Genomic DNA, 115,343 nt, shown 5'->3' on the forward strand with positions numbered 1-115,343 from the left:
CCCTACAAATTTATGTTTTTAAAATCCAGAACAGGAGAATCCAATATTTGCTCACGCTTTGCAACTCAGAAACAAATACAGCAAGGAAACCATGTTACTTATATTTCGTTTTTGCTTGCTGAGTAGTAACCTAATTTTAATATTTAAATAGTATAACATGCGTTTCTTACATAGGGTATCGCTATTTCTATTATTATTTGTGGCTTTGGGATGCACTAATTTATTGTCTCAAAACGGGCTTCTTTTGGGCGGCGGAATATCAGCTTTGGTACCTAGCAATGGTTTTGAAAATGATAATTTTGGTTTTAACGATGTGGCTAACATAGGCGGCGGGATAAACTTCAGCTCTCTCTGGTTTTTTAACCCTCGGCTGTCCCTGGGCTCCGGGTTAGGATATGCTTATTTTCCAAAAGATGAAGATACCTGGAACCAAAGCAGGAGAGGAGATATTAAAGTGAATTATCAGATGATGAACCTCACGGCCCAAGGCAACTTTTATTTTAACGAAGAAAAGATAAGACCTTATCTGGGCGTAGCTTTCGGTCTCTATTATCTGCGTAATATGGTCGATTTCGATTCCAACTATACAGGTACAAACAACGATGCATCCGTAAGCTATGTAAGCAATACATTTCAGGCAGGTTTTGGACCCGAGGTGGGCTTACTGATAAAAATAATTGGAGAACAGTTTGCCACATTAAGTGTGCGATACACTGTTATCCCCAATATCGAAGCCGAATATTTTCCCGAAGATGATGTAACCATAAACCCCCACGGCAAACAAAACCATTGGGGGTTACAAGCAAAATTATATTTCGGGAAAAAATGATCTTTTAAAACAGTCCATTTACATGAGTGTCCACCTTATCGATGATTGAACTTAAATCCGTTTTGTTTTTGATGAAGTTGTATTCATCCACATTAACTATCAGCAGTTTGCCTTGCGTATATTGTTCAACCCAAGCCTCATAGCGCTCATTCAGCCGCTTTAAATAGTCAAGACGGATACCACTCTCATAATCGCGGCCACGACTTTGGATTTGTTCAACCAGTTTAGGAACCGAAGCCCTAAGGTAAATCAATAAATCGGGTGCCTGAACCAGACTGCTCATTAATTCAAATAAGGAAGCATAGTTGTCAAAATCGCGCTTGCTCATCAAACCCATGTCATACAGGTTGGGTGCAAAAATATAGGCATCTTCGTAGATCGTTCGGTCTTGAATCACGGTCTTGCCCTTTTTTCGAATATCGTTCACCTGCGAGAAACGACTGTTCAAAAAATAAACCTGAAGATTGAACGACCACCGTTGCATATCCTCATAAAAATCGGCCAGGTAGGGGTTGTCATCTACTTCCTCATAATGAGCCTCCCATCCATAATGTTTTGAAAGCAAAGTGGTAAGCGTTGTTTTTCCTGATCCTATATTTCCTGCTATCGCAATGTGCATTTACTATCGATTTTTAGTTAAATTGGGTTCAAAAGTATAAAAATAGGCGCAAAAAAACGTTAATTTCTATCTATGATTCACCTTTCTTGATTGATGGCAATAAGTTCTTCAATTAAATCCCTGTTATTGGTAAGGCGTGGCACTTTGTTTTGACCGCCAAGCTTGTTGTGTTTTTTCAGCCAATCGAAAAAAAGATTTTTTCTGGCGACTTCTATTTTAGGAAACTCCAGCGTAATGTCCCTGTATCTTTTGGCTTCGTAATCAGAATTAATAGCCTGAAGTTCTCGATCTAATTCCTGTGAGAACAATTTAATATCGTTAGGTTCTTTTTCAAACTCTATGATCCACTGATGCTTGCCTTTCTCATCGGTGCTCATATACATTGGCGCGGCGGTATATTCTTTAATGATGGCACCGGTTTTTTTGCAAGCATGGTCAATGGCTTTGTCGGAATTGTCAACAATAATTTCCTCACCAAAAGCATTGATAAAATGTTTGGTTCTGCCAGTGATCACTAATTTGTGCGGATATTTCGAAGTAAACTGCACCGTGTCGCCAACCGCATAGCGCCACAACCCACTATTAGTAGAAATAACAATGGCATAATTGGTATTCAGTTCAACATCCTCAATGGTTAATGCTTGTGGGTAGTCTTTCCCCCATTCTTCCATAGGTATAAATTCGTAAAAAATACCGTAATCCAACATTAACAGCATAGAACTGGAAGCAGGGTCGTCTTGTATAGCAAAAAAGCCTTCAGAGGCATTATAGGTTTCCATATAATGCATATTATCCGAAGGAATTATTTTTTTGTATTGTTCGCGGTAAGGCCCAAAGTTTATGCCACCATGAATAAAAAGTTCGAGGTTTGGCCATATTTCCAGCAGGTTATCTTTTCCCGAAAACTGCAATAAATGTTTTATCAGGACCAGAAACCAAGAGGGCACACCGGTCAATGAGGTAACATTTTCGTTGATGGTGGCTTCGGTCATCTTAACAAGTTTCTCTTCCCACTTATCCATTAGTGCGATGGACTGGTCCGGGGTTCGGATAAAATTTACCCAAAACGGCAGGTTACCAATCAAAATAGCAGACAGATCGCCATAGAAAGAATCCCGGTTGTACTGATTCAGTTGCTGACTGCCACCGAGCGTTAAGCCTTTTCCCGAGAACATTTCCGTTTCAGGATACAACTTATTGTAAATGGCCAAAACATCTTTTCCGCCCCTAAAGTGGCAATCTTCCAAGGCTTCTTTTGAAACGGGAATAAATTTACTTTTTGATGAAGTTGTCCCCGAAGATTTGGCAAACCATTTAATCTCACCCGGCCAAAGCACGTTTTTTCCTCCATGGCGGATTTTATCAATTGATGATTCTATCTGCTCATACTTTTGAACCGGGACACGATTTTGAAAGTCTATGACGGATTTTATGGAGGCAAAATCATAGTATCTACCCAACTCCGTGGCACTCGCCTTTCGTATTAGTTCCATCAGTTGATCTTTTTGAACCTCTTCAGGATTTGATTTAAAATGATCTATTTGTGAAAGCCTGCGAATATTTACTAATGATATGATGGAATTCAGAATTGGCATACGGTTATATTTTAATGGATAAATATAAATATTTTCCCGAAGAAATAAGATGGGCATTTAGGTAATATTAAACGACTCTTTTGTTATTTTAGCAAATGAAAATTATAAACGCATGAATTATTTTGATATTGTTATCGGCATCATATTGGTAATAGCTATTATTAAAGGCTTTAGGAACGGTTTAATAATAGAGTTTGCGTCGTTGGCAGCTTTAGTCCTTGGCGTGTTGGGGGCTATTAAATTCTCAAGTATTACCGAAGATTGGCTGGTGCAACATTTTTCAAGTAATTATATCGGTATCATTTCCTTTTTGGTGACTTTTGTGGTTATTGTGGTCGGCGTTCATCTGGTGGCTAAGCTGGTAGACAGGTTAGTTAATGCCATTGCACTTGGTTTGGTTAACAGGATATTTGGTTCTGCCTTCGCTTTTGTTAAATATGCGTTCATATTGAGCATCCTGCTCGCTATCTTCTCTTCATTTGACAGAACCTTTAACCTTATTCCGGAAGAAACCAGGGAAAGTTCCATTATTTATCAACCTCTTTCCGAGTTTGCTCCAAGAGTTTTTCCTTACCTAAATTTCGACCAGGAGAAAATAAAAGAAAAAGTAGAGGATGCAACGCATGCTACCACGTAGTTATTTAATCAATCCAACATTAAATCGTTTGCCATAATACACACTATAACGCACATATACCATTGTCGGTTACACCGTAAGTTAAAGTGATACCCAATCCATACGTGCCGGCCGATGAAATTCATGATGGCTTTAACCCGCAATATGCATTAGAAATTCTATTACACATTGAAATTACTTTAAAACAAGCCCTTCGTTGCATCACTTCAACTCACCAGAACGATGCTCCCGAAAGTAATCGGGACAAGTGATGCCTCGTTTCAGTGATGCCTTGTTTTATTGTACCTGCCATGTTCATGACGAGCCTATAATACATAATCCGGGTTTAATAATAAAATACTGCTTTGGTTGTTTGGTTTCTGATATTAATATCCAATCTCTACAAAGTTTATTATCTTTGGCGTTTCATAAAAATCAGATATTAAAACATTCAATTATAGAACCATGAACTTTGTTGAAGAACTGAAATGGCGCGGCATGATTCACGATATGATGCCCGGAACCGAAGAGCAACTGCAAAAAGAAATGACCACGGGTTATGTTGGCATCGACCCAACTGCCGATTCTCTTCATATCGGTCACCTCGTTACCGTGATGATGCTTAAACATATGCAGGTGGCCGGTCACAGGCCTATAGTTTTGGTTGGCGGTGCAACGGGGATGATTGGGGATCCTTCGGGAAAATCGGACGAACGTAATCTTTTGGACGAAACCACGCTTCGGCATAACCAAAATTGTATAAAAGAACAGTTAAGCCATTTTTTGGACTTTGACAGTGGCAAAAAAAACCAGGCCATCATGGTAAACAACTATGACTGGATGAAGGAATTCTCTTTCCTGGGTTTTATTCGTGACATTGGCAAACATATTACCGTTAATTATATGATGGCCAAGGATTCGGTTAAAAAACGAATCAGCGGAGAAGGAAACGCAGGACTTTCATTTACCGAGTTTACCTACCAGTTGGTTCAGGGCACCGACTTTTACCATTTGTATAACGAGTACGGATGCAAACTTCAGATGGGTGGTTCCGACCAATGGGGAAATATTACGACCGGAACCGAGCTTATAAGAAGGCTGAGTAAGGATGGTGAGGAAGGCAAAGCTTTTGCCATGACTTGTCCTTTAATTACAAAGGCCGATGGCGGCAAGTTCGGAAAAACCGAATCGGGGAATATCTGGCTCGACCCCAAGCGTACGAGCCCATACAAGTTTTATCAATTTTGGTTAAATGCCTCCGATGAAGATGCAGAGAAGTATATTAAAATTTTCACCCTGCTTTCGCAAGAGAAGGTGGAAAAACTGGTAAAGGAACATGCTGAAGCGCCACATGCACGTGCTCTTCAAAAAAGACTGGCCGAAGAAATTACTGTGATGATACATGGCCGGGAAGCGTATGAGGCATCGGTTGAGGCCAGCCAGATACTTTTCGGGAAATCGACCATGGACGCACTTAAAAAAATTGATGAGGATACTTTCCTTGCCGTTTTTGAAGGCGTTCCTATGTTTAATGTTTCAAAAGACGAATTGGAATCGGGAATTGATATCTTGGAACTTCTTGCTGTACAAACAGAAATTTTCCCTTCAAAAGGTGAGGCACGCAAAACCATTAAAGGCGGAGGTGTCAGCTTAAACAAAGAAAAAATTACAGTCGGTGATATGTCAGTAAATACCGATTATCTTTTAAACGACAAATATCTTTTGGTTCAAAAAGGTAAAAAGAACTTCTTTGTGGTTATTGTGGAGTAACACAACATCCACCTACAATATGCAAACCTTCATCAATAAATTTGGTGGAGGTTTTTTATGACCAATAATTAAAATTACTTTAGGGTTACAGATAATTTATACATTAACCTTAAACGTAAAAAAATGAAAAAGCTATTTCTTTTCGTGGCGATTTCTGCTCTTTTCTCAACCCTTTCAACTGCTCAGTTAAACAGTGGGAAATTACATATATCAGGAGCTTCTGATTTAACATTTACTTCTACTAAAATGAGATTCCAATATGATGGGGAAAAGATGGGCGATGAAGTCTCAAACAAAAATTTCAACCTCAGTCCAACAGTAGGGTACTTTGCTGTGGATAATTTTGCCATAGGATTGTCTTTAACGTATGAATACGATGAGGTAGAGGATTATAAAACAACCACTTCCATTGTAGGACCATATGCCATCTATTACATTGGTTCTTCCAATGTTCGTCCCTATCTAAGAGCTGATTTCGGTATTGGTACTCAAACCGAAAAAGAAGAAGGTTCGGATGAATTTAACATGGATGTTTTTGCTTATGATTTTGGCGGTGGAGTAGCCGTATTTCTGAATGATTTTGTTTCGCTCGACTTTGGATTAGTTTACGCTCATGTAGCTGTATCAGATTCTGACGACTCTAAAGCCAAGTTAATCACCGATGGTATTGGAGTACTTGCAGGCTTATCCGTGTATTTTTAATTCGAGATTAACATAATGACACGTAGATGCCATTAGTGTAGAACTCTACTCTATTTAAATTGACCTCAGTCCTGGCTTTTCTCATTTTTTTGATTCCATGAAGGTACCATAAAATTCCACTAACATATTTAATCTGTAGGTCAGTAACCAATTTTCGAAGGAATGCCTTTGTTCGGCAAGTTGACAAACAAACAATATTTACATACTTTTGGATCTGTATTTCTTTATTATGTGCAACCTAAAAAAATTGGATATGAAAAAATTACTATTAGCAGTGGTTATGATGACAATGGTTTCCTCATTGTCTTTTGCTCAAAACGAAAACATAAAATACGGCGGCGGACTTTCCTTGGGTACCGATTGGGCCGTTGATGGGGGAATGGGTATTGGGATTAACATTAGAGGCGAATATGAGTTTAACGAAGATTGGTCAGTATCTCCCGGTTTCACTTTTGTTTTTCCAAGTTCTGAGGGTGATTTTAAGTTAACGGCCTGGCAATTAAATGCAGATGCACATTACAATTTCTATGAAGAAGGTGATTTTGAATTTTATGGCCTGGCAGGATTGAACTATTCACACGTTAAAGTTAAATATGATGGACCTACTGGCGGATTTGGATTCTCCGCAGAAGCTTCGGATGGCGAAATTGGGATTGATTTAGGTGCCGGAACCAACTACGATATGTTTTTTGGTGAAATAAAATATGATACAGCGTTTGAGCACCTGGCCATAACGGTTGGGGTTCGTTTTTAACCATATTCCCAAAAATTATTAAACCGGCCATGCGCCGGTTTTTTTATGCCTTTTTTTTATCTGGTAATATATGCTTCGTTTTCAAGGTGGTGCCCAATGCATGCATGAATGAAATATTGCACGTTTGGGGTTGGAGACCGAGTACACAGAACATTTTGGAGTTTTCAAGAAACAAGAGGAGCCAATTGTTATTTACGACCGGGTGCCAGACAGCCCCAACATGAACAAAATGCTACTTGAAGATTACAAAGCTACCTTTCAAGTCATAGAACATCTCGTTTCTATTGGGTTGCAAAAATATTGCAACATTGAAAGAAATCAGTCCATGGACATATTAAATATAGATTGGAGGTTAGAGATGAGTTTATCGCTCAACAACAAACTCTAATCTGAACCAGGTATGCAAGGCGATTCGGTTTCTTAGACAAAAAACAATACCCGATCGTGTTTTCTGTGCCGGTGACCACTGGGCTATTGCGCCATTCAATGCTTTATAAAAAAAGCACAGTGTACCGGAAAACCTAACCATTGTGGGGGTTCAGCAATTATTCGATCTCGGAAATTATAGAACCCACTTTAACAACCATTATTATGCGTACACGGCATATCAAAAGACATTCTACCTAAGATAGAGCGACAAAGCATAAAACCCGCTCCTATAATCAGCACACAAAAATTAAAGACAATCGGGGTATTTAAAGAACATTGAATCCTAACGTGGACAAAATATTTAAATTATACGGGTTAATACCCGCTAACATCGCCACCGCCCGACTCGCTAATATTTTTCTTTTTTGGGGAACCCATATAATTTACATCTCCGCCGCCACTTGCCTTAGCCGTTATAGATTCTGATGCAAAAACGTCGATATCGCCACCGCCACTTGCCGAAGCAGTTACATACTTGGCCTTCAATTTTTTGGCATTAATATCCGCCCCACCCGAAGCGGAAGCTGTAAGCTGTTCGGTCGTTCCTTCTACCATAATGTCAGCCCCTCCGCTACAGTTTAGTATTAAACTTTTAGTATCTACCGATAAATAGATATCGGCTCCCCCGTTTGACTTCACATTAAGATGCCCTGATTTTATAACAGAATTTCCTCGTATATCCGCACCCCCATTGGCTGTAATATTTGTAAACTCCGGGGCTGAGACATATACTTTTCTTACATCTTTTAAATTCCATCGGAAATTTCCTTTGACATAAACATGTAAAGTTCCACCTTTTACTTCGGTAACTATTCTGTGAATCTGACTTTTTGAAGCCTCCACCTCCACGCTGCACTCACTTCCTTGTACGATGTATACGTCTAAACCGGAGTTTGCCGTAATTGAATTAAATTTCGCCACTCCCCGCACTTCCCTTTCGTTGGTTCCGCTTTTTGCCAATAAGCTTACTCCGACAAGCAATGTGAATACAGATAATATTACTTTTTTACGTGCCATATGTGTTGTTTTTTATGTTTTGGGTACCTGTGCATTCTGACGTCTAATGTGCCACATAAGTTACAACATTTCAATATTTTTTTTCAAAAATAAACTACTTATAATTTTTACAGAGGCTATTTATTGCTTTACTAAATTCCATTCCTAAGAATTCACCTATTGACATTATAGAGAAAGCTTATTAAATTGAATAGATATTTAAAATAATGGATACCAGATACCATTAAAAAAAACGGGGCGGAACCGAAAAGCCATACGAGTAGGGTTTTTATACTCAGATTATGAAAAAGAATTTAGTTGTTTTATTTGTTGCCATGTTTGCACTTACATCATGTACGCAACGTTTGGTTGATTTCACCATTATTTCAACAAAAAATGTGGACCTAAGCAAAGGGGCCTCCTTTGAAAGAGGTAAAGCAAGGGTCGAAGGTTCTGATAAAGCTTATATTATTATTTTCATTCCCACAGGTATTCCAAATATGAAAGAAGCTATCGACAGAGCTATTGAGAGCGTACCTGGTTGTGTTGCTTTATTGGATGGTGTACTTTATAGTAAATTCTTTTATTTTATTGTTGGCGAAACAAAATATGTTGTTGAGGGAACACCTCTTATTGATCCGTCACTAACTTCTAATTATGAAGACGGCCCCATTTATCGAGTTGTAAAGCTTGACAAAAATGGTGGAGTCTCCCATATCGAAGATATTTCTGCCGACGAGTATTTAGCGTTAAAAAACAAAACCATCAAAGGCAATAACAAGGTTAAATTTGAAAACTCAACTACCCTAAGGTAAAATATATAAAAAGGATTGCTTTTTTGAGCAATCCTTTTTCATAGAATATAAGATTTGTATTTATTCTACCTCCCAAACTTCTCCCGAATTAACCAATTCTTCGAATGTATGTACCCTGGTATTTTTCTGAACCTCATCTAATTGCTTTTCAACACATTCATCGTAACTAAGTCCGTCCGCCGAACGGATAACCCCTAAGGCAACCGGTAGTTCCGGATAATCCATATTGGCTAACTTACGATGCATCGAAACATGATGGGTTTCGGCATCATGTACCAAAATATCATCCATGGTATACCCATCTTCACCAAGGGTAACCGCTTTAATGTTCATACCGTCCATCACCAAACCTTTGTCCCTGTTGGTGCCGAAAATCATTTTTTCGCCATGTTTTAAAACAATGGTCCTGTCCAATTTATGTTCTTTGTCTGTGATGGCCTCATGTGTTTTATCGTTGTAGATCACACAATTTTGCAGCACTTCCACTATGGATGTTCCTTTGTGTTTTGCAGCCTCCTCCAATACTTCCACGGAAAGTTTCAATTCTTTATCCACTGTTCTGGCAAAAAACTGGCTTCGTGCACCTAACGCCAATTCCCCGGGTCGAAAAGGATCTTCCACCGTACCAAATGGTGAAGTTTTAGAAATAAACCCTCGCTTTGAAGTCGGCGAATATTGTCCTTTCGTCAATCCGTAAATTTGGTTATTAAAAAGAATCACGTTGATATCAATATTCCTTCGGATAAGATGAATAAAGTGGTTTCCTCCAATCGCCAAGGCATCTCCATCGCCTGTAATCTCCCATACATGCAAATGGGGATTGGCCACCTTAACACCCGAAGCAACCGCTGCGGCCCTTCCATGAATAGTATGAAAACCATAGGTATTCATATAATATGGGAATCGCGAAGAACAACCGATTCCGGAAATGACGGCCACATTGTGCTGTTCCACGTTTAAGTTGGCCATGGCCTTTTGTACCGAATTAAGAATCGCATGGTCACCACATCCCGGACACCATCTTACACTTAAATCACTTTTAAAGTCGGTATATTTTAATTCACATTGTTCACTCATGACATTACTCCTCCAGTAATTTTTTAAACTGCTCCTTTAATTCCAAAACCGTAAATGGTAAGCCCTGCACTTTGTTGTACTGACGATACTGAATATCAGGAAAATTCATACGCAGGCAATTGGCAAACTGACCTAAATTTAATTCACAAACCAATATTTTTTTGTATTGCTTTAACACGTCATGTGCATTTTTGGGCAACGGATTTATATAGTTAAAATGTGCCAAAGCAATTCCTACACCCTCATCCTGAAGTTCCTCCACTGCGGTATACAAGTGCCCAAAGGTACCGCCCCAGCCAACCACAAGTACTTCACTATCCGGATCTCCTAAAATGTCTTGTTCCGGAATATAGTTTTCTATTTTTTTCACTTTGGCCTCCCGATAGTACACCATCTTCTCGTGACTTTCGGCATCATATGAAACACCGCCTGTATTTTCATCTTTTTCCAAACCGCCAATACGATGCATTAGACCAGGTGTACCAACGGGTGCCCAACAACGAACCAATGATTCGGGATCCCGTTTGTATGGCATCCAACCCTCTTTTTCTTCATCGGGAACACGCTTGGCAACAATCTCGGGATAGTCTGCCAAATCAGGAATCCTCCATGGCTGCGTACCATTGGCCAAAAAACCATCCGTTAACAAAATTACGGGTGTCATGTGTTCAATGGCAATTTTAGCCGCATAAAAAGCATATTCGAAACAGTTGATAGGCGAAGAAGCTGCCATCACCACACACGGGCTTTCTCCGTTTCTGCCATATAAGGCCTGCATCAAGTCGCTCTGTTCTGTTTTGGTCGGCAGTCCTGTTGACGGGCCTCCGCGCTGTACATTTACAATCACCAGTGGCAATTCCGAAATAACCGCCAAACCAATGGCTTCGCCTTTTAAGGCCAATCCGGGACCGGAGGTGGATGTTACAGCCAAATCACCTGCAAAACTGGCTCCAATAGCGGTACATATCCCTGCAATCTCATCCTCGGCCTGAAATACTTTTACACCTAAATCTTTACGGGCAGAGAGTTCTTGAAGAATCTCTGTTGCCGGGGTAATAGGATACGATCCTAAAAACAATTCAAGGTTTGCTTTCTGGGCAGCTGCAATCAAGCCCCATGCAACAGCAGTATTACCATTTAAGTTACGGTACTTCCCCTTTTTAATGGATGCCGGGTTAATATGGTACGAAGGCGTTACCGCTTGGATAATCACACCGTAATCATAACCTTCCTTCAGCACTTTTAAGTTGGCCTCCACAACCAATGGGTTTTTGGCAAACTTTTTCTTAATAAACTCACGTGTATGCTCAAGCGATCGGTCAAACAACCAATACACCAGACCAAGCGCATACATGTTTTTACTTCGCAAAATACTTTTATTATCCAATCCCATATCCTTCAGACTCTCTTTGGTAAGGGTTGTGATAGGGGCTTTAATAATATTATAATCGCCAAGTTTATCCTCGGTAATTGGATCATTTGTGGTGTAACCCGCCTTCTCCAAATGTTTGTCATCAAAACTGTCCACATCCATAACGATGGTCCCGCCCGGTTTTACCCATTTAGAATTAGCCTTTAGTGCCGCCGGATTCATGGCCACCAGCACATCGGCATAATCGCCCGGTGTGTATACCTCCGTGTGGCCAAAATGAACTTGAAAACCGGAAACCCCACCAATGGTTCCTTGTGGGGCCCTGATCTCAGCCGGATAATCTGGAAATGTAGAAATATCGTTTCCAAAAACCGCCGAAGTATTTGAAAACAAGGTTCCGGTCAATTGCATTCCGTCACCCGAGTCGCCCGAAAACCTCACAACGACCTCGTCCCGCTCGATTACTTTTGAACTTCTGCCCATAATTATTTTAAAACTTTATATCAGGATTCTTTATAGATTCTTTCATCATAATTACATAAAATAAAATCCTGCAATAAGGGTCATTGAGGATTCATGTTCTAGTAATTTCCTTAAAAGAATCTGTTAGCGTTAATTGAACAGTAAAGGTAATCGGTATGGAATAACAAAAGCTTGACAGACGTCAGTATTTAAGCGCGAAAACCAATATTTTATGTTCTTTTTCTCCACAACAAATACCAATCCAAAACTGTTTGTTTAAAGATAACTAAACTGATAAGACAATACAACGGATTTTCGAATAAATCAAAGTCATGCTCACGAACATATTATTTGCTAGTAAAAAGCGTAAATTTGCACGAAATGTTGGTTTAAGAATCAATAATAAATTTAAACAAATACTACTAAATTAATGGCACTAATAAAAGAAGTAAGGGGATTTACTCCCAAAATTGGAGAAAATGTATATTTAGCCGAAAATGCCACCATTGTTGGCGATGTTGAAATGGGAAACGATTGCAGCGTTTGGTTTAATGCAGTGCTCAGGGGGGATGTAAACTCAATTCGTATCGGCAATAAAGTTAATATTCAGGATGGATCTGTTTTGCACACGCTTTATGAGAAATCGACCATCGAAATTGGCGATAACGTTTCTATTGGACACAATGTTACCATTCATGGCGCAAAAATAGAGAACAATGTTTTGGTAGGTATAGGAGCTACTGTTCTGGACCATGCCGTTATAGGAGAAAACTCTATCATAGCAGCTAATTCATTAGTCTTAACCGGGACTAAAGTTGAGCCGAACAGTGTATATGCCGGAGTTCCCGCTAAAAAGGTAAAAGATATTGAACCGCAGCAAACCAAGGAAATGATTAATAAAATTGCGAATAACTATCTGATGTACTCTAGTTGGTACAAGGAGGAGTAATTAGGCATTGCTTAGTGAAGCAATGGTCTGTGCTGGTCCGGTTAACTTTTCCAAAGTTAAAAACTTTGGAAAAGTTTGTTTCTTCATATGCTGATTATGAACATTTTCTGAAATCAAACCCATGATTTACAAGATTTACCAATGACATTTACAGATGAATATGTTTTACCTCGATGTCCTCTTTAAAAAAATAACCTGCTGTCTGCTTGAATTTATCGGCGTTTTCGGTAGTATAAAATGACACCTGACCATTTTTAGAGCACTTAGCCTCCATTTCGGGGTGACGTTTAAGGTAATCGGCCAAACTATCGGCAACAATATCACCTTGCGCCAAAATGGTACATGAACCTGGTAAAAACTGTTTTATTTTATCCAGAAGCAACGGATAATGGGTACAGCCCAAAATCACCGTATCAATATCCGCATCCTGTTTTAACAGGTTATTCACGTTTTTCCGGATAAAGTAATCTGCCCCGGCCGATTCTGCCTCACCGTTCTCCACCAATGGCACCCACATGGGACATGCCTCTTGAAAGACCTCCAGTTTTTTCGATTGTTTTTTTAATTCTATTGAATACGAATCCGATTGGACCGTTCCAACCGTTCCTAATACACCAATTTTATGGGTCAAGGTATATTGGGATACCACTTCAACACTGGGGCGAATAACGCCTAATACACGCCTGGTTGGGTCTATTTTGGGCAAGTCGTTTTGCTGGATAGTCCTAAGCGCTTTGGCCGACGCAGTATTACATGCCAAAATAATGAGGTGCACGCCCATTGAGAACAGTTTTTTGACCGCTTCCAGGGTATATTCATACACCACATCAAACGATCGGGTGCCGTATGGTGTTCGGGCATTGTCGCCCAAATACAGAAAGTCGTATTGCGGCAAACGTTTCCGTAGCTTATCTAATACGGTAAGCCCCCCGTACCCCGAATCAAAAACCGCTATGGGCCCTAACTTATTTTCCATTTATTACTTTCCATTTACTTAATAAAAGATAAGCCACAAATAATCTTGCCTCTTTACTAAAGTTGAAAACTTCGGAAAAGATTAAACCAAAAAAGGATGGCTATTTACATAACCATCCTTCAAATATATATTTTTTATATAGTTTCTAGTTAACCGAAGCCGTTAATTTAGCTTTCACCAACTCTTCCACATCCGTACTTTTTTCTGAATGATAGATAACAACCCTGGAACTAACATCAAAAATGTATATAAAACCATTTTCGGCACCTACTTCGTCAATTGCTTTCTGAATTTTTTGGATGATAGGTTGAAGCATTTGTTGCTCCTGGGTTTGTATGTTCTGTTGCGCCAACATCTTAAAGTTTTGCAATCGTTGTTGCAGTTCCTGGATTTCTTTTTCTTTAGTGGCCACAATTAACTCAGGTAAAGAATCCCTTTTATCCATATAATCGGTATACTTGGATTCCAACTCTTCATTCATCACCTTTAGGTTTTCCTCCAATTTTTGAGCTTCTTCTTGTAATTTTTTATCGGCGGCCAGCTTTTCAGGTAGTTCAGATACCAGCTTTTGAATATTAACGTGTCCGAATTTTAACTCTTGAGCAAATGTGCTTGAGCTAAACACAATCACCCCAACAACTAGTAGTAATTTAATCGATTTCATATGTTTATTTTTTTTATTCTTAGATTATTATTTTAATGGTAATTGATATTATTGAATTCCGAGTTTTGCTTTTACCAAGTTGGATACATCAATGCTTTTTTCCGACTTATATACCGCCAGGCCTCCTACTTCTTCAAAAATATATAGGAAACCATTTTCGGCACCTACTTCTTGAATGGCGTTACTCACTTTGTCGAAAATTGGCTTTTTAAGCTCCTGTTCTTTCTGTTGCAAGGTTTGCTGAGAAGTTTGAAAAAAGTTTTGAACCTTGAGATTGCTTTCCTGCAACTCGGTTTCGATGATATTTCTTTCATCGGGCGACATGTTACCTGCCTGCATTTTAGTGAGGTAATCTGTCTGAAGCTTTTTTAAATCTTCCTGCATGGTTGTTAGCTGTGCCTCCAGAGTTTCGTATTGCCCCTTCAGTTGCTCGTCAATTGTTTTCAATTCGGGCATTGCGGATAATATCGCCTGCGTATTAACATGACCGAATTTAAGATTGGATTGTGCCGACACCATCGTAGAACCTATCAAGGCCAATCCAACAAAAAGTTGTTTAATTAGTTTCATAAATCAAGTATTAACATTACACATACCCTCTAGGTATATGCGACTATCTATTTTTTATATCCCAGTTTTTCTAAAACATCGTCGCTAATATCGTATTTTGCGTCGGAAAATAAAACTACACCGCCCGATGCTTTATCAAATATGGCCGCATATCCTTCGTCCTCCACCATTTCGCGTATGGCGTTGTATATGTCGTCCTGAATAGGCTTAATCAGCGCCTCCCTTTTTTTGCCTAATTCACCTTGCGGCCCAAAATATTTTGCTTGTAACTGTCGCGCTTCTTTTTCTTTGGCCACAATCTCCTCTTCTTTCTTTATTTTCATCTCGTTAGATAAAAACACGCTCTCGGTCTGGTAATTCTGATACATGGTTTCCACCTCGGCATATACGGCTTCAATTTCTTTTTGCCAACCTTGTGAGGTTTGATTCAATTGGTCGTTTGCTGCCTCAAACGCAGGTATATTCTTTAAGATATACTCCGTATCGACAAAAGCATACTTTTGAGCTTGTATAGTTAAGCCAAACGCCATTATCATCGCAATAAAAACTATTTTTTTCATGTCTTTAATTTTGGTTAAACACTACACTTGGTTTCATGTATCTCAAAAATCAAACCACAATTAAAATTGTTGCCCAATCACAAAGTGGAACTGGCTTCCATTGGCACCTTCAACCTGAGCTTCATCAAATCCATATCCCCAATCAATTCCCATCAATCCAAAAATTGGCAGGTAGATACGGACACCGATTCCGGCAGAACGTTTTAAATCGAATGGGCTATAATCCTGAAAATCGCTCCATGCATTACCTGCTTCTAAAAATGCCAACGCATAAACCTGGGCCGATGGCTGCAATGTTAACGGATATCGCATTTCAAAGGTGAGCTTATTATAGATGTTACCATCGTAACTCCCATATCTGTTTCTTGGCGTTAACGATGAGTTTTCATATCCTCTAAGTCCAACCGTTTGACTACCATACATACTATAACCTGACATTCCGTCTCCTCCCAGCATAAATTTCTCGTACGGGGAACGAACGTTTTCGTTATAATATCCCAGGAATCCCATCTCATATTTACCCATGAGTACGAGTTTCTCGGCTTTATCAAGCGGCGTAAATATCGATCCTTGTGTGGTCCATTTATGGTATTCGATATAATCGTATAATTGTTCCTGTGCTTCTGCTCTTTCGTCGGTATCTCCGTTAATCGTTAGGTCATAAAGGTTCGCATAGTTTTTGTCCATCCAGGCTGAATAAGGTGGTGTAAATTCCACCCCGAAAGAAAAGTTAGAGCCCCTACGTGTATACAACGGGTTATCGATGGAGTTGCGCGACAACATAAACTTGAAGTGTAAGTTCTGCGACACCCCGTTTTGCATAATAAAATATTGCCAATCCATGAGGTCGTAGTGTTGGTAGCTCACTTCGGCATATAACGAGAACCAGTCATCCGGCCATGTTAAACGCTTTCCGAAACCAACGGACACACCGAAAATTTTCATATGCTGATCGATCTCCGAAGCATCGTATTGGGAATAGCCGTAATTACTTCCATAACCTCCATAATAGCTACTGTTAAAATAGCTGTTATAATTATTGTAATAACTATCGGAAACACTTGATTGAATAGAACGGTATGCCGATACGGTTAACGAATTCGGCCTTTTGCCACCCAGCCACGGCTCGGTAAACGAGAAGCTGTACGACTGATAATACTTACCGTTGGTTTGTGCTCTCAACGACAACGTTTGTCCGTCACCCGTAGGCAACGGCCGCCATGCCTCTTTATTAAATATATTACGTACCGAGAAGTTTGAGAATTTAAGCCCCAATGAACCCACAAACATGCCGGCACCCCAACCGCCGGAGAGCTCAATCTGGTCATTGGCTTTTTCTTCCAGGTTATATACCAGGTCAACGGTCCCGTCCTCGGGGTTTGGCTGCACATCGGGTTGAATATTTTCGGGGTTAAAGTGCCCCAGCTGGGACAGCTCTCGTACCGTACGAATCAATTCCGATTTGCTAAACAGCTGTCCCGGTTTAGTACGAACTTCACGGCGAACCACATGTTCGTGCGTTTTAGTGTTTCCATTGATGACAATATTATTAATAGAAGCTTGCTTACCCTCGTACACACGCATCTCCAAGTCAATGGTATCTCCATAAACATTTACTTCTACCGGCTGGATATTAGAGAACAAGTAACCGTTGTTCATATAAAGGTTATGCACCGCGTCATCATCCTGAAACAAACGCTCGTCCAATAGCTTTTGGTTAAAAACATCCCCTTTCTCCAGTCGCAACATGGCACTCAGATACTCACCGGGGTATATGCTATTCCCAATCCAGGAGATATCACCCAAGAAATATTTAGACCCTTCTTCAATATTTATCTTAATATCTACGGTATTGTCGTCGTTCCTGGATATGGAGTCGTAATCGATGATCATATCCCGGTATCCAAACTCATTATATTTATCAATTACGGCGACAAGATCCTCCTGATAGGTTTCGTCGATAAATTTTTTGGTACGGAAGAAATTTTTGATTTTACCTTTGGCATTGGTCTTCTTCATGGTACGGTTTAACTTACTGTCGCTAAACACTGTATTACCTGTAAAATCCAGTGCCCTAACTTTTACTTTCTCCTTTTTATCAACGGTAATGTCCAGGTAAACATGGTTCATTTTGGTAGTATCGTCCTTTTGCACTACACGAACCTCTGTATTATAGAATCCCTTGCCCACAAAATAATCCGTTATATATTTCTCGGAACGTGTAATCAGATAAGGCGTAACCTGACTTCCTTTCATCATGGCCACTTTTTCAGCTACGGTCTCTATCTCCGATTTCTTCAACCCATAGTAGTTGATATCCGACAAGCGAGGACGTTCCTGCAGTTGAATTTCGAGCCATATTTTCCCGGATTCAATTTTAGATGCCTTTATCTTCACATCGGAAAATAGTCCGTGCTCCCAATATTTCTTGATGGCCTCCGAAATTTTCTCGCCGGGAACATTGAGTTTTTGACCGACTTTTAGTCCGGAAAGGTTTACCAGGATCTTAGGATCGTAGTTTTGGATACCTGTTACAGTAATTTCAGCTATTTCGTATTTACGGGGAGAACCGGAATAGCTAATGAGAGGTACACTCTCTTGATTCTGAGCAAACGATAATGTGGGGAGTATGGTGAGAATGATAAAGAAAAGTGTAAAATGTTTCAGCATTATATATTGAATCTAAATTTTTCTATTTTGTTAATTGTTCGCTTGTTTTACCGAACCTTCTTTCCCTGCCTTGGTAATCGTTCAAAGCTTCGTAAAAATCTTCCTTTTGGAAGTCGGGCCAGAGCGTGTCGCAAAAATAAAGTTCGGCATAAGCCAATTGCCAGAGCAAAAAGTTACTTATGCGTAATTCACCGCTCGTCCTAATCATCAACTCGGGATCGGGTATATTCGCTGTGGTTAAATTATTTGAGATTATTTCGGCATTAATGTCATCAGGTTCTAATTCATTATCTTTTACTTTACGGGCTATCTTGCGGATTGCATCCGTGATTTCCCATCTTGAACTATAGCTTAACGCCAAATTTAAGGTAAGACCAGTATTTTGTGAGGTTTTTTCCATGCACTCCATCAACTTGCGGTGCACGTCTTTTGGCAGGGTATCAACACTACCAATAACTCCCAATCTAACATTGTTTTCCATCAAGGTTTTCGTTTCGGAGCTAATTGTCGAAACCAATAACGACATCAAAGCATCGACTTCCAGCTTGGGACGGTTCCAGTTTTCGGTAGAGAAGGCATATAATGTAACATACCCTATTCCCAACTCCGCTGCCGCTTCCGTTACAGCACGAACAGCTTTAACTCCATTCTTATGCCCAAAAACTCTCGAATTCCCGCGCTTTTTTGCCCATCGCCCGTTTCCATCCATGATGATGGCCACATGTTTGGGCAATAATTCTTTTATCAGTTTATCCTTTACTGACATATTTTATCTGTCTTTGCCTTTTTTTAATAACCACTATTACATTGTGCCTTTCTTGTAAATAAACTAAACGTCATATGCACACTGGCCACAGAGTACATATCTGTATTATGGATTTTACTTTCGCTGTTAAACCCGTATGCATCCTCTGCATTTACAGGAAGGTTTGAACCTACCACATCCAAATCGTCAACAAAAGTCTTCCTGAAACTCCACTCCGCTCCCACCCTTATCCACTTGTTTATTTTATACTTGGCTCCAATACCGAATGGCAAAGATAATATAAAAACCGTTTGTTGAGAATTATTTCCAATTTCTGTCGAAAATCTTTTATAAACACTTGTGCCCAAGCCCAATGAAATATATGGCGTAAAATTCGTCGTGCTTACGAAAGGATGATCGTACGATTTAAAATTAAACTCCATTTGTAGCGTTCCATCCGCTACTTTCCTACTAAACGAATAGGGCACATCACCTTCCGGGAACAACACGTTGTTGTCCGGGTAACTTCCTTTTAAACTTGCCACTCCAAGGGTTCCTTTCAAGGCGTACCTGTCGTCAAGCACATATCGTGCCACACCTCCAAATGATAAACCCGGCTGATAAAATTGGTTTTGAGGATTAAGGTCGCCCAAATAATAAGATGTTCCTACATAGCCTCCAAGCTCAACTTTGTCCTGAGCAGCACCAAAACTAATGGTAACAAACAGTCCTACAAAAACATAAATGGCCTTTAACCTAAGTTTAACTTTATATCTAGTTCTTGAATACATGCTAACAACACGCTTTTTTGTTTTTCTATAATCCCCAGAATCGCAAATGTAATATATAAATACTAAAAACTCCGCAGTAAAATAAATTCAATCCAGACATTTGCAACCTATTATTATAACCTCTAATTTTCTTTTTTATTGTAGCGAGAAGATCGGTTAAACCGACAAGTACTTGAAACCATCATTAATTCATTTTTTCAATAATCGTCTGAAAGTGCCTAACACAAAGACAAATCAGAAACAAAGAGCTAAATATACACAAGAATCGTAACCCTGCACAGGCTGGCATACCTCTCTTAAAACTACCAAAAGATCACAACATTACACCCTTTATTCTTCATACCAACCAGTTTAGTCCTCTCAGAATATCCGATTAAAAATAGGCCGTTTATGTATTGTGCCCGAGGGCTTTATTTCGTAACTTGTATATTCTTGTAAACTCCAGATATTAATTAATTAAAAATCTTTAATTATGAAAGCTAAAATTTTAGTAGTTGGACTATTGATTTCCTTTTTTGCAATTACTTCAACACAGGCGCAATCTGTTAGGGAAAGTGATAGGAGGATTCTGGGAAAGAGTAATGTATGAGTGTGACGGAGATAATCTTTATGGTACGTTTACAGGTAGTCAGGTGACACATTTCAACAAGGATGGACATGTAGATTGGGTTAAGGCGTCCGTAAAAGCTGTGGTTGTTTCTGCCTCGACCGGTGAGATATTTAAAGTATCTCAATATAGCCGACATGTAATAAACGAACCAGGCGAAACTAGTTATTTTACATTCCATCAGAACTTTGTAGGAAACATGGGTACACATTATCAAATTGCCGTAACCTTTGAGATTGATCCGGCAGGAACCTGGAAACCCATTAGAGAAAAAGCTCATTGCTTCTAATAAAGGATAAAATTTTAAACACGCTCTGAGGTGAGCAATACAATAAGCATATCTCCTCATTCATCTTCAGTTGGACTTTACTGAATTTGCAGGAGGAGATTTTTTATGCCAATTTTCCTTGCATTATAATTTACATTTAACCAAAATGTAAAACAATACATTGCGTATGTCATTTTTTTAGTTGGTTTAGCTTTATAATTTTGGATAAAATTTAATTGTAAAAATATGTACGGAGACTTCAAAAACCACTTGATTACCGAGCTTGAACAGATAAAAGAGTCGGGATTATATAAAAACGAGAGGATTATAACCACGGCACAAGGGGCTGACATTAAGGTTAGCACCGGCAAAAACGTATTGAATTTTTGTGCCAACAATTACCTGGGCCTTTCTTCGCATCCGCGGGTGGTTAAAGCTGCTCAGGAAATTATGGATACCCACGGTTACGGCATGTCTTCGGTTCGTTTTATTTGCGGAACCCAAGATATCCATAAAACACTGGAGCAAAAAATCGCCAGTTTTCTTGGGACCGAGGACACTATATTATATGCCGCATGTTTCGATGCCAACGGCGGCGTTTTTGAACCTCTGCTGAACGCGGAAGATGCTATTATCTCAGACGAATTAAACCATGCTTCCATCATTGATGGTGTTCGTTTATGCAAGGCTGCACGATACCGTTACAAGCATGCCGACATGTCCGACTTAGAAGAACAATTGAAGAAAGCACAAGCACAGCGCTATAGAATAATTGTTACCGATGGGGTTTTTTCTATGGACGGTGACATTGCCAAATTAAATGAAATTTGCGACCTAGCGGAAAAATACAATAGTATGGTAATGGTGGACGATAGCCATGCCTCCGGATTTATCGGAAAAACCGGTCGTGGAACGCACGAATACCATCACGTAATGGAAAGGGTGGATATTATTACCAGCACACTCGGCAAAGCGTTAGGTGGCGCACTGGGCGGGTTTACCTCCGGCAAAAAAGAAATTATCGACATGCTTCGTCAGCGCTCCCGTCCTTATTTATTCTCCAACTCTTTGGCTCCAGCCATCGTTGGTGCAGCAAGCGAGGTGTTTGATATGTTGACGGAATCGACAGTGTACAGGGATAAGGTTGTTGAGAACGCCGCATATTTCAAGGAGAAAATTCAAGCCGCAGGATTCGATATCAAACCAACCGATTCTGCCATAATTGCCCTAATGCTTTATGACGCCAAACTTTCGCAGGAGTTTGCCAACAAGTTACTGGATGAAGGTATTTATGTGATTGGATTCTATTACCCGGTTGTGCCAAAAGGGCAAGCCCGAATCAGAATTCAGATTTCAGCAGCTCACGAAAAAGAGCATCTCGACCGGGCTATTAATGCTTTTGTGAAAATAGGAAAAGAGCTAAAGGTGATTTAGCAAGTGGCGACTTACTTGTGGTTATTCTGATAATTGATCATTTACCCCTGTACCCACATCTTCCCGAAGGAATTAAACTTCTGGTATCATGATGTCTCTTTGCTCCATCGATGTGGGACATAACAATATCGGATCTTTAAACCGGATATGTATTTGAGATACGTAATGCGCATTTAAAACACCATAAAACAAGTAATTGCTGAAAAGATGCATAGCAACGCTCTGTTGTGTTGAAGCAACTCAGTGAAACGCCATGTTTTGAAGCAGTTTAACCCGGATTATGCATTAGCACTTCGTCGTGAACATTGAAAGTGCAATAAAACAAGGCTTTACTGAAACGAGGCATCACTTGTCCCGATTACTTTCGGGAGCATCGTTATGGTGAGTTGAAGTGAAGCAGCAGAGTGTCTTGTTTTGAAACAATTTCAATGTGCAATAGGATTTCCAATGCAGATTGCGGGTTTAACTTCACAGAAAGATATAGCTTAGCTTGTTTTTAGGTGGGATCTAAAAAGTTTAGAAAAAAAGCCCCGATTTTTGCAAAAATCGGGGCTTTTTTTTTAGAACATATCCTTCATTCTACTGAAAAAACTCTTTTCATGGGAAGATGGTTTTGGGGTAAAACTCTCTGATTCTGCCATTTTCTCCATTGCTTTTTTCTCTTCGCGAGAAATATCCTTGGGTATCCATACATTGATCTTCACCAACAAGTCACCTCTTCCGTAGGCGTTTACTTCCGGCAGTCCCTTACCTCTCAAACGTAATACTTTTCCTGGTTGGGTTCCCGCTTCGATTTTCACTTTTACACGACCTTCCAAAGTTGGGATTTCAACCGGAGCACCTAACGTAGCTTCAGGAATACTCACAAATAAATTATACAACAAGTCTCTTCCGTCACGAACCAGCTCGCTATGCTCTTCTTCGTGAATAAGGACCAACAAGTCACCGTTAATACCTCCACGGCGGGCGGCATTGCCTTTTCCAGAAACGGACAACTGCATGCCTTCTTCAACACCGGCAGGAATATTGATAGAGATTACTTCCTCATCCTTTTCAATTCCCTCGCCTGCACAATACTTACATTTGTTGGTAATTATTTTTCCTTCCCCACCACAGGTAGGACAAGTAGATGCGGTCTGCATCTGACCTAATATGGTATTGGAAATCCGGGTAACCTGACCTGAACCGTTACATGTTGAACAAGTGCTGTGAGAAGCTCCTCCATCTGCTCCCGAACCTTTACAGTGACTACATGGAACGTATTTTTTTACTTTAATTTTCTTTTCAACACCATTGAGAATCTCATCCAGAGTAAGGGTAACTTTTACGCGAAGGTTTGAGCCTTTATTTACGCGCTGACGGCCACCGCCGCCAAACCCGCCAAATCCGCTGAAACCACCGAATCCGCCACCTCCGAATATATCTCCGAAGTGTGAGAAGATATCGTCCATGGACATACCTCCGCCACCAAAACCTCCGCCGGCCGCTCCGCCAACGCCTGCATGGCCAAACTGGTCGTAGCGCGATTTCTTTTGGGCGTCGCTCAGCACCTCATAAGCCTCGGCAGCTTCTTTAAATTTTTCTTCAGCCGCCTTATCACCGGGGTTTTTATCGGGGTGAAATTGAATCGCCTTTTTTCGGTAGGCTTTTTTAATTTCCTCCGGCGAGGCATTTTTCGATACCTCCAGTATTTCGTAATAATCTCTTTTCGACATAACTTATATATCAGGTGCTATTTATTCTCCGACAACAACTTTTGAAAAACGCATTACTTTATCATTCAGCATATACCCTTTTTCAACACAATCAATCACTTTTCCCTTCATTTCATCAGTTGGGGCCTGTATTTTTGTAATAGCCTCATGCAAATCCGTGTCAAAATCTTTTTCCTTTGCTTCAATTTCAACCACTCCATTCTGCTTCAGAAACTCTTGAAACTTGTTATAAATCAAATCAATCCCTTCCTTCACGGCCTTCAGGTCCTTCGCCTCGTCGATATGTGAAATTGCCCTGTCAAAATCGTCAACCACCGGCAAAATACCATTCAACACAGATTCCCCGGCACTTTTCATTAATTCCATCCGCTCTTTCAAAGTACGTTTCCTGTAATTATCATACTCTGCTGTCAAACGCAAATACCTATCGTTTAATTCAGAAACCTTCAATGATAGCTCTTCGATTTTTGCTTCTTCTTCACTTTGAGACGGAACATCTTCAGTGCTTTCCTCCTTCACTTCATCCCCAACAGTCTCCCCTGCTTTATCCTTCTTATTTTCGGTAGCATTAACGGTTACCTGTTCTTCAACCACTTCCTCCTTTTTTTGTTTTTTTGATTCTTTACTTGCCATTATATTATTTTATTTTTATTTCATTACGTACGCTTTGCCTTCACAATTATTTTGCCATCGGCATGGTTTTGGACAAATTGACAGCGTTTTTGAGGATTATCCCCAAAATGTCATATTGCAAAACTAACAATGGCAGTACATACACTCGATGCACTGCCATATATTTGTTGAAATTCCGTTTATTGTTCTGCCGATTATTATTTATACTGAGCCATGATTTTCACTTCAATTTTTTAGGCTGCTGAATATACTCCAATATCCAATAATAATCTACAATAGTTTCACTTGACATACTTTTTAAGAGCTGCCTCTAAATAAGGCCCCCTCAATCTTTTGGCAACGATTATGCCATCACCATCAATTAAAAAGTTGTCGGGGATGCCCCTAACACCATAAATCTGGGCTGCTTTAGAACTCCACCCCAATAGGTCACTCACATGGCTCGACCAGGTCAGCTTATCATCCTCTATCGCTTTAATCCACCTCTGTTTCGACTTATCAAGCGAAACACTATAAATTGTAAATCCTTTCCCATTGTCAAACCTCTTGTCTTTAAACTCGTTATAAGCTTCTACCACATGAGGGTTTTCCCTACGGCATGGCCCACACCACGAAGCCCAGAAATCAATTAACACCATCTTGCCTTTTAAAGAAGATAAAGCTATCACTTCCCCATTGGGGGACAAGAGCTTAATCTCAGGTGCCTTATTGCCGATTTCCAGACCTGTTTTAACATTATCACTGGCACTTAAATTAAGCGTCAACAAAAACAATATCCCCAGTACGATACCAAACTTTCCTAAATTTATTTTCTCCATATCTCACCTTAATTAATCCTAAATAAAAATATACATCAAACAACGGTTTGTCTCAAATGTTTAATTCATTGGTCCTAAACCCCGCCAAATCCTAACAAGAATCCTGCCTAAATTTTTTAAAGGAAATGAATTAGGACACAAAAATATCCTAATCCAAATCCAATAACAAACTTAGTTATTTGTAGATATTTTTAATCGAAAAATGTAAAAAGAAGAAAATTAATTTCTGTGAAGGTACTCCAGTGACGCTGCCACTTTGTTAATACTTGAGCCACGTGCCACCAAACGACCGTCTCCATCAATAAGATAATTGACTGGCTCCTTTGCCTGAAAGCTTTTTGCGATGGACGATTCTGCTCCTTGATAGTCGCAGATGTGCAGGGCATTGACAAGTCCATCCTCTTTAATAGCTTTTGCTAAAGGCGATTTAAATCTGTCAAGAGAGATTGATACAACAACAAAACCCTCTCCATTGTGAAATTTGCTGTTCGCAAACTTCTTTTGAAGCATCATCTTTTGATGATTCTCTACGCGAGATTCTCCATCGAACGAGGCCCAGAAATCAATTAAAACCATTTTTCCTTGCAATGATTCTAAATCAAAATCGGATCCGTTCAGTAAAGTAGTTCTTAACTCAGGTACTCTATCTCCTATCCCCATACCGACCGAAGGTTCCGGTATTCCATTGATAAACGATAAGAATCCTGGCCCTGCTAAAACAACCAATAGTAATAGTTTTAGCTTTCTCATACATACATATTTTGGTTTATACTCACGCTGCAAAGTTTAAAAAAATTGCAGTGCAGTTAATCTTAAATTAGATTAACGTACCCGTTTTCATGACAAATGTTAGTAAAACGATCGTCAAAAGTATATTCAAAAACATTAAAAACCAAAACAATTTATTTGCAATTAATATTTTATTCATTATCTTTATGGGTTTACCCTACAAAAGTTAATGCAATACCACAAAATCATATTTATATACTGCACTGTATATCATTCACTTACATATATAAGTCTGGGCTAATAGCATCCCTGAAATCACATCGTGTTAAACATTGTTAAGGTATGTAACCTTTTCAACACTCCCCTTTTAAAAGATTTTAATCACTCAATTTTGTAACCAAATGTCTTGAAAAATTTTCATGATAAAAAGAACCCTATCCACCTTACATCATCCTTTTTAAGGCTTAAATATTTTGGGAAAGTTTGAGAAGCACAAAAAAAGGGTTTCACACAACGATGAAACCCTTGAATACCATGTATAAATATTGCTCTTAAATTCTTTTAATCTTAGCGCCTAACTTTTGAAGCCTTTCATCAATATTCTGATATCCCCTGTCTATTTGATTGATATTTTGGATAACACTCTTACCCTTAGCCGATAAAGCAGCTATTAACAATGCCACTCCTGCCCTGATATCAGGTGAAGTTAAAGTGGTACCCCTCAACGATGTTTCTTTGTTTAGTCCGATGACTGTGGCTCTGTGTGGATCGCATAAAATAATACGTGCGCCCATATCAATCAGTTTGTCCACAAAAAACAATCGACTCTCAAACATTTTTTGGTGTATCAGTACGCTTCCTTTGGCTTGGGTAGCTATTACCAGAAAAACGCTCAGCAAATCAGGTGTCAGTCCCGGCCAAGGAGCATCGGCAATAGTCATAATGGAGCCATCGATAAAAGTTTCTATTTCATACTCCTTTTGTTCTGGAATATAAATATCATCTCCTCTGCGCTCCAACTTAATTCCCATTCTCCGGAACGCATCCGGAATAATTCCTAATTCGTCGTATGCCGTATCTTTGATCGTGATCTCAGAACCAGTCATGGCGGCCATTCCAATGAAACTACCGATTTCAATCATATCAGGTAAAATGCGGTGTTTACATCCGCCCAGGCTTTCTACTCCCTCAATATATAAAAGGTTAGACCCTATCCCTGTTATTTGGGCGCCCATGCTCACCAACATCTTACATAACTGCTGTAAATAAGGTTCACATGCGGCATTATATATGGTTGTTTTACCTTGGGCAAGCACAGCGGCCAAAACAATATTGGCAGTACCCGTTACTGATGCTTCATCCAACAACATATACGCACCTTTTAATGCATCGGCCTCAACACTATAAAATATTTCGTTGGGGTTATAATGAAAACTGGCACCTAACTTTTCAAATCCAATAAAGTGGGTATCCAATCTGCGACGCCCAATCTTATCGCCTCCGGGCTTTGGGAAATAAGCTTTTCCGTAACGTGCCAAAAGTGGCCCCATAATCATAATGGATCCACGCAAGGATGACGCTTTTTTTCTGAATTCCCGGCTTTGAAGATAATCCAGATCAATATTTTCAGCCTTAAAGGAACAGGTATGCCTACTTACCCGATTGATTATTACACCTATATCGCCCAGTAAGTTGATCAGATTATTTACGTCAACAATATCGGGGATATTGCTGATAACAATTTCTTCTCTTGACAGTAAGGTCGCACATATAACCTGTAGTGCTTCATTCTTAGCCCCTTGTGGGGTAATTTCGCCGGAAAGCTTGTGCCCTCCTTCAATTTCGAAACAGTGCATTAATTTAGGATTATAAAATTAGCCTTTAGAATCGACTTCATACTTTAAATACGTCAAGTCCTGCATGTAACTCAACTAAGATTTGCTTCTGCGGTCGTCGTGACGCTTAAAAGTACGCTTCTTCTTGTTGCGGTTTGGACTCACTTGATTATCCCTTTGTTCCGGAATTTTAATGTCGTCACCAATGTCAAGTTTTCCTCCCGACATCTTTCTCATATCATTAAATATACGCTCATCACCGGGGAAATCTTTGTTCCACGTAATCAGCGATTTCTTCATGTTATTGGCGATCAGCATAATCAAATGCTTTTTATGCTCGCCATCTTCCATCTCGGCAGCTTTATCAATCATATGTTCAATGGTACGTCCATAGTGACGGTATTTGATACGCTGATTGTTGTAAGCTAGTTTTTTGGGTCTCTCATTTAATGTTTCCCTTTCAGGAAGTTCAAATGGCGTTTCGATTTCCAATTTAAAATCGGACATAATGGCCAAATGATCCCACAGCTTATGTTTGAAATCGTTTACATCGCGTAAATGCGGAAACATATTTCCCATATTTCCAATAATGGAATGTGCGCACTTGGTTCTTTCTTCTATGTCCTGGATGGAAACACAATGGTCCACCATTTTTTGAATATGACGCCCATACTCAGGCAAAAGCAACTTTTTCCTATTCGAATTATAATCCATAATCAATAAAAATCTCTTCTCTAAAATGAATCTTTTGAGATATTATTAAAACCCTTGCTATTTAAAAAGCTAACTTTTTGATTAAAACAGTTCGGATTTTGGGGGCTTTAATTGTAAATTGTGCAGTAAACATGTATATATCATGCAGTACTATGGCCACAAATCTAACCCAAAATTTTTAGTTTGGCAAATTTTAAAAGTAATTGTTTAACGCCCGCATTTTCAAAGTCTACGGTAGCTTTTGCATTTGGCATCTGCCCATCAACACTAACAATCTTACCTTTACCAAAACGAATATGTTCTACGGCTACCCCAGGCTTAAGGTTACCCGAGCTTGATCCTTTAAACGCAACAGACTTTGTGGAAGACTGTTGATTGCCCACTTTTTTAAAATTATAACCCGGATTCCTAACTTGTTGGGAACCTCCCAGCGAAGGCCGTTCAGTCTGTTTGGGCGCAAACCTTCCAGGTCGCCCGGGAATTTTTGCCTGTCCACCGGAGAACTCGACAAACTCTTCATTTATTTCTGCGATAAAACGGCTGGGCCTGCAAAATGCCGACTCACCGTACTTATAACGTGTACGTGCAAAAGAAATTGTGGCGCTATCTTTGGCCCGGGTTACAGCCACATAAAACAACCTGCGTTCCTCTTCCACTCCTTGTTCACTATCCAGCGTCATAGTGGATGGGAAAAGCCCTTCTTCAACGCCAACCACATATACATTTTTAAATTCCAACCCTTTACTGGAGTGAATAGTCATCAAGGTAACTTTATTTATATCGTCATCCGATTCATTGTCCTGATCCGTCAACAAGGAAACCTCTTCCAGAAAATTGACAAGCCCTGTTTCTCCGCCCTCTTCCAGACGGTTGTTTGTAAATTCCTGGATACCATTTAAGAGTTCCTGGATATTTTCCTGACGTGCAACAGCTTCCGGAGTCCGGTCGTGGTACAAGTCCTTCATCATACCACTCTGTGTGGCGATCTCCATTACCAGCTCGTATGCGGATTGTTGGTTGATACCGGCCGAGAAACCGCTGATCAACCCAACAAACGAGTTCAGTTTGCGTTGGGTGCCGGCATTAAACAATTTTGCCGTATTCTCCAAAGACACCAAAACCTCCCACATACTCTTACCGCTTGCAGAAGCTGCTGTTTCTATTTTATCAAGTGTAGTTTTACCTATTCCCCGGGCAGGGTAATTAATTATACGCTTTAAAGCTTCCTGATCGGCAGGGTTTACCGTTACACGACAGTAAGCCAATAAATCTTTGATCTCCTTTCGCTGATAAAAACTTAGTCCGCCATATATTTTATAGGGCATATTTCCTTTTCGCAAGGCCTCTTCAAAGATACGGGATTGCGCATTGGTACGATACAGGATCGCAAAATCGCGATATTCACAATTTTGCTTAAGCTTTTTATCCTTGATGTCGTTGATTACAATATATCCTTCTTCAATATCGGAATAGGCGTTATGAATCTTTATCTTACTTCCGTGGTCTTTCTCGGAGAAAACATCTTTTTTTATCTGCCTTGTATTTTTCTCTATGATGCTATTTGCAGCGTTTACTATATTTTGTGTCGAGCGATAATTTTGTTCTAGTTTAAAAAGCTTATAATCGGGATAATCATTCCTAAAATTTAGAATGTTCTCGATTTTAGCACCCCTAAAACTATAAATGCTCTGAGCATCATCGCCAACTACACATATATTGCCATGCTTTTCGGCCAATTTTTTAATGATAATATACTGCGAGTAATTCGTATCCTGATACTCATCTACCATTATATATTGAAACCTATCTTGGTATTTTTGCAACGTTTCGGGGTAATCACGAAATAAAATATTGGTATTCAGCAACAAATCATCGAAGTCCATCACCCCAGATTTGTAACATTGGCGCATGTACCTGGCATAAATTTCGTATATCATACTTTTTCGGGATGCCTGGTCTTCCATCATACGATGCTGGTCGCGGGCATAGGCAGCAGGTGTTACCAAATCATTTTTAGCTGCCGATATTCTCCCGAGTACCGAACCCACCTTATACTCTTTATCGTTCAGTTTCATCTCTTTGATGATAGACTTGAGCAAACTCTTGGAATCGGCGGTGTCATAAATGGTAAATGATGAAGGATAGCCCAATTTATTGGCCTCACTTCGAAGTATCCGTGCAAAAACAGAATGAAATGTACCCATCCATAAATTCCTTGCAATATCTCCGCCCACAATGGTAGCAATACGTTCCTTCATCTCCTTTGCTGCCTTGTTGGTAAAGGTCAACGCCAAAATTCGGTACGGGGGTACCCCTTGCGTAAGCAAGTGAGCAATCCTGAATGTCAACACTCGGGTTTTGCCGGAACCGGCTCCTGCGATCACCAATGACTGTCCCTGAGTTGTAACTACCGCTTCCTGCTGCGCCGGATTTAATTGTTCAAGATATTTTTGCACTAATATTTCGTTTTTTAAAATATATGCAAAGATATAGAAAATGGCATGTGAAATAGATACGATTAAAACAAATATTCATCAACGCACGAGTATGTTGGTAAATTTTACTGGCCTCCAATACTTTGCTGGTTTAGCATCATCATTAATTCACTTTTTTTAAATCCGCAATTATTTATTATTGGTCATTTCACCTTATACAATGTTAATTTATATTAATTTTATTATTTTTTTTCAATACCATCCGTTTGATATACTGCACTTTAATAGAACCATACTCAACATTGAGTATGGACAAACCATAAAGTTTAAAGTAATTTTGTATTGTCTTTAATTTAAATCCTCAGTAATACATCCTCCAGGATAGCTAAACGAAGCAAACTGGATTTTAAAAATTGAATTATAAACTTTTAAAATTAGATGTTATGAAAAGGATTATATTAGCAACTTGCGCGATGCTTATTGCATGTTTGTCATTTGCCCAAATGACGCGACTTTCGGAAAATATAGTAGAATCACCAAAATTCAACGGTACTTCCAGTTGGTATTACGACGATGAATCAGACTGTTCGGCCATATGTCAATATTTGAAGTATGACCTGGAAGGAAACGCAAATTACAGTGAAGGTGTTGTAAACGTTTTATTTACCATCAACGCGGATGGCACTTTAAGTAACTTCACCATTAAAAACTCGGTTTCAAGTGCTACGGACAATGCCGTGCTTAAAAGCATCGAATCAACTTCGGGCATGTGGAGGCCCGGAATGGTTAACGGAACTCCCGCACAAATGCAGAGAGAAATTTTTATTAGCTTTTACGACCCTGCCCATGGCACATTAAAAGAACAGGGAAACGCTAATCTTCAAATCGCCGTAAAAAAATACCATGCGGCTGTTAATCTAAAGAATAGCCTGACTTTATCTGAGGCAAGAGCCTTAAAAAAAGCCAACAACAAATTAAAGTCGGCCATAAAACTATTAGAGACTGCTGAACGATTCTTACCATCAGAACCTTCTGTAGTATTCTGGCAAGCCGCAACCTACGAACAGGTTGGAAATGAAATGCTGAAGACCGAAAAGCTAAATGAGTTTGAAAGTTTGCTTGACCCGGCTTATCAGGCACAAATAGAATTGGTTGACATTTCGCTGTGATCTTATTATCTTTATGGTAAGTCAAGTAAGATCTCATTGTCTTGTCAGTTCCGGATTTGTCTGTCTTTAATCCACAAAATCTTTTAATAACATATTTAGGGTTAGTCCTGCTTAATTCATCGGCTTTTTTAAAGTTTATGTTTTAAGCAGGCTTATACTTTAATTGTCTTCATTAAATAGGAAAAAGTTGTTTTTGCGAAAGCATAAAGCAAATAATTAAGATTCTAAATTATGAAAGTATTTACAGACAAACCTTATCAGGAAATTATTAGTGAAATTGACCAGCTCTTTGTTGAGAACATACTAAATTCGGCTCCTCCATTAAACCGAAACGATATTCTTAACAAAGATTTTAACTGTGCCGACAATCAATTCTGTTATATATCTCAATTTCCGGGTTTTAAGCTCACTTTTATTTCAAATAATTTCCAACGTATATTAGAATTTGACCCAGTGGACATCTCATTAAAGTCCTTGTTTAAATTGATTCACCCAAATGATCTTTCTAACGTATCATCTTCCTACAGAAATGCCTGTGAGTTTATAATTAATAATTATGCTGCCCTGGATACCGGAGCTAATATATTATCCCTTAAGTTCGGACTAAAACATCGAAACAACGAATATCTGGAAGTATTAAACACGAATTACCTGTACGAAAAAAGAGATTGGAACAAAAGCTTTAAACTACTAAGCTACTGCACACTACTTCCTAACCGGCAAAAATGGACTTCTAACACAGATGCTTCAGCAATAAACCTTGAAACTGTTAAAAACAGAAGGCAAACCCCATTCACACTCCGTGAATTGGAGGTTTTAAACTTATTAACCATAGGAAAAAGCAGTCACGAAATTGGTACAATACTTCATATCAGCAAACACACCGTAGATACACACCGCCGGAAAATGCTATCGAAAACAAAGCTGTGCAATACTCCCGAACTTGTGGCGTATGGCTTAACCCACGGACTAATTACAAGTTAGGAACATGACGAAGTGAAATCGAAAAATTCATTTGCGAGCGAACTTATTCCCCTTGGCAATTTATTTTCTTGAAAACCGTTTAATTAAATATCTTTGAAATCTTATAGCCATAAGCTTCTAAAGTGTTGTGCATATTCATTTCGATTGTAACTACGCTTTAGAGATTTATAAGCCATACATACGGTATTATCTATTTGATACAATATTAATTAAACTAACAGGGTTAAATTCCGATGAACAAGTTTTATAAATATGCAATTCTTCTGTTGTTTGCCACAACTACACATATCTCCGCTCAAATTATTTCTACAGGTCACAGTTCCAGTCTGGAAGCCGAATATTCAGTAAGTGACAGTTTGTTTTTTTATACTGATATTTCATCTGCAGCCTTAAGTGCTACACCACCTGTTGGAGGTACCAATATTACTTATACCTGGGAAAAATACGAAAATGGAAGCTGGAACAGTGCAGTCACCGGAAACGATCCCACATTTATCGATATTGCGGACGGTGGAGCATACCGGGTTACTGTCAACGACAATGGCACTCCGGTAGGACAATATGTATGCTGGACTTTTCAGCCCGAAATTATGGAAATAACAGTAGATACTATCTATAGCAATTGTAACAACATTCAATTAAATGCAGAAACCGCTACGAAAACTCTCAATTATATGAATCCTTCAACAGGAGATGCCTATTCTGTAAACTATCAATTGGACTATACCTGGACATCAGATCCTGCGAGTGATCCACAGGAAACATCAGGAGCACAACCGGTTCTGGATGCTCCCGCAGAGCTTATTACTTATACAGTATCCGCTTCAGCTTTTAACGGTGCACATACTTTAGAGGCAGCTTATGACTTTACCGATCCCATAGCGGTCGTGGCCGATTTTAGCTATAATGTATTGGATCGTGAAAACGAAAACGAATTACCCGGTGACAACGAGTTTACAAATTTAACGGATGACTTTACAGGCTCAGCTGAAATTATCGTTTTGATCAATGATTCTTCGAAAGGCTTTAATAAAAGCTATTCCGTTGATTTCGAACTTCAAACATCAGAAGGTGAAGAAAAACCTAGCGAAGATGGCTTAATAGAAATAGTATTCGATAAGTTAGGTGAATATTCTATGATCGTAACAGTTAAAAACGACATAAGCGGCTGTACCGACTTTACAACACTGGGAAACATTAAAATAGAAGAAATCGAGTTACAAGCACCTAACGTATTTACTCCTGATGGCGATGGAATCAACGATGAGTTTAGGGTCGTTTACAGGTCGGTAAAACAATTTAAAATGGTCATTTTCAATCGTTGGGGCCGAAAGGTATTTCATACGACAAACCCCGGGAAAGGATGGGATGGAAAAATTGCAGGTAAAGATGCAGCCGAGGGGGTTTACTTTTATGTGATTACTGCTACGGGGTATAACGAAGGGGAATCCAGAAAATTGGAAGATGCCTTGCATTTGTTCCGGGGGAATTAAGTTCCGTCAGCAGTCGGAAGTAGTTTGTCAGCCAGCTTTCAACAGCCCGCATTCACTAGTTACAGTGAAGACCTCAGTTTTTCGCATAATAAAACATCCGATGCCAAACCACACCGGATGTTCATTCTCAACAATTAAATTAAACCAAACCTATTCAGTGTCCGCTCTTCAGAGCAACCACAAGAATATCATTATGCTTCTGCAAGTTCTTTTTCGTAGTCAGCCAACAGCTGGGCCTGTACATCATGCGGAACAATGTCGTACTTGGCAAATTTCAGCGTAAACATAGCTCTTCCACCGGTAATTGAACTCAGTGAAGTGGAATATTTATCCATTTCTTTCAAAGGTACTTTGGCTTTGATCACCTCAAAACCTTTTTCGCTGCTCATACCTTCAATAAGTGCGCGGCGCCCCTGCAGGTCACTCATCACGTCACCCATTCTGTCCGATGGCACTTTTACCTCAACATCGTAAATCGGTTCCAGTATTTTTGGCCCTGCATTTTTAAATGCCTCACTAAAGGCATTTCGTCCGGCCAACTTAAACGATATTTCATTTGAATCCACGGCATGCATCTTGCCATCGTACACACAAACCCTGATATCGCGGGCATAAGAACCTGTCAATGGGCCTTCCTCCATTTTTTCCATGATCCCCTTAAGGATTGCGGGCAAGAAACGGGCATCAATGGCACCACCAACAATACAGTTATAAAACATCAGTTTACCACCCCACGGCAATTTAACTTCTTCAGTTCCCCTCACATTCATTTTAAACTCCTGACCGTTGAATTTATAGCTTGTAGGCACCGGCATCCCTTCTTCGTACGGCTCAATCACCATATGCACCTCACCAAACTGTCCCGAACCACCGGACTGTTTTTTATGTCGGTAATCGGCGCGGGCTGCTTTAGTAATAGTTTCGCGGTACGGGATTTTGGGACGAATGAATTCGATCGCAATCTTATCATTGTTTTCGATTCGCCATTTCATCGTATTCAAATGGAATTCGCCCTGACCATTAACTATAATTTGCTTCAATTCTTTAGAGTATTCCACCACCAGTGTTGGATCTTCTTCGTGCATACGCAGCAAAGCCTCACCTAACTTTTCGTCATCATGCTCATTAACAGGCGCCAATGCAGTTCTGAATTTATGATCGGGATAATGAATAGGTTCAAAAACATAATCACATCCCTTAACATTTAAGGTATCGTTGGTTTTGGTCTCTTTTAATTTCACGGTAGCGCCAATATCCCCGGCCACCAATTCAGCAATTTTGGTTCGTGTATTTCCCGCCACACAATAAAGCTGGGAAATGCGTTCTTTGGAACCCTTTGTCATATTAATCAGGTCTATCCCCTCGCTGATCTTACCCGACATTACTTTAAAAAACAACACTTCTCCCAAGTGAGGTTCAATACTCGTTTTAAAAACAAAAATAGAAGCCGGTCCATCAGATGTACAGGTAACTTCCCGGCCATCTTTTGTTACCGGTTTTGGCATCTCCGAAACAAAAGGAACAATATTTCCGAGGAATTCCATTAAACGCCGAACGCCCATATCCTTACGGGCTGCCACACAAAACACCGGATACAAATCCCGGGCAATTAAACCCTTGTGCATACCTGCCCTCATTTGATCTTCATCTAAACTACCCTTGTCGAAGAATAATTCCATTAAATCCTCATCATTCTCGGCAGCAGCCTCCACAAGCGTGTTATGAAGCTCATCAGCTTTTTCTTTTTCTTCCGCAGGAATTTCCAGCACTTCCGGTTTACCACCGTCCGGGCCCCACTTATACATTTTCATTTTAAGCACGTCGACAAGGGCATTAAACCCATCACCCGCGTTAACAGGGTATTGAACGACAACCACTTTGTTTCCAAAACTATCTTTTGCTTGTTCTATGGTTTGTTCAAAGTTCGCCTTTTCGTGATCGAGCTGGTTGGCTATAAAAATAACCGGCTTATTATATTGTTCGGTATATCTAAAAAGGTTTTGTGTTCCTACCTCAACGCCTTGCGTAGTATTTAACAGCATTAAAGCAGTATCTGTAACATTAAGGGAAGTGATCGCTCCGGTGATAAAATCATCTGACCCCGGGGTATCGATAAAGTTTATCTTTTTCTCGAGCCATTCGGTATACATCACCGAGGAAAACACGGAGTATCCGTATTCATGTTCTACTTTGTGATAATCTGATACCGTGCTCCGGTTTTCAATATCGCCTCTGCGGCTGATAACACCACCCTCAAATAACATAGCCTCGGCGAGGGTGGTTTTACCCGAGCCTGAACTTCCAAGGAGCGCGATGTTCTTAATTTGATTTGCTTGATATACCTTCATAAAACATTAGAATTGCGGTCAAATCAAAAAATCAAATTTTATAGAAGGAATTTAAATCACAGCCCCCAAATTGAGCTGTTTAAATCACCGTAACTGCATAAATATTTGAAGTTGAGTTCTGACCATGTTAATAAATAAGGGATTGTAGAATGCGCTTATCCTCTTTTTAATCGTACAGAGTAACAAAAGCTAAACGCCTTCAAAGGATATAATCTCAAAATTAATAATATTTAAATAACAATCAAGTAATCCACAATTAAAGTTAGTCCGAATATCCTTCTTTTATCCATTCGCCCATCTTATTCATGAGAATACATAAATAATGACGAAGGCCGTTGGTTGTTGAGGGCGCAGCCATGACAAGCCTGGCTTCGTTGTTGGTTAACTCGTGACGATAAATGTCACGATCTTTGACCTGGCTTTTATTATCATTTCAACACCCATTACAGTCAATTCTAGAACCAGGCATAAAACTCGATACAGATCTAAATTACTTGAAAATTAAATTTTTATAAAACGGCAACTCACGGGACAAAAAATTTATTGATTTTTTTCGGGTTAAAATTCTGAATAAAACATTTTATCATTTTATGTTGAAAGTGTGCTTTATTAGTTGTAATTTGATTGAACTAAACTTGAAGGAATCAGCACAACAAAAAAAGGAGATATGATATTAGACGGGAAAGCTAAAAAGCTTAAAATAATTATACGGGAGACGGAAAAGGTATATCAACGTTCGCTGTATGAAGCCATCGTGTTTGCCGCCAAAAAATATACCCTGGCCGGATCGACGGTTAGCAGAGGCGTTATGGGGTACGGTGCCAATGGATTAAGCAATGCCTCCAAAACCTTTGAACTTTCCGAAGATCCACCCATTATTATCGAAATAATTGATCGGCAAGAACGAATAGAAGATTTTTCAAAAGTAGTATCCGGCCTGATTGACAAGGCCAATGGGGCTGGAATTATCTATATTGAAGATGTCGATATTGTTTCTTATCGCAAGCACGAAGAAGTCAAGTCAACCGTAAAATAATATCACATGACCTCTGGGTTTTTCGAACCTGGCATTAATTTTAGAATCCAGGGTTTAAAAATGGTCATTTTTGCTATCGGTCACCATCCGTCATAAGCCGGATACGGTTTCTGCGATTAATTTTTGCTGTCCATTTATCTGGAGCTATCACCAGGCTGCTTGGGGTTGGCCTTTCATACTCAACAAACAAAGGTTATAAGGTAAGTTGCACGTTCATTGCTTTAATACGAAGACGAAAACCCCCTGTACTGCTATACCTTATACTTTGTATGGGCGTGCGAAAAGCCGTATAAGAGCATTCATGTTTTTGTAATGCGACAAGTAATATAGGTTATATAGGTTAATTTATTTGAGATATTGCGTATTGCTGACTATTTTTGCGCTGTTTTTTAAATTATCAGCTCAAATGAAGTTATCTCTTTTCCTCATTATTTTTATTTCTGCTTTCAGCTTAATTTCAGCCCAACCCCCGCAGGCTAAGCAAGTTCCCAGGTTGGTTATTTTTTTAAATATAGATGAGCTGCGTACCGAACACCTGATCTCCTTCAGGGATAAATTTAGTAGGCTTGGCTTCAATCAATTGGTGAATAAAGGTACTTTTTACCATAAGGGCAACTATAATTCAACCTCATCCTTCAGTGGCACAAAACAAGTGAATATGCATTCGGGCTGCTATCCCAATACGCACGGAATAATCGGAGATTCGTGGTACGCCATTCATACAGAAAACAAGGAGAAATCAAGTCGTTTTATAGCTACAGATGAAACTGCCCAACCTGATTCGGGTTATATCGAATTTTCAAATCTATATTCTACCACAATTTCGGATGAGTTGAATATTTTTTATGGTGGGAAATCAAAAATTGCTGCCATTTCATTTTCTCCCAAAAAAATGGCCTACCAAGGATTTATCGATAAAAAACTAACTTTTTGGTTTAACCGTACTACAGGCGGAATGACCTCAGCGGATTCGGAGGAGTTACCTTGGGTTGAGAAATACAACAGCATGAAGTTTGCGGACGCGTACACCGAAAGACAGTGGGGACCACTTAGAGACTTAAAGAAATACCAGGAGTACATTTCGAAAGAGTCGGTTAAACCGAGGCATTTTATGTATGATATGAGAAGCAAATCCAACTCTAACCTACCCTACCAAAAAATGATTGGATCGCCATATGGCAATGTTTTGTTGCGTGACTTCATGGCTTCACTTATAATTAATGAAGAAATGGGCAAGGACGATTATCCGGATTTGCTGAGCATAAACCTGTCATGTAAACCTTTTTCAGAAGAACCGCATGAAATGTTTGATGCCGAAGTTGAAGATATATTGCTAAGGCTGGACATTCAAATAGAATCCATCATTCAATTGGTAAAAGATAATGTTGGAATGGAACGCACCCTGATAGTTTTAAACTCGACGCCAACCATGGGGTGGCTGCCGGAAACTCTTGAACAAAACAACCTGAACACAGGGATTTTTAACGGTAGAAAAACCGGAGCTCTCCTTAATTTATATTTAATGGCTATTTACGGTCAGGGAAAGTGGATAAAAGGGTACAACGACAAGCAGTTTTATTTCAACCATAAATTATTGGAGAAGGCAAAAATAAACCTGGAAGAGATTCGGGAAAAATCTGCCAAGTTTCTGTTAGAGGTTTCGGGGATAGACAAAACGATTACTGCCCACCACTTAAGGGTTAACGAATATACTACGGGTATCTTTAGCAAGTTTCAGCAAAACTATTTTTATGGCAGATCGGGCGATTTATTTATCTCTTTAAAACCGGGTTGGATCGAAGCAGTAAATGGGGGCCGAACCATCAAATATGAACAGAACTGCTATTCCCCGTTAATATTTTTTGGATGGAAAGCAAAAGCGGAGCAAATATTCGACAGTGTAGATATGATTAACGTAGCCCCTACCATTTGCAAAATTCTGCAAATAACAGAGCCTAATGGTTGCATCGGGGAACCGTTTAAAGAAATAGTGGATTAATCTATCCTTGGATAGATATTTTCCTGACAGACCGCTTTTAGCTTAGTCAAGTTCCTGTATTGTTAAGGTATTGAATTCTAGCTTTTCCACTACAAAGGGATGTTTGAAAAACTGCGAATTAACATTTTCGTCTCTTACCCGGATTACATTAGAACTTCGATATGATCGTTGCAAGGGCATTTATGGCGATGGACGAAAGCAGTAACAAAGTTTACATTAAAAATACTGAACAAGCCAATGATGTAATCAATATAAATAAAACAGGGCTTTACCGAAACAAGGCTTAAAGTGAATCTACGAAGTGCCTTGTTTTGAAGCAATATACAAAAACCAACTGTTTGCACCATGTAATCCGGGTTAAAAGTCCCACTGAATACCCACCATAAGTCGAGGCATAAATTTGGGTTGATCCACTGCATTGTCGGCATCTTTGTACTTGTATTTTGTATCCGACCCCTGCTTGTTTCTGGCATTTACATTATCGTTATCGCGATAGTAGGCGGTATCATGCCCCTGCATCTTAGCGGCCAGATAATAATCCAAACCCGCAGTTGCAATCAGCTTCAAATTATCTGAGATGGCATATCTGCTTTCGAGTCCTCCTCCAATACCAAACTGTTTTGTGGTGATATCAAAGTCTTCGTTGCCGCCCACGTATTTAAAATTACCGTTGAAAAAAGAATAACGTGGCCCAACAAACCAATACGAGTTTGAATTACCCAACAAAGTCATCCCCTTCAATAAATCCAGTCGAAGATCAATGTTCCTCCCTTTTTTTTCGGGAGTTCCATTGGTGGCATCGTTAATAAAAACACGGCGCGCCTTGGAAGAATTTCCCGGGTTTAACCAGGTGTAACCTAAGCCTATCCTGATATCAAAAGGAAATTCTGTGGACAAATCCTCAAAAATGATATTGGTTCCCAGGCCGAAACCTCTGTTTAATCCGGTCAGAAATTGTAAGTCGGCCTTATCCTTAAGCTTACCTTGTGCAGTTACAGTGTGCTCCGCACATAAAAAAGATACTGCCCATAGCACCAACCATATTGTGTTGCGTGATTGAGTATTCATAATAATGTTGTGTTGTTGATATGCAATAAACGCCAATGGTATGGAATTATTGCATGTTAAAAAAAGACCCTCCCTTCTGTTATATTTAAATAAAAAGTTTCATTTATTTTATTACACCTGTAACTTTACGATAATTTGGGCGTCACACCCATACATCGATAACGATTTTCTGGTATTGACAGACAAAACACAATCAAAAAGAGAATCCGCATCGGCATAATAACCTGCTGCTTAATCTGGATGACAGTAAAAGAATATAACAAGGGTGTAGAACAGTATTCCGACAATATCTATCGATTTGTCCTGAAAAACATCAAGGACACCGAAAAAGCGAAGGACATTGTTCAGGATACATTTGAAAAGGTATGGAAAAACCATAAGGATATCTCGTACGCAAAAGTTAAGAGTTACCTTTTTTCCACAGCTTATCACACACTGATAGACGCTATACGAAGAGAAAAATATAAGGCTGAATGGGACAAGGCCGACGATAACAAGTATTATACCAACCAAAGTTATTCCGACCTGAACGAGGTGTTACACCAAGTGCTGGACATGCTACCCCCCGATCAGAAAAATGTTATACTGTTGCGTGATTATGAAGGGTATTCGTACAAAGAAATTGCTGATATAACACAACTGAGCGAAGCACAAGTGAAGGTTTACATTTATAGGGGTAGACAGTTTTTAAAAAATTACATCGGTAAAATCGAGGTATTAGTGTGACTATGATTACAAAGGAAAATTATGAAATATGGATGATGGATTATTTGGACGGAAACCTTTCGGATTCCCACAAAGCCTTGCTGCTTCAATTTTTAGAAAAAAATCCCCAAATAAAAGAAGAACTGCAAGGTTTAGATAAAATCATTTTAAGTCCTGATGAAGAGGTACACGCCCCAAAAGCCAACCTGTTAAAGGCACCGGAAGCCTATGCAGACATGGCCTATCCCGATTACATAGGGGCAAAAGAAATAGAAGTCGGATTAGACGAAGATGAAAAAACCTGGAAAGCATCCTACCTGCAAGAGTACGATAACAGGTTATTTTTACTTTACCCCAAAACTATTTTAAAAGCAGATCAAACGATTCAATACCAACCTAAAGGAAACATAAAGCGGGCCGTGTTGATTCCAACCTTAAAGCTGAACACATTGCGCAAAGTAAGTGCCGCTGCCATCATTACTTTTTTGCTTTCGTTTGGAGCCATGCCATTCCTCAAAAAATCGTCTGATGACATCCAAACCGTTGCAGTAAATGATCCTCCATCGTTAATTACCATGCCCAAAACCAACACCCAAACAACAACACAGAAAAGCAATATTAAAACTAAAAAAGAAGAAACCGAACCATATCATGTTGTCCAATATTCAACAGAAGCCGTAACAAATACAGCAGATCAATCCGTACCTGAAAAAGTAGAATATGAATCGCTACCTAAAAGAGAGATTTATCCATTGAAAACAGAAAAAGTAAATGCCTACGAATTAGGTTTAAATGCCATGATGCCTATTGTTATTGCCAACAATTTATTGGAAAGAGAACAGAATTATTTGGCCATGCAATCGGAAGTTAAGGAAGAAAGCCAACGCTTAAGCCGCAGTGCCAAAGCAATTGCAAGTGGAGTTAAGGTCATTAACTTTTTATCGGGTAACGAAACAAAAATGAAGAAAGTCTTAAACCAGGATGGCGTTATGGTAGCCTATGAGGTAGAGTCTGATAACATCTCTATTAGGCAAAGAATTAAAAACAAACCTGTAACTAATTAAGCGCCTAAGCGTCCTAAAAATGAAACGTCCGGAAGTTTCGATTATTGGATGCAATGTGCGAGTTACATTTAAAAACGAGAATCATGTTTAAATTATATACATTATTAATTATTTGTACCATTCTTATTCCTACCGGAATTTTCAGCCAGGAAAAAGAAAAGAAAAAGCAGAAATCGACCGACATTATCCTTATAGATGATAAGGACGACAGAGCGGTTTTTGGTTTTCCCAATGCCAGAGTTGAAGTTAACGAACACAACGATACCGTGGCTAAAATTACTATTGGCCGCAGAAGGTGGGAGTTTATTGAAAATTATGACGACACCAAAGTGAGAATGGTTAAGGTAAATAGAGAAAACTTTAAAGGGCATTGGGCTGGCGTTCAATTGGGTTTTTGCAACTACGAAGAAACCGACCAGGCCAATTTTATGGACTTGAACTCAGGAAAGTCGATGACCGTAGGCATTAACTTTTTACAGTACAACATTGGCTTGCAAAAAACCAAGACCAACTTTGGATTAGTAACCGGCATGGGTTGGTCGGTATACAATTATCGTTTTGACAACAACTTTCTGATTATGCAAAACGATGAAGGCATTACCATAGGAGAACCAATAACAGACAGAAAGGTAAAAAAAAGCAAGATAGTTACTTCTTATATCAATATTCCACTTTTATTGGAACTGCAAACTTCCGAAGAATCCAATGTTCATGCTTTTGTTTCGGCGGGAGTTTATGGAGGTTTTAGGTTAGGTTCGCACACAAAAACGGTATATTTTGGCGACGATAAAAAGAAATCGAGACAGGATATGAACATCAACCCGCTTCAATATGGAGTCATGTTTCAAGTAGGCGTCAATTTTATTAAGTTATATGGTACTTACAACTTTTCATCTTTATATGAATCGGACAAAGGGCCCGAGGTAACACCATTTACCGTTGGTTTAACGCTGGCGAACTTTTAAACAGATATCAACCCTTGTGACAGCTGATCAAATAAAACTCAATTTAATTTTCATGAGATATTTAATTACCATACTGCTGTTTACTTTTTTCGCCTTAATAGGTCAGGCGCAGGATAAGCCGTTTTTGAACGCTTACGACAAATACTGGGAAATAGACGATGGTTTTTACCGTGTAATGGAAGATGGCAAGATTGGTCTGGTCAATCAAAACGGCGATATCATTATTCCTTGCGAAAACGATCAGGTTTGGAACTTGCAAGATAACGGAAACATTAAAGTACTAAAAAATGGTAAGCTTGGAATTTATAATACCAACGGCGATATTATTGTTCCTACCATTTACGAAATGATATGGGGTTTTGAAGATGGTAAAGCCCGAGTTCTTCGAAATGGCAAAATTGGTTATGTAAACCAACATGGTAATGAATTTATACCTTGCGAATACGATCAGATCAGAACTTTTGAAGACGGCAAAGCAAAGGTGCTGAAAAATGGAAGAACAGGATTTGTAAACCTTTCGGGGCACGAGTTTATCCCTGCCATATACCATAAAATTTGGGAATTTGAAGATGGCATTGCCAAAGTACTGAGGAACGGTAAAATGGGATATATAAATCTCCAGGGGCTTGAGATCATTCCTTGCGAATATCAATCTATTGGAACCTTTATTGATGGTGTGGCCCAAGCGGTGCAGAACGGCCAAATATCTTACATAGATAAAAACGGCAACCCTACATCCAAATTGAAGGAAGATACAATTGTTGAAAACGACGCTAGAGTGGTTTATGCGGATCAAAAAGTGACCGGAAAAGATAGCAGCAAAACAAAAGTTGTTGACCGGGATACAACGGTAATAAAGTTTTTTGGATCTAAAGTCGAAATTGTGGATGAAGACGGCACCAAAGAGTTCTCCTTCGACAAAGACAAAAGCTTCGAACAAAACCGAAACGACCATAAGAAACACAGAAAGTTTAGGGCCCATTATTGGGGAGTGGATATCGGACTAAATAACTACATGAGTCGCGATGGGAATTTTTCGTTACCCGATGGATACAATTATCTATCATTAAATACCGGTAAATCCATTGAGGTTTCGGTCAATGCTTTCCAACAAAATATTTCATTGAGCCGACGTGGAAACGTAGGTTTTGTTACCGGATTAGGTTTGACCTACAACAATTATCGCTTCGACAATCCAAATATCCCCGTCTCCCTTGCTAATGGGAATTTAAGCTCAGTGGCTATCTCTGATCCCATAGAAAAGAATAAATTAACAACACTGTACTTGACGGCTCCTGTTCTATTCGAACTTCAGTTCAGCCGCAAAAGGCCGGATGCTTTTTATATTTCCACGGGAGTAATTGGCGGATACCGATTAAAATCGCACACCAAGGTAGTTTCGAAAATTGATGGCGACAGAACCAAAGACAAAAACAATGATAGCTTCGCTTTGAATGATTTTAGGTATGGAGCACAGTTGCGTGTGGGTTTCAAAGCCATTAACTTATATGCCACGTACTACTTATCGGAAATGTTCGAGAACGACAAAGGGCCCGAACTTTACCCTATCTCCTTTGGCATATCGTTATACCCGGGATCGTGGTGATACCTTTCAAAAGTATATTAAACATTGGTTACTAACCATTAAAAACTTCGCATAGGGAATGTCCGATCAAATGACAATAATCTCCGGCATGTTAGGACATTCTATTATTTATCCGAGATCTGGCATTAGGAATTAAAAATTTCATTAATATCAATAGGCAGAAGCTGTCCCGATTGCTATCAGGATAGAAAATCTTACCTTGCTGTGTTTAAGATTTTGTAATTAGAGGTACGTAGCGAGCATTTAAAATACCATATAACAAGAAGTTGCTGAAATGAGGCATAGCACCGCTCTGGTGAATTAAAGAAAGTTTTAGAAACGCCTTGTTTTCAAGTAGTTAAATTGCACGACAGGATATCTGATGCATATTGCGGGTATAAGTAATGCCTAGATTTTGATCACCGAATTGGCAATCAGGTGAAGTCTAATGTCAATTTTGGGTTCATTATTATCAACAATTTCAATTCTTGTCACTATTGACAAAGACCAGGACTATTCATCCATTACTGAGGATTATCAGCCTTAAAGGAGAAAATGGCTATCAAGGCCAGGCCTATCAATCCCGACAGGGCAATTACCGAATAGGAACCCATCATTTTAAACGACAAACTAAACAACAAAGGCCCCAATGCGCTGGAAAACACGATCATTTGCATACTGACACCAGAAATGGCACCCAAATTTTTTCTGCCATAAAACCGAGGCCAAGCCACGGATGACAGCACTGCAAACATTCCCCCCATTATACCCGAGCCGGCCACCAACATATAATATCCCCAGGGAAAATTCAAGAACGCCAATCCCAGAGAAACTATAATCCCTCCTAGAATCATCACATACAATAGCTTTTTAAGTTTAACAAAATCGCTGACCGCATTAAAAATAAAAGAAGTAGTTACCGAAATAATTGACATGGGCACAAATATGGAAATGGCATCTGCCTTGGATAGTCCAACACTATCAAAAACCGAGATGATATGGAATGTTAGCCCAGTCACGAAATAACCGTTAAACGCCAACATCAGACTATACATCCAAAATGCCCTTGTTTTTAGAGCCTCATATTTTGTAAACTGTTTTCTATCGTCATCGCTCTTTACTTTATCGTTCTTTTTAAGCAGGTTGCCATCCGGTTTTAAGCCCATTACTTCAGGCTTATCCCGGTACAACAAATAAATGAGAATGCCCATGAATAGCAAGATCAGGGCTAAAATCTGCCATGCTTTCTGCCATCCATTTCCTTCAATTAAATAATTGATCATCAAGGGTGAAACAGAAAAACCCAACGATACCGCTATGGAGCTAAAGGCATTAATGCTTCCCCTGTATTTGTCGAACCACAACATTATCATGTTTCGCGAGGCCAAGGTAAGCACTCCCTGCCCTGTAAAACGAATAAAAAAGAAACAGATAATCATTACCACGAAAGGAACAATCCAGGTGTTGATTCCCAGTAATTTTAGCACAAACTCAGATATCACCTGTGATTGAGAACTTATTGCCAGGGACAAAGCCAAGCCGAAGGCCGCAAATGTAGCCACCTTGCGGGCGCCATAAATATCGAACCATTTACCAGCCATACCCAACAAAAACGAACTCCCAACGGTACCAATGGCATAGGCCAAGCTAAAGGCATTTCTATTTAACCCTAAGGCATCTTTCACTGGATCGGTAAAGGTACTTACCCCCATTGTCTGCCCGGGAACACTGGCCCAAATCCCCAGGGTACCAATCACAGCAATAACAAACCCGTAAAAGAAAAGCGGTTTTGTAGAAGCTTCTGCTTTTTGCATAATATCATTAAATTGTAAACCACAAAAGTACGGAATGCAGTAATACCGAAAGGTTAAACAAAATTAAATGTGTTTTTTAACTGAAGCAACGCAACCCATTTAATTTTCGCTGTCATTTATTTAGAGACATAACTAAACATCTAATTATGAAAAAGTACATCTGTATAATACTCGCTGCAATTCTTACGCTCTCTTTCTCGTGCAAAGAAGATTGCCCTTGCGATTGCGGCCTACCTCAATATCCTTGCGGCGACAAGGTTATAATACTTCCCTATTCAAGTTCGAACACAAGATCTGACAACTTTACAATTACCGGGGCACAAATAATTGGCGATTCTTTACGTGTGGATATTGCATCTTCTGGCTGTGCCGGTTCCACCTGGAAAGTTTGCCTATTCGATTCGGGGGCTGTCATGGAATCCTATCCCGAACAAAGATTATTATGGCTGACACTGGAAAACCGTGAAGCATGCGATGCGGTTCCCACCAGAAGTTTTGCTTTTGATATCGCACCTTTACAAATCCAGAGCGATAAAATATACTTGAATCTGCAAGGCTGGAATGAAAAGTTATTGTATGATTATTGAGAATAAAACAGAACGGCAATCTAATTACGAATAAAGAACCGTTCTTAATACTTCCATTAATTACCGTTAAACATGTTCAATATCGGTATGGTCCGATATCTCGCTATTGGTTGTGCACAAATCTTTTATTGTCAGCTGGTGTACATCGTCGTACCCCGTTAAACGGGCAAAGTCTTTTAGTTCCTCGGTGGATACTTTTAGATAATTCTCTATTCGCTTGGCCGATTTTTCAATGCTTAGTCTTTTTCGTAATTCAGGATCTTGTGTGGCTATACCTACCGGGCATTTACCTGTGTTACAAACTCTATATTGCTGACAACCACCAGCAATCATGGCCGCAGAAGCGACAGCTACCGCATCGGCACCTAAGGCCAGCGCTTTGGCAAAATCGGAGGAAACTCTTAATCCGCCGGTTATGATCAGTGAAATCCCTGTTATTCCTTTATCGTCCAGAAACCTGCGTGCCCTGAACAATGCAAACAGGGTAGGTACCGAAGTTGAATCCTTGACAAAACGTGGAGCAGAACCGGTAGCTCCTCCCCGCCCGTCGATGGTAATAAAATCTGGCGCGGCAAAACAAATCACCTCCAGATCATCTTCAATGTTTCCCGCGGCTATTTTTATGCCTATTGGTTTCCCGCCTGTTTTTTTGCGCAACCAATTCACTTTTGATTTTAAATCTTCCTTAGATCTTATATCAGCAAATGCAGCAGGGCTGTGTATTTCCTTACCCTCCTCCTTGCCGCGTATTTCTGCAATTTCTTTGGTTACTTTGCTTGCCGGCAAGTGTCCACCCATACCCGGTTTAACACTTTGACCAATTTTAATTTCTACGGCATCTACTTTCTTAAACGTTTGGTCCGATACACTGTATTCATTGGGAACGTATTCGAAAATATATTTGTAAGCCGAAGAATATTCGTCGGGCAAAATTCCCCCCTCGCCGGAACAAATAACCGTTTTTGCCGCGGCGCTTCCTTTGGCCAGGGCAGTTTTAATTTCTTTTGACAAAGCACCGAACGACATATGGCTGACATAAACGGGTGTTTCAATTACCAAAGGATGTTGGGCATTGGGGCCAATGGTGGTTTGGGTATTCACTTCGTCATTCTTATCTAAAGGGATTTTTGATAATTGCGCTCCTTTTATTAAAACATCGTCCCAGGCAATAATAGGTTTCTTCGTTTTCATGGGTTCCGAAATAGATTCGCCCGTTTCAGCCATGGTATGTATCTCGCTTAAATACACCTCGTTGGGATCAGAAGCTTTTTCCCATTGGGCTAAATACGCCTCTTCCAATTCTTCTTTCTTGTTACTTTGGGTATCTGCAACAGCGCTTTCCTCGTCGTCGTCTTGTTTATCGAAAATATCTTTGGTAGCTCCACAAACAGGACACGACCAATCGTCCGGTAAATCGTCCCACAATACACCCTCTTTTTCTTCGTCGTAAATATGGCCGCAGGCCAAACACTTATATATCGCCATGGTAATGTGTTTTAATTAATTAATACAGCTATCCCTGCATAGTATTAAAAAGTTATCTTCCTTGAATTTAGCTTGTCCAAGTTAGGCAAAAGATACAAAAAAACATTACCAATTCGACCAAACCCAAATATTATTTAAACAATTACCTTCTCGGATGACGAGTAAGTATAGCCACAAATTTTGTTTTCCAAAATTCGTTTGTTGCCTGCCATCTTTAGCAATTTTTCAAATTCCTAAAGACAGATTCTCGGTTAATTCATTAAATTTGGGGGTTTTAATAAATTAAGTTACCGCAATACCATTATATGGCATCATCGAGCAGTATTAAACGCCCCATAAAAAATGAGATGGAGCGATTTGAGCCTTTCTTCAGTGAACAGCTTAAATCAAAAATTCCGTTGTTGGGCATTATCACCAATTATATTTTACGCAGGAAGGGAAAACAGATGCGCCCTATGCTGGTGTTTCTATCGGCTAAATTAACAGGGACTATTTCTGAAGCTTCGTATGTTGCGGCTACCTTAATTGAATTGTTACACACCGCCACCCTCATACACGATGATGTGGTAGACGAAACCTACCAACGCCGTGGCTTTTTCTCCATCAATGCGCTTTGGAAATCGAAGATCGCTGTGCTTGTGGGAGATTATTTTCTGTCGAAAGGATTGATGCTGGCTTTGGATACCAATCAGATTGGCACGTTAAAAGTGGTTTCTACTGCTGTTAAAGAAATGGCTGAGGGCGAATTGCTTCAAATTGAGAAGAGCAGAAAGCTGGACATCACAGAAGAAGTATATTACGAGATCATTACCAAAAAAACAGCAACACTTATTGCCGCCTGCACCACGGCAGGGGCTTTTTCTGTGGATGCTGAAGAAGAAAAAAGGGAGCTGATGAAGCAATTTGGTACTTACCTGGGAATAGCCTTCCAGATAAAGGATGACCTTTTCGATTACGAAAAAACCGACCTGATCGGGAAACCTACCGGAAACGATATCCGGGAAAAAAAGATGACCCTTCCTTTGATTTATGTACTCAACAACTGCGAAGCCAAAGAACGAAAAAGAGTATTATCAATTATTCGCCGGCATCATAAAAACGACAAAAAAGTGGCCGAGGTCATTGAGTTTGTCCGTAATAACGGGGGAATTGAATATACACACGACAAAATGATTGAATATAAAAACAAGGCTCTTGAAATTCTCGACAAATTTGATGACTCTGAGGCTAAACAATCATTAAAAGAACTCGTTATTTTTACAACCGAGCGAAAGAAATAATATTTTTTAGATGAGAGATTTTTTGTCAGACGAAAGACGGTAGATATTGTATTTTTCGCTGTATTTAAATCCTAACACTTTAATAAGATGGAAGATAACAAAAAGCTATTCCTACTGGATGCTTATGCATTAATATATAGAGCTTATTACGCGTTTATCAGAGCTCCGCGCATCAACTCAAAAAAGCTGAACACTTCGGCCATTTATGGTTTTACCAATTCGCTGCTCGAAGTGCTGCAAAAGGAGAAGCCATCGCATCTGGCAGTAGCCTTTGACCCTGCGGGGCCAACTTTCAGGCACGAAATGTTTGAACCCTACAAGGCGCAACGGGAAGCTACACCCGAAGATATAAAACTGGCCGTTCCATATATCAAAAGACTTTTGGAGGCGCTAAACATTCCGATTCTGGAGGTGAATGGCTATGAGGCGGATGATGTTATCGGGACTATCTCGCGCAAAGCCGACAAGGCAGGTTTTGAGGTATTTATGATGACACCCGATAAAGATTATGCGCAATTGGTAACGGACAATGTGAAGATGTTTAAGCCCCGTAGCAAAGGGGGTGGAATGGACATATTGGGTATACCTGAAGTACAAGAGAAATTTGCCATTGAAAAACCTACACAAGTTATAGATATTTTGGCTTTGATGGGCGATGCTTCCGATAACATCCCTGGCTGTCCCGGAATTGGTGAAAAAGGAGCCAAAGACATCATTGGCAAATACAAAAGTATTCCCGGCATTTACGAGCATATCGAAGAATTTAAGGGAAAGAGGAAAGAGAACCTCGTCAACTTTAAAGAACAGGTAGAACTGTCATACACCCTGGCCACCATTAAGGTAGATGTACCTATTGTTTTAGATGAAGAGGCTTTAAAAGTTTCAGAAGCCAACAAACAAGAACTGATGGACTTACTCGAGGAATTGGAGTTTAAGAGCATGTTGGCTCGCTTTGGCTTAGAACCTGTACAAGTGGCCACTGCATCCCCCACTCAAGGTGATCTGTTTGGCCAGCCTCAGGTTGAAGAAACCCCGGTTTTTGCTTCTTCCCTAAAGACAATTAATGACCTAGAGCACAGCTATTATGTAGTGGATAACGATCAAGCCTATGCTTCACTGGCCGCTGAACTAAGTGTGCAAAAAGAATATTGTTTCGATACGGAAACGACCAGTCTTGACACCAGTATCGCAGAGTTGGTGGGAATTTCATTCTCCTGGAAAAAAGGCGAGGCTTATTATGTCCCCTTCCCGCAAGAACAGGAAAAAGCCATGGCACTGGCACAGCGTTTTAAGCTGGTGTTGGAAGATGAGAATATTGTTAAAATAGGTCAGAATCTAAAATATGATATACTCGTATTAAAAAACTATGGCATAAAGGTTAAAGGCAAGATATTCGACACCATGGTGGCCCACCATCTGGCATTGCCTGGACTGAAGAACAGCATGGATTTTATGGCTGAAACCTACCTGGGCTATTCTCCCGTAAAACTGGAATCATTGATCGGTAAAAAAGGTAAAGATCAGTTGAATTTCCGACAGGTTGAATTAAAACAGGCCAAGGAATATGCTGCCGAAGATGCCGATATCACATTGCAATTGAAAGAATTTCTGCAGCCTAAAATAAAAGAAGCCGGACTGGAAGAACTTTTCTACAAAACCGAGATGCCCTTGCTTTTGGTTCTGGCAGAAATGGAAGCCACCGGTGTAAAATTGGATGTGGACGAGTTAAAGGATTTTTCGGGAAGGTTAACCGTAAGGATTGATGCCCTCGAAAAAGATATTATAGGGATGGCCGGCATGGAATTTAACGTGGCCAGCCCAAAGCAAGTGGGCGAAGTGCTTTTTGAGCATATGAAAATTGACGCCAAGGCGAAAAAAACCAAATCGGGACAGTACAGCACCAGCGAAGAAACACTGACGAAGCTCAAAGGCAAACATGATATCATAGATAAGATTCTTGAGTTTAGAGGATTAAAGAAACTATTGAACACCTATGTGGAAGCCTTGCCGTTATTGGTGAATCCTAAAACCGGTAAAATACATACTACCTACAACCAAGCAGTGGTTGTTACCGGTCGGCTGAACTCCGTAAACCCAAACCTCCAGAATATCCCTATCCGGGACGAAGATGGACGTGAGATACGAAAAGCATTTATAGCCAGCGATGACGGACACGTATTTTTATCGGCAGATTACTCCCAGGTGGAACTTCGTTTGATGGCACATTTAAGTCAGGATACCCAATTGGTAACCGCTTTTAACAATGGCGAAGATATTCATGCCGCCACGGCGGCCAAAATATTTAAAGTTGCATTAGAAGAGGTTACTTCCGATATGAGACGAAAAGCTAAAACAGCCAACTTCGGGATTATCTACGGCATATCGGCATTTGGGCTGGCAGAGCGTTTGACCATTTCGCGTAGTGAGGCCAAAGAAATTATTGATGGCTACTTTGAGAACTTCCCCGAAGTGAAAGCGTATATGGACAAGAGTATTGAGATAGCCCGTGATAAAGGTTATGTTGAAACCGTTTTCGGCAGAAAGAGGAACTTACCCGATATCAATTCGCGCAATGGAGTGGTACGTGGCATGGCCGAACGTAACGCCATTAATGCGCCTATCCAGGGTACTGCTGCCGACATCATAAAAATGGCCATGGTTAACATACAGGCCGAATTGGACAAGAGAAACCTTAAATCGAGGATGATACTGCAGGTACATGATGAATTGAACTTTGACGTTGTAAAAAGTGAGCTGGTGGAGGTAAAAGATATTGTGAAAAAAGGAATGGAAAATGCGTGTAAGCTTTCTGTGCCGCTATCGGTTGATATGGGAGTGGGAGCCAATTGGCACGAGGCGCATTAGTCAGTGGTCAATAAACCAGACATGAGATTTTGAGATAAGAGACTAAATAGCACTTAGTGAGATATTCCGCTTAAGTGCAGTCTCTGTTTATTTATGTCATAATCATGCATCTAACTTTACAATTTGATAGAAATAAACAGTGGGCAGTCCTTAAACAGTGGCTATTAGAAAAGGCAACAATTCTCTTTTAAAAACCCTCTAACTCTCCCGAATACGAGTTCGGGACAGGCTCTAAAGGGAGAACCAGAACTCCCCATAGACAGCTAATTCCCCTTTACGGGTTAGAGGTAATCACTAAGGAGAATTTATAGAATAGAGCGTTTTCGTAGATGCACTAAGTAGGACTAGTCATTGGTTAGTTATAATGTCTATTAACTAAAATTTTTTGTAGAGGTACAATTCATCATTTTTTGTATATTGAGAAGTATATATAAATATGTATTATGGCTTATAGCGAATACGCAAAAACGTATAAAACCACCTCCCCACCACTGCGTGGCAGTGCTCTCCTTGGCAAGGTGGAGAGCTGACTACCTAAACATGCATTTATTTACTAGTTTAAATTTCCTTAGCCAGAGGGCTATGGACGACAGACCGGCATCACATATTTATAGAATTTATTAAGCATAGTACAGTGAACTGACTTTTATTACCATGAGAATTCAGCTTAAACCCGGATTATGTATTGGAGGTTCGTCATGAGCATTGCAAGTACAATAAAACAAGGCATTACTGAAACGAGGCATAGCATCGTTCTGGTGAGTTGAAGTGATGCAACGAAGTGTCTTGTTTTGAAGTAATTTCAATGTGTAATAGAAATTCTAATGCATATTGCGGGTTAAACACATATTCATCTTTAGTTTATTTTTTTTGAATTGTTTTACTAATGCTCAACATAACTGGAATAGCAAAAGCTGGAAAAAAAATAGCATTGGGTTTGCTTGCACTTTCTCCGGTGAGCGAACAAAACCAGTTGAAGAGTTTACACAAATACCTTTAAAGGGCAATTATAAAAAGATGAGAACCTTACTTTATTTGACACCCCTGCATATCAGTTTATCTCGGTTTTTACCATTGAAAACCTGGCGCAAGAACGAGATGTTTTTTTAACAATAAAGGAGACGCATCGTATTTCATAAATTAAAGAATCTGAAGAACTTGTTCTAATATGTTCAAGTTGCACCTATTTTACAGAAATCCCACTTAATATCCTTTTTGATAAGATTTTAGAATACAAACATTTTATTGGGGCCGAAAATTGGTTTGAATATTATTATTCTAACAGAAAGATACACAAACCATAAATTACAACTGACTTATATTCACATAAGGGCACAATTGTATATGAGGTTTTTGAAGTGGACGGAACTCCCATATTATGAACAGACCGCACTGAATATAAGATTACTGAAATAAACGATTTCATTGACTTTTCTTAAATTATGGTGTAATTTTTATTGCTGATATTGCCTTGATATGAAACCGATGAAAAATCACCCTTTAAGAAAATTTTATCTTATTGTATTTCCAATATTGATCGTTTTGGCCATCGTATTAAACCAAAACAAAATATTCGGATATCAGATCTTAGGAGAAGCAAAGAAAGAAATTTATGGATTTTCACTGGAGCAAACAAAATCCGTATTTAACAAAGCCAGCGATATTAATTCAAGTGGTCCCTGGCGTGTAGTCTTCGATTCTACATCTAACATTATAGGGGTACTGCTTCATTCTAATTATTATTCTCCGGAAGTTAAAGGATACCATGGTAGAGTCCCGGTTATCATTGCGGTTGACACAGACCATCAATAGGCAATCTAACAAAGAAGGTTGTCCCTTTACCTGATTCAGATTCCAGCAATATGCTACCACCCAGCATTTCTACGAATGACCTTGAAATAGCCAGCCCCAGTCCGGAGCCTTCATATTTTTTTGAAGTGGTGGTATCGGCTTGCACAAACCTGTCGAAGATAGATTGCTGACTATCTTTCCTGATACCAATTCCCGTGTCGGCAACCGCAAATTCTATTTCTTTGCCAAATTGTCGGCATTGCAATGTGATGCTTCCAGTTTCAGTAAATTTGACGGCGTTACGAAGGAGGTTGGTTAAAATAGAATTTAGTTTGTCTATATCGGTTGTAATCTCAGAAACACAGTCTTCTCCACGTTTCATTAATAAATCGATCCCCTTATTTTGTGCCTGAGGCTGAAAAAACTGATAAAGCTCGTTAACAAATTCGTTTAAGTCCAGCTTTTGTAAAGAAACCTGAATCAACCCCGACTCAATTTTGGAAATATCGATGATATCGTTGATCGTATTAAGCATCCGTTCACCGCTCTTATGGATCACTTCCACAAATTTTTTATGATCGTCTCCTGCCAAATCAGGATCTTTCAACAAATCGGCAAAACCCATTATACCGTTTACCGGTGTTCTGATCTCGTGACTCATATTGGCCAGGAAAGCAGACTTTAAACGATCACTTTCCTCAGCCCTTTCTTTCTCTTTCAACAGTTCGGCTTCCGCCTTTTTTCTGGCTGTAATATCCAGAAAACTTTCCAATATATACTTTTTCCCCTCTATTACAACCGTTTGTGCATTTTTTAAGATTGGTGTTTTTCCCCCGTCTTTGCATTTCACCAACGTATCCATCCCGGAAAATTCCACCTGGCCTTGCTCCCAAATGGGGCAATCTTTCGATTGGGCCCCTTTAGGACAAACGATATCGCAATATTCGCCTTGCAATTCATCAATGGAAAAACCGGTAATTTCGCTGGTTCTATCGTTTACCCTATATATTTTATAATCTTCCCCAATCAGCAGAAACCCACTGGGCATGCTCTGAATCAACGTATTCATTAATTGTTCCGAGTCTGACAGTTTTTTGTTTTTCTCTACATAAGCAGAAATATCGCGGAGGATAACCAGGAAAGCCGGCCTACCTTCAAACTCAATAGGAGTGACGTTAATCTCAATTGGAATCCGCACCCCACTCTTTGAGATTCCAACGGACTCGTAAACAGTGTCGACTTTATCCCCTTGTAGTCTTTTATAATGTATATCTTTTATACCTTCCAATTCTTGCGCGGGCACAAACCGGGTAAATTCCTTTCCTATAAATTCACGCTCACTATAACCAGATGCCCTAATTAAGGCAGGATTCACGTATTTAACAATGCCCTCCTGAAGTATAAGAAGCGGGTCGCTCAGAGAATTAATAAGTGATTTATATTTAAATTCGCTCTTTTTAACCAAATCCTTTTCATGCTTAAAAGCTTTATAAGCTATGATATTAGACAAAGCGACACTAATAGAATGAGCTATTTCTCTATAGGTTTCTGTTTCCAACGGTATAGATAAATTCGTATTGGGAACCGCCGAGCACAACAAACCACGAATAACATTATCTATCTGCAATGGGGCAATAAATGATGTCCAACTTTTTTTACACGCAAAGCTGAGCTTGCAATCCATGATTGGATTTTCAAAAGTGACCAGTTTGTTTCTTTCCAAAGCAACCTGATAATGTTTTGGCAAAGATCCTTGTAAGATTTCTTTCTTTAACGCCTCAAATCCGGATACCTTGCCCGCATTTTCGATTTGAATAACCTTTTGTTCCGAATCAAATAAAACAATCCACGAAAAAAGATATCCTTTTGAATGTATCAATATTTTGCATACCTGTTGTACTAAAACTGTTGCATCTTTTTCAACCATTAAAAGTTGATTGATTTCCCTTACTGTATCCAGTGTTTTACGCAAATATTGAACATTTGAATCGTCACTTTCACTCATAGATAAAATTAATTAATTGAGTTAAGATTAACTTGTTCAGTTTTTTTAAAGGTACTAATTCATTTAATCAAAGGTTATTATTTTTTATACAATTATCGTTTTGTATGAGGAAGGGATGAAATCTGGCTTTTAAAGAAATCGTTGAGTTTATGCTTCCCGTAACTAATCCCTACCATGTCATTTTCCATGGCAGTAAGAAAAAACTCGATACTGCCATAGGTTTTACTTGTAGTAAAAATACGCATTACTTGAATAACAAAGCGTCTAATCCAGTCGGGTAAGTGCTTTATATTTATGGGCTTGTTATAGGCTTGCAAGGCTATTTGAGCTATTTGCCGATGGCTTAAAACCTCTGGCCCGCCTACTTCTATTTCCTGCTTATCGGTTTCCACTGCATCAAGGCACACCTTAGCCAGATCTTCACCGTGAATAGGGTTCATTTGTTTTTTCCCATCTCCGAACAAATAAATTTTTCCTTTTGCAGCCATATCCAAGAAATCCTTCATATCAGAAAAAAAACCGGTAGGTCGAATAATCGAGTATTCCAATCCGGATGCTTTTAGTTCATCCACAAATCTTTCTTTGGCTTCGCAGATTTTGAGTTGTCGCATGTTTTGGCCATTCAACACGGATATATAGATAAACTTCCGAACACCGGCTTTCTTGGCTTCTTTTAATAAATTGGCATTCGCCTGGTAATCCACATCCATATAGGTCAGGCCGTCTTTTTGCCGCGTTATCCCTAACGAGGATATGACGGTATCCACACCGACAAGTGCGCTGCTGATAGTTGTAGGTTTATTAAAGTCGACCCTAAGTTTTAACAGATTGGGGGAGTTTACTTCAGACAACTTATTGGTGTTACGGGCCACTGCAATAGTAGGCAATCCTCTTTGAATTGACTCTTTTACCATGTATTTGCCCAAATACCCGGTTGAACCTGCAATAACCACTTTATTTATATTCATCTCGGTATTATTTATTTGAGTTGCAACAATATCTTTACCATTAACAGTACGGACTCCTTAACCTGATTGGTTTGGTTAAGTGTTCCCGATAAGTAGACATCCAACTGAGGACAGTAATACATAAAGGAGGCTGTACTTCCGGAATGGCCTATTAAAGTAAGCTTTGGCAGCATTGGAAACATCTCCCTTAGCTCAAATTTTCTCAACCCTAAACCATAATACATACTTTTTGATTCCGGTATCCAATTTTGCATAAATTCCAAAGATACATTTGAAATCAATTTTTCAGTAAATAAAGCGGTTTGAAATTTATTGATGTCTTCTGTTGTGCTAACAAGTCCTCCTCCGGCCCAGTCGGCACTTAAACTTTTCAATGCACTAACTTCAATCCTACCTACATACATTTCTGCTATTTTGCTTGTGGGCTTAAGGGGTTTAGACCTTAGGTTCATGTACGTATGATGCATTTGTAAGGGCTTAAAAAAACGTTCCTCAAAAACGTCGCACAAGGCTCTACCACTCAATTTTTCGATGATTAACCCCAACAAAATATACTCAGTGTCTGTATATCGATAATCAGTACCTGGTTTAAAGTTAGGTGCCATTTTATGTTTTGAGAATACAATTAACTCATTGGGCTCCCAAAGTTTTTCGGGCTCAACTAAAAGCATTTCCATCATATTGGGTGAACCATCTTTAGTTTTCCCCTCAAAATAATCGGGCAATCCGGATGTATGTTGCAGCAAATGCCTGACGGTTATTTCATTAGAATAATCAGTGTCGTTTAGCATATGCAAACCCTCCATCACTTCACACGAAAGATACTGCCCTATGGTATCATCTAATTTTAGCTTACCTTCTTCTGTTAGTTGCAGAATAACGGTGGCAGTAAATGTTTTTCCGATACTGGCCAGGTAAAATGGGTTTTCAGATGAAACCTGACTACCATCTTTATAATCACCTCCGTAAAAGCTCCAGCTAATTTTTTTGCCTGGAGAATAGACGGATAAACAGGCATTATGCACATCATCTTTTTTCAGTTCTTTTTGAAAGTACTTTTTCGTCTTTTTATAGCCTTTGTGATTCTGCTCGGCACTCGCATTAACTGAAATAAATATGGCTATCGTTAAAGTATAAAGGCAGTTCATAACTTGTATTGATTAAAAAGTATAACCTATAGAAAGTTCTCCCATAAAAGGATTGATAAAATCGTATTTCTCTTCAAATACATCAATGGCAGCTTCAACTTGCGGGGTTGAATTATGAACATTACGATCTTTCCAGGACACACCGTAACCAAAGGCTGCAGTAGCTGTCAATCCACACTCCCAAACCCATCGTTTACCGGCATTTAATCCAAAAGTAAAATCCGGCAATTCAAAATCAAAATTGGTGTTGTCAATTTTTCCTTCGCCATTGTACCAGCGATATCTTCCGTACGCACCCGCAAACCAACCTTCCATACCCGCTGTGATATGATACCGGTAATTCAGCACCACCGCCTTGCCATTGGCATCAATATTAGCATCGGAATAGGTTTTAGGAATGCCTTCGTAATCGAAACGAACCATAATCCCATGATTGGGTTTTAACAGGTATTCGTAATTAGCAGAGACAATACCAAAAGCAACCCCAAATGGGCATGCATTAAAGGCATGTCTGGTTTCTTTTCTCGCCTCAAGCGTAGTTTCTTCGCTATATTGAGCGTTTAGTAGATTGATGGCACATACACACATCAAAAGTCCTAGTAACAGTGTTTTTTTAAAATTGAATTGCATTGTTTATAATTTTTAAAATTAATTGACAATACAAAGATGCGGCCTAAAAAAGACCTATGCGTCCGAAATTGTAAATATGGACTAAAAGGTGAAAATCAGCACGTCAGTGGTGAAAATCCGTACTTTGGATAACTAAGCAGTTCTGGCCGATTTTAGCCAGGTTCCGGGCGTTACGCCTTCCGCTTTTTTAAAAAAGGCATTAAAAACGGTTTTAGAATTAAATCCGCTTTCATAGGCCAACCCGAGAATGGTTAGGTGAGCAAATTTTTGATCTACCGCAATTTGTTTGAAGTGTTGTAAGCGATATTGATTAATAAACTCATTAAAATTTAACTGGTAACTTTCGTTAATGAGGTATGATAATTTATTGGGATGAAGATTAATTTCCTCAGCCAGGCTGGTTAAAGATAAGCGTGCATTCAAAAAAGGTTGCTTTTCTTTAATAAAAACCTCTAGTTTTTCTTTTTTAAGCTCCAGCTCAGATTCATTCAGCTTACTCCCTTTGTTATCCTTAATCAAGGGTATTTGGGGCATTTCGTTTATTTTTAAGTGGGCCTGATAAAGTGCATCAAAATCCTTTCTTTCTTTCAGTTTATACAAAAAAGGCTCGTACCTGTAATTGATGATTTGTCCGCGTTTTTGCGCCACATATTGCCAAAGTAATTCCATTGCCTCATCTTCATGATTGGAATTAGCCAGAATAAATATCTCGTAAGGAACCAGTTGGTTTTTATCTGCGGCGACATTCCTCCATGACTCCAGGATGGATTTATCCATTTCGTAGTTTTCATCATTTACAGCATCAAACAGCAGTTCCTGCAGCTGGATATCTTTCCTGTTGCCAAGACATGCCTTAAAATCATGTTTTCGGTTCAACCAAATTAAACACATGGCCTTTAGTTCAACAGCCAGTTTGAACTCGGGTGTAGTACGCAAACACTTGTCGATATGTACCAGTGCCTCTTCAAAGTTTCCTTGAAGATAGTTAACGTTACCTAAGGTATAATGATGATTAGGCGAAAGCGGATCAACCTCAAGTGCCCTCTTGATATATATTTCAGCTATTGAAAAATAGCCATTTGCAATGCAAAGTTCTGCCATGGCCTCCAACGCATCCGAATATTTAGGGTATTCCATCAAACATTGTGACAGTTGCCTGTAACTTGATTCAAAATCCCAATCGCCCCAAAAACTCTTTCCGATATAGGACATCGAATATTCCGGAAGCTTCGTATCTAATTCCTTCGCCTTTAAAAAATTCGCTCCCGCCATTTCAAATCCTTCCCGGGCATCCATAAATCCCCAGGCAGCCAATAGGCCATAGCACTGCACGTTACCATAGTACGACCTGGCATATGTTGGATCAATCTTGATAGACCCATTATAATATTCAACGGCCTTTTTTATGCTATCCGGGGTCCATTTTAACTGAAAGTATCTTCCTTTTAAGAACAATTCGTAGGCATCCACCTTTATGGTACTTTGATCTACCAGGTGATCCTGAATATCAAAGTGTCCCACATTCCCTCTAACCTGATCGGCAATTAAAAGGCTAACCTCATCCTGTAATTGAAAAATATCTGTCAGCTGTCGGTCAAAATTATCCGACCATAAATGAACGCCGTCGGCAGCATTAATTAACTGGGCAGTTATCCGCACCTGGTTATTGGACTTTCGAACACTTCCTTCAAGAATGGTTGCTACTCCCAATTCCTTGCCAATAGTGCGTATATCGATATTCTTACCTTTAAAGGCAAAGGAAGAAGTTCGGGCAATGACTTTTAAACCTTCAACCCGGGTTAAGGCATTGATGATTTCTTCAGAAATACCATCACTAAAATACTCGTTATCAACGTCCGGGCTCATATTCACAAAAGGAAGCACAGCGATTGATTTATTGGCCTTATTTAATGAATATTGGTTTTGCATTGGAATTTATACCGTCAATTAATTGATGTTGCTATAATAAACAATTCTGACTACATACAAAAACGCTTGTTGAGTAGCTTTGTTCAAGCAAATAATCCCGGCCATTAAGCTGACCGGGATTCTCGAACAAATTCACAAAACAATAATAATCATTGCAGGAAAACGCCAAATACTGTGTTACTCCCATTTTCGAAACAGTCATTTACGATTAGTAAAGTCCTTTGTTTCAAACTAATTGAAGGCCTCCGCTAACACGGAGCAGGCTTTGTCATGGAAGTTTTCATATCAAAGACATAAGAACTTGATTTTTTTGCAGTTACTAAATACCTAACGCATTAAAAAGGGTAATCAGTTCAGGATTGGACGGACGAGGCGCGCTTTTAGATACAATATTTCCTTCCGGATCAATTAGAATAAAGCGCGGTATACCTGAAACAGCATAAGCATCGGTAAATTCTTTGTTATTGGCTATCAACTGAACCCCACCGAGCTCTTTGTCGGCCACCATCTTCTTCCACTTCTCTTTGTCCTTTTCCACATCCACCGAGATACTGACAAACTCAATTTTTTTACCGTGATATTTGTGCTCAACCTTTTTCAGGTGAGGTATCTCAGCACGACAAGGACCACACCAGGTTGCCCATACATCGATGTATACATATTTGCCCTTAAAATCATCAAGCGACGAAGTCCCACCTGCGCAATTTTCGTAATCCACAAACTTTGGCGATGGTTTGCCCTTATCCAATTTACCAACCTTATTATATAGTTCGGTAACTTCAGTTATAGACTTTTCATCATTACAGCACTTTTTAAACTCCTCATATAAGGCATCTTTATCTTCGGCATCTGCCAACCTTTGAAGCATGGTAATATGACCTAATTTATTCTTTACATACTGACTGTTTAAAGTGTTGAGTACTTTGAAAAAACCAAGAACTTCCGAGGACAAACCTTCCTCTTTATATAGTTGGTTACCTTTAATAGATAAATAATTTCTGGTAAACATGTAATAATCTGATGAATATCTATATAGCTTTTCATCATCGAGGTTAACTTTATCCAATTCTGCCAATAACGTTTCTGATGGTTTATAGCTATTATCTTTCGACATATATGGATAATAACTAACATACATGGCCAGGTCGGAATAATATTTCATTTCAACCGACTTTTTCTCCAGTTCTTTTAGTGAATCAGGAATACCCGTAACTTTTTCAAACTCCTTGATTAAAGCCGCGGTGTTTTCTTTGGCTACCTTCATAAATGCAGTCTCTTCCAAGGTAAATGTCTCCTGCATTTTGGCTCTTTCATCATTACTCAATTTTGTTTTAGTTATTAAATATTGGTTAAATGAAACCAAGTCGCCCCCTAAAGTTAACGTATTGTCAAAATCTTTGGCATCTACCGATATTTCAATAACACTGCCTGCAAGCGCATATAAGCCCGCATAATTTCTTTCGTAAATAAAGCTGAACTCACCCGCTTTAATAGTATCCACAAAAGCACCCTGTTCATTTACTTTAAGTTCAGTAGTCTCCCTATCTACATCTCTTATCCATAATTTGCCAGCATCATTATTCTGGATGGTTCCTTTTACAATAGCATAGTCAATTTCCTCCTTGGGAGAGCATGATACCATCATTAGGATAGATAGTATACTAAGTAAAAAATTTAGTTTTTTCATTTTCTTTATCTGTTAAATATTTTGTTTGATCAATTCTTCAAAACGCTCATTGGATGGAGCAGGAGCAAAGGCATCGATAAAGTTTCCTTGTTTGTCGATAATCATAAAACGCGGAACTCCAAACAGTTCATACTTCGCAAAATTCGTTCGGTTACAAATATACTGCTTCGATTTTTTTTCGTGTTTCGCCAAATACTTCTTCCAGGGTTTATCACTTGAATCTATACTGATGGAGATAAACTCAACCGCTTCGTTCCCATATCTTTTCGCTAATTTTTCGAAATAAGGGGATTCAGCAATACATGGCCCGCACCAGGTTGCCCACACATCAATTACCACCAATTTTCCTTTTAAGCTGGCTAATGGTGTAGCCTTACCATCTTCAGTATTAAAAGCTAATTCAGGCGCAGGCATACCTGGCATAAGGGCATCATATTTGCTAAATGCCTTGCTAATAATTTCTTTGTATTCCGGCAATAGTACTTCTTCCTCTACTTTTTTCTTTTCTTCCAATACTTCTTCAATAGGACCTTTTGACGAAAGTGTCATATTTAGTTTAAAGGTACTAATAAAGTCTTTGATAGCCTGATCTACATTTTCTTCACCCAATTCCTCAACACAAACATCACAAATACTTCTGTAGGTATCTACGTTTAGATAATCTGCATCTCCGCCAAGCTTCAGGTATTTTTTTACGGTTGGTTTAAAATAAGCATTTGCACTATCTGAAAAACTTTTAATTTGATCCTGAGGTATTTTCAAATAATACGTAGCATAATTAGAATAGGAGAAATATGAATTTGCAGCGTCAAACTGAATACGCCCGTATTCCATTTTTTTGAATTGTTCGCTCACGCCCGACAAGGTATCTAATTTTTGTAAAGCCTCTGAAATTTTCACTTCCAGCAACTCCTTTACTTTTGGAAAATCGGTATCGGGTTCAAAAAACTCCCTGCCAATATAAGATCCTCCCTTAGGAAACGGTTTTGCTCTTAAATACATACAGGCAAGCGCACCATCACCTTTAAAACTTCCGGCATTGGGATCATTCATATCACAAAACACTTCTAATTCATCACCAGGTGTTAGGTAAAGGGTATTTCTTCCTAATCTAAAGTAGGCAGGTGCATCCAATTCAAAAGTAATGTCAAACTTATTCTGTGCATCCGGGGTTATAGTCTCACCTTCTCTTAAAATATATCCTTCAGGGGTTTGCTTGCCCATAGATAATTCTGTACCAAAATTTTTGAGTTCCCCATAAAGGTGAACTGTTTTTGGTAATGGTTTTTGGCAGGATATAAACCCTATTGTTACACAAAATGTTATTAAAATACTCTTCATTATCTTATTTTTTATGGTTTTATTCTTCATTTATCATATCGCGAAATCCTCAACCAAACCTATCATCTTTCTACTTTCCCATCAGTTTTTCCACTTCCTCATAAAAACCTTCTAATTCACCTACCGAGCGCATTAGTATTTTTCCGTTTCTGTCGAGCAATATTTTGGTGGGGTAACCTTGTACGTTGTACTTGGCAACGTAATCCTGGTCGTCTTCGCCCACCATTATATTTGGCCAGTCAACGCCTTTTTTATCCATCATTTTTTTCACAACCTCGGCATTTCTGTCTTTCGCTAACCCAACAATCTGAAGTCTGTCTTTATATTCGTCCCTAAACTTTTTCATTTCGGGCATGCCGGCCACACAGGGGCCACACCAGGTTCCCCAAAAATCCACAATTACAAATTTACCTCGTAATGATTCTAAGTTGAAATTGGAATTATCCAATAAGTTGATCCCTTTAATTTCAGGAGCCATCATTCCTACACCCGTTTCTTTAAAACCCTTCACTCTGGCAGAAACCTTTTTATAATAAGTTAGGTCGATGTACTTGTTATCGACTTTGTCCATTAACTCGGCTACTTTTTCAATTTCAATCTGAGAACGGATAATCATATCTTCCATTAACCAAAGACCTGCCACTGTGGAAGCATTACTTTCCAGAAAATCTTTCTTTTTTTGAAGAACCTCATCAAATAGTTTCTCTGCTTTTTTGTTATTGACTTCCTTCTGCGCTTCAGTTAGCGTTGAATCTACAGCATTGCTTACGCTATAATTAGCCATTTCATTCATTAATGGATAAATCCACTTATTCATATCGGTCAATACTTCGTTTTCTTTATCCCCGTATGGATACGCATCACAAAAATCGCTTGCCTGTCCTTTTATTTTTATATTCGCTCCGGGGTAGGCAATATACTGGAGCAATGCCGACTTTGCAGGAATAATACCCCTTCCAACTTTCTTTGTTAAGGCATCCGACCTAAAGGAAACCGTCACCACTTGTGTTTCTTTTATTTCTGCCTCATAATTGAATTTACCATTCTCAAAAGGGATTTTTTCAAACCGATATCCTCTTTCTGCATTAGCATCTTCAACATAAATATATCCGGTATCTACATCTAAACCTTTTATTTCGCCAGATATTTTGTAGGATTGCGCTTTGATATTGCAAAGCGATAACAGCGTAAAACTTAATGCAATTGCTAGTGTTTTAATCTTCATTTTTTTAGTTTTAATTGAAGCTTAGGTACGATTGCATCGTAGCTTAACTTCATGGTATAAAATAGTATTTTATCCTATATAGTCTTTGCAAGAAAACTCTTTAAAATATGAAATACTCCTACTATTCACCCCTAACCTCCCGAATCAAGTTCGGGACAGGCTCTAAAGGGGAATTGGTTCACACTTAGCGAGTTGGAGGTTCTCCCTTTAGGGAGTCAGAGGGTGTGCGTAAGGGAAAAGTTAAGTTTTCTTGCAGGCACTATATAACACGAAAAATTTGTTCGGCAGCCATTGGTAAATATCTCCTATTTGCAACATATACCCCCATCCCTCCGCTTGCTGCGGAGTACTTCCCCCGGTCTCAAAACCAGGGGAAGAACCAGATACACTCTTTGAGAGAAACAGTTTTATTTGAAAAACCATTTTTTACACCGTGTAAATCAGCTCTTCCCTTGACCCCAAGGTCGGGGGAAGTACCATGTCAAAGACATGGGAATAGAGGCTACTTTTGCAACCTCCTCTATTAACCTACAGATTATCATTAATCAGTGCATACAATTCTTCAGAACCTGGATGTGGAGCTTCTCGACGAATGATATTGCCATCCGCTCCAATTAATATGTAACGAGGAATCCCCTGAACCATCAAATCTTTTTTGAAGGTGTTGTTATTGATGGAGGTATTTAACTGTATTCCAGGGTACATGTTGTTCTTGTTTTCTTTTACCTTCTTCTTCCATAAGGCTACATTTTCATCCACAGAAACAAGTACAAACTCTATGTTCTTTCCTTTATATTTTTCTCGTAGCTTATTGAATTTAGGAATTCCCTTGATACAAGGCGCACACCAGGTAGCCCAACAATCCATCATGAGCATTTTTCCTTTAAAATCAGACAATGAAACTTCTTTGCCGTTAATATCTGTCAGTGTAAATTGCGGGGCAGGTTTACCATCGGCATAAGCATTTTCCCCAGCCTTGAAGTCTTCAAATCGTTTTATAACTGCGGCATCTTTTATTTTTTTATAGATCTCGCTCTCTAAATATGTCCTAATTTCACTATCATTTGCCCTCATATAGCTAATGACAAGACCATTAGTAATATCATCTTTTATCAATACAGGAAAGCTGCAAGTATCTAAATAAGCAATCTCTGCCTTAAAATATTCCATTGACTCTCGCTGGTATTTAGATAATACAGAATGCATTTCATTATAATAGCCTTCTCTTATATACATGGCATAACGCGAGCTCTTATGATACAAGTCGAAATCGTTCTGGGGTATTTCATCTTTAAAATAAGCCTTAAACTTTGCAGGAACTTTCCAGTCTTTATCCGGATTAAACCTCTTTACATTTCTTTCGTAAAGTTTGAACTTAAAATTGTAATTCAATAATAACTCAACATTATAAACCTCAAGGAAAGCTTCTCGTATCTCTTTATTATCAACGTATTTTTTAACAATGGCTCTTTCTTTCTCCATCAATTCCAACTGATAAGCTTCGAACTCTGTCGGATTTTTTTTATCAACTTTTGGAAGATAAACCTCTTTGTATGCAACCCTGTCATATTGATATGAAGGTGCATTAACCTTTAACTCATAAAGCAGTTGTGTTTCTTCTACATTTTCGCCGGTAATAGAAACAGCCTTTTTATCTCTGCCTTTAATTTTATTAACATCAATATCTAAAACCAGATTGGTTCCCTGTTTTAAGTAGACAGCTAATGATTCTTCGTTTCCAAAGGAAAGGGTGTATGTTCCCTCGGCGATGGAATCATGTTGAAAAGCAAAATTACCATTGCCATCTAAATCTAACTGGGTATTAATTCCGTTTACCCAAAAGCCGATTGGCTTATCAAATCCTGATACATGACCTTGTATTTTGGCACTCACATAGCCTGTTTCTTCTGTCTTAGTTTTTCCGCATGAAATACTAACTAACAGTATAGCTGATGCGATTATATGACGTAATTTCATTTATTTATATTTTAATTTAGTTATTACTACTGACCTGGAAATATTTCTGTAGGATAATTCAGGCTCCTTTTGTCGCCAGCCCCATACCTTTAATAGCCATACAACTCTTCCATTTTTTTATCTAAATCTTCCCCACGTAACTGGCGGGCCAGAATAGTCCCGTTTTCATCCAATAAAAAGGTGGTAGGTAAGAAAGGAACACCATACATTTTTGCTACTTCTCCGTATGGGCTTTTACCTTTTCCTTCCGCATCAGGATCACCATCGAACACATGGTTCCAAACTGTTTCGTCTTTGATAATGGCTTTTTTCCATTTTGCACCCACATCAGCGGTACCAACGGCCACTACTTCAAAACCATCTTTATGGTATTTGGCATACACTTCTTTTAAGTGAGGGAATGAAGCCCGGCATGGACCACACCAACTTGCCCAGAAATCAAGAAAGATATATTTGCCCTTCACTTTTGATAAAGTCAACGTACCTCCATCAACAGTTGGAAGGGTAAAATCAGGAGCAGTAGCACCTTCTCCTAATTTTTCAAATATCTCTTCGTACGTTTTTGCAAAATAGCGGTACATAGCTGTGTTTTTAGCTTCTCCTTGAAATAAGGGATAGATCTCCTTCATTTCTTCTTTGGTCATACGTCCTTCGCTAAACTGAAAGCTTAATACATAAGGAGCAAGTACCGAAGTAGGATTTTGCTTAACGTAATCGATCTTTATCTTTTTTCTTTCGGCATAACGCTCGTCACTTAATCCCTGATATTTAGCAAAACGCTTTTTGTATTTCTCAATTAAAGCTTCATCTTTAGAGTCATAGGCCTTCATCATCTCTGTTCGTAATTCGCTTAATATGCTGTACTTCTCCTGATTAAACAGACTGTCTTCTATTGCATCCTGCACCGCCAGCAAATCATTAAGCTTAGAACCGCTCACTTTCATCTCCACTTCTCCGTGTCCTCTTTCGTTTGTCATAGCCGTGACATCAAGTGTCATCGCACAGTTCTCTAAAATAAAGTACGAGTAGTGTTCTTTTCCAAACTGGATACTTACCTGATCGGCTTGCTCTACCTTTCCTTTAAATTCAAATGCTCCATCAATTATCTGAACACTATCAATATAGTTGATGGGCTGGCTACGGTCTGTATAGTTTTGCTCGTATAGTTTTACCCAGCCTTGTTCAACACCGGTTACGGTACCCGTTATGGTGTAACCATCATATTTTGGTTGGGAGCAGCTTATAATGGTCAGTATTGCCAGAACTGCTACTGTAAATAAAATTGCTTTTTTCATTGGTATCTATTTTTTATTAATAACCCGGGGTACTACTCGGAGTCGCACTCCGAGGGTATAACCGCGTGCTCGTTATAGGGACAGACGTACAGCTTTGCCTTAGGGAAAGGTTCTGACTTACAGCTTGCTTATAGAGAACCGTTCCTGGTTATTATGGCAACACGATGTATTTATACCCATCACCCTCTGAGAAGTATAGCTTGCTATGGTGTTTTTTTAGCCAAGTCGACCACTCATCAGCTGTTGTAAAAGATTCCCTGGTATAACGAGTTAAGATGCGTTGAGCCATTTCAGCATCTCCCTTTTTTTGCCACATTTCTACTGCTTTATCCAATATTTTGATATCACTATTGGCAATACCTAAAACTTTGGCATCTTCATCTACAGCAACGTTATATCTGTTTCCTATCGCATAAAAATAATCCATGTTTTGCTTGTAGTAATTCTCATAAGCAGCCCAGTCCTCACCAAACTTGTCTTTTCTTTCTTGTGGCTCATGACGGATACTCCATGCACGGGTTTCTTTTCTGTCGGGCATTTGAAGCATCATTTCTTCCATCTCGGTTAATGTTTCCCCTGCATCTTTTTTGGCCTGAAACTTCTTTTTCTGCTCTCTTTGTTTTTTAGCCCCTTCTTCGATATAAGCCAGCCAACGCGATGAACCTTCGTCAGACAATGTCCACTGCTGCTCTCTAATATAAGGGCGAAGCATGGTGCCTTTAATTTTACGGGTTATTTGCTTAGCTCCCTTGAAAGGCGCTATATAATGAATCGCATTAACAAAAGCCATTTTAGCACTCTCGGTCATATATTCCGGCGCAGCTACAAATCCCCAGTGCAAAAAGTTGGCATGGCGACCAATAGCGGTTGCTTCTATCCCTTTATCGCAGGTTCCGCTTGAAATCCACTCTGCATCCATTCCATTGTCAAATCCATATCCCGCTGAAACAAGACCAACCGGAAATCCTTTTTCGTCACGATAACCTTCGGTTTGGATACGCCACATTGGCATAGTCTCTTTCAGGTTTCTGCCTCCATAACGAACATGATAATTGCCGGTTAGCTTAACGTCTTCGTAAGAAATATCGACCTTGAATGGTTCGTTAAATATTGGATGTTCCAGCTTCATACTATGAGCATGCGCATCCAGGCATAAACATAAATGGTCAATTTTTAACTGTCGCCCCTCTCCTGTAAAAGCGGATGGTTCTCCAATCATAAGTGTAGCAGCATCGTATTCTTCTGACAAATATTTTCTTGTTTCGTACCCGGTTATCTCACCAGTTTCGGGATTTTTGATATATCCTCCTGACAGCACTGGCAAATAATCATCGATTATAGTAACATCATATTCCGCCGACATTTGTTCTTTAAAATCTTCAGAGTAAACAACTTTTACGGTATTGAAATATTGCTTTAGTAAAGTTTCAAAATCGGCTGAACGTTTTTGTTGCAATTCCAATACACGTTCTTTATGTTGTGAGTACATCGAATCGCGTTTTGACAAACCTTTTTCAGGATTAACGCCAACATAAAGGATATTCAAATCAGATTTTTCCACTTCCTTTTCCTGAACTACACAGGAGCTAACCCAGAAAACTACTGCTAGAAGTGACGAAATAAATATTAGATGTCGCATAATTATTTTTTAAAGGTTCAGATTTCTAGTTTTTCGAATAGTTCAACGAGTTTAGGATCGGACGGGCGCGGTGCACTTGGTTGAACAATTTTACCATCGGGGTCAATTAGAATAAATTGTGGTATTCCTTTAATTTGATATTTCTGTACAAATTCCGAGTTCCAATCCTTATCCGCAATTAACTGAACGCCACCCAATTCTTTTTCCTTAACAAATTTTTCCCACTTTTCAGTATCTTCAACTTTATCAACAGATAAGCTTATAAACTCTATGTTTTTATCATGGTATTTTTTCTCTACTTCTTTTAAGAAAGGGATTTCAGCTTTGCAGGGGCCACACCAGGTTGCCCATACATCGATATAAACATATTTGCCACGGAAATCACTTAATGAATTTGTACTTCCATCAATGTTTTTATAATCGACAAATTCAGGCGATGGTTGACCAGCTTGAGTGGCCATTAAGTCTTTGTATTGGATGGTGACAGCATCCTGGTACACTTTATTTGAGACATTCGCCATAAAGAAATTGTAATAATTCTGTAAATCGGGGGTTCGGGGAATAGCAAATTTGGCGTACATGATAAATAATTCATCCTTTATATTTTTATCGCTAACCAGTTCGGCAATTCGTTCAAGCTGTTTTACCGGGTCGGCTTCCCAAACATTATCCACTACTTTTGAGTATTGATAATTATAATATCTCCTCAACATAAATTGGTAAGTGATTGAACGCTGAAATTCACTGTAGTCCTGCATATTTACCCCGGATAAAACATCAAGAAAATCGGAAGATAATTCGGGAGCGTCGTTGCCTAAATTCCTCTTGTACATTTCAGCATATGAAATATAAGACATCAGTTTATCGTATTGAATATCCTTTTTTTGATCAGCAACAAAGGCTTCAGGTAATCCTTCACTTGAATTCAACAGATCCATTTTTTCATTAAAATACCTTTCTTGTTTTTGCTTGAAGATAGCTTCATTGTTGCCACGACTTTCGCGGTATTCGTTGTCAATTCGATCAGCAATTTTTGCTTTCTTAAATAGGTAGGTATTTACACCAGCTCCGTCTCCCGAGAAAACACTGGTGTTCTTGATATCATCATCATCGGCGGTAATTTTTAAATGTTGACCGGGCTGAATCAGGAATCCGACCCAGTCTCGATCCTTCCCTAAGGAAAACTCTCGAGGTCCATTAATAAACACCGTATCCACAAATACTCCAGCATCATTTATTTTTAAACTACGATTAATCGAAGGTACTGTGTCCATACTAATACTGGTGAATTTTGAACTCAGTTTAACTTCGCTATCGCCAACACTTTTTATTGTCCCTGATATGATGGCATAATTTGCAGGTTGCTTTTCTGTACAGGCAAAAAACAACAAACTAATAGGTAAGTAAAATGACAATAACTTTTTAAATGAAGTATTCATGATTAAGCTTTATAGAGTTAGTACGATTTCTTTCTTTTTAGGCGGAAAGCAAATGTCGGCATTACAGCATTGGTAATACAACCAACATTTTATGGTGGTTCCCTTTGTTACGTTGGCATCCACTTTTACCTTATGCTTAAAGGTATTTTGATCTTTATAAATCATAATCTTATCCTTGCCGGGATATGGTGCCGGAGATGATTTATCCCAACTACCCACCAACTTAACTCCTTTGGGCAATTCAATACCTTGTTCTGTTTTAATGTAGGCTTCCCCGGCTGGAACGAAGGCGTAAATATGATAGCCTTCCATAATTTTGGTTTTTATCACCACTTGCTTTTCACCTTCTCTTTCACCCTCTACCAAAATGGCTCCAACACTAACCGGCTCGGCATGTGTTGGTTCATCAAGCTTTAATTCGTTTTTGCTTTCTTTAGTCTTGGCAACCAGCTCATCATCCTTTCGAGGTTTAACATCAGGGTTGGCATCAGGATCGTTAATTAACCATACAAAGCCACCCGATTGAGTAAAGAACATCTCGCTTTTATACTTGTTAAACCAGGCTCTCCATTCATTGGCTGTTGCAAAATCTTCGATGGTATAACGCCACAATAAGCGTTTGGCCTTTTCAATATCTTTACCTTCTTCCAGCAAGGAGATCGCTGCATCTAATATTTTAATGTCATCATTGGCAATGCCCAAACTCTTCGCATCTTCATCTACTTGCAGATCGTAAAAACCATCTGGCTGAGAATAAAAGTAGGGACGATTTTCTTTGAGGAAGTTTACGATTTTTACGGTATCTAAACCAGTTTCTTTACTCCAACTGTTTCTGCCAATGTTCTTTTGAAGATATTGTTCACGGGTTAAAATGGGTTGAGGTCTAAACCCAAGCATCATTTTTTCCTCTTCATTTAACTCATCACCTTTAGCTTGTTTTTCCTTTATTTCGTTCGACCTCTTTGTCATGTCGGCATTCCAACTTTTGTAGAACTTTACGCTTTCCTGATAACTCTTCTCTGTAGTATAAAACTGAAGTTCATCGGCATACACCTTTGTGGCAATACGCTCGTTATATTTTTTCGCTATAAATTTATCGTCCTTGTGTTTATAGGTGTAAACTATGGCGTTGGCAAATACCTGTTTGGCTTCATCAGTCATATAGTCGGGTGAACCGGCAAAGCCCCACAGAAAATGATTCCCATGTCGACCAATGGCCACAGCTGTTTTCTGCTTGTCGCAAACGCCGCTTGAAATTACTTCGGCATCAGGTGAATCTTCAAAACCCCAGCCACGTGATACCATCCCAATGCGATATCCTTTTTCATCGTGATAACCTTCGGTATTGACTTCCCACATGGGTATTTCGGCAGGCATATCACCTCCATCCCAGGATTTCAATATAGGTTTTGGTGTTGGACGGTTTTCTATGGTAGGATTAACCTCAAAAGGCCCTTTGAAAATTTCATGATTTAATTTTGTATGGTGAGCATGTCTATCCAGGCATAGGCAATACCAATCGAGTTTAGAGCCCAGGGTTGATCCCAGATTACGGGCAGGATGTCCAATAAATAAAGAAGCATGATGGTAATCGTCGGGCAAATAAATGGCTGGTTCCATGCTTAAAAACGCACCCGTTTCAGGGTCGGTATGAATTACCCGCTCTTTAATCGGTTTTACATTCTCATCAAAAATGGTAACATCGTATTTGGCCGATAAATCGGCTGTATATTCTCTGCAATCAATACTATCTACGGTATTAAAATACTGCTTTAAATAACTCATAAAGGCAGGCATACGCGTTTTGTACTCTTTGGCAAAACGTTCTTGCGATGTCCAGCTTGTAGGCGCTTTTTCGGGCATGGGTTTACCTGGATGATACCCCACATATAATACACTGATTGACGAAGGATCAAATTCAGGTTTCTGCTGGCACGAAAATATAAGCGCAACAAGGGCTAGAGCTATAAAAAAACTTTTAAGCATGGTATTATAATGTTTTGAATAAGAATCAGTTTTATAAGAAGACTATATGCCTTGATAAGAGAGATAGAAGATTAATCACCAACATCTTTAATGCCAATCTTTAAGAGAAACCTTTCACCCCCATCACCACGCCTGAGGTGTGGTACTTCCCCCTCCGGCAAGTTTGCGGGAAGGGGAAGAATTAAAAAAGTAAGTAATCTATATTTTCTTTTGAGATAGTCTCATAAGTTACAAAATTACTAATAAGTGTTTTGCTCTAATTCTCCTTCCGAGATAATAATCTCACTATCCGGAAGGGGACGTGCAAATTTTCGGGATTTCTTTTCGAGAATCTGTGTCTGAACACCTTTAGATACCTCAATCACTGTGGAAGCTACAGGATAAAATTCTCTTTTCATTTCCACATCGTCTGCTGCATAATCGTTATTGTTATATCTTCTTACATCGAACAAACGTTGTGTAAAAGGTATTTCTCTTCTTCGTTCCTCAAGAATTTTGGTGATTGCCTCATCCTGTGATGCAGCTGACAAGTTAATTACATCTGCCGACGCAGTATTATCCATCCGTTTGGCACGCAAGATATTTGCTGTATTGATTCCATCCTGATATTGTCCCAGACGAGCCTGACACTCCGCTTTGACTAACAACATTTCAGCTGTAGTAGGTCCACTTGGTATTTTATCAAAGAAGAAAATATAAGCAGGATGGCTAATAGTACAGCCTCTATCATAAGAATAACCTTCCACCATGTGGTATACATATCTTAAATCATTGGTTTGATCATAAATAGCCAACAATTCTTCCGATGGAAAATAGTTCCAATATCCATTATTTAAAAATCGGAAATAGTACATCTCTTTCCAGGCCATTCTTATATCTGTAGCGCCCTGTCCTTCATAAGTATACGGATACATCAATCTATATGGATTTCCATCGCCATCTTTTACTTCTATAATCTGATCGGTATAGGACATTTCTGTGTTATAATCCACCAATTCGCTGTGATCGTCCAATGCTGACTGAGCATATGTTAAAGCCTTAGTATAATCACCCATGGTCAGGTACACTCTTGCTGCAAAGGCATTTATTGCAGGAGTACTGGCTCTCCAGGTACGATACTTTCCATCTATAAATTCTAATTCACGGTCCAACTTTAAGGCTTCCTCTAGATCTGAAACAATAAAATCCCAGGTTTCCTGCAAACTTACCCTCGCACTTGATTCCTCAAAGCTGGTTGATTTCTTAAGGGTTAACCCAAGTTCATCCATATTTTCGGTAGCATATGGTAAACAATAGGTATTCACCATTTGGTAATAACTATAAGCTCTTATAAAGTGCGCTTCTGCTTTAAGGGCCATTTTGTCTTCTTCAGGCCCTGTTACATCGCCAAGGTTGTCTAATACCAGGTTGGCCTTATATATCTTCTCCCATTCTGCAGGATAATAAGGTCGATCTTCAAGCACAGCTAAGTTCTCCACATCCCACGTAGCATATTGGGCTACCGTAACATCATATACAGCAGGATTATTATCATATAATGATACCAATAAACCAAAATCATCACTGCCAAAAATTACATCAGTATTTCCTTCCTGGTAGAATTCGTTATAACTGTTCAGCAAAAAATCCAGGTGCTCTGTAGTGGAAACTTGTATAGATGTTGATTTACTCGGTGGCTCGCTTAAAAAATCATCACAAGCAGAGAGCACCAACAACATTATTAAAATTAATAAATTATATTTTTTCATCGTAAAAATCTTTTTGTTGTGATTATAAATTAACCTTTAAACCGAAAGTATAAGTTGTTTGCGGTTTCATAGTTCCGATTGGATATTCAGGGTCTTCGTCATAATCGTTCCAAACCATTGTCCCTAGATTGTTTCCTTGAACATACGCTTGAACTCCGTTCAACCCTAATTTTTGCGTAATATGATTTGGTAAATTGTAGGTTAAATTAATTTCCTGAAATCTTATATGAGATGCAGACTCTGTAAGATATGACATATAAGGTACAAACCTGTCATAGAAATAATATCTACTCTCACTCTCAGGAATGGGCACAATTTCATTAGGGTCACCATTTTTCACCTCTGAATACAAATCATTTACTGTGGTATTGCCTCCCCAAAGCGGTGCATAATTAAAGCTATGACGACGATATTTGTGACCAAACTTACCTGTTAACAAAAACGACAAGTTAAAATCATATATCTTAAATGAATTCTGGAATCCAACAATGTATGGAGCAACCGTAGTACCTTCTGCCACCATATATTCTCTGGCATCACTCCCGGGAGCCCAGGTAGTAATTGGATAAACATCATCCCCTACACCTTGCACAACTGGTTTCATTACCGGATCAGCCTCTGTACCCACATTGCGCAAACCGGCATAATCAAACGACCAAAGCGTATTGGCATCCATTCCTTCTGAATAAGCAGAGGTACCTCCACCCGATAAAGCATACTGGCTATATGTGGTTCTAAAAAACTCAGTAATTTCGTTTTTATTGTACGAGAAATTAAAGTTACCATACCACTTAATGTCATTACCCATAATAGGAAGGGCGGCACCTAATCGTAGCTCTATTCCCTTATTAATCATTACTCCGTTATTCAGATCCTGATTTGTTGTACCATTCATAGATGGGATGGATTGGTCTACAATTAAATCATAACCACGCTTACGATATACTTCTACCGATCCATTCAATTTGGAACCTAATACAGCAAAGTCAACTCCTAAGTTAGTAGTTCGGGTTCTTTCCCAACGCAAATCGGGATTACCAAAACTTGATACACGACCCGTTGTTTGCTTGGTATATCTGTCAGCCGTACCACTCAAGGCCAATAGCGGCATAAATGACACGGTTGGATCAAAGTTTCCTCCTTCTCCCACGGTTAATCGCACCGTTAAACGATCTAACCAGCTAAGATCTGAAAGGAAATTTTCTTTAGCCATTTGCCAGCTCACCCCTGTTGAATAAAATGGCGAGTAGCGATATTTTGGATCATCCGCCACTAAATTGGAGGCATCGTTACGTACACTTCCGGTAACACTGTATTTATCATTAAAAGTATAAGACATGTTACCGTATACCGACCATAATCTGGACGTATTGTAAGAAAATGCTCTCAGATCATCAATATTTATTGGATAAAAGTAAGAAGCATAAGTTAAAGGATACCCTAACCACATACTTGTTGCCGAACTATAGTCCTCCAATAGTCTTCCCACGCTAATCCTCTCGTCGTTATAAAATCCAAAAACGTCTACCTCATTAACACTTTCCACAATATTTTCAGAAGTTTCTGTTCCTGCAATAAAGTTAATGGCATGCTTTTCGTTGAATGTGCGGTTAAAGTTTAATTGGTTACGCCAGTTATAATACCTGATAGTTGTTGAACTTTCTGTCATTCCTCCTCCATTAGGCATAGAAGGAACAACGCTCATATCTGCATTGGTGATCCACGAAGATGTTTCATTCACCATACTTCGCATAGTAAAGGAGTTTTCCTTATAGATATTTTTATTTGTCCGTTGCAGGTGTTCGTATGCTATTTTAGTATTAAATGTAAGACCTTTCATTAACTTAAAATTTAACCCAGCCTGAACCCTGGCATTAATCTCTTTTGTATTAAAGTCTCTTTGACTTAATTCCTGTATTGGGTTATACGACCAATCGGAGTATGGAAATTGTTCCGTTGGCACTAATTCCTCAATAATTGGTGTATAATAATGAAGATGATTAAGGTTAGTTTGCGAACCATCACTATTTAACAACATATCATATGGCTGTAAATCGGTAATCAAACCATATGGAGTGTAGCTGGATGCATCTGATAATTGAACGCCATTTCGATCCTGAGATTTATGGTTCATCATTCCGCTAAACTCAAAATCTAACCAATCGGTAATTGAAGTATTGTTGCGGAAGTTAACCATTATTTTTTCGTGATCATTTCCCTGGAAATTATCTCTACCATCTTCATACATGATGGACAAAGCATTAGAAAACATCTCATTACCTCCATTAATGTTCAGGTTATACTGCTGAGTAAAAAGATTCTGAAGTAGATTGTCTTCTATTTGTTTTCTGTTATTTAAAGATTCTAACTCCGTTAAACCTGCATTCATATCAGCCTCAGAAATACGGCCTAGGCGTTGCTCATTCATCAGCAATACGGCCTGTGATTGCGAACTACCGGCACTTGATGGTGAAAAGAAAGGAAGTGTCCATGGATTATTAGCAAGGGCATTAGTAAATTGACTCTTTTCATACTCAATAGTCTCGGCACTGCTGGCTCTAGGATCAAGGTAATCCAAATCTAACATAGACGATACTTTCCAGAATGAAGAAAATTCTACTTTGGCCTTGCCTTTTTTAGCTTTTTTGGTTGTAATTACTATTACCCCATTGGCTGCTTTAGCGCCCCAAATAGAAGCCGCTGCTGCATCTTTAAGTACTGTGATGCTCTCTACGTCATTGGGATTAATGGTACTAAATGGATCAACACGCAGGGTTTCCTGACCATATTGATCTTTCATCAAGTTTTGAACAATTGGGAAACCATCCACTACCACCAACGGTTGCGCATCCGCGTAAAAACTACTTTGTCCACGAATTTCAAACTCAATGGAACCATCAGCCCTAATGGTTGAGTTAACACCGGCCATGGTTCCTTGTAAACGTTCTGATATACTTGACGATGGCTTTTCCATATGTTCTACAGATAACTTATCAAAAGCACCAGTAGCTCTTTCTCGGGATAAGGTTTGATATCCTGTAACCACCACTTCGCTTAAGTCGGTCATATCCCCACTAAGCATGATATTTATTTCTGTTCGTCCCGCAACTTCAAATTCCTTGGTCACAAAACCAATAAACGAAGCCACCAAAATCATCCCCTCTTTATCTTCAATTTCGATGACGTACTCCCCATCTTTGTCGGTGATAACTCCCCTGGTCTCGCCTTTGATATACACATTTACAAAAGGAAGCGGTTCACCACGCTCATCGGTTACTTTACCTTTAATGGTAATGGTTTGAGGTTGTTGTTGCACCACTTCTTTTCTTACCTCTGGTGCCTTTTTAATAATCACATGGTCTTGAACTATTTTATATGTCAAGCCCGTGTTTTGAAGGCACTCGTCCAACACCTCCTGGATAAAAGCATCTTTAAAATCACCGCTAATGCGTATTTGTTCTTTAATGTCGGGGGTATAATAAATAAAGTGGAATTCCGACGTTTCTTCCAATGTCTCGAATAAGTCAACTAAACTTACATCGTTAACTTCAAGCGACAAGCGTTGGTTTTGCGAAAAACCGGAGGCTGTTGCCTGCAGGCAAAAGATAATTGACATGACGACTGTTAACTTCATAATAAGCAACATTTTGCTCCCTACAGGATATAGGAAGCCCCGTTTACACATTTTTTTCATACTTTTGAAATGTTAAAGGTTACTAGATTAATACTCTGGTAATAACTCTTGAAGGGAGGTACGGCCAATACCTCTCTTCTTTAAATTAATCTTTCTTACTTCCAATTTCTGCGTTAAAAATCGCCTCAAAATTCTCATTTACTACAGTAAACTCCGATTTTTCGTTAATTTTTGCCTTGAAATTGATTGTAATCAAAGTTTAATTTCTATTCTATTGTTCCTTTACCAGAATGGTATTATTGTTTATCTCAAATTTTACACGTTTTGTATGTTCTAATAATGTTAATATCGATTCTATTTCCGATGTTCGTTTTATACTTCCAGTAAAAGGGTATTCCTTAATGCCTTGGTTATAGAAGAAAATATCGAAATCGTACCAGCGTGACATACGTTGAAACATATGCTCGAGTGATTCATTTTTAAATATAAACAAGCCGTCTTTCCAGGCCGTATAATGCTTAGTATCTACTTCTGCTACCCTAATTTTACTTTCAGAAACAACCGCTTGTTCTCCCGGCTTAAGCATCACCTGCTGCTGTGCTCCATCAAGCACCTTCACAATTACCTTCCCATCTACCAGCGTAGTCGCTACGTCGTGCTCGTCCTCGTAGGCTTTTATATTAAATTCTGTTCCCAACACTTCCAAATCCACTTTTTCAGTATTGATAATAAACGGTCTGTCAGGATTATGGTGTACATCGAAATATGCCTCACCGGTTAATTCAACTTCTCTGGTATCGCCATTAAACCATGCAGGAAACTTAAGCGTAGATTGTGCGTTTAGCCAAACCTTGGTTCCATCGGCCAAAACCAGTTGATGCTCACCTCCCCTAGGCACTACAATAGTATGTACGGGGGCCATCCTTTGGGCTTCGGTTGGTTTAGTCTGATAACTCAAAGCTTCCCCATTGTGCTCGATGGCAGTTCCCTCTTCATCAATAATCCCAGGCTGTAATTCGGGCAGCACATAACGATTACCGCCTTCAACAATTAACTCGGCTTTAGTACTTCCGGGGGTAATGGTTGCCACGGTTTGTTGTTGTGGTTTATTATTTTGCACCTGTTGAAACACAAACCAGCTAACACCCAAAATCACAATAACCGAAGCAGCACTACTCATCCAAGTCAGGAAAAGTTTCTTGTTCCTTTTCGAATCTTTTCTTTTCTGGTGTTCTGCCCATTTTTGGTTTACATCAACCTGTTGGTGTTCACGAACCCTTTGATCGATATTGTCCTGTTTGCGGAATTCCCGAAACCACTTATTAAGCTTGGCATCTTGTTCAAGCAAACCTTCCACCTCTGCTTTTTCCTCCGATGACAATTCATCTTTGAGGTACAAAAAGAGTTTGTTACTTAAATTAATATCTTCATTTACCTGTCTCACAGCTTTAATTTTTGATGCTTTTAACTATAAGAGTTTAAAACGTAGGGGTGGGGTGAACGCTAATATGATATTTTTGCGAATTAAGTACAGATTAAAGCAATTTAGAACTTTATTTTTAACTGTCCTTCATTAATCCACCAACAATTGTACGAAGTGGGCAACCATATTCATCCTCCCCCATTTTAAAGGGGGTATACTTTCCATAAGTAGTGCATTTAAGAAAACTCTCTGTTTTTTGAATATTTCTTCATTATTAGCCCTAACCCCTAAAGGGCAATGGGCTCTCTTCGGGGGTTCTGGTTCCCCCTTTAGAGCCTGTCCCGAACTCGTATTCGGGAGAGTTAGAGGGTATTTAAAGGAATAATGTTGCATTTTCTTATAGCCACTAAGTAACAGAATGGCACGTTCTGTTAGTGATCCTCGAAAAGAATATCCATTGTCAGGTGGTCGGTTAAGATATTATTGTACGTATTCTTCTAAATACCTAAGGCTGTTACTATCACCAGTACCAATGCTTCATCAGGCTTAACTTCTTGCTCAAAAAAAATTTCTTTGCCTGAAGTGATTTCAATTAAATATATTTTTCCAACTCTCTTTCTCCCGTATACAGCTATAAGTTGAGACTCCTCCTTTTCTAAGGCACCTTTGAATGATTTTTGTTCATTCTCTCTTCCAACTAGCCTTAATCATCTACTTGACAATACATTACCCGCACATACACTAAATACAAACAAACTGAAATAGCTTATTTGGCGGCATTTCCCCCTTGGAGAAGGGGGCATGTTGTCATCTTGTTTCAGGTAATAAAACTATTAGGGGGATTGATTTACATATTTGGCAATCCTCCTGAGAAAATATTTAAATGGAACAAGCTTAGTTATCGCCCCCTTTGTTAAGGGGAAAATTATCCATAACTTAAGATAACTCACCCGTTTTAATAAACATAACACAATGCCTATAAAGCAATTACTTAACTTAGAATCAAGTTTTAAAAGCTTATAAATATGGTTTAAAGAACAAATTAAGGAATGTGGATTTGATTTATAGAGAGTGGAGGGGGATTGAAACTATATCTGAAACAAAAGCAGAAAGCCCAGTGTATTCTTCAACTGCGCTTTTAAAAACTGACGGGCCTTAAGTTTGTGGGTTTTAATGGTATTGACAGAAACGTCCAATTTATCGGCAATCTCCTGTTGCGAATATCCTTCCATGTGAAGCTCGAATACCTTACGCCGTTGTTCGGGCATTTCGGAAAGTAGTTTTTTAATGTGGCGCACCACTTCTTCCTCAATTAACAATATCCGATCTTCAACTTTACCCTCATTTTTTTGTTGCAACCTTGCATTCCCTATCGTTCTTCTTTGTTCGGCCCTTAAGTAATTCATGCAACGGTGTCGAATAGAAGTATAAAGAAAGCCCGCATAGGTCTGAATTTCCAGTTCCTCACGTTTGTCCCATAGATTCATAAAAACTTCCTGGGTAAGATCGTCGGCAGCTACCTCATTTCCAACAAGTTTATTGGCATAATGATACATAGACGGATAGAATTCATCAAATAGATGACGAAACCCATCTTCTGTTTTTATATTATAATGATTATTCTCCAAGCTTGATGACATGACACCCCCATAAATGCAACGTCAAATATAAATAAAAATGTATTTATTGATGCTCTGTTCGCATTTTTTAAGTATTGCTGGAAATATTTTGAAAAATATAATTTGTAAATAAACCAAAATTGCCTTTAGAATTTATCATTATGGCAATGGGATTAGTCATACCGATAGCTACGCATTTTTCAGGTTAGAACAAGCATATCCAGGCCTCTTGCTCTAACGCTTTTTGAAAGACTTCTTCATTATATCATTTGCAGCTTGTTAAAAATAAGGTGATTTAGCTATGGGGTGTCGGAAAACAAAGAATTAGTTTTAACATTCTTTCAATTTGAAAGTTTGCTCCACTTTAGCACCCCTACCGCCCCTAAAGGTTACTTAAGCCTCCCCCTTTAGGGGAGGTTTGGAGGGGTAAAACAGAAAGTTCGCTTTTAACATCATAAGTCTCAAACTTATAAATTATCATAGAGGACACCCTCCTAATCAAAATTTAACCGTTTACATCGCCTCAACCGACTTAATAAAACTTTCAGATCTTTGATCGATATCTTTTCCTTGTTCTATCATGGCTTCTTTATATAAGCCTGCATTTTTAAGTGCCTGCTCCTTATTGCCTTGGTTTTTGTAAATCATAGCCAGACAAAAATATTCGGTTAAAGGTTTTTCATTTTTCGAGATACCTTTATTAAGCCATTCTATAGCTTTTTCGTAAGCTCCTTCTTCCCATTTAAAACATGGGTCGGTTGCCACCTGATATGCGGTACGAATTACGGTTTGTACATATTGCTCATTGTTTGTTTCAAGCGCTTTTAAAGCTGTTTCTTTTCCCTGAAACCACTTATCAAACTCCTTGTTGTTTAAATAAAAAACATCATACATCTGGTCGACAGTAGCATGGTATTGCGGATTGGGATATTCTGCCTTAAAAGCTTTTACTACCTCATCCAGTTTTGTTATATCATCTCCCTCGGCAGCGGATCTTAAACCGTTATAATAACTCATCATTATAAAGTTATTGACTTGTTCCTCGTTGGATAGATGAACAAATTTTTTTTTGTTAGTTTTCACATATTCAAATTTGTCGCTTCCCAATTCTCCTCCTACGGAACAGTATGCTTTAAAATTATCTGTATCTAATATATCTTCTTTGGTCAGCGAATTAATGTATTCCGAACCTACTGCTTTGAGTTCTTCTTGCAGGTAGTTCTTTCGCAGCAGACCAATGTATTTGGTTACAATTGCTTTACTTCTGTCGCCTCCATCGTATTTGGTTTTTATATAATCCATACGTTCTGTTGGATCGGCGGCGAGTTTGGCATCTGCAATAATATCCGCCGGGCTTCCTCCGCCAACTCTTTTGTACAAAACATTACCCGTGGCATCTAAGTACAATAATGTTGGGAAACCTTTTACACCATAACGTTTCAACAAATCAGGGCCTTCCCCTTTTTCCATATCCATTTTAACGTTGATGTAATTGGCATTAAAGTAATCCCCCACTTCTTTCTGCGGGAAAACATTATTTGCCAAGGCTTTACACGGACCACACCAGGTAGTGTAACAGTCCATAAATACCATCTTGTTTTCCCTTTTAGCCTTTGCCAATGCATCGGCAAAAGTTCCATGTTCAAATTCGATGCCTTGTGCAAACAGGTTGGCAGATAAGATTAGTGCTGTAACAACAGTTAATGTTTTTTTCATTGTTTATTATTTTATTTTGTTTTTTTACTCACCGGGTGAGTATTACCAGTCACCCGATAAGAAATAATACAAATTAGTTCAACAACTCCTCCAATTTATTATCCAAATCCTCACCTCTTAAGTTTAATGCAATTATTTTCCCTTTGTTATCTACCAAAAAGTTAGCAGGAACGCCCTGAACGCCGTACATTTTCACTACCGGACTTGCATGTGCTTTTAAATCGCCCACATTAATCCATGGGATTTTTTCTTTGTCGGAAGCTTTTTTCCATGATTTTTGGATATGATCCAGCGTGAACGAAACTATCTCAAAATCTTTATCCTTAAAATGATCATAGGCTTTTTTCATATGAGGAATCTCCGCACGGCATGGTCCACACCACGACGCCCAGAATTCTACTAATACATATTTGTTCTCTTTTAAAACCTGTGATAGATTAAACTTCTCACCTTTTAAGTTTTGTGCTGTAAAATCCTTGACCGTGTTTCCAACTCCAACAGTAGCTTGTGCTTCTCTGGCTTTTTTAGCATTTTCAATACCCCTTCTCATCGAAGCAATTTCTAATATTGGACCTAACTCAGCTTCAATCTTATCTAACTCTTTTATTCTGTCATCCAATTTCATTGTGCGCAGTTTAGAAAGGGTTAATAAGCGAATATAAGCATCATCTGTGTTATCGTAAACACCTTGGTATGCAGCACTTACCACTTGGGAATGCCTGGTATATATTTCCCGAAACTGTTTTTGCTTAGATTCATCTTTCTGTTGTTCTTTAGGCAGGGCATAAAATTCTTCTGAAAATGCTTTAAGCTCATCCTCAGATGCTTTTATTTCAGGACGGTTTGGCACATCGTTTAAAATTATATCGTTGTATTTGCCACCTGTAATGGTTGATTTTTTATCTTCTGGTTTAAGGTCGAGCAAGATGTTACCTGCTTCAATAATAAACTCCTGTTTCCAGCCTTTGTATTCTCCGTTTTTGTCGTACATGGCAAGAAAAGCCGATTGCGGATGAGTTACTTCTCCCTGCATTATAAATTTGCCATCGGTTACAAAAGCTCTCGCAATAATTTTTATTCGAGTATCAGTTGTGTCTAACACACTAACCTGAATTTCACTGTCGTTAAATTTTTCCCAACCTGTGCCAGTTATTTTATATTGGTTTTTTGGGGTGCAGGAAGTTAGCAAGGCTACAACAGACAGCACTAATAATAATAAATTCTTCATTTTATATATTTTGTTGATTGAATTTGGGAGTACGACTTAATGCCATACTTTAATTATAGTTTTAGTAATACTCGGGGTGCGACTTAAAGTCGCACCCCAAATAATATTTTAATAAGTATTCTGCTCAATTTTACCATCTGTAAGATCTACTACCTCATTGGGTAATGGTCGGGCATATTTCCGGCTATTGGGCTCAAGTGTATAGGATTGAGGAGATGCCATATTTACATTTCCATCCTGAAGTGCATAAAAATCTCTTGTTATAGTAATTGGATCGAGCAAACCTTCGGCATTAATACGCTTAATATCCGAATAGCGACAAGAGGTAAATGGAAACTCTCTTCTTCTTTCATCCACTACTAATTGAACGGCCTCTTTTACTGAGCCTGGGATTGCCAGTTCTACATAATCAGCAGCTGCAAAGCGGTTAATACGAACTGCTTCCACATTTAGCATGCACGTTGCAAAATCTGAGTTACGTGCGGCACATTCTGCCAAAATCAGATACATCTCAGCAACATCAGGGCCTGTCATAATTGCCCTGCTAAATTTTGTGTAAGAGTAGTTATTTTCTGTTAAACCGAAATATACACCAAGATACCACTGTGTATAAAATTTAAGTCTTAAATCAAGAGCATCATACATTGCAAATAGATCATTGCTCGGATAAAAGTTATAATCTTCTACAACATACATTTTGTACTGACTTTCCCAACCTGAGTAAAACGCTTTACCAAAAGTTGTCATGTTTGCTGTTGAAGGATTATCGTACAATCCAAACTTTTTTGAGATAGGTACTTCTGTTTCCATATCAATCATACGGTTCCATTCGCTGAGAGCCATCTCGGCATACTTTTTTGCATTGGTAAAATCGTGAACGTATAGATAAAAGCGTGCAGCCAAAGCAGCAGCAGAACCTTTGCTCTCTCTCCAACTATCTGTTCTGTCTTTTTCAATTTTTAAACCTTCAATAATACTGGTTTCAATATTATCTATCGTTTCCTGCAAAGTTGAACGGGCTGGCAATTCCTCAAACTCTGTTGTTGCTTTTAAAGGAAGCCCCAATTCTGCCGAATTTGCACTTGAAGGGTATAAGCAGTGCTTCATCGCAAGGCTCAAAAACTTATAGGCTCTTATTAAATGAGCCTCTGCTTTCAGGTTGGCTTTTTCATCCTCGTCTCCTTCTAAATTATCCACATTATTAATTATATAGTTTGCCAACCAAATATGTGTATACGATTTGGTCCAGGATGCGTCACTAACTGCTGTGATTTCATTTTGCCAGGTGTACGATTGAACTTGTTCGTATGGAATCCAGGTTGAAAACACTGAATATACATTGTCGTAAAACTTTATGTCGTCGCCAATTTTTGTAAAGTCCACATCCGAAATTACATGACCACTATTAAAAAGGTCGAGCGTATTATTTAAAAGCAGGTTAATATCATGCGTAGTTTCAATTTCCTGTTCATTGGTCTTGCTAGGTTTTACATCCAAATAGTCGTCGCACGAACTAAACAAGACCACTGATATTAATAATATGGTTAATATATTCTTCATCTCTTATTGTCTTTAAAAGTTAACATTTACACCAAATGTGTATGTTCTTTCCGGTTTAAAAAAGCTTAACCCTTTAGGGTATTCCGGATCAATATCCAAGTCATTGGCAGTCCATAACAATCCAACGTTACTTACATGAGTATATAACCTAATGTTTGAAACGCCCAGTTTGGAGATAATTGAATTAGGAAGGTTATAAGAAAGCATTACTTCTTTTAAGCGGATATAATCAGCCTTTTCAACTCTAGACTCTAATAATTGTGACGTTGAATAATAGGTGCTAATTCCAGAGATAGCTTCTGTAGGAACAGGGAACATTCCAATTTCATCCGCCTGACCATCCATTAAATATTCAAGATCTTCATGAAAGTTCATGGCATCCGTTCTGGTCGTGTAATTAAAGCTGTTGTTGTACATGTAATGTCCAAACTTACCTGTTAAAGTAGCCAGTAAACTAAATCCTTTAAATTTAAACTCGTTGGTAAGTGATGTTACATAAGGGGCTATTTTTGTTCCTCTGTACCACACTACATCCGGACCATAAACCCCGGTTGATGAAATATTAACGTTAGCAGGATATTCCACATCATTTTTTCCCATGATTAGAGGAATGCCAAACTCATTAACATCTCCTGTTAGTTTATACGACCATACAGGTTGGTATGCATAATCTTCAACATAAGGTGTAGAATACCTTAAATTACTTAACTGCAAATCGGCTACATTAACTTTACTCACCATACTCTTGTTATAAGCAAAGTTTACTACCGGTGTCCACTTTAATTCTTTGGTAATATTAACCTTTGCATTCAGGTTTATCTCAATTCCCTTGTTTTCCATTTCAGCGACGTTAAATGCCTGGGCACTTGTTCCGGCAATAGAAGGCAGAGAAACCTGAGCAACTAAGTCCTCACTCTTTTTATTATAATACTCAATACTCCCAAATAATTTATTCCCGAATACGGCATAATCCATTGCAATATTTAATTGCTTAACCTTCTCCCAACCTAAAGTAGGGTTTCCAAGGTCGTTGATGGATGCATGATCAACACCTGCTCCAAGCGAGCCTAATCCGTAAGAACCATCTAAGTAACTGATTAAAGGAACCTGGGCAGTTCCTAACGGAATGTTACCGTTAACTCCGTAAGTAGTGCGCAAAATAGCCCTGTTTAACCAACCAAACTGTTTGGCAAACTCTTCTTTACCTATTTGCCAGCTACCACCAACAGACCAAAATGGAGCATATCTGTACTTGGAGTCTTTAACCGTAATATTGGAGGCATCGGTGCGAACACTGCCACTAAGCGTATACTTATCTTTATAGGTATATGCCATGTTTGAATATAAAGAAAAGAACTTTTGAGTGTTATAGGTCAGGGTGCCTCCTCTTGCCAGACTTCCTGTACTTGCATAAAATGCTCTTTCCAGATTTGTATAAGCCGAAGGAACATCCGTTGTATATTTTTCGTGGTTATAACCGTATAACCAATCATTGTTCGATTCTGCTTCGTTCCAGTTTAATTCGGTACCTGCAATAAAATTAATACCATGATCACCAAAATCTTTATTTACCGAAAACTGGTTTCTGATTAAATAAGCTCTGGTTTGGATATTCTCGATATATGCCATCTCTCCTTTGGGCACTTGATATTCGCTAATAGTTTGGTGGGTTCCTTCTTCAAAAGCGGTAAAATCAGTAACCATATAACTATTTACTTTATTACGTACAAAATAAGAGTCTTCTTTATATCTCTTTTTAACATCAATATCGCCATGAGCGTATTGCATGCCTGCACTATACTTAATACCGTCAGCAATTTTAATATTTAACCCTGCATTCAACCGAGTGTTGAAAGCCTTGGTTCTAAAATCTTGCGAACGCATGTTTTGCAAGGGATTATAGGTCATATCGTCATAAGCCCAACCATCGCTAATTTCGTGCAGTTGCCCAACGATCTCGTTATTTAATACACTATACGGACTATTGAGACTACTGTTGATATCGTTGTAGTTCCCATTTTCATCTAACAGCAATTCATAAGAAGATAAGTTTTTAATTTCTGTTAAACCAACCCCACCACTATAGGTGTTTTTTAATTGAGACATTACCGAGAAATCAAAATCTATCCATTCGGCTAATTCCATTGAATTACGGAAATTTATTAACAGGTTATCGTCCCTGTCTTCTTTCATTACCTGCTTATTATCGTTGTACATCATCGAAAGAGAATACCTGTTCTTTTCTCCCTGGCCACGTAATGTAAGGTTGTAATTTTGAGATACTGGTTTACGAAGCATATGCTCCTTAACCTGACCTTGATAAGATTGCCCTCTTAATTTTTGAAATTCAGGAGAGCTCATGTTATAAACAATATCTTCAATATTTCCACCATTATCTACAAACTCTCTTAACTGTTGTTGAAACAACCCACTCCCTTTGGTCATACTGTTATTGATACTCGAAATATCGAACGAAGGAGTTGCGTAACCCAACTGCCACATCAACATTTCGTATTCCAGCTGTGTTTCTGAATCTGCAATAGGGTTGGCGTAATCCAAATCAACGTCTTCGCTAATTTTAGTGTAAGCCTCAAAGCTAACTTGTATGCCTTTTTCTTTCTTACCTTTTTTTGTTGTAATCACGATAACTCCATTGGCAGCACGAGCACCCCAAATAGATGCTGCAGCTGCATCTTTTAGCACAGTAATTTGATCAATGTCATTTCTGTTAATCGTCTCAAACCCTTCAGCAATAGCATATCCATCCACAACAATCAGAGGATCTGATTCTCCAGTAAGGGATGTCTGGCCACGAATGGTAAATTTAGTGTTTCCATCTTCGTCAATCGTAGTTTGAATACCTGCCACCAATGACTCAAGGTTGCCACCGATTGTTTCATTGGGACTGTTGGCAATATTATCGCTATTCAATACCGAAAACGAACCCGTTGCTCTCTCTTTCGACAATATTTGATAACCCGTAACCACCACCTCGCTTAAATCGGTCATATCACCTGTTAACATGATGTTGATTTCGGTACGGCTCGCTACTTCAAACTCCTTGGTTACAAACCCGATAAACGATGCTACCAAAATCATCCCTTCTTTTTCTTCTATTTCAATGGCGTACTCTCCATTTTTATCAGTGATTACTCCTTTCGTTTCGCCTTTGATATACACATTTACGAAAGGGAGCGGCTGCCCTTTTTCGTCGGTAACTTTACCGCTGATGGTTATTTTTTCGGGCTCCTGCTGCTCAACAACCGGCTGAGGTCTATGCTTTGCGGGCATAAGCAATATTACACGGTCATGGATTTTATAGGTAATATTGGTGCCTTGCAGACAGTTATCTAATATTTCGTTTACTGTAGCACCTTCCATTTCCACGCTCACCTTGTCCAGGTTACTGATCAGGTCGTAATCGAACACGAAGTCGAACTCGCTGCTTTTTTTAATTTCCTTGATAACCTCATCAATGCTAACATCCATCAGGTTCATCGAGAATTTTGTTTCCTGCGAATAGACTCCTGCCGATACCTGCATCATCGCAACAAATAAAAAAACGAACATTGCTTTCATAATCAGCCAAGTTTTTTTTGTCTTACCTCTTACAAGATAAGATTTCAGAGAATAAGTTTTTTTCATAATTTTACATTATCAATTAGACTTAGGTATCTTGCCGGATACCTGTATTTATTTGAGTGGGGAATTGTGGCGATTCCCCATTTTGTTTTTGATGAACACAGAGACACAAAGACACTGAGTTTTATTTTGTTTTGAACAATCCCATCCCTATACCTGCGGCTTATTACTGCTTCGGAAATTCTGCGGGACAGGCTCTATTCTTAAGGATAAGGGAAGAACCATAGATTATTACTTCTTCTCTTTTACAAGAATGGTTCTGTCGTTAATTTCGAAATCGACTGATGATACTTGCTCAAATAAATCGAGTAAAGAGTTGACGTCATCATATCGACGAACATCAGCAGAAAAACGTATGTGTTTAACTGATACGTTCTGATAAAATACATCAACATCGTACCAACGGCTTAATTTCCTCAGCACACTCTCCAGGTCTTCCTTCTCGAAAATAAAACGTCCGTCAACCCAGGCGGTATACAAATGCGTATCTACTTCTTTTACATCCACCTCCATGGATGATTTGTTAAAGCTGGCTTGCTGACCAGGCTTGATAGGCACCGATTTGTTGTTGCTTAAATTAACCTGCACCGAACCTTCAACCAAAGTGGTTTCCATATTGGCTTCGTCATCATAAGTCATCATATTAAACGAGGTCCCCAACACTTCTACCTCCATCCCTTTATTGGTGGCGACTATAAAAGGCATTTTGGCATTATGAGCAACCTGAAAATAAGCCTCACCTTGTAATATTACTTTTCTTTGATTACCCGAAAATTGAACAGGGTAACTTAATTGCGAAACAGAGTTTAACCATACCTGCGTTCCATCGGGCAAAGTCAGCTTATATTCTCCACCTACCGGAACTTTTAAGGTATTCATGGCAGCCAATGCAACAGGTTCATTTTGCGAATGGTAATCAACAGCCCCTTTGTTGGTTTTGATAATGGCTCCGTGTTCGTTGATTACTTTTTCCCCATCAGATAGTCCTACTACCGAACCATCAGCCAAAACCAATTCAGCCTGCGGTTTTCCGGGTGTAATTGCCTGGGCAATTTCGGCACTTTCATTTACCGGTGTTTGAATAATATAAAATAAGGTAGTTGCTCCAGCTAACAGTAAAATAATAGCAGCTGCAATACGCATAATTTTATACATCCTAATCCTTCGGAACTGCTTGTCCAGGCGTTTTTCGTTTTGATTCCAGGCTACTTCATTATCTAACTTTTCTAACTCATTCCTATAGCTTCCCGAAAGAATCCCAGCTTTTATTTCCTGGTAAAGCGCTTCGTTTTTACCAACCTTTCGCCAGGAGTTCAAATATTCCAACTCTTCGTTCGAAATAGTGCCCAACAACTGGTTATTGATGGTTTTTGCGATTTTGATATGGTCATTAAATGGGTCCATGCTTTAACATTTAGTATTACTAAGACACATGGAGTGAAAAAAAGGGTAGTAAATTTATAGAAAAAATTTCAGGCAGTGGTCATTGCTTATTCTTCAATAGCAGCGAAGGTTTAAAAAAGGAATATTCTTATTAGCTACCTGAATATGATGTGGGTTTCTTTTTAAACCTTTAACTCAACAACATTAACAAATAAAAATTCTCTCCCAGGATTTCTTTTAATTTCTGAAGTGCAGTTTTTTTGTGGTACTTAATGGTATCGATAGACAAATCCATTTGCTCGGCAATTTCATCGCGCTTGTAGCCTTCTAAGGTCATTAAAACAACCTTTTTAGCATTGTCGTTAAGTTGTTCGATAGCTTGATAAAAAAGGCGTAAGGATTCCTGTTTAATGATTTCGTTGGAAAAATCGGCATCATATTCATCCCGCTCAAAATTCTCGGCATACTTGTTCACCGTATCGGCATGACGGAGGTAATTCAGGCATTTGTTTCTGAGTGTTGTGTACAGATACGATTTTATGGCAGACTCCGACCTTAATTGATTTCTGCTCTCCCAGAGTGCTACAAAGGTTTCTTGCACCAAATCTTCCCGGTCATCTTTATCATTCACATATTTAATGGCGAACAATGTCAATGCCTTATAAAAAAGATTGAAAACCCTTTTATAAGATCCCCTATCCGTTATTTTAAAGTTTTCCTCTGTAGACATTTTGTAACATATACCTATAATTTGCTGCTAAAATAGAGTTTTTCCTCGTAAACCTCTTTCCTGTGTGGTATTTCCTGGCGACATGTTCTGCACCAAGATGCCCACAAATCGACAACCAAAAGGTTCCCCAAGTTAAAATGTAAGGGGTCAACTTACCCCGGAATATCCAATTTGCGATTGGATTTTAGCCGCTAATCAACTCACCTTGAAGAAAAGTAGTTCCTGAGAAACGACACCTTCCATCGTAACAGACATAAACGCACCGAAACGTGGAGTGAGACTTCAACAGGCTCAGCCTCCCCGGATGGACGTTGGAGAAAATTCTCTTATAAAGAAATACCGGCAAGAGACAAAACCAACCTGGATATCTACTGGCTAAAAGATAAAAGTCTTACCGACTTGGATAATCTGCCAGACCCAGATATTTTGGCAAGTGAAATTATTGAGAATCTGGAATCAGCCCTGAATAGATTTAAGAAAAAAATGCAAACAATAAGCGGCAAGTAAGTTTAAACCCGGATTATGTATTGGAGGTTCGTCATGAGCACTGCAAGTGCAATAAAACAAGGCTTTACTGAAACGAGGCATAACTTGTCCCGATTACTTTCGGGAGCATCGTTATGGTGAGTTGAAGTGAAGCAGCGGAGTGTCTTGTTTTGAAACAATTTCAATGTGTAATAGAATTTCTAATGTATATTGCGGGTTAAAATCAATTTGCCACCCATTAGGTTGAGTTCACTCCCTTTTTCGATAAAAGACATTTTGAAATCATTCCAAATAAAAGATATCGGTTTGGTTTTCCTGCCGTATAATGGTATCGCTCCAGCGTAATAAGCAATAAAAAACCCGATGCAAATAAATTTATGGGCGGTGGAGTTCCTGTCGTGCGGAGCGGAATACGAATACGACACCATTTATAAACACTTAAAAAAATATTCGAATGGGGTTTAACCTTAGGAGGGGTGAGGGAAAGCTATTGCGTTGAAACAATAAATACTTCCCAGGCTATTTCTAACCAATTAAAACTGAGTTTAGGGATCAAACAAAAATGCCGCAACCAATTACTAATAATTCGATTACGGCATTTTCCTAGTAGCCCCAACAAGACTCGAACTTGTATCTAGTGTTTAGGAAACACTTGTTCTATCCCTTGAACTATGGGGCCATCCTTTAAAGCGATGCAAATATATAATTTTAACCCAATTTTAACAAAGAGAGATGATGATTATTGGGGTATTTACCCATAAAAAAAAGGTTGACCTAATGGTCAACCTTTTTGTCTTTATCATCGAGGATCTTGAACTCTAAAAAACTTAATGAGGCGGAAGGAATCAACTTAAGTCCAAAACCGTATTTGAACTTCCATTTTAAAAATATGGACGGGAAGCCTTTTTTTAAGTAAGCTCCCAGGTAAGGATGAACCTTCAGGGTCAATTTTTTACTCTTTTGTCCTTCGACAGCTTTTTTAATGCTGTCTTCCAACTTCTCCTCCAGTAGGATGGCTGGTGCAATTTTACCTGTTCCAAAGCAGGTAGGGCATGTCTCATCGGTTTCGATGGCCATTTCCGGGCGAACACGTTGGCGAGTGATCTGCATGAGTCCGAATTTGCTAAGCGGAAGGATATTATGTTTGGTCCTGTCCGGAGTCATAGCTTCCTTCATCTTCTCATACACTTTTTGCCTGTGTTCGGCTTTTTGCATATCAATAAAATCAACCACAATTATTCCACCCATGTCTCTCAATCTTAACTGACGGGCAATTTCATCGGCAGCTGCAAGGTTTACGTCCAGGGCATTGTTTTCCTGGTTACTTGCATTTTTTGCGCGATTTCCGCTGTTAACATCGATAACATGTAGTGCTTCAGTATGTTCGATAATAAGATACGCACCGCTTTTAAAAGAAACTGTTTTCCCAAAAAGCGATTTAATCTGTTTCTCGATTCCAAATTGATCGAACAGAGGGACGTCCCCTCTAAATTCTTTCACAATTTTTTCTCGATCGGGCGCAATCAAACCCACATATTCTCTTACCTCTTTGCACATATCCTGATCGGAAATGTAAATGCTGTTGAATGAAGGGCTCATGATATCCCTTAGTATGGCTGAGGTACGGCCAATTTCACCAACAACTAACGCGCGCGGCTTTAGATTAAACAATTTGGCAGTGGACTCGTCCCAACGTCGAGCAAGGGTTTTCAATTCCTTGTCTAGTTCGGCAACTCTTTTGCCTTCGGCCACGGTGCGGACGATTACCCCAAAGTTTTTGGGTTTAATGCTGATCAAAAGCTTTTTCAGTCGGTTTCTTTCTTCGGCAGATTTAATTTTCTGGCTCACGGAAACCTTGTCGGAAAAAGGCATCAACACTAGGTTGCGTCCTGCAATTGACAATTCGGAAGTCAGCCTTGGCCCTTTCGTTGAAATGGGTTCCTTGGCTATTTGCACCATCACTTCCTGACCTACGGAGAGAACTTCTGATATGGTACCGTTTTTATCGATATCCGGCTCAGCTTTAATTTTGTGTAAGGCAACTCCTCCCTTTTTGACAGTCTTGGCCATATTAAGAAACTTCTTCAGGGTACGAAATTGGGGTCCAAGATCTAAATAATGCAAAAAAGCATCCTTTTCGTATCCTACATCAACAAAGGCTGCATTCAGTCCCGGCATAATCTTCTTTACCTTACCCAGGTAAATGTCGCCAACGGTAAACTGTATGTCACCTTTCTCTCTTCTTAACTCTACCAATCTTCTGTCTTCGAGCAATGCTATCGAAAGCTCGTCGGGAGATACATCAACAAATAGTTCTGCACTCACAATAGTAGGTATTTCAATAATAATAAGAACTTTTGTCCCGACCATTCTGTCAGGACACTTTTAATTGTCTACATAAAACAAAGAACAAACAACGAAGGAAGCTTCCCTCATGTTTGTTCTCTATTATGTTTTCACAATAAGATGAGGAAGATTACTTCTTCTTCTTGTGCCTATTTTTTCTAAGCCTCTTTTTACGCTTATGCGTAGCCATCTTATGTCTTTTTCTTTTCTTTCCGCTTGGCATACTACAAAAATTTAACTATTAATAACCAATTACTTCACGTTGTTCTTAACTTTGGTAACAAAGCTTTTTGAAGGCTTAAATGCCGGAATGAAGTGTTTTGGGATAATGATAGTCGTGTTTTTAGAAATGTTACGAGCCGTTTTTTCAGCTCTTTCTTTTACGATAAAACTTCCGAATCCACGCAAATACACATTTTTCCCTTTAACTAATGAACCTTTAATAGTCTCCATAAAAGCTTCGATAGTCTTTTGAACTGTAACCTTCTCAATTCCGGTATCTTTTGAAATCTCGTTTACAATATCAGCCTTTGTCATCTCTCTTTAAAATTATTTAATTATCAACTAATTACATTAATTTTCTAAAATTCAGAATGCAAAGATATAACGAATTAGAAAAATAAAAAACAAAAAGTCTATTTTTGATAAAAAAAAATTGTGATGAGTGAGTTCAGTAGTGACTTGATTTTGTGGTATAAAGACAACAAACGCGACCTTCCATGGCGTCACACCACTGATGTGTATAAGGTTTGGGTATCGGAAATCATACTTCAGCAAACCCGTGTAAATCAAGGCTTAAATTATTATATTAATTTTCTGAAAGAATTTCCCACGGTTCATCATTTGGCCAAAGCAAATGAAGACAAGGTGTTAAAAATATGGCAGGGATTAGGCTATTATTCCCGTGCCAGAAATATGCACGCAGCGGCAAAATATGTTTCTGACGAATTAAACGGAGTTTTCCCGCATTCGTACGATGGCTTGCTAAAGCTTAAGGGGATAGGCAGCTATACGGCTGCTGCCATCAGTTCTATTTGTTATAACGAGCATCAAACCGTAGTGGACGGAAACGTGTTTAGGGTACTCACCCGTATTTATGGTATAGAAACACCCATTAATACAACCATAGGGAAAAAACAAATAGAGGCGTTGGCCCACAGCCTGAATGACGGCAAAGAGCATGGCACCTTCAACCAGGCGTTAATGGAATTTGGGGCACTGCACTGCACTCCTAAAAAACCACCATGCCAATCGTGCGTATTTAAAGATAAATGTTGGGCACTGCAGAACAAAAAGGTTGATATACTACCGGTTAAGGAAAAGAAGCCAAAAGTGAAGAAAAGATTTCTGAACTTTATTGTATTTACGGACAAGGAAGATCAAACCGTCATACAGCGCCGGAACGGAAACGACATCTGGAAAGGGTTATATCAGTATCCGTTGATTGAGACCTCGCATACTATTTTAACCCCGAAACTGTTGGGCTTGGAAGAATTCGTTGATTTAACCGCCAACCAGGACATAAACATTATTTCCGAATTTACTTTAAACCACCTACTTACTCACCGGCACTTAGTGATCACTGTTTTAAGTATTCGGCTCGACTCACTTGAACACTTCAAAGAATCTAAATATCAAATTGTAAAAACAGATCGACTAAACGAATTCGCCTTTCCAAAGCCTTTAATCGGAATATTTAATTAAACACTGCAACATCGTTTGTAATCGATAGGAACTTTTGTATTTTTATCAATCCAAAAATAAGCATCATAAAGTATGTCAGTAAATAAAGTAATTTTAGTAGGCAACGTAGGAAAAGATCCCGAAATAAGATATTTTGAAAACGACAGAGCCGTAGCGAATTTTCCGGTGGCCACTACCGAGCGCGGTTTTACGACCAGTTCGGGCCAGCAAATACCTGAGCGCACCGAGTGGCACAATGTGGTAATTTGGGGCGGCCTGGCAAAAGTGGCCGAAAATTACGTTAAAAAGGGAACTCAATTATACATTGAAGGAAAGCTGAGAACCCGGTCATGGGACGATAAGGACGGCAATAAACGATACACCACCGAAGTGTACGTGGATAACCTTCAGTTGCTCGGCCGTAAAGCTGATAATCCAGGTGGCCAAGGACAAGCTACAAGTTACGGAACACCGGCACAGCCCCAAAACCAGCAGCCTATTTCTGCCCCGCCGCAGGCACCGGCAGCCAACAGCACGGGTAACGATGATATTTTGGACGAATCCTCCGAACAAGACGATTTGCCATTCTAGTATTCACTTAACTTCTAAGTTCTTGGAAACAGACCTTATTAATTTATCCGTACTTCCGTATTTCGCTGTGCTTGAATTCCAGCCCTTTACCTTTGGGACTTCCATCTCTATTTTGGTATTAATTGTATTACTGGTTTTTTCAGCCTTGCTTTCTGGTTCAGAGGTAGCTTTTTTTTCGCTTACCCCAACCGACATGAAAGATTTAGAAGAACTGGACAACCGAAACGGACGTTTAATTATCAAACATTTAAAATCGCCGGAACAGCTCCTGGCAACCATACTCATTGGCAATAATTTTGTTAATGTTGGCATTGTCATCCTTTCGGCATTTATCACCAACTCCTTAATTTACTTTGGAGATCCTCAATGGGTCAAGTTTGTGGTGGAAGTAATCGGCATCACCGGTCTTATCCTGTTTTTCGGAGAGATTCTACCCAAAGTTTATGCATCCCGCTTTTCGCGGAGGTTTGCCGAAACAATGGCCTATCCAATGTTTTTGTTAAGGGGGGTATTTAAGCCATTGAGCGTAATATTGGTAAGTAGCTCCGGCTTTGTAAATAAGCGCATCGCCAGAAAAACAGGATCCATTTCCCTGGATGATTTATCACATGCCCTGGAAATTACCGGAGATGAAATTACCGAAGAAATAGAACTACTGGAAGGCATTGTGAAATTCGGAAACATTAATGCGGCCGAAATTATGACGGCCCGTGTAGATGTGGTAGACATTGAAATCACCTCTGATTACAACAAAGTACTGGCAGTAATCGTTGAATCTGGCTACAGCCGCATTCCCGTTTTTGAGAACACACCGGATAATGTAAAAGGGGTACTGTATGTGAAAGATTTGCTCCCCCATTTAAACGAAGATAAGGATTTTAAGTGGCAGGAATTAATTCGCACCCCTTATTTTATCCCTGAAACCAAAAAGATTGACGACCTGTTAGAAGAGTTCAAGCAAAACAAAATTCATATGTCAATTGTGGTAGATGAATACGGAGGTACATCAGGAATTGTAACATTGGAAGATATCCTGGAAGAAATTGTCGGGGAAATATCTGACGAGAAAGATGAAGAAGAATCGTTCTACATGCGTCAGCCCGATGGCAGCATTATATTCGAAGGTAAAACATTGCTGAACGATTTTCACAAGGTAACCGAAATTGAAGAGGACGAATTTGAGAAAATGAAAGGGGAGGCCGAAACACTGGCCGGTTTGATGCTAGAAATAAAAGGGGAAATTCCTGATAAGTACGACCAAATCAAGTTCAAAAAATATGTGTTTACAGTGGTTTCTGTAGATTCGAGAAGAATTAAAAAGGTAAAGTTTGAGGTTAAGCCTTAAAAAGATAAAAACAAGTATAACTAAAAAACCGACATAACTGTCTGCCTGCCCTGTACGTTCCGGCAGACGGATTTCGGTAAGTGATTCATTATTGCGATTGAATATCGCCTTGGTTGTCCTGGCAGTATTAATTTTTTTAAACGTATATGAAAAACATAGTCCTAATATTAGGATTAACATCCATACTCGCAGTGTTTTCATGCAAGCATCATGGCACACCCAAACCGAGAGCTTATTATCGCATTACTTTTCCAAAGCATGAGTATCAGCCTTTAAACAAGGAATGTCCCTTTAGTTTTGATGTTCCTGTTTATACCCAGATTCTGGATGACGATCGTTCGCACAATGCCGAAAAATATTGGTATAACATGGATTATCCTACATTAAACGGAACTGTGCATATCAGTTACAAGGCGGTTGATAACAACCTGAACGAAATGCTTGAAGACAGTCGTAAGTTAGCGTACAAACATGCTGTTAAAGCCGATGCCATCGGTGAACGGATCTTTGTGGGGGAGGAGAAGAAGGTATATGGTACCTTGTACGAAATAATGGGAGACGCAGCATCTTCCGTTCAGTTTTATCTGACTGACAGTACCCATCACTTTGTGCGCGGCTCCTTATACTTTAACGCTGTTCCCAACAAGGATTCATTGGCTCCGGTGATTGATTTTGTCAAGGAAGACATCTTTCATTTAATGGAGACCTTTGAGTGGAAAGAAATGCCTAATTTTTAAAGAATGGCTCAAGTATTAAGAAGGGATACAGGCAGCGACGGGATAGTTGTAGTTTGGAAGATTGAAGAAAGCTCCAAAGAACTATTGCAATCGCTAAATCTAAGAGAACAAGATCTGAATCGGGTAAATTCATTTAGGCTCGAATCCAGAAAACAAGAGTTTTTAGCTGCCAGGTGTCTGATTAAGGAAGTATTGAAAATAGATCCCGCTGTCGACTATCGGGAATCGGGAAAACCAATCCTTAAAAACTCAGAATATAACATTAGCATAAGCCATACCAAAGGTTTTTTAGTTGTAGTGTTTTCCAAAGGCGACTTTGCGGGCGTAGATATTGAACGCCCATCGGAAAGGGTAGCGCGGGTGTACAAGCGTTTTGTAAGCACCGAAGAAGAAAAATTCATTCCGGACAATAATAAGGTTGCGTATTATACCATGCTGTGGTGCTTGAAAGAAAGCATGTATAAAATGTACGACAGGCAAAGCAGCATCTTTAATGTCAACTTTATTTGTCACCCGTTCGAGTTGCAACAGGAAGGTAAAATTCAAGCTACATTTGATTTTGAGGAATGTAGGACCATGGATTTTGAATACCTGACCACCGAGGACTTTTATTTGGTTTACCATTGTTGAGTTAACCACCCATTACACGAATTTGACAAATTACCATGATTCTATCAACCATACAAAGCAAAGTAAAAAAAGGTAAAAAATTGTTTGCCGTCCTTATCGATCCGGATAAGTTTCCCCATAAAAACCTACTCAAAATTATTACTGCCATGGAAGCGGCTAGTCCCGATTTTATTTTGGTAGGAGGAAGCCTGGTTAACGAAAGGGTTGAAATGGTGGTGCATGTTTTAAAGAAACACCTGACAATTCCGGTTGTTTTGTTTCCCGGCAACCTGATGCAGCTCACACCCAATGCTGACGGCATTTTATTTATCTCCTTGATATCCGGAAGAAATCCGGAGCTTTTAATTGGCAACCATGTTACTTCTGCTCCTTTCCTAAAAAACTCTGGTATGGAGATTTTGTCTACCGGTTATATATTGATTGAAGGCGGAACAACAACCTCAGTAGAATATATGAGCCAAACACGTCCCATACCGGCCAATAAATCGGAAATCGCGGTAGCTACTGCCATGGCTGGAGAAATGTTGGGCCAGAAACTGATTTACCTGGAAAGTGGCAGCGGCGCTCACAATCCGGTACCGCAAGACATGATACAAGCGGTCAGAAACAATATTTCCACCCCCTTAATTGTTGGCGGGGGACTAAATAGTGTTGAAAAAGTAGAGAATGCCTGTGAAGCTGGTGCGGACATCGTTGTGGTGGGCAATGCGTTTGAGAAAGATTTATCCCTGCTAAAGGAATTTAAAGATGTAATACATTCGTATTAAAGGTGAATAGGCTATATCCTTAGACCCGCAGAACGCTTTAGAAAATCCCAGCCTGCCGGCTGGCAGTTATCACACATTAAACCTTGATCCGTCATTAGGAATTTGAAAAACCCCTTAATGTCAACTGGCATCAGCCATATCGAGGCCATCCCGATATAGAAAACCTTACATTGCTGTGTTTAATAAGCAATATGCAGATTTTGATCATCGAATGGACATCCAGATGAAGTGTAATGACAATTTAGGGTTCAAAAAGAGCATTACTATTCTACAAACCTATTATCCGATTTGGTTTTTAAAACAAGGTCTGCGTCCTTTTCGTCCAGCCAACCCGATCTTGCATCCATCCTATTGTCAAATTGTCTGAAAAAGGGCTTGATATCCAACAATGGGGTTTTGTCGAGCATATCCACTTCTTCAATAAAAATTTTATTGTCCTCCACTTTAACTAATTTAACCGTTGACAAACCAATGGCATTGGGTCGTTTGGGCGAACGTGTTGCAAATACGCCATGTGCTTTGTCGTCCATATACGGCACCACCGACATTTGGTAATTGGTTACTTTATGCAGATGGTAAATTAGCGTCAGATGAGTGAAACCTTCGAGATCCTTTAAGCCTTCCACAAACTCTTCTTTCAAAAGAATATATCCCTTAGCAGCCTCTGCCCCAAATGGTTGGATAGGCATATTCTCCAAAGAACTATGAGGCGTATAAATGGTGCCGATGGGTTGAAATGTAAAGTGTTGCATGGTTTGAACTGATTTAAGATTCACATTGATGATATCCACATAAAACATGACGGACTTTAACTTCGTCGATTTTTATTTCAGCCCTCTATTACAATCACAAACTATACATATGGCCAACACCTTAAGCCTTAATAGTTTGTTTTCCGCAAAGTCGGAACTGGCATTTCATCACATTTTATATAGATCAGATTTTGACCAGAGTGCCAATCTTTTCGCCTTTAATTACTCTGATCAGGTTTCCCGGCGTATCCATATCAAATACCACTATGGGTAAGTTATTCTCCTTGCACATGGTGGTGGCGGTTAAGTCCATTACTTTTAGCCCTCGGTTATATATCTCGTCGAAAGTAATTTCCTCGAATTTGGTGGCGTTAGGATCCTTTTCCGGATCGGCCGTATAAACACCATCCACCCGGGTGCCTTTCAGCATCACATCCGCCTTAATTTCAATCCCTCTCAATGAGGAACCGGTATCTGTTGTAAAGTAAGGATTTCCCGTTCCGCCGGAAAGGATAACCACTTCCCCATTTTCCAAGGCCTCAATGGCTTTAGGCTGGGAATAGAATTCACCAACCGGTTCCATTTTTATGGCCGTTAATACCCTTGCTTTTACGCCCGCATTATTCAACGATGATTTTAAGGCCAGGCTATTAATCACGGTTGCCAACATACCCATTTGGTCGCCCTGGTAACGATCGAATCCCTTGGCAGCTCCGCTTAGTCCACGAAAGATATTTCCTCCACCGATCACAATACCAACCTGAACACCCAGATCGCAGATATCTTTGATTTGTTGTGCATATTCTTCCAGCCTCTTATTGTCGATACCGTAGTTTTGTTCGCCCATCAGCGACTCTCCGCTAAGCTTAAGTAATACTCTCTTATACATCGTTTTGAATCTTCTAAAGTTTTGAATGGCACAAAGCTAAGAAAAGAATTTATTATTTAAATCAAATCGGAATATACCGCTTTAGGTAATTCCCTCAAATTATATTGGTTGGCCATAACCTCACCGTAAGCGCCAGCAGAGCGGATGGCTATCAGATCACCTCTGCCGGTTTGAGGGAGTGTCACTGCCTTTCCAAAACAATCGGATGATTCGCAGATAGGCCCCACCACATCATATTTGTTTTCTTCTTTTGTGGAAGTCAGGTTTTCGATTTTATGATAGGCCTGGTACAAGGCCGGACGTATCAAATCGCTCATTCCAGCGTCCACAATGGCAAATTGGGTGTGAACACCTTCTTTTACATACAAAACCTTGCTCATCAAGGTTCCGCACTGACAAACCACCGAACGCCCCAGTTCGAAATGCACCTCCTGCCCTTCTTTCAATTCCAAAAAGTCATCAAAAATTTTAAAGAACGTCTTGAAATCGGGCATCGGGTTTTCGTCCGGGTACTCATAATCGATACCCAGTCCACCACCAACGTTAACTATCCTGGGAATATTTCTGCGTTTCACGAAAAGCTCCTGTAATTCGTTTACCCTTGTGCAAAGCTGCTTGAAGGAATCTAAATCGTTAATTTGGGAGCCAATGTGAAAGTGAATCCCCACAAATTCAACATTTTTTAGTTCCGTTACCTTATCCAACACCTTTTCGAGATCCCAGATGTAAATACCGAACTTATTTTCCTCTAGTCCTGTGGTAATGTATTTATGCGTGTTGGCCTGAACGTTAGGGTTGATACGAAGAGCTATCTTGGCGGTTTTACCCATTCGCCCGGCTATTTCGTTGATGATCTCCAGCTCAGGAATCGACTCTACGTTGAAACAACCAATATTGTGTTCCAGGCCGGTAATAATCTCCTTGTCGGCTTTGCCAACACCTGCAAAAACAACTTTATCGTTAGGGAAACCTGCAGCCAATGAGGCAGACACCTCGTTACCGCTCACACAATCTGCCCCAAAACCAAAGGAGTTGATCCGTTCCAAAATTCGTTTATTGGCATTGGCCTTCACCGCATAATGAACATGATAACCATACTTGTCGGCCTCTTGCTTGATAACCTCAAGGGTGTCATCCAACAATTGCATGTTATAATAATAAAAAGGTGTTTCCACCTCATTTAGTTTCTGAATTGGAAATGGATTGTTCATTTGCACAATCTGATTAAAACAGGTTATCACTCAAGGCGTTTAATGCCTCTTTTTTATAATTCTCGTTAATTAGGATAGATACATTGTGGTTACTCCCACCATACGAAATCATGCGGATCGGAATTCCTTTTAACGCACCGAATATTTTGTCGGCATAACCAACTGTATCGGCTACCAAATCACCTACCACACAAACAATTACCTGATTGGTATCCACCTCTACGGTACCAAACTTCTTCAGGTCGTCCACTACATCTTCCAAATGCTTATTGTCGTCGATGGTAACCGATACACCTACTTCCGAAGTGGTAATCATATCGATAGGTGTTTTGTAGGTCTCAAATATTTCAAACACCTTGCGTAAGAAACCATATGCCAACAACATTCGTCCCGACTTAATTTTAATGGCCGTTATATTATCCTTAGCCGCTACAGCCGTAATCCTGTCCTTCTCAAGTTTTGAGGAGATCAAAGTCCCAGGTGCTTCAGGTGCCATGGTATTCAGTAACCTTACCGGGATATTGCTTAGCTTAGCGGGCAAAACACTGGTAGGGTGAAGTATCTTGGCTCCAAAATAGGCCAGCTCGGCAGCCTCATCAAAGGATAGGTTAGCAATGGAATGCGTATTCTCCACAAAACGGGGGTCGTTATTGTGCATGCCATCAATATCCGTCCAAATTTGTATTTCTTCGGCTGAAATTGCGGCACCAATCAAACTGGCGGTATAATCGCTTCCTCCGCGCTGAAGGTTATCTATCTCACCAAAAGCATTTCGACAAATATAACCTTGCGTAACATATATCTCTTTTCCTGGATTTTTCTTTAAAACCTTTGCGCAGTTCTCTTTGATATAAACCTTATCCGGTTCGTTCTGCTTGTCGATACGCATAAAATCCAGGGCGGCCAACAACATTGAGCTCTCTCCTTTTTCCTCCAGATAATACTGGAACATAGCAGTTGAAATCAGCTCCCCTTGCGCCAAAATGGCCTTTTCTTCAAAAGCCGTAAACATATCTATTGTGAACGACTTAATATAATCGAAATGAAACTCGATGAGTTCTTTGCCTTTTTGTTTGAACTCATCCGTTGCATAAAGATCTTCCACTTCGGCATAATATTTTTCCTCCAGGCTGTTGATTAACTCATTGGCGCCTTCGTTGTTTTTCTTATACAGGTAATTGGTGATCTCCACCAATATGTTGGTGGTTCCAGACATGGCGGATAGAACAACAATTTTTTGCTCTCCGTTGCAAACCAAGTCGGCTACTTCTTTCATACGTGCAGCTGAACCTACCGAGGTTCCGCCAAATTTCAATACTTTCATCTTAACAAGATAAGAGACTATTAGATAACCTGCCTGTCGGCAGACAGGGAGATAAGTGACATTTTTAAATGCCAATCTATGCGTCTAGTTTACAGGTGCAAAATTAGAAGAAACTTTTTATTAATTGATAGAAATACGCGTTTAAAACAAGAAAAACACAAAATGTTAAATATATAACATTTTGTGTTTTTCTATAAGAATTGTGATTGCTATCTATCTTGAGATAGGCCTATATTATTCTTTTATATAAACTTCGAGTAGTTTTGCTTCCCCATCAGGTTCAATGATTACATTATCAATTGCCGCCGGAATTAAAACCGTTTCTCCTTTTGTTATGGTCTCCTCTTCACCGTTAGCACAAATAATTTTTGCACTTCCACCCACACACATATAAACCACAAAGGAGTTCAACAGGTAAATATCTCTTTCAAAAGCTTCATTAATATTTAGGATGTTAGTAACAAAATACTGACAAGCTGCCAGGTTTACCGCTTCGTTGCTTTTAAGATCGTACGCAACTTTTTCGTTCGTATCTTTGTAATCAATAGCATCCAACGCCAAGTCCGTATGCAATTCCCGGGTATTACCGGAGCTGTCCTTGCGGTCGTAATCGTAAATACGGTAAGTAACGTCCGATGTTTGTTGAATCTCGGCTAACAGCACACCTGCTCCAATGGCATGCACATCGCCGGCAGGGATAAAAAAGGTATCACCTTCGTCCACTTCGTGCGATTTTAACAAGGTCATCAGCTTACCGCCATTTAAAGCTTCGAGGTATTCTTCCTTGCTGGATTCATTTACAAAACCGGAAACCAGCTGACTTTTGGGCTCCGCTTGCAACACATACCACATCTCGGTTTTTCCGAATGCGTTATGTCGTTCTTTCGAAAGCACATCGTCAGGATGCACCTGAATCGACAAATTGTCGTTGGCATCGATAAACTTAAACAACAGCGGAAATTCATTGCCAAACTTGCTGTACACATGTTCTCCAACGATATCTGCCATGTAGATCTCTATAATTTCCTGAAGGTTGTTCCCGGCTAAAAAACCGTTCGAAATTTGGGAAACATCACCTTCCACCCCTGAAAGTTCCCAAGATTCGCCCAGGTTGTCCAGCTCGCTTTTTTTATTTAATACAGATTTTAGCTTACCGCCACCCCAAATTTTATCTTTAAGTATTGGTGTAAACTTGATAGGATACAATTTTGCGTTCATAATGGTTTTTTGTTTAGAACCTGCAAATTAAGAAAAAACCTGTTAAGCATCCATAACAATATATTATTGAATTGTGATATTATATTGAACTAAAGCGTTATTGGGCATCTAATCCTCCATGTATCAAATAAAAAAGAAAATAAATACCAAATTCAAAGTTATAGTTGTGCATTTTAAAGTTAGCAGCCATTTTTTTTGTTTATGTGCAAACAGGGCAGTGCAATTATTAAACCTAACAGCCTTAGTCAAAGATTGAGGGCTCCCAATTCAAAACAAGCCGTTTCACTGAGTTGTTTCAATATACCGGAGCTCTGCCATGTTTCGTTTCAGCAACTCCTTGTTTTGTACTATTGGATTACTCATTACGAATCTCTACTACCTAATCCGGGTTAAAGCATGCTTATACAGACCGTTCCTGTTCCAATAAAAAAATCCCCGACACGTTTGCCGGGGATTTTTTTGTCAAATTAATAAATACACAATTAATAAAGGTAAACCTTCATCAATATTCTAACCAGGCATTAGTTCGCTGAAACGGGCAGCATTGCCGCTTCAACAGAATCATATCCCTTAAACAGCTTTTTAGCGAACTTTTGAACACGTTTAGCTGTAATATCGTTTACCATCTTGTTAAATCCTTCCGTGTCGGTTATTGGCTCTTCGTTCATTAATGAACCCTGAATAACACTTAACCAGAAACTATTTTGTTCCACCGACTCTTCGCGACTTTTTATATAGTTCTTTTTAATCTCGTTTAAGTCGTCTATTTTAATACCGTTTTTAACCATATTAGTGATCTCATCCTTCATTATCCTGGTCAACTTTTCACGCTTTTCCGGATCACAATCGAAATTCATAGTGATGGTGGCGTGCTCGTAGTTTCGCTTTGAAATGGATGGACGAACACTGACACCGTAACTTCCTCCTTCTTCCTCTCGAATTGTTTCCAGGTATCTCTTGCTCAACAACTCGGCAATTACTCTTACGTAAGTTCTTGTGTTAAAGTTATACTTCACATCATTATACATAGAAAAATAAACGGTTGCCTTGGGCACCTCCATTTCCCTTTTTACCTCCCTAAAAGTGGCTCCTTTCGCCGGTTTTACGTTATGGTCTACCCAGTTTTCGGTGCGATTTGTGGAGGAAAGGTTACCTATATATTTTTTTATCAGTGCCAAATCTTTGTCCAGGTCGATATTACCTACAAAGATGAAGGTAAAGTCGCTGGCATCCTGAAAACGGTCTTTATAAACGGCAACAGCTTTGTCATAATCCACATTGTTTACAAACTCTTCGCCAAATAAAATATGACGAGGATGGTAATTGCTCGCAATCACACCAATGGTATCTTTAAAAGCTTTGCTATTGTCTGTTTTTATATACGCCAATTGATTCTTCATCGAACCTACCATTGTTTCAAATGATTCTTTTTCGAAACGAGGCTTCTCGAACTTTAAGTATAACAGTTGCAACATAGTCTCAAAATCCTTTGGAGAAGCCGAACCACTGAAACCTTCAGTGTTGGTTCCAATTGAGGCTTTAACACCCGCCACCTTACCTGTCAACTTCTTTTTTAACCGGACAGCATCGAATTCGCCTACCCCTGACATACTTGCCACACCAGTCGCAATGTTTGCAGACTCCAATTGATCTTTCCCTAATACCGACATTCCACCAAAGCTATAAGCGCTAAAAAGTATCTCGTCTTTACTTAGCGCAGTAGGTAAAATAACCACCTTCGCACCGTTTTCAAGCGTATATTGTTTGGTTTGTTTGGCATCCGTACCTGAAATTACCGACTCACTAACTATGTTTTTCTCCTCTAATTCTTCTGCAACCAGAGGGCTTGAGTCTGCATCGTCCTCGTAAGCAGTTAACTCCGATTGCATCACCGTCTTCAGTTCCGACAACAATTCTTCTTTGGTAGGATACACAATAGATTCCTTGTCAGGACCAGAAATAGAAATTACACTGTTATTCATATTCTGAAAATCGGCAAACGTTGCGTATACCTCCTTTAATGTAATAGCTGGAATTGTTTTTTGAGCAAAACCCATTTCCCAATCCAATGATGGAAACGGAGCCGCTTCAAGGAAATAATCTCCCAATTGCTTTGCCCAGGTCTCATTGTCCACTTTTTCGTATTCATCCTTATACGACTCGTAACTGCGCAATAATTGGGTTTTTACACGCTCCAGCTCGGATTCGTTAAAACCGAACCTCCGTGCCCTTTCCAATTCTGTCATCACAAGGGCAAACGCTTCTTTTTCCTTGTTCTCTTTAGGGCTAATACCTATGTACGAAGCTTCCTTTGTTCGCGCCAAAGAGAAATTACCGACACTCATACTTAATGCCGGGCAATCGGGCTTACGTGTTAACTCACCCATACGGTTATTAAGCATAGAGTTAAACATACTATGGGCTAATTCCTTTCGCATATGCGACTCATCTTTGACGGTAACAGGGTCTTTACGGAAGATCCAGTACATATTTACACCTTGCGCTTCCTTGTCTTTAGCAACAACAAAACCTAACTCCTTAGAATCTTCTATAGGATAGTATTTACGTTCAGCAGCATTTTTTTTGGCAGGAATCTTTGAGAAAAGATCCTTCACTTTCTGCTCAACCTTATCGGCATCCACATCTCCAACCACTACCACAGCCTGCAAATCGGGACGGTACCACTTGTCGTAATAATCTTTTAATTCCTGATGTTTAAAGTTATCGATAATATCCAACGAGCCAATCACATCGCGCTTGGCATATTGCGAATGGTTGTACATGTAAGGAGAACTTTGCTTCATTAATCTAAAACGGGAATTACGCCGCGTTCTCCATTCCTCGTGAATTACGCCACGCTCGGCTTCAATTTCTTCTGCTTCCAATAACAATCCTCCGGACCAATCGTGAAGTACCAACAAAGCCGAATCCAACAGGTTTTCATTGGTAGAAGGGATATTACTCAGGTTATAAACAGTTTCATCCTGTGCAGTGTATGCATTAATATCGCGTCCGAACTTGATCCCGTTGGCTTCAAGATAATTCAGCATGTTCTTACCCGGGAAATGTTCCAGACCGTTGAATGCCATATGCTCTAAGAAGTGGGCTAATCCGTCTTGTGAATCCTCTTCGAGAATAGCCCCTACATTTTGGACAAAATATAAACTGGCTCTTTCTTTAGGCTCCTCATTATGCATAATGTAATAGGTCATCCCATTAGAAAGTTTACCGTATTTAACTCTTGAATCGAGCGGAACAGTCGTGGTGTTTTGTGCTTTAACTGAAACGTTAACGCTTTGCAGCAAAGCCACCAAACATAGTAAAGTTACTTTTCTCATTTTTTAAATTTTAATAATTCCTTAATTTATAAGACAATTAGATAAGAGACCCATTGCCTATATATTTATACAGGATGCAAACCGATTCGCACCAGGGCAAACCCCAATTCCGGGTTAACTTTTTAATACCCTTAATTGTTTATCGGCGTATTACCATTTGTACCATGTTTGTCACAATTTACAAACGGTTCAATTTAAAGACACGTGTGATTGAAAAATGGGTGATAGATCAATCCAATATTTTCAAACCAATTCGGTATATTATAAATTATAGCAAGCAGGACAAGAGGTTTCAGCTTGTCCTGCAAAAAATTATTATTTATTGAAGTTTTCTTTTCCTTTATCCAAAAAATTTACAAAAGCATTTACATCTAAATCGTAGGCTTTGGGATCAACTAATAAATTTCCTTCATGGTCTAAAAGGCAATAATATGGTTGCGCATTGACCTCGTACCTCGTAATTTGGAAATCTGCATTTTGCTTTCCTAATGTCTTTTTTACTTTACCATCATACTCGGAAGTGTACCACTGATCCTCCGGTAATTTAGTTTTGTCGTCAACATACAATGCAATAATCACATAATCTGCTTTCAGACGCTGTAATACAGCAGGGTCGGACCAAACGTTCGCTTCCATTTCGCGACAGTTAACGCAGCCATGCCCAGTAAAATCTAAAAATACAGGTTTATTCTGTTTTTTAGCAGCGGCCATACCTTCCTCGTAATCGAAATATCCTTTTAGTCCATGTGGCAGGTGCAAGAAATCGGAATATTTGGCTGTATGTGGTTCCGCAGAAACATGTCCTCCAGCGCCTGCATTATCACGAATAATCTGGTTTAAGTCGAAATCGTGTGTTGCTTGTGGCGGAATATAACCGGAAAGCGCTTTTAACGGAGCTCCGAACATTCCCGGTATCATATAAACCACAAAGGAAAAACTCACCATGGCCAGAGCTAATCGAGGAACGCTGATATACGGCAAATCACTATCATGCGAAAACTTGAGCTTACCCAATAGATAAAAGCCTAATAGGATAAATACCACAATCCAAATGGCCAAATACACTTCTCTATCTAAAATACCCCAGTGATAAGTTTGGTCCGCAATACTAAGGAATTTTAATCCTAAAGCTACCTCAATAAAACCTAACACCACTTTAACCGAATTTAACCAGCCGCCTGATTTAGGCATATTACTTAACCATGATGGGAAAATGGCGAATAAAGTAAATGGCAATGCGAACGCAATGGAGAAACCTAACATACCAACAATAGGCATCAATACCTGGCCGCCTGCTGAGGCGACCAAAATAGCGCCTACAATTGGGCCTGTACATGAGAACGATACCAACACCAAGGTAAATGCCATAAAAAACGCACCGCCTAATCCACCTTTATCTTCGTTGGCAACACTCTTGTTCACAATCCAGTTAGGCATGGTTATTTCAAACATCCCAAAGAACGAGGCGGCAAAAATCATAAAGATCAGAAAGAACAATATATTAGGTAGCCAGTGTGTACTTAAAAAGTTAGCAAAGTTAGCTCCTAACGTAATAGCCACAACAGTTCCAATAACCGTATAAATGGCAATTATTGAGAATCCATAAAAGAAAGCATTAAATTTTGCCTTAGCTTTGTTTTCATCACTATGCATGAAGAAACTAACGGTCATTGGGATCATTGGAAACACGCAAGGTGTAAAAATAGCTGCTAATCCACTTAGGAAACTAAGAATAAATAGCGTCAATAAAGAATCTTTCTCTTTTGACTTTTCCAGTTCAGTTTTTTCAGCTGATACCACAGCCTTCTTTTGTTCTTTTTGATCCTCTGCAACTGCTGATGCTGCTCCCCCAATATTTAATTCAAACTCATCATCACCCATCACACACATTCCGGTTTCATCGGAACAGCTTTGGAACTCAAAAGTACCAGCCACTTTTAGGGGTAGTTCTTTCACGATGATGGTCTGCCGCATTTCAGCGGTATTCTCGAAATAACTTACATCTCCTTCCCAAATCTCATCGTAATGCTTTTCTGCGTTGATGGGTTTCACGTCACCTACTCTTTCGTACGACGCGTTTTCTTCAAACTCAAAAGAAATCAAGATAGGCCCTAACTCAGGATCAAAATCATTTGAATAGGTATGCCATGTTTTCTCTATCTCGGCCTTAAAAACAATATCAATTTTATCACCTACTTTAGCATCTTTCTTCGATAATTCCACTGTCCATTTTGCCGGTTCCTGAATCTGTGCAAAGGCAATCCCCTGGACGATCATCATCAGCGCTAAGGCAATAACTGTTATTTTGCTTTTCATTACATTAATTGTTTACGCAGCTCTCTTAACCCGAATAATCTTATGGACAAGTCCGGGTTTCTGCAATTATTGATTAAGTGTTTTATTATTGTATAGATAAATCAAACTCGTCATCTCCCATCACACACATTCCTGTTTCCTCCGAACAGGTCTGAAACTCAAATTCTCCTGTTACCTTCAAAGGCAGTTTTTTTATGAGAATAGTCTGACGCATCTCAGCTGTATTTTTGAAATAGCTGATGTCCCCCTCCCAAATATCGTCGTATTTTTTATGGGCATTAATTGGCCTTACCTTTCCCTCTCTCTGATAAGATGGATTTTCCTGAAACTCAAAAGAAATTAAAATCGGCCCAAGATCCGGGTCGAAATCATTTGAATATACATACCAGGTATTATCAATAGTGGCCTTAAAAACGACCTCAACCTTATCACCCACCTTCACATCTTTCTTTGATAGTTCAACCGTCCATTTAGCAGGTTCCAAAATTTGACCTACTGCCAATCCTTGAAACAACGTCACTACTAAAAAGGCAATTATTACTGATTTAATGCTCATTTTTTAAATTTTATTTGATGTAGTCTTTGTTTAGTATTTAAAAGATTATAATCCTCACTACACGATGCATTTTAATATAAGACAACCAAAAACTAAATTAGGGTGAATGATGGTTGCAGAAATACGGCAAACCTGATAAAATTCATAATCTTGTCCACATTAGGGGCACGACCTGGCGTAGTACTCTGAATCATTTATTTAGCCAATTCGATGAGCTGCTGTTCGTTTTGCATCCCCTTGACCAGACTTAATTGTTTACCGTTCGCATCGGCAAAAACCAAGGTAGGATATACCTTTACACCATATTGTTTTGCTACTTCGGGACCTTCGCCTTTTTCCGCATCAATTTTCAGGCAGATGTATTTTGTGTTGTATACCTTACCAACACTCTCCAAAGTAAAATATTTCTTGGCCATTACTTTGCATGGACCGCACCAGGAAGTATGAAAATCGATAAATAACTGTTTGCCTTCTTTCTGCGCTTTGGCTTTTGCCTCGGCAAATGTACCGTGGAAAAACTCGATCCCCTGTGCCTGTATGTTATTGGCAATTAACATCATAACCCCTATAAAAAGTGCTAATTTTAGATTTTGCATGACTTATACGTTTTAAAAGACTCTATTGTGCTTTTTATTGAATGTGCTAAATAATATAATACAATGCGTAAAATGGGTTAACATTTGGTTAATAATAAAAGTTTCAAGGTTAATTAAGGTTAATGTTACAGTCGGCCGTACTCACAGAGCAGCACCAAATTTATGGTTTAACCCGGATTATTTATAAAGAGTTATGTGATGAGCATTATAAACTATAAAAAACCCCGACAAGAAAGCCGGGGGTTATTATGCGCTGTAATCATACCAATCTATATCCCTTCAATGGTTTGTTTAACCACTACGCCTTCTTTTACAAACACTTCAAGCATAATGTTAACCGTGCTATTGGCAGGATTTGTGGTTCCAGATAATTCGAACTCAATATCATCAACTGAACTTCCTCCAACAATAACATTATAAAACAAGCTATTCAGAAGGTTGACACCTGCTTTGATTAAATCTGAAGAAAGAAAAACTTTGGTGGTTTGGTTGGGTATTGGAATGGTAAGGTTTTTCAGTAAGTTTTGCGATCCGGAATTTTCCGTTCCCACACTTAAATCCACAGTAACTGATTCGGCCGTATTGCCAGACAGTTTTGTTATAACAATCCAAATACCTTCGGTGGTTACATCTTCAATTTCACCATCTTCAATTTCCAAGTCGCTTATAGCATCAAGAATATTGAAATATGAAATAGACTCTTCTTCCTCAAAATATCCCTGTTCGTTAATCGTAAAAACCGAACTTTCCTCAAAAGAAGGATACAATCTGATGTCTTTTTCTTCACATGCATTCAAAAGTAACACACCGCATATAATAATTGCTAATTTTTTCATTTTAATTTAGTTTTATTGAGGTTTTACTTTTGATTAATTCCTATCCCTACACCAATGGCAAAGGTGTTTTGCTTAGCCACATTATAATCGCCGTGCAGTTTTAATGGGCCAAGGTTAAGGCTAAGTCCCAGGGTCATCCTTATGGTATTATCTGCGTCCATCTCAAACTTAACTTTATCGCCTTTTTGTGGGGCTTCATTTGAATTGCTGGAACCTTCGAAGGTATATTCCACGTCAATTTTACCACTTTCGTAGGCCAACCCGCCATAAAAGGTAACTAGGGGAACTGCAAAACTTGCTTGTACATTGATAACATTGGAGCTGGCATCTATATATTCTCCAATGTTAAAGTTCTGACGGTAATACCCAACTGCCATACTCAA

General features: G+C 39.2%; 88 protein-coding genes and 1 tRNA gene (1 of these 89 running past the window's edge). 29 read left to right on the forward strand and 60 right to left on the reverse strand.

The genetic code is table 11. From position 1 onward, the window contains the following. The first annotated feature begins 157 nt into the window (after positions 1 to 157). Positions 158 to 829, forward strand: a complete 672-nt coding sequence (locus ACT29I_RS09595; RefSeq protein ID WP_444793309.1) for a hypothetical protein — start codon at positions 158 to 160, stop codon at positions 827 to 829. A gap of 4 nt (positions 830 to 833) precedes the next feature. On the opposite strand, the gene ACT29I_RS09600 is transcribed toward ACT29I_RS09595, so the two are convergent. Further along, entirely contained in the window at positions 834 to 1,448 is a 615-nt protein-coding gene (locus tag ACT29I_RS09600; protein ID WP_430932055.1) for a deoxynucleoside kinase, read from the reverse strand. Between the two features lie 77 nt (positions 1,449 to 1,525). Continuing rightward, positions 1,526 to 3,043: a GH3 auxin-responsive promoter family protein gene (locus ACT29I_RS09605; RefSeq protein ID WP_430932054.1), complete on the reverse strand. Its 1,518-nt coding sequence runs from the start codon at positions 3,041 to 3,043 to the stop codon at positions 1,526 to 1,528. A 112-nt stretch (positions 3,044 to 3,155) separates the two neighbouring features. Between ACT29I_RS09605 and ACT29I_RS09610 the strand changes: the two genes are divergently transcribed. The 5 genes from ACT29I_RS09610 to ACT29I_RS09630 all read left to right on the forward strand — a co-directional run bounded on the left by ACT29I_RS09610 (position 3,156) and on the right by ACT29I_RS09630 (position 7,273). Continuing rightward, a complete protein-coding gene (locus tag ACT29I_RS09610; protein ID WP_430932053.1) occupies positions 3,156 to 3,680 on the forward strand; it encodes a CvpA family protein in 525 nt (174 codons plus the stop codon). Positions 3,681 to 4,124: 444 nt separating this feature from the next. Beyond that, a complete protein-coding gene (tyrS, locus tag ACT29I_RS09615; RefSeq protein WP_430935576.1) occupies positions 4,125 to 5,429 on the forward strand; it encodes a tyrosine--tRNA ligase in 1,305 nt (434 codons plus the stop codon). Positions 5,430 to 5,552: 123 nt separating this feature from the next. Then, positions 5,553 to 6,131 (forward strand): outer membrane beta-barrel protein, encoded by a 579-nt coding sequence (locus ACT29I_RS09620; RefSeq protein WP_430935574.1) that lies wholly within the window; start codon positions 5,553 to 5,555, stop codon positions 6,129 to 6,131. A 253-nt stretch (positions 6,132 to 6,384) separates the two neighbouring features. Then, on the forward strand, positions 6,385 to 6,885 hold the full coding sequence (locus ACT29I_RS09625; RefSeq protein ID WP_430935572.1) for an outer membrane beta-barrel protein: 501 nt from the start codon (positions 6,385 to 6,387) through the stop codon (positions 6,883 to 6,885). A 220-nt stretch (positions 6,886 to 7,105) separates the two neighbouring features. Further along, entirely contained in the window at positions 7,106 to 7,273 is a 168-nt protein-coding gene (locus ACT29I_RS09630; RefSeq protein ID WP_444793310.1) for a hypothetical protein, read from the forward strand. Positions 7,274 to 7,629: 356 nt separating this feature from the next. Here the strand turns inward: ACT29I_RS09630 and ACT29I_RS09635 are convergent, their stop codons facing one another. Then, on the reverse strand, positions 7,630 to 8,331 hold the full coding sequence (locus ACT29I_RS09635; protein ID WP_444793311.1) for a head GIN domain-containing protein: 702 nt from the start codon (positions 8,329 to 8,331) through the stop codon (positions 7,630 to 7,632). A gap of 281 nt (positions 8,332 to 8,612) precedes the next feature. On the opposite strand from ACT29I_RS09635, the gene ACT29I_RS09640 reads away from it, so the two are divergent. Continuing rightward, on the forward strand, positions 8,613 to 9,125 hold the full coding sequence (locus tag ACT29I_RS09640; protein WP_430935566.1) for a hypothetical protein: 513 nt from the start codon (positions 8,613 to 8,615) through the stop codon (positions 9,123 to 9,125). Positions 9,126 to 9,185: 60 nt separating this feature from the next. Here ACT29I_RS09640 and ACT29I_RS09645 read toward each other — a convergent pair whose 3' ends face one another. Next, on the reverse strand, positions 9,186 to 10,202 hold the full coding sequence (locus ACT29I_RS09645) for a 2-oxoacid:ferredoxin oxidoreductase subunit beta (RefSeq protein WP_430935564.1): 1,017 nt from the start codon (positions 10,200 to 10,202) through the stop codon (positions 9,186 to 9,188). A 4-nt stretch (positions 10,203 to 10,206) separates the two neighbouring features. Continuing rightward, entirely contained in the window at positions 10,207 to 12,057 is a 1,851-nt protein-coding gene (locus tag ACT29I_RS09650) for a 2-oxoacid:acceptor oxidoreductase subunit alpha (RefSeq protein WP_430935562.1), read from the reverse strand. A gap of 409 nt (positions 12,058 to 12,466) precedes the next feature. On the opposite strand from ACT29I_RS09650, the gene ACT29I_RS09655 reads away from it, so the two are divergent. Further along, positions 12,467 to 12,985, forward strand: coding sequence for a gamma carbonic anhydrase family protein (locus tag ACT29I_RS09655; RefSeq protein WP_430935560.1), 519 nt, complete (start codon positions 12,467 to 12,469; stop codon positions 12,983 to 12,985). Between the two features lie 148 nt (positions 12,986 to 13,133). Here the strand turns inward: ACT29I_RS09655 and murI are convergent, their stop codons facing one another. The 7 genes from murI to porG form a co-directional block, all read right to left on the reverse strand. After that, on the reverse strand, positions 13,134 to 13,961 hold the full coding sequence (gene murI / locus ACT29I_RS09660) for a glutamate racemase (protein ID WP_430935558.1): 828 nt from the start codon (positions 13,959 to 13,961) through the stop codon (positions 13,134 to 13,136). Between the two features lie 145 nt (positions 13,962 to 14,106). Further along, positions 14,107 to 14,625 carry an OmpH family outer membrane protein gene (locus tag ACT29I_RS09665; protein WP_430935556.1) on the reverse strand — a complete coding sequence of 173 codons (519 nt, stop codon included), beginning with the start codon at positions 14,623 to 14,625 and terminating at the stop codon, positions 14,107 to 14,109. 48 nt (positions 14,626 to 14,673) lie between these two features. Beyond that, the gene (locus tag ACT29I_RS09670) at positions 14,674 to 15,195 is read right to left on the reverse strand and encodes an OmpH family outer membrane protein (RefSeq protein WP_430935554.1); all 522 of its coding nucleotides are present in this window, start codon (positions 15,193 to 15,195) and stop codon (positions 14,674 to 14,676) included. Positions 15,196 to 15,242: 47 nt separating this feature from the next. Continuing rightward, on the reverse strand, positions 15,243 to 15,755 hold the full coding sequence (locus tag ACT29I_RS09675; RefSeq protein WP_430935552.1) for an OmpH family outer membrane protein: 513 nt from the start codon (positions 15,753 to 15,755) through the stop codon (positions 15,243 to 15,245). Positions 15,756 to 15,815: 60 nt separating this feature from the next. Continuing rightward, positions 15,816 to 18,425, reverse strand: a complete 2,610-nt coding sequence (locus tag ACT29I_RS09680) for a BamA/OMP85 family outer membrane protein (RefSeq protein WP_430935550.1) — start codon at positions 18,423 to 18,425, stop codon at positions 15,816 to 15,818. Positions 18,426 to 18,447: 22 nt separating this feature from the next. Continuing rightward, the gene (locus ACT29I_RS09685) at positions 18,448 to 19,191 is read right to left on the reverse strand and encodes an isoprenyl transferase (protein WP_430935548.1); all 744 of its coding nucleotides are present in this window, start codon (positions 19,189 to 19,191) and stop codon (positions 18,448 to 18,450) included. 23 nt (positions 19,192 to 19,214) lie between these two features. Continuing rightward, positions 19,215 to 19,961 (reverse strand): type IX secretion system protein PorG, encoded by a 747-nt coding sequence (gene porG / locus ACT29I_RS09690; RefSeq protein ID WP_430935546.1) that lies wholly within the window; start codon positions 19,959 to 19,961, stop codon positions 19,215 to 19,217. A gap of 515 nt (positions 19,962 to 20,476) precedes the next feature. Here porG and ACT29I_RS09695 point away from each other — a divergent pair. After that, positions 20,477 to 20,857: a hypothetical protein gene (locus tag ACT29I_RS09695; RefSeq protein ID WP_444793312.1), complete on the forward strand. Its 381-nt coding sequence runs from the start codon at positions 20,477 to 20,479 to the stop codon at positions 20,855 to 20,857. A 225-nt stretch (positions 20,858 to 21,082) separates the two neighbouring features. Beyond that, entirely contained in the window at positions 21,083 to 22,270 is a 1,188-nt protein-coding gene (gene kbl, locus ACT29I_RS09700) for a glycine C-acetyltransferase (RefSeq protein WP_430935542.1), read from the forward strand. A 560-nt stretch (positions 22,271 to 22,830) separates the two neighbouring features. Here the strand turns inward: kbl and dnaJ are convergent. The 7 genes from dnaJ to ACT29I_RS09735 all read right to left on the reverse strand — a co-directional run bounded on the left by dnaJ (position 22,831) and on the right by ACT29I_RS09735 (position 31,170). Continuing rightward, positions 22,831 to 23,985 (reverse strand): molecular chaperone DnaJ, encoded by a 1,155-nt coding sequence (gene dnaJ / locus ACT29I_RS09705; RefSeq protein WP_430935540.1) that lies wholly within the window; start codon positions 23,983 to 23,985, stop codon positions 22,831 to 22,833. Between the two features lie 21 nt (positions 23,986 to 24,006). After that, positions 24,007 to 24,618 carry a nucleotide exchange factor GrpE gene (locus tag ACT29I_RS09710; RefSeq protein WP_430935538.1) on the reverse strand — a complete coding sequence of 204 codons (612 nt, stop codon included), beginning with the start codon at positions 24,616 to 24,618 and terminating at the stop codon, positions 24,007 to 24,009. Between the two features lie 281 nt (positions 24,619 to 24,899). Next, positions 24,900 to 25,436, reverse strand: coding sequence for a peroxiredoxin family protein (locus ACT29I_RS09715; RefSeq protein WP_430935536.1), 537 nt, complete (start codon positions 25,434 to 25,436; stop codon positions 24,900 to 24,902). A gap of 219 nt (positions 25,437 to 25,655) precedes the next feature. Next, positions 25,656 to 26,186, reverse strand: a complete 531-nt coding sequence (locus ACT29I_RS09720) for a TlpA disulfide reductase family protein (protein WP_430935534.1) — start codon at positions 26,184 to 26,186, stop codon at positions 25,656 to 25,658. A 530-nt stretch (positions 26,187 to 26,716) separates the two neighbouring features. Further along, entirely contained in the window at positions 26,717 to 28,021 is a 1,305-nt protein-coding gene (murA, locus tag ACT29I_RS09725) for a UDP-N-acetylglucosamine 1-carboxyvinyltransferase (RefSeq protein WP_430935532.1), read from the reverse strand. Between the two features lie 75 nt (positions 28,022 to 28,096). Continuing rightward, entirely contained in the window at positions 28,097 to 28,714 is a 618-nt protein-coding gene (locus ACT29I_RS09730; protein WP_430935530.1) for a DUF4290 domain-containing protein, read from the reverse strand. 164 nt (positions 28,715 to 28,878) lie between these two features. Further along, positions 28,879 to 31,170, reverse strand: coding sequence for an ATP-dependent helicase (locus ACT29I_RS09735; protein ID WP_444793313.1), 2,292 nt, complete (start codon positions 31,168 to 31,170; stop codon positions 28,879 to 28,881). Between the two features lie 422 nt (positions 31,171 to 31,592). On the opposite strand from ACT29I_RS09735, the gene ACT29I_RS09740 reads away from it, so the two are divergent. The 3 genes from ACT29I_RS09740 to ACT29I_RS09750 all read left to right on the forward strand — a co-directional run bounded on the left by ACT29I_RS09740 (position 31,593) and on the right by ACT29I_RS09750 (position 34,795). Next, positions 31,593 to 32,318 (forward strand): energy transducer TonB, encoded by a 726-nt coding sequence (locus ACT29I_RS09740; RefSeq protein WP_444793314.1) that lies wholly within the window; start codon positions 31,593 to 31,595, stop codon positions 32,316 to 32,318. A gap of 231 nt (positions 32,319 to 32,549) precedes the next feature. After that, positions 32,550 to 33,302, forward strand: coding sequence for a response regulator transcription factor (locus ACT29I_RS09745; protein WP_444793315.1), 753 nt, complete (start codon positions 32,550 to 32,552; stop codon positions 33,300 to 33,302). Between the two features lie 233 nt (positions 33,303 to 33,535). Further along, on the forward strand, positions 33,536 to 34,795 hold the full coding sequence (locus ACT29I_RS09750) for a gliding motility-associated C-terminal domain-containing protein (protein ID WP_430935522.1): 1,260 nt from the start codon (positions 33,536 to 33,538) through the stop codon (positions 34,793 to 34,795). 191 nt (positions 34,796 to 34,986) lie between these two features. Here the strand turns inward: ACT29I_RS09750 and ACT29I_RS09755 are convergent, their stop codons facing one another. Further along, positions 34,987 to 37,143, reverse strand: a complete 2,157-nt coding sequence (locus tag ACT29I_RS09755) for an elongation factor G (protein ID WP_430935520.1) — start codon at positions 37,141 to 37,143, stop codon at positions 34,987 to 34,989. A gap of 667 nt (positions 37,144 to 37,810) precedes the next feature. Between ACT29I_RS09755 and ACT29I_RS09760 the strand changes: the two genes are divergently transcribed. Together ACT29I_RS09760 and ACT29I_RS09765 are read left to right on the forward strand one after the other, a co-directional pair. Then, on the forward strand, positions 37,811 to 38,179 hold the full coding sequence (locus ACT29I_RS09760) for a DUF190 domain-containing protein (RefSeq protein WP_430935518.1): 369 nt from the start codon (positions 37,811 to 37,813) through the stop codon (positions 38,177 to 38,179). A gap of 406 nt (positions 38,180 to 38,585) precedes the next feature. Further along, positions 38,586 to 40,178 (forward strand): alkaline phosphatase family protein, encoded by a 1,593-nt coding sequence (locus tag ACT29I_RS09765; protein ID WP_444793316.1) that lies wholly within the window; start codon positions 38,586 to 38,588, stop codon positions 40,176 to 40,178. 357 nt (positions 40,179 to 40,535) lie between these two features. Here the strand turns inward: ACT29I_RS09765 and ACT29I_RS09770 are convergent, their stop codons facing one another. After that, positions 40,536 to 41,246, reverse strand: coding sequence for a hypothetical protein (locus ACT29I_RS09770; protein ID WP_444793317.1), 711 nt, complete (start codon positions 41,244 to 41,246; stop codon positions 40,536 to 40,538). 240 nt (positions 41,247 to 41,486) lie between these two features. Between ACT29I_RS09770 and ACT29I_RS09775 the strand changes: the two genes are divergently transcribed. The 4 genes from ACT29I_RS09775 to ACT29I_RS09790 all read left to right on the forward strand — a co-directional run bounded on the left by ACT29I_RS09775 (position 41,487) and on the right by ACT29I_RS09790 (position 45,586). Beyond that, positions 41,487 to 41,972, forward strand: coding sequence for an RNA polymerase sigma factor (locus ACT29I_RS09775; protein WP_430935512.1), 486 nt, complete (start codon positions 41,487 to 41,489; stop codon positions 41,970 to 41,972). Between the two features lie 2 nt (positions 41,973 to 41,974). Then, positions 41,975 to 43,015 (forward strand): hypothetical protein, encoded by a 1,041-nt coding sequence (locus ACT29I_RS09780; protein ID WP_444793318.1) that lies wholly within the window; start codon positions 41,975 to 41,977, stop codon positions 43,013 to 43,015. An 83-nt stretch (positions 43,016 to 43,098) separates the two neighbouring features. Next, positions 43,099 to 43,980: a porin family protein gene (locus ACT29I_RS09785; protein WP_444793319.1), complete on the forward strand. Its 882-nt coding sequence runs from the start codon at positions 43,099 to 43,101 to the stop codon at positions 43,978 to 43,980. Between the two features lie 52 nt (positions 43,981 to 44,032). Beyond that, the gene (locus ACT29I_RS09790) at positions 44,033 to 45,586 is read left to right on the forward strand and encodes a WG repeat-containing protein (protein ID WP_444793320.1); all 1,554 of its coding nucleotides are present in this window, start codon (positions 44,033 to 44,035) and stop codon (positions 45,584 to 45,586) included. A gap of 503 nt (positions 45,587 to 46,089) precedes the next feature. Here the strand turns inward: ACT29I_RS09790 and ACT29I_RS09795 are convergent. Beyond that, the gene (locus ACT29I_RS09795; protein ID WP_430935504.1) at positions 46,090 to 47,379 is read right to left on the reverse strand and encodes an MFS transporter; all 1,290 of its coding nucleotides are present in this window, start codon (positions 47,377 to 47,379) and stop codon (positions 46,090 to 46,092) included. 146 nt (positions 47,380 to 47,525) lie between these two features. On the opposite strand from ACT29I_RS09795, the gene ACT29I_RS09800 reads away from it, so the two are divergent. Next, complete coding sequence (locus ACT29I_RS09800; protein WP_444793321.1) at positions 47,526 to 47,966, forward strand: hypothetical protein; 441 nt, start codon at positions 47,526 to 47,528, stop codon at positions 47,964 to 47,966. Between the two features lie 66 nt (positions 47,967 to 48,032). On the opposite strand, the gene ACT29I_RS09805 is transcribed toward ACT29I_RS09800, so the two are convergent. After that, positions 48,033 to 49,451 (reverse strand): glutamate synthase-related protein, encoded by a 1,419-nt coding sequence (locus ACT29I_RS09805; RefSeq protein ID WP_430935500.1) that lies wholly within the window; start codon positions 49,449 to 49,451, stop codon positions 48,033 to 48,035. Between the two features lie 305 nt (positions 49,452 to 49,756). Between ACT29I_RS09805 and ACT29I_RS09810 the strand changes: the two genes are divergently transcribed. The 3 genes from ACT29I_RS09810 to ACT29I_RS09820 all read left to right on the forward strand — a co-directional run bounded on the left by ACT29I_RS09810 (position 49,757) and on the right by ACT29I_RS09820 (position 55,408). Continuing rightward, positions 49,757 to 50,731, forward strand: coding sequence for a polyprenyl synthetase family protein (locus ACT29I_RS09810; RefSeq protein WP_430935498.1), 975 nt, complete (start codon positions 49,757 to 49,759; stop codon positions 50,729 to 50,731). 87 nt (positions 50,732 to 50,818) lie between these two features. Then, complete coding sequence (gene polA, locus ACT29I_RS09815) at positions 50,819 to 53,596, forward strand: DNA polymerase I (RefSeq protein WP_444793322.1); 2,778 nt, start codon at positions 50,819 to 50,821, stop codon at positions 53,594 to 53,596. Positions 53,597 to 55,081: 1,485 nt separating this feature from the next. Then, positions 55,082 to 55,408 carry a hypothetical protein gene (locus ACT29I_RS09820; protein WP_444793323.1) on the forward strand — a complete coding sequence of 109 codons (327 nt, stop codon included), beginning with the start codon at positions 55,082 to 55,084 and terminating at the stop codon, positions 55,406 to 55,408. Here ACT29I_RS09820 and ACT29I_RS09825 read toward each other — a convergent pair. The 26 genes from ACT29I_RS09825 to ACT29I_RS09950 all read right to left on the reverse strand — a co-directional run bounded on the left by ACT29I_RS09825 (position 55,380) and on the right by ACT29I_RS09950 (position 96,708). Then, on the reverse strand, positions 55,380 to 57,392 hold the full coding sequence (locus ACT29I_RS09825) for a PAS domain S-box protein (protein WP_444793324.1): 2,013 nt from the start codon (positions 57,390 to 57,392) through the stop codon (positions 55,380 to 55,382). The two genes, ACT29I_RS09820 and ACT29I_RS09825, sit on opposite strands and share 29 nt — an antisense overlap. A gap of 92 nt (positions 57,393 to 57,484) precedes the next feature. Beyond that, the gene (locus ACT29I_RS09830; protein ID WP_444793325.1) at positions 57,485 to 58,360 is read right to left on the reverse strand and encodes an SDR family oxidoreductase; all 876 of its coding nucleotides are present in this window, start codon (positions 58,358 to 58,360) and stop codon (positions 57,485 to 57,487) included. A gap of 11 nt (positions 58,361 to 58,371) precedes the next feature. After that, complete coding sequence (locus tag ACT29I_RS09835) at positions 58,372 to 59,508, reverse strand: serine hydrolase domain-containing protein (RefSeq protein WP_444793326.1); 1,137 nt, start codon at positions 59,506 to 59,508, stop codon at positions 58,372 to 58,374. A gap of 12 nt (positions 59,509 to 59,520) precedes the next feature. Continuing rightward, positions 59,521 to 60,138 (reverse strand): DUF3575 domain-containing protein, encoded by a 618-nt coding sequence (locus ACT29I_RS09840; protein WP_444793327.1) that lies wholly within the window; start codon positions 60,136 to 60,138, stop codon positions 59,521 to 59,523. A 132-nt stretch (positions 60,139 to 60,270) separates the two neighbouring features. Further along, a complete protein-coding gene (locus ACT29I_RS09845; RefSeq protein WP_444793328.1) occupies positions 60,271 to 62,067 on the reverse strand; it encodes a helix-turn-helix domain-containing protein in 1,797 nt (598 codons plus the stop codon). Positions 62,068 to 62,386: 319 nt separating this feature from the next. Then, positions 62,387 to 63,754 (reverse strand): TlpA family protein disulfide reductase, encoded by a 1,368-nt coding sequence (locus ACT29I_RS09850; protein WP_444793329.1) that lies wholly within the window; start codon positions 63,752 to 63,754, stop codon positions 62,387 to 62,389. 12 nt (positions 63,755 to 63,766) lie between these two features. After that, positions 63,767 to 65,095, reverse strand: coding sequence for a TlpA family protein disulfide reductase (locus tag ACT29I_RS09855; protein WP_444793330.1), 1,329 nt, complete (start codon positions 65,093 to 65,095; stop codon positions 63,767 to 63,769). A gap of 70 nt (positions 65,096 to 65,165) precedes the next feature. Then, positions 65,166 to 66,320, reverse strand: coding sequence for a redoxin family protein (locus tag ACT29I_RS09860; protein ID WP_430935480.1), 1,155 nt, complete (start codon positions 66,318 to 66,320; stop codon positions 65,166 to 65,168). 528 nt (positions 66,321 to 66,848) lie between these two features. Continuing rightward, positions 66,849 to 68,297: a TlpA family protein disulfide reductase gene (locus ACT29I_RS09865; protein ID WP_444793331.1), complete on the reverse strand. Its 1,449-nt coding sequence runs from the start codon at positions 68,295 to 68,297 to the stop codon at positions 66,849 to 66,851. 89 nt (positions 68,298 to 68,386) lie between these two features. Continuing rightward, the gene (locus tag ACT29I_RS09870) at positions 68,387 to 69,592 is read right to left on the reverse strand and encodes a redoxin family protein (RefSeq protein WP_444793332.1); all 1,206 of its coding nucleotides are present in this window, start codon (positions 69,590 to 69,592) and stop codon (positions 68,387 to 68,389) included. A gap of 151 nt (positions 69,593 to 69,743) precedes the next feature. Further along, positions 69,744 to 71,231, reverse strand: coding sequence for a hypothetical protein (locus ACT29I_RS09875; protein ID WP_444793333.1), 1,488 nt, complete (start codon positions 71,229 to 71,231; stop codon positions 69,744 to 69,746). A 17-nt stretch (positions 71,232 to 71,248) separates the two neighbouring features. Next, a complete protein-coding gene (locus tag ACT29I_RS09880; RefSeq protein WP_444793334.1) occupies positions 71,249 to 72,670 on the reverse strand; it encodes a TlpA family protein disulfide reductase in 1,422 nt (473 codons plus the stop codon). Positions 72,671 to 72,679: 9 nt separating this feature from the next. Next, positions 72,680 to 74,656 (reverse strand): protein-disulfide reductase DsbD domain-containing protein, encoded by a 1,977-nt coding sequence (locus ACT29I_RS09885; protein ID WP_444793335.1) that lies wholly within the window; start codon positions 74,654 to 74,656, stop codon positions 72,680 to 72,682. Between the two features lie 239 nt (positions 74,657 to 74,895). Next, positions 74,896 to 76,404, reverse strand: coding sequence for a RagB/SusD family nutrient uptake outer membrane protein (locus ACT29I_RS09890; protein WP_444793336.1), 1,509 nt, complete (start codon positions 76,402 to 76,404; stop codon positions 74,896 to 74,898). A 22-nt stretch (positions 76,405 to 76,426) separates the two neighbouring features. Further along, positions 76,427 to 80,038 (reverse strand): SusC/RagA family TonB-linked outer membrane protein, encoded by a 3,612-nt coding sequence (locus ACT29I_RS09895; RefSeq protein WP_444793337.1) that lies wholly within the window; start codon positions 80,036 to 80,038, stop codon positions 76,427 to 76,429. Positions 80,039 to 80,309: 271 nt separating this feature from the next. After that, on the reverse strand, positions 80,310 to 81,482 hold the full coding sequence (locus tag ACT29I_RS09900; protein ID WP_430936705.1) for a FecR family protein: 1,173 nt from the start codon (positions 81,480 to 81,482) through the stop codon (positions 80,310 to 80,312). 1,067 nt (positions 81,483 to 82,549) lie between these two features. Further along, the gene (locus ACT29I_RS09905) at positions 82,550 to 83,101 is read right to left on the reverse strand and encodes an RNA polymerase sigma-70 factor (protein ID WP_430936707.1); all 552 of its coding nucleotides are present in this window, start codon (positions 83,099 to 83,101) and stop codon (positions 82,550 to 82,552) included. Positions 83,102 to 83,593: 492 nt separating this feature from the next. Continuing rightward, on the reverse strand, positions 83,594 to 84,796 hold the full coding sequence (locus ACT29I_RS09910) for a thioredoxin fold domain-containing protein (protein ID WP_444793338.1): 1,203 nt from the start codon (positions 84,794 to 84,796) through the stop codon (positions 83,594 to 83,596). A gap of 73 nt (positions 84,797 to 84,869) precedes the next feature. After that, on the reverse strand, positions 84,870 to 86,024 hold the full coding sequence (locus ACT29I_RS09915; RefSeq protein ID WP_444793339.1) for a redoxin domain-containing protein: 1,155 nt from the start codon (positions 86,022 to 86,024) through the stop codon (positions 84,870 to 84,872). Positions 86,025 to 86,132: 108 nt separating this feature from the next. Next, the gene (locus ACT29I_RS09920) at positions 86,133 to 87,584 is read right to left on the reverse strand and encodes a RagB/SusD family nutrient uptake outer membrane protein (RefSeq protein WP_444793340.1); all 1,452 of its coding nucleotides are present in this window, start codon (positions 87,582 to 87,584) and stop codon (positions 86,133 to 86,135) included. 12 nt (positions 87,585 to 87,596) lie between these two features. Further along, positions 87,597 to 91,163, reverse strand: a complete 3,567-nt coding sequence (locus tag ACT29I_RS09925; protein WP_444793341.1) for a SusC/RagA family TonB-linked outer membrane protein — start codon at positions 91,161 to 91,163, stop codon at positions 87,597 to 87,599. A gap of 294 nt (positions 91,164 to 91,457) precedes the next feature. Further along, on the reverse strand, positions 91,458 to 92,630 hold the full coding sequence (locus tag ACT29I_RS09930; RefSeq protein ID WP_430936717.1) for a FecR family protein: 1,173 nt from the start codon (positions 92,628 to 92,630) through the stop codon (positions 91,458 to 91,460). 169 nt (positions 92,631 to 92,799) lie between these two features. Continuing rightward, positions 92,800 to 93,339 carry an RNA polymerase sigma-70 factor gene (locus ACT29I_RS09935; RefSeq protein ID WP_430936719.1) on the reverse strand — a complete coding sequence of 180 codons (540 nt, stop codon included), beginning with the start codon at positions 93,337 to 93,339 and terminating at the stop codon, positions 92,800 to 92,802. Positions 93,340 to 94,432: 1,093 nt separating this feature from the next. Beyond that, positions 94,433 to 94,504 (reverse strand) — tRNA-Arg (locus ACT29I_RS09940). Positions 94,505 to 94,599: 95 nt separating this feature from the next. Then, entirely contained in the window at positions 94,600 to 96,195 is a 1,596-nt protein-coding gene (locus ACT29I_RS09945) for an Rne/Rng family ribonuclease (protein ID WP_430932560.1), read from the reverse strand. Positions 96,196 to 96,423: 228 nt separating this feature from the next. Then, positions 96,424 to 96,708: an HU family DNA-binding protein gene (locus tag ACT29I_RS09950; protein ID WP_066632791.1), complete on the reverse strand. Its 285-nt coding sequence runs from the start codon at positions 96,706 to 96,708 to the stop codon at positions 96,424 to 96,426. Between the two features lie 123 nt (positions 96,709 to 96,831). Between ACT29I_RS09950 and mutY the strand changes: the two genes are divergently transcribed. The 6 genes from mutY (at position 96,832) to ACT29I_RS09980 (ending at position 101,924) form a co-directional block, all read left to right on the forward strand. Continuing rightward, the gene (gene mutY, locus ACT29I_RS09955; protein ID WP_444793342.1) at positions 96,832 to 97,875 is read left to right on the forward strand and encodes an A/G-specific adenine glycosylase; all 1,044 of its coding nucleotides are present in this window, start codon (positions 96,832 to 96,834) and stop codon (positions 97,873 to 97,875) included. A 72-nt stretch (positions 97,876 to 97,947) separates the two neighbouring features. Next, positions 97,948 to 98,445 (forward strand): single-stranded DNA-binding protein, encoded by a 498-nt coding sequence (locus ACT29I_RS09960; RefSeq protein WP_430932558.1) that lies wholly within the window; start codon positions 97,948 to 97,950, stop codon positions 98,443 to 98,445. 22 nt (positions 98,446 to 98,467) lie between these two features. Beyond that, positions 98,468 to 99,790: a gliding motility-associated protein GldE gene (gldE, locus tag ACT29I_RS09965; RefSeq protein WP_430932557.1), complete on the forward strand. Its 1,323-nt coding sequence runs from the start codon at positions 98,468 to 98,470 to the stop codon at positions 99,788 to 99,790. Between the two features lie 146 nt (positions 99,791 to 99,936). Continuing rightward, positions 99,937 to 100,527 carry a gliding motility lipoprotein GldD gene (gene gldD / locus ACT29I_RS09970; protein ID WP_430932556.1) on the forward strand — a complete coding sequence of 197 codons (591 nt, stop codon included), beginning with the start codon at positions 99,937 to 99,939 and terminating at the stop codon, positions 100,525 to 100,527. Between the two features lie 3 nt (positions 100,528 to 100,530). After that, positions 100,531 to 101,157 carry a 4'-phosphopantetheinyl transferase family protein gene (locus tag ACT29I_RS09975; protein ID WP_430932555.1) on the forward strand — a complete coding sequence of 209 codons (627 nt, stop codon included), beginning with the start codon at positions 100,531 to 100,533 and terminating at the stop codon, positions 101,155 to 101,157. A 35-nt stretch (positions 101,158 to 101,192) separates the two neighbouring features. Beyond that, positions 101,193 to 101,924 (forward strand): geranylgeranylglyceryl/heptaprenylglyceryl phosphate synthase, encoded by a 732-nt coding sequence (locus ACT29I_RS09980; protein WP_430932554.1) that lies wholly within the window; start codon positions 101,193 to 101,195, stop codon positions 101,922 to 101,924. A 263-nt stretch (positions 101,925 to 102,187) separates the two neighbouring features. Here the strand turns inward: ACT29I_RS09980 and tsaA are convergent, their stop codons facing one another. The 11 genes from tsaA to ACT29I_RS10035 all read right to left on the reverse strand — a co-directional run. After that, positions 102,188 to 102,676 (reverse strand): tRNA (N6-threonylcarbamoyladenosine(37)-N6)-methyltransferase TrmO, encoded by a 489-nt coding sequence (gene tsaA / locus ACT29I_RS09985; protein WP_444793343.1) that lies wholly within the window; start codon positions 102,674 to 102,676, stop codon positions 102,188 to 102,190. A 184-nt stretch (positions 102,677 to 102,860) separates the two neighbouring features. After that, positions 102,861 to 103,565, reverse strand: coding sequence for a UMP kinase (gene pyrH, locus ACT29I_RS09990; RefSeq protein ID WP_430932552.1), 705 nt, complete (start codon positions 103,563 to 103,565; stop codon positions 102,861 to 102,863). 56 nt (positions 103,566 to 103,621) lie between these two features. Next, entirely contained in the window at positions 103,622 to 104,776 is a 1,155-nt protein-coding gene (gene lysA / locus ACT29I_RS09995) for a diaminopimelate decarboxylase (RefSeq protein ID WP_430932551.1), read from the reverse strand. Between the two features lie 13 nt (positions 104,777 to 104,789). Beyond that, positions 104,790 to 106,100 (reverse strand): aspartate kinase, encoded by a 1,311-nt coding sequence (locus ACT29I_RS10000; protein ID WP_430932550.1) that lies wholly within the window; start codon positions 106,098 to 106,100, stop codon positions 104,790 to 104,792. A gap of 234 nt (positions 106,101 to 106,334) precedes the next feature. Next, positions 106,335 to 107,318, reverse strand: coding sequence for a type I phosphomannose isomerase catalytic subunit (locus ACT29I_RS10005; RefSeq protein ID WP_430932549.1), 984 nt, complete (start codon positions 107,316 to 107,318; stop codon positions 106,335 to 106,337). 521 nt (positions 107,319 to 107,839) lie between these two features. Next, on the reverse strand, positions 107,840 to 110,656 hold the full coding sequence (locus ACT29I_RS10010) for a M16 family metallopeptidase (protein WP_444793344.1): 2,817 nt from the start codon (positions 110,654 to 110,656) through the stop codon (positions 107,840 to 107,842). 315 nt (positions 110,657 to 110,971) lie between these two features. Beyond that, positions 110,972 to 112,972 (reverse strand): cytochrome c biogenesis protein CcdA, encoded by a 2,001-nt coding sequence (locus ACT29I_RS10015; RefSeq protein ID WP_444793345.1) that lies wholly within the window; start codon positions 112,970 to 112,972, stop codon positions 110,972 to 110,974. Between the two features lie 85 nt (positions 112,973 to 113,057). Beyond that, a complete protein-coding gene (locus tag ACT29I_RS10020; RefSeq protein ID WP_430932546.1) occupies positions 113,058 to 113,528 on the reverse strand; it encodes a protein-disulfide reductase DsbD domain-containing protein in 471 nt (156 codons plus the stop codon). Positions 113,529 to 113,722: 194 nt separating this feature from the next. Continuing rightward, entirely contained in the window at positions 113,723 to 114,124 is a 402-nt protein-coding gene (locus tag ACT29I_RS10025) for a thioredoxin family protein (protein WP_444793346.1), read from the reverse strand. 269 nt (positions 114,125 to 114,393) lie between these two features. Further along, positions 114,394 to 114,960, reverse strand: coding sequence for a hypothetical protein (locus tag ACT29I_RS10030; protein WP_444793347.1), 567 nt, complete (start codon positions 114,958 to 114,960; stop codon positions 114,394 to 114,396). Between the two features lie 23 nt (positions 114,961 to 114,983). After that, positions 114,984 to 115,343 carry the final stretch of a DUF6588 family protein gene (locus tag ACT29I_RS10035; RefSeq protein ID WP_444793348.1) on the reverse strand. Its footprint extends 555 nt past the window's final position, so only the last 360 of its 915 coding nucleotides appear in the window; the start codon falls outside the window, past its right edge — the gene reads right to left on this strand; the stop codon is at positions 114,984 to 114,986.

Source organism: Saccharicrinis sp. GN24d3 (assembly GCF_052400645.1).
In the GTDB taxonomy this organism is placed as follows: Bacteria; Bacteroidota; Bacteroidia; order Bacteroidales; family Marinilabiliaceae; genus Saccharicrinis.

Coding starts and splice junctions, on each gene's coding strand:
- ACT29I_RS09605 (WP_430932054.1), bottom strand. CDS start 3,043: ATGCCAATTCTGAATTCCATCATATCATTAGTAAATATTCGCAGGCTT.
- ACT29I_RS09650 (WP_430935562.1), bottom strand. CDS start 12,057: ATGGGCAGAAGTTCAAAAGTAATCGAGCGGGACGAGGTCGTTGTGAGG.
- pyrH (WP_430932552.1), bottom strand. CDS start 103,565: ATGTATAAGAGAGTATTACTTAAGCTTAGCGGAGAGTCGCTGATGGGC.
- ACT29I_RS09925 (WP_444793341.1), bottom strand. CDS start 91,163: ATGAAAGCAATGTTCGTTTTTTTATTTGTTGCGATGATGCAGGTATCG.
- ACT29I_RS09645 (WP_430935564.1), bottom strand. CDS start 10,202: ATGAGTGAACAATGTGAATTAAAATATACCGACTTTAAAAGTGATTTA.
- ACT29I_RS10000 (WP_430932550.1), bottom strand. CDS start 106,100: ATGAAAGTATTGAAATTTGGCGGAACCTCGGTAGGTTCAGCTGCACGT.
- ACT29I_RS09795 (WP_430935504.1), bottom strand. CDS start 47,379: ATGCAAAAAGCAGAAGCTTCTACAAAACCGCTTTTCTTTTACGGGTTT.
- ACT29I_RS09805 (WP_430935500.1), bottom strand. CDS start 49,451: ATGGCGATATATAAGTGTTTGGCCTGCGGCCATATTTACGACGAAGAA.
- ACT29I_RS09775 (WP_430935512.1), top strand. CDS start 41,487: ATGACAGTAAAAGAATATAACAAGGGTGTAGAACAGTATTCCGACAAT.
- ACT29I_RS09975 (WP_430932555.1), top strand. CDS start 100,531: ATGGCTCAAGTATTAAGAAGGGATACAGGCAGCGACGGGATAGTTGTA.
- ACT29I_RS09760 (WP_430935518.1), top strand. CDS start 37,811: ATGATATTAGACGGGAAAGCTAAAAAGCTTAAAATAATTATACGGGAG.
- ACT29I_RS09850 (WP_444793329.1), bottom strand. CDS start 63,754: ATGAAAAAACTAAATTTTTTACTTAGTATACTATCTATCCTAATGATG.
- ACT29I_RS09845 (WP_444793328.1), bottom strand. CDS start 62,067: ATGCAAAACCAATATTCATTAAATAAGGCCAATAAATCAATCGCTGTG.
- ACT29I_RS09950 (WP_066632791.1), bottom strand. CDS start 96,708: ATGACAAAGGCTGATATTGTAAACGAGATTTCAAAAGATACCGGAATT.
- ACT29I_RS09945 (WP_430932560.1), bottom strand. CDS start 96,195: ATGGTCGGGACAAAAGTTCTTATTATTATTGAAATACCTACTATTGTG.
- ACT29I_RS10030 (WP_444793347.1), bottom strand. CDS start 114,960: ATGAAAAAATTAGCAATTATTATATGCGGTGTGTTACTTTTGAATGCA.
- ACT29I_RS09685 (WP_430935548.1), bottom strand. CDS start 19,191: ATGTCAGTAAAGGATAAACTGATAAAAGAATTATTGCCCAAACATGTG.
- ACT29I_RS09920 (WP_444793340.1), bottom strand. CDS start 87,584: ATGAAGAATATATTAACCATATTATTAATATCAGTGGTCTTGTTTAGT.
- ACT29I_RS09780 (WP_444793318.1), top strand. CDS start 41,975: ATGATTACAAAGGAAAATTATGAAATATGGATGATGGATTATTTGGAC.
- ACT29I_RS09740 (WP_444793314.1), top strand. CDS start 31,593: ATGAAAAGGATTATATTAGCAACTTGCGCGATGCTTATTGCATGTTTG.
- ACT29I_RS09680 (WP_430935550.1), bottom strand. CDS start 18,425: ATGCTGAAACATTTTACACTTTTCTTTATCATTCTCACCATACTCCCC.
- ACT29I_RS09980 (WP_430932554.1), top strand. CDS start 101,193: ATGATTCTATCAACCATACAAAGCAAAGTAAAAAAAGGTAAAAAATTG.
- ACT29I_RS09750 (WP_430935522.1), top strand. CDS start 33,536: ATGAACAAGTTTTATAAATATGCAATTCTTCTGTTGTTTGCCACAACT.
- ACT29I_RS09755 (WP_430935520.1), bottom strand. CDS start 37,143: ATGAAGGTATATCAAGCAAATCAAATTAAGAACATCGCGCTCCTTGGA.
- ACT29I_RS09960 (WP_430932558.1), top strand. CDS start 97,948: ATGTCAGTAAATAAAGTAATTTTAGTAGGCAACGTAGGAAAAGATCCC.
- ACT29I_RS09905 (WP_430936707.1), bottom strand. CDS start 83,101: ATGTCATCAAGCTTGGAGAATAATCATTATAATATAAAAACAGAAGAT.
- ACT29I_RS09675 (WP_430935552.1), bottom strand. CDS start 15,755: ATGAAAAAAATAGTTTTTATTGCGATGATAATGGCGTTTGGCTTAACT.
- ACT29I_RS09825 (WP_444793324.1), bottom strand. CDS start 57,392: ATGAGTGAAAGTGACGATTCAAATGTTCAATATTTGCGTAAAACACTG.
- ACT29I_RS09730 (WP_430935530.1), bottom strand. CDS start 28,714: ATGGATTATAATTCGAATAGGAAAAAGTTGCTTTTGCCTGAGTATGGG.
- ACT29I_RS09875 (WP_444793333.1), bottom strand. CDS start 71,231: ATGCGACATCTAATATTTATTTCGTCACTTCTAGCAGTAGTTTTCTGG.
- ACT29I_RS09785 (WP_444793319.1), top strand. CDS start 43,099: ATGTTTAAATTATATACATTATTAATTATTTGTACCATTCTTATTCCT.
- ACT29I_RS09800 (WP_444793321.1), top strand. CDS start 47,526: ATGAAAAAGTACATCTGTATAATACTCGCTGCAATTCTTACGCTCTCT.
- ACT29I_RS09890 (WP_444793336.1), bottom strand. CDS start 76,404: ATGAAAAAATATAATTTATTAATTTTAATAATGTTGTTGGTGCTCTCT.
- ACT29I_RS09860 (WP_430935480.1), bottom strand. CDS start 66,320: ATGAAGATTAAAACACTAGCAATTGCATTAAGTTTTACGCTGTTATCG.
- ACT29I_RS09855 (WP_444793330.1), bottom strand. CDS start 65,095: ATGAAGAGTATTTTAATAACATTTTGTGTAACAATAGGGTTTATATCC.
- ACT29I_RS10025 (WP_444793346.1), bottom strand. CDS start 114,124: ATGCAAAATCTAAAATTAGCACTTTTTATAGGGGTTATGATGTTAATT.
- ACT29I_RS09930 (WP_430936717.1), bottom strand. CDS start 92,630: ATGGACCCATTTAATGACCATATCAAAATCGCAAAAACCATCAATAAC.
- mutY (WP_444793342.1), top strand. CDS start 96,832: ATGAGTGAGTTCAGTAGTGACTTGATTTTGTGGTATAAAGACAACAAA.
- ACT29I_RS09600 (WP_430932055.1), bottom strand. CDS start 1,448: ATGCACATTGCGATAGCAGGAAATATAGGATCAGGAAAAACAACGCTT.
- ACT29I_RS10015 (WP_444793345.1), bottom strand. CDS start 112,972: ATGAAAAGCAAAATAACAGTTATTGCCTTAGCGCTGATGATGATCGTC.
- ACT29I_RS09910 (WP_444793338.1), bottom strand. CDS start 84,796: ATGAAAAAAACATTAACTGTTGTTACAGCACTAATCTTATCTGCCAAC.
- porG (WP_430935546.1), bottom strand. CDS start 19,961: ATGTATTCAAGAACTAGATATAAAGTTAAACTTAGGTTAAAGGCCATT.
- ACT29I_RS10005 (WP_430932549.1), bottom strand. CDS start 107,318: ATGAACGCAAAATTGTATCCTATCAAGTTTACACCAATACTTAAAGAT.
- ACT29I_RS09880 (WP_444793334.1), bottom strand. CDS start 72,670: ATGAATACTTCATTTAAAAAGTTATTGTCATTTTACTTACCTATTAGT.
- ACT29I_RS09610 (WP_430932053.1), top strand. CDS start 3,156: ATGAATTATTTTGATATTGTTATCGGCATCATATTGGTAATAGCTATT.
- lysA (WP_430932551.1), bottom strand. CDS start 104,776: ATGAACAATCCATTTCCAATTCAGAAACTAAATGAGGTGGAAACACCT.
- ACT29I_RS09670 (WP_430935554.1), bottom strand. CDS start 15,195: ATGAAACTAATTAAACAACTTTTTGTTGGATTGGCCTTGATAGGTTCT.
- ACT29I_RS09820 (WP_444793323.1), top strand. CDS start 55,082: ATGAAAAATCACCCTTTAAGAAAATTTTATCTTATTGTATTTCCAATA.
- ACT29I_RS09720 (WP_430935534.1), bottom strand. CDS start 26,186: ATGAGAAAGCTAAAACTATTACTATTGGTTGTTTTAGCAGGGCCAGGA.
- ACT29I_RS09895 (WP_444793337.1), bottom strand. CDS start 80,038: ATGAAGTTAACAGTCGTCATGTCAATTATCTTTTGCCTGCAGGCAACA.
- ACT29I_RS09770 (WP_444793317.1), bottom strand. CDS start 41,246: ATGAATACTCAATCACGCAACACAATATGGTTGGTGCTATGGGCAGTA.
- ACT29I_RS09655 (WP_430935560.1), top strand. CDS start 12,467: ATGGCACTAATAAAAGAAGTAAGGGGATTTACTCCCAAAATTGGAGAA.
- ACT29I_RS09810 (WP_430935498.1), top strand. CDS start 49,757: ATGGCATCATCGAGCAGTATTAAACGCCCCATAAAAAATGAGATGGAG.
- ACT29I_RS09790 (WP_444793320.1), top strand. CDS start 44,033: ATGAGATATTTAATTACCATACTGCTGTTTACTTTTTTCGCCTTAATA.
- tyrS (WP_430935576.1), top strand. CDS start 4,125: ATGAACTTTGTTGAAGAACTGAAATGGCGCGGCATGATTCACGATATG.
- gldD (WP_430932556.1), top strand. CDS start 99,937: ATGAAAAACATAGTCCTAATATTAGGATTAACATCCATACTCGCAGTG.
- murI (WP_430935558.1), bottom strand. CDS start 13,961: ATGGAAAATAAGTTAGGGCCCATAGCGGTTTTTGATTCGGGGTACGGG.
- tsaA (WP_444793343.1), bottom strand. CDS start 102,676: ATGCAACACTTTACATTTCAACCCATCGGCACCATTTATACGCCTCAT.
- polA (WP_444793322.1), top strand. CDS start 50,819: ATGGAAGATAACAAAAAGCTATTCCTACTGGATGCTTATGCATTAATA.
- ACT29I_RS09835 (WP_444793326.1), bottom strand. CDS start 59,508: ATGAACTGCCTTTATACTTTAACGATAGCCATATTTATTTCAGTTAAT.
- ACT29I_RS09745 (WP_444793315.1), top strand. CDS start 32,550: ATGAAAGTATTTACAGACAAACCTTATCAGGAAATTATTAGTGAAATT.
- ACT29I_RS09595 (WP_444793309.1), top strand. CDS start 158: ATGCGTTTCTTACATAGGGTATCGCTATTTCTATTATTATTTGTGGCT.
- ACT29I_RS09870 (WP_444793332.1), bottom strand. CDS start 69,592: ATGAAAAAAGCAATTTTATTTACAGTAGCAGTTCTGGCAATACTGACC.
- murA (WP_430935532.1), bottom strand. CDS start 28,021: ATGCACTGTTTCGAAATTGAAGGAGGGCACAAGCTTTCCGGCGAAATT.
- dnaJ (WP_430935540.1), bottom strand. CDS start 23,985: ATGTCGAAAAGAGATTATTACGAAATACTGGAGGTATCGAAAAATGCC.
- ACT29I_RS09630 (WP_444793310.1), top strand. CDS start 7,106: ATGAACAAAATGCTACTTGAAGATTACAAAGCTACCTTTCAAGTCATA.
- ACT29I_RS10010 (WP_444793344.1), bottom strand. CDS start 110,656: ATGAGAAAAGTAACTTTACTATGTTTGGTGGCTTTGCTGCAAAGCGTT.
- ACT29I_RS09715 (WP_430935536.1), bottom strand. CDS start 25,436: ATGGAGAAAATAAATTTAGGAAAGTTTGGTATCGTACTGGGGATATTG.
- ACT29I_RS09625 (WP_430935572.1), top strand. CDS start 6,385: ATGAAAAAATTACTATTAGCAGTGGTTATGATGACAATGGTTTCCTCA.
- ACT29I_RS09865 (WP_444793331.1), bottom strand. CDS start 68,297: ATGAAATTACGTCATATAATCGCATCAGCTATACTGTTAGTTAGTATT.
- ACT29I_RS09830 (WP_444793325.1), bottom strand. CDS start 58,360: ATGAATATAAATAAAGTGGTTATTGCAGGTTCAACCGGGTATTTGGGC.
- ACT29I_RS10020 (WP_430932546.1), bottom strand. CDS start 113,528: ATGAGCATTAAATCAGTAATAATTGCCTTTTTAGTAGTGACGTTGTTT.
- ACT29I_RS09635 (WP_444793311.1), bottom strand. CDS start 8,331: ATGGCACGTAAAAAAGTAATATTATCTGTATTCACATTGCTTGTCGGA.
- kbl (WP_430935542.1), top strand. CDS start 21,083: ATGTACGGAGACTTCAAAAACCACTTGATTACCGAGCTTGAACAGATA.
- ACT29I_RS09935 (WP_430936719.1), bottom strand. CDS start 93,339: ATGTCTACAGAGGAAAACTTTAAAATAACGGATAGGGGATCTTATAAA.
- ACT29I_RS09765 (WP_444793316.1), top strand. CDS start 38,586: ATGAAGTTATCTCTTTTCCTCATTATTTTTATTTCTGCTTTCAGCTTA.
- ACT29I_RS09840 (WP_444793327.1), bottom strand. CDS start 60,138: ATGCAATTCAATTTTAAAAAAACACTGTTACTAGGACTTTTGATGTGT.
- ACT29I_RS09710 (WP_430935538.1), bottom strand. CDS start 24,618: ATGGCAAGTAAAGAATCAAAAAAACAAAAAAAGGAGGAAGTGGTTGAA.
- ACT29I_RS09640 (WP_430935566.1), top strand. CDS start 8,613: ATGAAAAAGAATTTAGTTGTTTTATTTGTTGCCATGTTTGCACTTACA.
- ACT29I_RS09885 (WP_444793335.1), bottom strand. CDS start 74,656: ATGCTTAAAAGTTTTTTTATAGCTCTAGCCCTTGTTGCGCTTATATTT.
- ACT29I_RS09915 (WP_444793339.1), bottom strand. CDS start 86,024: ATGAAGAATTTATTATTATTAGTGCTGTCTGTTGTAGCCTTGCTAACT.
- ACT29I_RS09620 (WP_430935574.1), top strand. CDS start 5,553: ATGAAAAAGCTATTTCTTTTCGTGGCGATTTCTGCTCTTTTCTCAACC.
- ACT29I_RS09665 (WP_430935556.1), bottom strand. CDS start 14,625: ATGAAATCGATTAAATTACTACTAGTTGTTGGGGTGATTGTGTTTAGC.